The sequence below is a fragment of the Arthrobacter sp. BE255 genome (genome assembly GCF_031457335.1).
Lineage (GTDB): Bacteria > Actinomycetota > Actinomycetes > Actinomycetales > Micrococcaceae > Arthrobacter.
In genome coordinates this window covers 112,135-225,315 of record NZ_JAVDWK010000003.1, presented here as the reverse complement: position 1 = coordinate 225,315, position 113,181 = coordinate 112,135, and the positions used below count along the sequence as shown (strand labels likewise).

Here is a 113,181-nt window from a genome sequence, read left to right as displayed (position 1 = left end):
CGGCAAAACCGACAATGAGCTGGCTGCTGCGGACCTGGTTTTCGGCGGCATTGCGCAGTTCCACCAGTTCGTGCAGGATGTCCGGATTCCGGACCAGGGAGATGACGGGGTCGGCGGCGTCGTCGCGCTTCTTGATTTTTGTGCCGGAAATCTCAGCGGGACGGAAGTCGGCCACGGCCGCGGCCATGATGACGACGTCGGAATCGGCTGCCGCCGCCAGCGCGGCTTCCCGCAGCTGCAGGGCGGTCTCCACCGCCACAACCTCGACACCGGCAGGCGGGGGTACTTCCATGTGGGCGGCCAGGAGCCGGACGGTGGCTCCCGCGTTCCGGGCGGCAACGGCCAGGGCGACGCCCTGTTTGCCGGATGAGCGGTTGCCCAGGAACCGCACCGGGTCCAGGGGTTCCCGGGTGCCTCCTGCGCTGATGGTGACAGTCTTCCCCGCGAGCGGGAGCTGATAGTCGGAGCTGCCCTGGGTCAGGGCGATGGCGGCGTCGAAGATGGCTTCCGGCTCGGGCAGGCGGCCGGGTCCGGAGTCGGTGCCGGTGAGCCGTCCGCTGGCGGGTTCCAGGACGGCAACTCCCCGGCCCCGCAGGGTTTCCACGTTGGCGCGTGTGGCGGGGTGCTGCCACATCTCCGTGTGCATGGCGGGCGCAAAAAGCACCGGACCGCTGGCCATCAGCAGCGTGTTCGTCAGGAGGTCGTTGGCCTGCCCGGTCGCGGCACGGGACAGCAGGTCCGCGGTGGCCGGCGCCACCACGATCAGGTCTGCTTCATGGCCGAGCCGGACATGGTTGACCTGGTGGACGTCGTCGAAAACGCTGTTGCTGACGGGATGCCCGGACAGGGCCTCCCACGTTGCAACCCCAACAAAGCGGGTGGCCGCCTCGGTGGGGATGACCGTGACGTCATGGCCGGCTTCAGTAAAAAGCCGGAGGAGCGATGCCACCTTGTAGGCGGCAATCCCTCCCCCGACTCCGAGGACTATGCGCACGTGACCTCCGTCAACAGGCAGTCTGCAGAACTTACTCTGCCGCTTCGATCGGCGTGGAAACGAGCTTGCCTTCGTTGATCTCGCGCAGGGCGATGGACAGCGACTTCTCGTTCAGCTTGGTGTCGACCAGCGGGCCGACGTACTCGAACAGGCCCTCGTGCAGCTGGGCGTAGTAAGCGTTGATCTGACGTGCACGCTTGGCACCGAAGATCACCAGGCCGTACTTGGAATCAGCTGCCTCAAGCAGCGAATCGATCGGCGGGTTGATGATGCCTTCAAGGTTCGTGGACACGAATTCTCCAAATTCTAACGGGCCGACTGCTACTGGCAACTAGTGCGGGTGCGGTGTCAGCCCCATGAGTGAAACTAGCTCGTCCGCTGCCCGGCGAACGTCATCATTGATGACGGTGTGGTCAAACTCCGGTTCAGCGGCAAGTTCTAGTTTAGCGGTTTCCAGCCTCTGCTGCTGTTCCTGGGCAGTTTCGGTGCCGCGGCCTACAAGCCGGCGCACCATTTCGTCCCAGCTCGGCGGCGCAAGGAAGACAAACTGCGCGTCCGGGACGGCTGCCTTGACCTGCCGGGCACCCTGCAGGTCAATCTCCAGGAGGACTGACTTGCCGTCGGCGATGGCCTGGTTCACGGTGCTCTTCAGCGTGCCGTAGGTGTTCTGGCCGTGGACGACTGCCCACTCCAGGAACTCGCCGGCCGCCACGAGGGACTCGAAATCTTCCCTGGACTTGAAGAAGTAGTGGACCCCGTCCTGCTCACCGGGCCGCGGGGCGCGGGTGGTGGCCGAAACGGAAAGCCAGACCTCGGGGTAGTTATCCCGGATGTAGGTGGACACGGTGCCTTTGCCAACAGCCGTCGGACCTGCGAGGACTGTCAGTCCCGGTTTCTTGCTCACGTATTCCTTTACGGCTTCGGTTCGGATGGGCGAACCGTGGCACGCCCTACTTCTCGTCTATAAAATCTACCAGCGCCTGGCGCTGGTGAATGCCCAGCCCGCGGACCCGCCGGGAAGCAGCGATTCCCAGCTGCTCCATAATGGCAGCTGCCCGGACCTTGCCGATGCCGGGAAGCGCTTCAAGAAGCTCTGCCACGCGCATGCGGGCCAGGGCGTCATCCGCGGCCGCCGACCTGATGATGTCGGCGGCCGACGTCTGGCCGTTTTTGAGCCGCTCTTTTGCCGCCGCCCTGGCAGCCCTGGCAGCGGCTGCCTTCTGCAGCGCGTCTGCGCGTTCCGACGCGGATAACGGTCGCAGGCTCATGGTGGACACCCCCGGTTTCGACGGATGCATCCAAGGCGGCCGCCATTGGACTTGTCCTGAAACCTACCCTCTGGTGCCCCGCGAATCAATGGACCCGTGCTAGGCCAGGTCAGGCTTCGCGAAGCCCGTCCAGCGTCCGCAGGGCGGCGTCCTGCAGTCCCTGGATGCCGGGGCCGGCGGCAAGGATGTCGCGGCTTGACGTTCCCAGCACCTGCGGGTACGCCGGACCGAACGTCCGGCGCAGGTCAGCCGGTGTGGCGCCCTGCGCCCCCAGCCCCGGTGCCAGGATGGGGCCCCGGACCGCCTGCAGGTCCAGCTGCAGGTCAGTCAGCGCCGAACCCACGGTTGCTCCGACCACAAGTCCGACGGACCCCAGCGGCCCCTCGTAGCGGCGGTTCTCCGTTGCTGCCGCCTCGGTGATCCGCCGGGCCACGGAGTCGGCGCCGCCGACGTGCTGGACGGATGCCCCCTCCGGGTTGGACGTCAGCGCCAGGACAAACACACCGCGGCCGTTTTCCGCCGCGAGGTCCAGGGCCGGGCGGAGCGACTCGAATCCGAGGTACGGGCTGAGCGTCACCGAGTCGGCAGCCAGCGCCGACCCGTCCCGCAGCCAGGCGTCCGCGTATGCGGCCATGGTGGATCCGATATCGCCGCGCTTGGCATCGGCGATGGTCAGCACGGCCTTGTCCCGGGCGGCGGCCAGGAGTTCTTCGAGGACTGCGATGCCGGCCGAGCCGTGCCGCTCGTAGAGTGCCACCTGCGGCTTGACCGCGGCAGCGAGCGAACCTACCGCCTCCAGGACCGTCAGCGAGAAACGCCTCAGGCCGGCGGCGTCGTCGTCCAGTCCCCAGCTCTTCAGCAGCGCCGGGTGCGGGTCAATTCCCACGCACAAGGGGCCTCGTGCGGCCATGGCCGCCCCCAGCCGGGAGCCAAAGGACTCCCGGCCGCCGGCGGTCGGTGCGGAACCGGCGTCAGGCATTCCGGCGCGCAGCTTCCTGCGAGGCGGCCAGGGCTGCGGCGTGCTCCTGCAGGCTGGTGACGGACCACTCGTACGTGCGCATGGCCTCGATCGCCTGCACGGCGGCGTTGAATTCAGCCACCGTGGTGATGCAGGGAATGCCGATGGACGTGGCCGCCGCGCGCAGTTCGTAGCCGTCGCTGCGGGCCTCGCCGCCGGAGGGGGTGTTGAACACCATGTCGATGTCGCCGGCGATGACGAGGTCCGCGATGGTGCCTTCGCCTTCGGCGCTGCTGCCTTCGGCGACCTTTCGCACGGGAGTGGCCTGGATGCCGTTGCGCCGCAGGACATCAGCCGTGCCGCCGGTGGAGACGATCTCGAAGCCGAGGTCGGACAGCCGCTTGACGCCCATGATGACCGAGCGTTTGTCCCGGTTCGCCACGGAGACAAAGATCTTGCCTTCGGTGGGCAGCGCGTTGTTGGCGGCGGCCTGGCTCTTGGCGAACGCGGTGTCGAAGTGCTTGTCGATGCCCATCACTTCACCGGTTGAACGCATTTCCGGGCCGAGCAGGGAGTCGACGACCTTGCCTTCAGGGGTGCGGAACCGGCTGAACGGCAGCACGGCTTCCTTGACGGACACCGGGGCGTCCAGCGGCAGCGTGGAACCGTCGCCGGTTTCCGGCAGCATCTTGTAGGCGCTGCGGAGCTGGTTGATGGTGACGCCGGTGCCGATCAGGGCGGCGGCCTTGGCCATCTGGACGCCGGTGGCCTTGGACACGAACGGCACGGTGCGGGAGGCACGCGGGTTCGCTTCCAGGACGTAAAGGACGTCGGAGGCGAGGGCGAACTGGATGTTGATCAGGCCGCGCACCCCCACGCCTTCGGCGATGGCGCGGGTAGCGGTGCGGACACGTTCCAGGACGTTGTTGCCGAGGGTGATCGGCGGCAGGACGCAGGCGGAGTCGCCGGAGTGGATCCCGGCTTCCTCGATGTGCTCCATGATGCCGCCCAGGTACATGTCGGTGCCGTCGAACAGTGCGTCGACGTCGATTTCGACGGCGTCTTCGAGGAACCGGTCGATCAGGACCGGGTGGTCCGGGGTGATCTCGGTGGCGTTGGCGATGTAGCGGGAGAGGTTGGCCTCGTCGTAGACGATCTCCATGCCGCGGCCGCCCAGCACGTAGGACGGGCGGACCAGGACGGGGTAGCCGATCTCATCGGCGATCTTCTTGGCGTCCTCGAAGGACACTGCGGTGCCGTTCTTCGGGGAGATGAGTCCGGCGTTGTCCAGGACGCGGGAGAATTCGCCGCGGTGCTCGGCGAGGTCGATCGCTTCCGGGGAGGTGCCCAGGATGGGCACGCCGGCGTCGGCCAGCTGCTGCGCCAGCTTCAGCGGGGTCTGTCCGCCGAGCTGCACAAAGACACCCATGACGCCGCCGGTGCGCTCTTCGGCCGCGATGACCTCGAGGACGTCCTCAAGGGTCAGCGGCTCGAAGTACAGGCGGGTGGAGACGTCGTAGTCGGTGGAGACGGTCTCCGGGTTGCAGTTGACCATCACAGTCTCGTAGCCGGCCTTGCGCAGGGCCATGGAGGCGTGGACGCAGGAGTAGTCGAACTCGATGCCCTGGCCGATGCGGTTCGGGCCCGAGCCGAGGATCAGGATGGACGGCTTGGAGTGCAGCGCCACCTCGTCCTCCTCGTCGTAGGACGAGTAGTGGTACGGCGTGTAGGCGGCGAACTCAGCGGCGCAGGTGTCCACCGTCTTGTAGACGGGGCGGATGCCCAGGGCTTGGCGGACGCCGCGGACCACTGCCTCGGAGTTGTGCGTGAGGGCGCCGATCTGCTCGTCGGAGAAGCCGTGGCGCTTGGCGCGCTGGAGCATCTCCACGGTCAGGGCACCGGCCTGGCGGATCTCGCGGGAGATCTCGTTCAGCAGCTGGAGCTGGTCCAGGAACCACGGATCGATCTTGGTGGCCGCGTAGAGCTCTTCGACGGTGGCGCCGCCAAGCATGGCCCGCTGGACCTGGTGCAGGCGCTCCGTGGTGGGGCGCTTGGCCTTTTCGATGAGTTCCGGGACTTCCCATTCAGGGACGGAGCTGAAGTCCAGCTGCGAGCCCTTCTGCTCCAGGGAGCGCAGCGCCTTCTGCAGCGCCTCGGTGAAGTTGCGGCCCATGGCCATGGCTTCGCCGACGGACTTCATGGTGGTGGTCAGGGTGTCATCGGCGGCCGGGAATTTCTCGAACGCGAAGCGGGGAACCTTCACCACCACGTAGTCCAGGGTGGGTTCGAACGACGCCGGGGTCTTCTGCGTGATGTCGTTCGGGATTTCGTCCAGGGTGTAGCCGAGGGAGAGCTTGGTGGCGATCTTGGCGATGGCGAACCCGGTGGCCTTCGAGGCCAGGGCGGAGGAGCGGGACACGCGCGGGTTCATCTCGATGACCACCACGCGTCCGGTGTCCGGTTCGATGGCGAACTGGATGTTGCAGCCGCCGGTGTCGACGCCCACTTCGCGGATCACGGCGATGGAGATATCGCGCAGCCGCTGGTATTCGCGGTCGGTCAGGGTCAGCGCCGGGGCCACGGTGATGGAGTCGCCGGTGTGGACGCCTACGGGGTCGAAGTTTTCGATGGAGCAGACAACAACGACGTTGTCGTTCTTGTCGCGCATCATCTCAAGCTCGTATTCCTTCCAGCCGAGGATGCTCTCTTCGAGCAGCACCTCACTGGTGGGGCTGTACTGCAGGCCCTGGCCCACGATGCGGCGGAGGTCATCCTCGGTGTACGCCAGGCCGGAGCCGAGCCCGCCCATGGTGAAGGACGGACGGACCACCATCGGGTAGCCCAGGTCTTCGGCTGCCGTGAGGGCCTCGTCCATGGTGTGGATGATGTGGCTGCGGGCGGATTCGGCGCCGCAGCGTTCCACCACGCCCTTGAACTTTTCGCGGTCCTCGCCGAGCTCGATGGCCGCGATGTTCGCGCCGATGAGCTCCACGTTGTACTTCTCCAGCACACCGTTCTTGTCCAGCGCGATGGCGGTGTTCAGCGCGGTCTGGCCGCCCAGGGTGGGCAGGACGGCGTCCGGCCGTTCCTTGGCGATGATCTTCTCCACCACCTCGGGGGTGATGGGCTCGATGTAGGTGGCGTCGGCGAACTCGGGGTCCGTCATGATGGTGGCCGGGTTGGAGTTCACCAGGATGACGCGGAGGCCCTCCTCCTTGAGGACACGCAGTGCCTGGGTGCCGGAGTAGTCGAATTCGGCAGCCTGGCCGATGACGATCGGGCCGGAACCGATGACCAGGACGCTCTTAAGGTCAGTTCTCTTGGGCATTACTTCTTGTCCTCAGTCTTGGAGTCGGTGGTGTTCTTCGCGCCGTCTGCGGCTGATTTGGTGTCCGCCATCAGGTCGATGAAACGGTCGAACAGGTAGGCGGCGTCGTGCGGGCCTGCCGCCGCTTCGGGGTGGTACTGGACCGAGAACGCGGGGATGTCCAGGCACGCGAGGCCCTCCACGACGTCGTCGTTCAGGCTGATGTGGCTGACCTCAACGCGGCCGTAGCGTTCCTCAGGGGCCTGGGTGGCGCCGTCGAGCGGTGCGTCCACGGCGAAACCGTGGTTCTGCGAGGTGATCTCCACCTTGCCCGTGCGGCGGTCCATCACGGGCTGGTTGATCCCGCGGTGGCCGTAGCGGAGCTTGTAGGTCCCGAAGCCCAGGGCGCGGCCCAGGATCTGGTTGCCGAAGCAGATGCCGAAGTACGGCAGCTTCTCGTCCAGGACGGAGCGCAGCAGTTTGACCTGGGCGTCGGCGGTGGCGGGGTCACCGGGGCCGTTGGACATAAAGAAGCCGTCCGGGCTGACGGCCTTGACGTCCTCAAGGGTGGAGGTTGCCGGCAGGACATGGACCCGGACGCCGCGCTCGGCGAAGCGGACGGGGGTCATGGCCTTGATGCCGAGGTCGATGGCGGCAATGCTGAAGCGCGGCTCGCCGTCCCAGCCGTGGTCCTTCGGTTCCACGACGTAGGCCGTATCGACGCTGACTTCCTCAGCCAGCCGGGCGCCTTCCATCGGGGCGCTGGCCAGGACGGAGTCCAGGAGTTCCTTGTCCGTGGCCTTGGCGGCGTCGCCGGAGAAGATGCCGGCGCGCATGGTCTTGTGTTCGCGCAGGTGCCGGGTGATGGCGCGGGTGTCCACGCCCTGGATGCCCACGATGCCCTGCTCGACGAGTTCGTCGTCCAGGCTGCGTTCGGAGCGCCAGTTCGAGGGGCGGCGGGCGGCGTCGCGGACGATGTAGCCGGCCACCCAGATGCGGCGGGACTCAGCGTCTTCGCTGTTGACGCCGGTGTTGCCGATGTGGGGTGCCGTCTGCACCACCAGCTGGCGGGCGTAGGAGGGATCGGTGATGGTTTCCTGGTAGCCGGTCATGCCGGTGGCAAAGACTGCTTCGCCCAGGGCGGTGCCGGTGGCGCCGTAGCTGGTGCCGCGGAAGATCCGGCCGTCTTCTAGGACCAGGGCGGCGGGGGTGGAAATCGCTGCTGTCGTGGCATCCACTGCGTCTGCTGTCACTTCTGTTTCTGTCACTGTTTTACTTTCCACTCTGGGGATCAGCCTGGGGGGCCGCGGAGATCAATTGCTGAAGGGATTCGAGGAGGGTGGTTTTGTCCGCCGCGCGGCGGGTACGGAAGCCGGTGTCCAGCTCGTGGGTGCCAAGCTTCCAGCGGAGCACCAGGAGGCCGTCCTTTTCGACAAACTTGCCGGCCATTCCGCTGTCCTGCCTCACGGCGGTGAGGTCTGCCGCCGGAATGTAGACCGCCGGAGCCCCGGACCGGTCAAAAAGGACACCGTGCGGGTACACGGCGAGGGTCGCGTTGGTGCGGATGCCGAGCCCGTGCACGGCGATCCGGTCCAGCCAGTCCCCCGCGGTGGTTGACGCGACGTACTGGCCTTCGGCCGTGTTGAGCGCAGCCCCGGGTGCCTCGGGCACCTCCGGCAACTGTTCGACGTCGGCCTGCCGCTTGAGGCGGTTCCGCCAGCCTGCCCGGATCATCAGGAGGACGACGGCGATGATCACCACGGTGATCACGCCGGTGAGGAGCTTGGTGTCCATCAGGAGACGCCCGCCGATTCGCGGTACGGCGTGTTGAGCTTGCCGTCGAGCACTGTGGGGTGGCCCTTGTAGAAGGTGGCCACCACCTTGCCCGGCAGCTCCAGGCCGGCGAACGGGGAGTTGCGGCCCATGGTTGCCATCTTGGCCGGGTCAACGGTCCAGCGGGCAGCCGGGTCCACCAGGATGATGTTGGCAGGCTCGCCGGCTTCGAGGGGACGGCCCTGGTCGGACAGCCGGCCAATCTGTGCCGCCGCGGTGGAGGTTACGCGGGCGAAGTCGGCCCAGGTCATGAGGCCGGTTTCGATCATGGTGTGCTGGACCACTGACAGTGCAGTTTCCAGTCCGGTCATGCCCATCGCTGCCTGCGCCCACTCGCATTCCTTGTGCTCGCTGGGGTGCGGCGCGTGGTCGGTGCCTACGACGTCGATGGTGCCGTCGGCCAGGCCTGCGCGCAGTGCTTGCACGTCGGCGTCCGTCCGCAGCGGCGGGTTGACCTTGTAGACGGGGTTGTAGCTGCGGACCAGGTTGTCGGTGAGCAGGAGGTGGTGCGGGGTGACTTCGGCGGTGACGTTGATGCCGCGTTCCTTGGCCCAGCGGATGATCTCCACGGAGCCGGCGGTGGAGACGTGGCAGACGTGCAGGCGTGAGTTCACGTGCTGCGCCAGCAGGACGTCCCGGGCAATGATGCTTTCCTCGGCGACGGCGGGCCAGCCGGTGAGTCCCAGGACGGCGGAAACTTCGCCTTCGTTCATCTGGGCGCCGGCGGTGAGGCGGGGTTCCTGCGCGTGCTGGGCCACCACGCCGTCGAACGCCTTGACGTATTCCAGGGCCCGGCGCATCAGAACCGGATCGTGGACGCAGATGCCGTCGTCGGAGAACATCCGGACGCGGGCGCGGGAGTCGGCCATGGCACCAAGCTCGGCCAGCTGCTCCCCCGCCAGGCCAACGGTGACGGCCCCGACCGGGCGGACGTCCACCCAGCCTGCGGCGCGGCCCAGGCTGTAGACCTGTTCCACTACTCCGGCGGTGTCCGCGACGGGGGTGCTGTTGGCCATGGCGTGCACGGCGGTGTAGCCGCCCAGGGCCGCGGCGCGGGTGCCGGTTTCCACGGTTTCGGCGTCTTCCCGGCCGGGTTCGCGCAGGTGCGTGTGCACGTCCACCATGCCGGGAAGTGCCACGAGGCCGGCCGCTTCAATGACGGTGGCGCCATCTGCGTCAGCGTGGGTGGCTGCGCCGGTTCCGCGGGCGGCGATGACGCCGCCACGGATGAGCAGGTCCTCGGCACCGGCGCCCAGGACAGATGCGCCGCGGATCAGGTAGGTTCCGTTGTTGTCTGCCATCAGTTGCTCTCCTTAGTGGGGGTGGCGGCTGGTTCGCGGGTATCCCCGGAGAGCAGCAGGTACAGCGCGGCCATTCGGACGGAGACGCCGTTGCGCACCTGCGACAGCACGGTGGAGCGGGGCGAGTCCGCGGCGGCCGCGGAAATTTCCAGGCCCCGGTTCATGGGGCCGGGGTGCATGATGATGGTGTCCTTCAGCCCCAAGCGGTCCAGGGCACGGAGCCGGTTGTCATCGAAACCCCAGCGGCGGGAGTATTCGCGGGTGGAGGGGAAGAACGAGGCGTTCATCCGCTCACCCTGCACGCGCAGCATCATGACTGCGTCCACTCCCTTTTCCAGGGTTTCGTCCATGTTGTAGCTGACCTTGCACGGCCACTGTTCGACGCCGATGGGCAGCAGGGTGGGCGGCGCGACGAGGGTGACTTCCGCGCCGAGCGTGCGGAGCAGCCACACGTTGGACCGGGCCACCCGGGAGTGCAGGACGTCTCCGGCGATGGCGACGCGCATGCCTTTGAGGTCTGCACCGATCGATCCCGTCCCGGCCAGCTTCGCCCAGTGGCGTCGCATCGTGAACGCGTCAAGGAGTGCCTGGGTGGGGTGTTCATGCGTACCGTCGCCGGCGTTGATGACGGCGGCGTCGATCCAGTCGGTGGCAGCAAGGCGGTGGGGTGCCCCGGAAGCCCAGTGGCGGATCACGACGGCGTCCGCTCCCATGGCGGCCAGTGTCTGGGCGGTGTCCTTGAGGGACTCGCCCTTGGAGACGGAGGAGCCCTTCGCGGCGAAGTTGATGACGTCGGCGGACAGGCGTTTGGCGGCAGCTTCAAAGGAGATCCGGGTGCGGGTGGAGTCTTCGAAGAAGAGGTTCACCACGGTGCGTCCGCGCAGGGCCGGGAGCTTCTTGACCTCGCGGTCCCCCACTGCGGCCATTTCTTCGGCGGTGTCGAGGATGCGGATGGCGTTGGACAGGCTGAGGTCTTCGGTGGAGAGGAGGTGTTTCACGCGCCGCCCTCGATAACCACTTCGTTGACCCTGGATCCGTCGGGTGCGGTGTCCGTTTCCTCGAGGCGGACCCGGACCTTCTCGGCGGAGGAGGTGGGCAGGTTCTTTCCGACGTGGTCTGCCCTGATGGGGAGCTCGCGGTGGCCGCGGTCGATCAGCACGGCGAGCCGGACGATCCGCGGGCGGCCGAGGTCGATGATGGCGTCCAGCGCGGCACGGATGGTGCGGCCGGAGTACAGCACGTCATCGATGAGGACCACGACCTTGTTGTCGATCCCTGTTCGCGGGAGTTGGGTGGGGTACGGCGGCCTGGTGGGCTGGTGGGAGAGGTCGTCGCGGAACATGGTCACGTCCAGCTGTCCGACGATCGCGGCGGCGTCCACGGTGGGGTCCGCGGCTGCGATCTTGCGGGCCAGCCGGAGTGCCAGCGGGTACCCCCGGCGCGGAATGCCCAGCAGGACCAGGTCCTTGGAGCCCTTGTTGGCTTCGAGGATCTCATGGGCGATACGAGTGAGGGCGCGGTCAATGTCAGCCTGGTTGAGGACAACCCTGGCTGGAACCGGTGCGCTTGTGACAGAAGTCAACGCTCGTCTCCCCTTTCCCCGCCTCACAGGACGGAATTAAAAAAGGATTATTTTGCGTTTCAAAATTACCACACGGGATGGCCCCCTCCCCCTGCCGGGGCAGAGCGTTTATGGTCACACCGGCGGCACCCGCGGTGCGCACACCTTGGAGCCGGGATGGCGGCACCATAGGCTTTCCCTTATGTCGATGCATCCCCATCCCCCGCCCGGCCAGCCGGGTCCATCCGGGCCGCAAGGACCACTTCCCGGCCAGGCGAACCCCAGTTGGATGGGCCACGTGCAGCCGCAGTACTACCGTCCGGTGCCCGGCAATTCAGGCGGCCCCGTGCATTCCGTGGTGTTGCCGCACGCCGGCGGCGCCCAGGCCCCGGCCGCTCCCCGGACCCGTGCAGGCCTCCTTGGCCTGATGATCGGCGGCGGTGCGCTGGCATTCCTGAGCCTGTTCCTGGTGGTTCCGTTCCTCCTGGCCAACACGGGCACCGGCGGATTCATTGTGGGTTTCATCGCTTCGCTGGTCCCGTTGTCCGCGGTGCTCCTGGCGGTCCACGTGATCGACCGGTGGGAGCCCGAACCCAAGCGGCTGCTGTTCTTCGCCTTTACCTGGGGGGCCGCGGTCTCAATCGCCGTCACGCTGCTGGTCCAACCCTTTTTTGCACTCACTTTCCAGTTTTCTGCCGAGGCCGATTTCCAGACCTACATGGCAACAGTCCAGGCGCCGATCGTGGAGGAATTCGCCAAGTCGCTGGGCCTGCTGCTGCTTCTGCTGATGGCGCGCCGGCACTTCGACGGGCCCGTGGACGGGGTGGTGTTCGCCTTCACGATTGCCGGCGGTTTCGCGTTCACGGAGAACATCCTCTATTTCGGCCGTGCCATTGCGGAGTCTGCGAGCCCCGCCACCGACCTCGCCCAGATCTTCCTCCTGCGCGGCGTGATGTCACCGTTCGCCCACGCCATCTTCACCGGGACCACCGGGCTCGTCATGGGCTTCGCGGCACGGCGGTGGCACGCCGGCATTTCCGTCGGGGCGTTCGTGGTGGGCCTGCTTCCGGCGATGTTCCTTCACAACCGGTGGAACAGCATGGGCCAGGGCTTCCTGGCAGACTACATCCTCATCCAGGTTCCCATTTTTGTGCTGTTCATTGGAGTGGTCATCCTGTTGCGCGTCGCGGAAAACCGGCTCACCCGCCAGCGGCTGCTCGAGTATGCGGCGGCGGGCTGGTTCACGCCTGCCGAAGTGGATCTGTTGGCTACGCCGGGCGGCAGGCGGACTGCCCTGCGCTGGGCTGCCGGTTACAGCCGCCGGCCGCAGATGAAGGCTTTCCTGAAGGCAGCCACGAACCTCGCCTTCACCCGGCAGCGCATCCTCAGCGGCAGGGACGTGGCGCTGCACCAGGCTGAAGAACGCGAACAGCTGCACCGGATCCTGGCGCTGCGGGCCGCCGTCGCCAGCTGACGCCACCGGCTGCCGGCACCGGGGCACTGCCTGTCCCGCGTGCTGCGGGACCGCGGTGGTCCAACAGCAAAGGGGCCGGCCTCCGCCCAATGGCGGAGGCCGGCCCCTTGTGTGCTTGAAGCTTCGGACTAGGCGAGCAGCGAAGGCTTCAGCTGCTGCAGGCGTCCGAGGAGTCCGTTAATGAACGACGGCGACTCGTCAGTTGAGAGGACCTTGGCCAGCGCCACAGCCTCGCTGACAGCCACGCCGTCGGGCACGTCGTCGTTGTAGAGCAGTTCCCAGGTGCCGATGCGCAGGATGATCCGGTCCACCGAGGGCATGCGCTCCAGGGTCCAGCCCTGCGAGTAGGTTTCCAGGAACTCGTCAATGGTGGTCTGCTGCGAGACCACGCCCTCGACGATTTCCAGGGTGTACGGATTGACGATCTGGTCAGTCTTTTCCCGCCGCGCCCGCAGGACGTCAAAAGCGGAGACGGATCGCTGCTCAGCTTCGAAGAGAACGTCCAGCGCCCTGTTACGGGCCTTACCGCGTGCGCTCACTACTCGCTGACCCGGCCAAGGTAGCTGCCGTCGCGGGTGTCGACCTTGACCTTGGTGTTGTTCTCGACGAACAGCGGAACCTGAATCTCGTAGCCCGTTTCGAGGGTGGCGGGCTTAGTGCCTGCGGAGGAGCGGTCGCCCTGGAGGCCCGGCTCGGTGTAGGTGATTTCCAGGACAACGCTGGCGGGAAGTTCGATGTAAAGCGGAGTGCCCTCGTGGATGGCGATGTTGACCATCTGGTTTTCCAGCATGAAGTTGGTGGCGTCGCCTACGGTGGCACCGGAAACGGTGATCTGGTCGTAGTCCGTGGTGTCCATGAAGACGAAGTCAGCGCCGTCCTGGTACAGGTACTGGTAGTCGCGGCGGTCAACCGTGGCGGTCTCGATCTTGAGGCCGGCGTTGAAGGTCTTGTCCACAACCTTGCCGGACATCACGTTGCGCATCTTGGTCCGTACGAACGCACCGCCCTTGCCAGGCTTGACGTGCTGGAATTCGATGATGTTCCAGAGCTGGCCCTCAAGCTTAAGGACCGTTCCGTTCTTGATGTCGTTAGTGGTTGCCACTGATTTCCTCTGGTTTCTATCTGCCTGGGGGTCAGACGTTTCTATGCCGGGCAGGCATGCCGTTCGGCCCGCCAGCGCGTGTTTGTCAAAAATCCAAGAACCATTCTACCGGTAAAACCGGTGCGGCTTCCGTCGGTGTGGGTCCGGCCACTGTTGGGCTGGTGTCAGCAGGCCAGGTCAAGGACGTCACGGGCGCGCTGGAGGGCCACCGTGGAGGAGTAGATGAGGGCGGCGTCGGCGGACTCGGCAACGCGGAGGTCCAGGGCGCGGGCAAACGATTCAACGGCTGCGGAGGTCTGGCCGGCGGTGTACTGCGTCTTGCCGAGGAATTGCAGAACCAGTGCTTCGCGGGGGGTTCCCTGGACTTCGGCGAGAAGCTGCCTGAACAGCTCCACCGCGCGGTCCAGGCGGTTGGAGACGCGCAGCACTTCGGCTTCGAAGGCCCTGAGCCGGAACGATTCAGGGTCTTTGAAGCGGGCCTCGGCCAGCAGTTCGGCCGCTTCGGGGGCGTGCCCTTCGACCAGCAGCACGAAGATGTGGTCCGCCGGGTCGGTGGAGACTGCCAGGGCCTCGCGGCAGGCATCCCCGTTCACGATCTGCGGGAGCAGGGATTCGGGGTTGATGCGGATCCCGGGGAAACCGGCCTCGGGCCAGTCGCTGGTGCCTTCCAGGTCGCCCTGCATCAGGACGCAATTTCCTGGTAGGCGGCGAACAGCAGGGACGTGTCCGGCACGTCGAGGATGCCGGGCTTGGCCACACCGTCCAGGACAACGAACCGCAGGAGGTCCCCGCGTGACTTCTTGTCCCGGCGCATGCCGTCCAGGAGTCCCTGCCAGCGGTCCCGGCGGTACGTGACGGGCAGGCCGAGGGTTTCCAGGATGCTGCGGTGGCGGTCGGCGTCGGTGTCGCTGAGGCGTCCCACGCTGCGGGCCAGTTCGGCGGCGAACATCATGCCTACCGACACTGCGGCACCGTGCCGCCAGGAGTAGCGTTCCACGAGTTCGATGGCGTGGCCGAGGGTGTGGCCGTAATTGAGGATTTCGCGGAGACCGGATTCCTTGAGGTCCTCGGAGACCACCTTCGCCTTGACGGCGATGGCGCGTTCGATCAGCTCGCGCAGCACGGCGGACTGTGGATCCACTACGGCTTCGGGGTCCTTTTCCACGAGGTCCAGGATGGCCGGATCAGCGATGAAACCGCACTTGACCACCTCGGCCATGCCGGAGATGAGCTCGTTGCGGGGCAGTGTATTCAGGGTGTCCAGGTCCACCAGCACACCGGCGGGAGGGTGGAAGGAACCTACCAGGTTCTTGCCTTCTGCGGTGTTGATGCCGGTTTTGCCGCCCACTGAGGCGTCCACCATTCCCAGCAGGCTGGTGGGCATGTGGATGACTTTGACGCCCCTGAGCCAGGTCGCGGCCACAAAGCCGGCGAGGTCGGTTACGGCGCCTCCGCCGACGGCGACGATGGCATCGGAACGGGTGAAATCGTTTTGTCCCAGGACCTGCCAGCAGAACGCCGCCACCTGGATGTGCTTGCCTTCCTCGGCGTCCGGGATCTCGGCGGTCAGGGAGGTGAAGCCGGCGGCGGCGAGTTCGTCCCGCACGGTGTCGCCCGTGAGCCGCAGTGCCCGGGGGTGGATGACGAGCACACGCCGCACGCGCTCACCCAGGAGTCCGGGAAGGCTGCCGAGCAGGCCGCGGCCGACAACGACGTCGTAGTTCTGGGCCGCCGATTCTCCGGTGACCTTGATGACTGTTGATTCGTCGCTCACTTTTCAACTTCCTGTTTGGCAGCTGCGAATTCCCGCAGCGCAACTTCGAGCCGGCGTCCGATCTCGGACACGGAGCCCTCACGGACGTCCAGGACCACGTCGGCCAGCCGTTCGTAGACCGGTTTCCTGGCGGCGAACATCGAGATCCACCGTCCCATGGCATCGCCGGCCAGCAGCGGACGGCCGGAATTCCGGGCGATGCGGCTGGCCACCGTGTCGGCGTCGCATTCGAGGTACACCACGGTGCAGCTGCCCAGCAGCTGCTGCGTTCCGGAGTCCAGGACGGCGCCGCCGCCCAGCGATATCACCGTGGCCGTGCCTGCGGCCTGTTCCACGACGCTGGCCACGGTCCGGGCCTCGATCTCGCGGAAGGCGCGTTCGCCCCGCCCGGCGAAGATGTCGGCGATGGCGCCGTGGTTCCCGACGATCACCACATCGGTATCGACAAAGGGCGCGCCCAGCTGCTGTGACAGCTGGTACCCGATGGCGGACTTACCGACGGCCATGGGACCAATCAGGACAATGGGCCGGTCCTCCGGCGCCCCTGTTTTGCTGCGGTGGGGCACTACTGGCCGATCGAGTCCAGGGACGCCGGAATGTTGTCCAGGTAACCCTTGATGTTGCGCTTCGTTTCGGCCACGGAATCGCCGCCGAACTTTTCGGTGACGGCCTCGGCCAGGACCAGCGCCACCATGGCTTCGGCTACAACGCCGGCGGCGGGCACGGCACACACGTCCGACCGCTGGTGATGGGCCTTGGCGGCCTCGCCGGTGCTGACGTCGATGGTTTTCAGGGCACGGGGCACCGTGGCGATTGGCTTCATCGCGGCACGGACGCGCAGCACGTCGCCGATGCTCATGCCGCCTTCGATGCCGCCTGCACGGTTGGACGTGCGGATGATTTTGCCGTCTGCGTCCTTGACGATCTCGTCGTGCGCAGCGGAGCCCCGGCGCGCGGCGGTGAGGAAACCGTCGCCGACCTCCACACCCTTGATGGCCTGGATGCCCATGAGGGCGGCGGCCAGCCGGGAGTCGAGCCTGCGGTCCCAGTGCACGTAGCTGCCCAGTCCAGGCGGGAGCCCGTAGGCGAGCACTTCCACTACGCCGCCGAGGGTTTCGCCTTCTTTGTGGGCAGCGTCCACTTCGGCGACCATGGCGTCGGATGTCTCACGGTCGAAGCAGCGCAGCGGGTCCGCGTCCAGGGCTATGACGTTGGCCGGCACGGGGAGGGGGCGTCCTTCGGGCACGGTGACGCTGGCAATGGAGACGGTGTGGCTGACCAGCTCGATGCCGAGGTGCTTGAGGAACTGGGCGGCCACGGTTCCCATGGCAACACGGGTGGCGGTTTCCCGGGCGCTGGCGCGTTCAAGCACGGGCCTGGCTTCGTCAAAACCGTACTTCTGCATGCCGGTGAAGTCCGCGTGTCCGGGGCGGGGGCGGGTGAGCGGGGCGTTGCGCGCCTGGTCGGCGAGGATTTCCGGGTCGACGGGGTCAGCGGACATGATCTGCTCCCATTTGGGCCATTCGGTGTTGCCCACCTGGATGGCCACCGGCCCGCCCTGGGTGAGTCCGTGCCGGACGCCGCCGAGGATGGTCACCACGTCCTGTTCAAACTTCATGCGTGCGCCGCGGCCGTAACCCAGGCGGCGGCGGGCCAGCGAGTCGGCGATCTGCCCGCTGGTGAGTTCCACACCGGCGGGGACGCCTTCAATAATTCCCATCAGAGCCGGACCATGGGATTCACCGGCAGTCAACCAACGCAACATAATTTCCATCCTGCCACGTATGGCGGTCAGTACGCCCGTCGGGGAAGCCCGACTGCGTCACACATCACATCTATGACAGCTGCGTTAACTTCCTCACCAAGACGGGAGAAAAGCCGCACCTGTTCCACTGCCTGGTAGAGCAGCATCTCGAGCCCCGGGACCACTGCACCGCCGCCGGCCTGCCACGCGGAGGCCAGCTTGCTCGGCCATGGATCGTACGCCACATCCAGCAGGACACCGGCGGTCCGGGCGCCGCTGGCCGCCAGTTCGCCTGCAAGTCCGTCCGCCGCGCGCGGCGGCAACGTTGAAATCACGACGTCGGCGGCTGCCGTCGGCGCTGCGGCCTCGGACAGGTGCCGCACGGCCAGGTCCACGCCGACTCCGGCGGCGGCGGCACGCGCCTCGTGCACCCGTGACGTGTCGCGGACAAACAGCTGCACCGACCCCGTGCCGAGCAGTTCAAGGGCGGCCACGGCCGATGCCGCGGTGCCGCCGCCACCAAGGATGACGGCAGTGGGAGCAGGCACAACACCGGCGTTCCGGACAGCGTTGACGATGCCGGCTACGTCCGTGTTGTAGGCAACGCGCCGGACCGTGTCACCGGCGTCTTCGAAAGCCACCGTGTTGACCACGCCCAGGACCTTCGCAACACCGCGGACTTCGTCCACTTCCTGCAGCATCGCTGTCTTCAACGGCATGGTCACGGAGAGTCCGCGCCACCCCTGCTGCCGGCTGAGCTCGTGCATAAAGCCGGGCAGCGTCCGCTCCGTGAGGTCCACGGCCGTGTAGTCAATCCCGATGCCCAGCTTGGCGTACGCCGCGGTGTGCAGGGCGGGCGACTTCGAATGGCTGATCGGATGACCCAGGACGGCGGCCCGCAGGCTCATGCGCAACGGCCTGCGTGGGCTTCGCACCAGGTGTTGTACTGGTCGACGTACACGTTGTGCTCCGCCAGGGTCTTGGAGAACTTGGTCTCCTTGGTGTCCAGGTTGATGGTCACCCAGTAGAGGTAGTCGTTGGTCTTGGGCCGGGCGGCAGCATCGATGGCCGTCTTCCCGGGCGAACCGATGGGACCCGGAGGCAGCCCGGGGTTGGCATAGGTGTTGTAGGGGTTTGACTTGTCCTGGCGCTGTTCATCCGTGAAGTTGAAGCTCTTGGTGCCCAGTCCGTACGTCACCGCCGAGTCCACCTGCAGATAGCCGTTGGTCTGGTCATTGGGCTTGAGCCGGTTGTAGATGGCGCCGGCGACGTCCCCGTACTCGGCCTGGCCGCCTTCGGCCTGGACGATGCTGGCGACGATCACGGCTTCGTACTGCTTGGCGGGATCAGTAATGCCCTGCGCCACGAGTTCGTCCACCGTGGTCTTGACCAGGGACTGCAGGATGTCTTTGACGGGGGTGCCCAGCGGGAACCGGTACTCCCCCGGAGCCAGGAAGCCTTCAAGGTTCTTGGCGTTGGCAGGCAGGCCAAACTGAGCCGGCGCGTTACTGAGCTCTGTCAGCTGGCTCAGCGGGATTCCGGATCCCTCGGAGATTGCCTGCAACGACTCCCCGATCCTCAGGCCGGCGCTCAAGGCAAAGTAGATGACCTTGCTCTTGTCCTGGCCAAGGAGGACGTTGACGGCGTCGGAGTTTTTCATCTCCATCTTGAAGGTGTAATCGCCCGGCGACAATGTTCCGCCCGAGGCAGTGAATGCCTGCAGGAACGTATCTGCGTTGGCTACCACCTTTTCGCTTTCCAGCTTGGCGGCCATGGACCGGGTACCCTCGCCGGGCTCGACGGAAACCTGGACCTCGCCGGTGCCGGGGCCGGGGAAATCGCTCGGTTTGTCGTTACCGAGCAGCGGCTTAAGGAACTGTGCGCCGACTGCTACGGCGGTGACGAAGACAACCAGGGTCAGGAAAAGGGCGAGGAGGCGGCGCCGGCGGCGCACCTTCTTCGACGGTCCGGGCACTACGGTGACTGCCGCAGCGCCGCCGAGCAGGCCGGCGTCGTGGTGGTCATCCGGATGGTAATCCGCTCCATGGTGCGCGTCGGTGAGGTGGGCGTTGGCATAATGCGCGTCCTCATAGTGCACGGCGTCATAGTGCACGGCGTCGGGATGGCCGTCTTCGTAATGGTGCTGTTCATCCGTGTGGTGGGTCTCATCAGCGTAGGGGTAATGCCCGTCGTGAAGTGTGTCCCCGGGCAGGACCTCGTCGTGCTCCCCCGCCGGCGGCGCGGGCTCCACCTGCTGGACGCTGGGCGGGGTGTCCGGCGTTGCCGGGACGGCGGGTGCGCTCTCCGGTGCGGCGGGTATGACGGGCGCTGCCTCGGTCTCGGGCGCTGCCGCAGGTTCAGGGACGGAAGCCGGCGGAACATCCGGAACTGCGGGGACAACGGGAGGGGCGGCGGGCTCGGGCGGTGCCGTTGCGGCCGGCTTGTGCCCGTTCCCCTCATCCAGGTAGTCGAACCCGGTTTCGTAGGCCTGCTCCGGAACAACGTTGTTGCTTTCCGTGTGCAGTGACTTCTCCAGAGCGCGGATTTCCTTGCGGGTCAGCTGCCTGGCCCCGCCGTCGCCGGGGGTGCCGGAAGTGTCATCAATGTTGGCCGGGCTCACTGTAGCCTTCCGTTATCTGAAGATCGAGTCTTGTCCTCCGGGGCAGCAGGCGCAGGCGTATCCGCTGCACTGTCCCCGGAAAGCCACGGACGGGCCGGCGCGTTCACGCGGCCGCCAACGTCCGTTCCCCTGGCTTTTTGCATGTCGATGGCGTGCTGGAGGATTCCTGCCGCCGCAACCTGATCCACCACTTTACGGTGGTTGCGGCTGCTCATGCCAGCTTCGTGCAGGTTGCGGTGGGCTGTGACACTGCTCAGGCGTTCGTCGACGAGGCACACAGGGACGTCCAGGCCCCGGCTTTCCAGCTCGCCGGCCAGCAGCTCCGCATAGTCGGTGGCCATCCGGGCGGAGGCGTGCTCCTCCCCCTTCATGGTGCGCGGAAGCCCCACAATGACCTGGACCGCCCCGAGTTCCTGGACCAGCCCAGCTATGACGCGGACATCCGAGTTCTTCTTCGGGTTCCGGTCAAGGGTCTTGTAGGGCGTGGCGAGGATCCCGTCGCGGTCGCAGAGGGCGACGCCCACCCGGACGGTGCCGACGTCCACCCCCAGTTTGATTCCCTGGGGGTAGGCGCTGGCTGCTGCTGGAAAGGTCATGGAGTGCTTATCGCCGGGAAATGGCGTCCACAACGGCTGCCAGTGCCGGTGCGACCTTGCCGGCGTCCGTTCCGCCGCCCTGGGCCACGTCGTCCTTGCCGCCACCGCCGCCGCCGAGGATCCCGGCAGCAAGCCGGACCAGGGCTCCGGCCTTGACGCCTGCGTCGCGGGCGGCCTCGTTGGTGGCCACCAGGATCATGGGCCGGTCGTTGCTGACACCGGCAACAGCCACGGTGGACGCGGCGGAACCCAGCCGGTTCCGAAGGTCCAGGGCGAGGCCACGGAGGTCGTCGGCACCGCTGACCTGCCCGGCGTCGTGGGCGATGACGCTGACTCCGGCGGCATCCTTCGCCGTACCGGCAATCTGGCCCGCAGCGGCAGCGAGCTGCTCCTTGCGGAGGCGTTCCAGTTCCTTTTCGGCAGTCTTGAGTTTCGTGAGGGTGACGGCGATCCGGTCGGCCAGCTGGCCGGAGGGAACCTTGAGCATTTCGGTCAGTTCGGTCACCAGGGCACGCTCTGCGGCCAGGTGGCGGAACGCGTCCATGCCCACGAACGCTTCAACGCGGCGGTTTCCTGAACCCACGGACTGCTCGCCCAGCAGCGACAGGCTGCCGATGAGGGACGTGTTGGAAACGTGCGTGCCGCCGCAGAGTTCACGGGACCACGCGCCGTCAATCTCCACAACGCGGACTTCGCTGCCGTAGTTTTCGCCGAAGAGGGCCATGGCGCCCAATGCCTTGGCCTCCGCAAGACCCATGACCTTGGTGTCCACGCGGAAGTTGTTGCGGATGGCGAGGTTGGAGACTTCCTCGATTTCCGAGCGTGTGGCGGTGCTGAGGCCTTCGCCCCAGGCAAAGTCGAAGCGCAGGTAGCCGGCCTTGTTGTAGGAACCGCGCTGGGTGGCTTCCGGGCCGAGGATCTGGTGCAGGGCGGCGTGCACAATGTGCGTGCCGGTGTGCGCCTGTTCCGCGGCGTGGCGCCGTTCCCGGTCGACGGCGGCGCGCACCAGGGCGTCGGAGGGGATCTCGCCTTCGCGGACGATCGCCTTGTGGACGCTGAGTCCCTTCAGCGGGCGCTGGACGTCGAGGACCTCGACGACGAAGCCGTCGCCGGTGATCAGTCCGGTGTCAGCTGCCTGGCCGCCTGCCTCGGCGTAGAAAGGCGTCTCGGCCAGGACCAGCTCAATCTCGTCCCCCGTCGAAGCCTGGGCCACTGCCCGGCCGCCGCTGAGGATGCCGCGGACGCGGGACTCGCCGTCCAGGTCCGTGTAGCCGGTGAAGACGGTCTCGCCCTGGGCCAGGAGCTCCTGGAAGGCGCTGAGGTCGGCGTGGCCGCCCTTCTTGCCCTTGGCGTCGGCCTGGGCGCGCTGGCGCTGTTCGAGCATCAGCCTGCGGAATTCAGGCTCGTCCACCCGGAGCCCGGCCTCTTCGGCCATCTCAAGGGTGAGGTCGATGGGGAATCCGTAGGTGTCGTGGAGTGCGAACGCATCGGCGCCGGACAGCGGCTTGCCGGCGGACTTTGATTCGGTCACGGCATCTTCGAGCCGGGCGGTGCCGGACGCGATGGTGCGCAGGAATGCTTTTTCCTCGGCGTACGCGATCCGGCTGATGCGGGCGAAGTCGGTCTCCACCACCGGGTAGACGCCCTTCATGGCGTCGCGGGACTCGGGCAGGAGGTCAGGCAGGCAGGCCTTTTCGACGCCGAGCAGGCGCATGGAGCGGACGGCACGGCGGATGAGGCGGCGCAGCACGTAGCCGCGGCCTTCGTTGGACGGGGTCACGCCGTCGGCGATCAGCATCAGGGCTGACCGGATGTGGTCGCCCACAACGCGCATCCGGACGTCGTCGGTGTGGTGCGGGTCATCCGGCGTTTCGGCGGAGGTGTATTCCTTGCCGGAGAGCTGCGCTGCCTTGTCGATGACGGGACGGACCTGGTCGGTCTCGTACATGTTCTCGACACCCTGCAGGATCATGGCAAGGCGCTCCATGCCCAGGCCGGTGTCGATGTTCTTCTTGGGCAGTTCACCCACGATGTCGAAATCGTCCTTGGAGCGGACGTTGTCGATCTGGTATTGCATAAACACCAGGTTCCAGATCTCGACGTACCGGTTCTCGTCGGCGATCGGTCCGCCGTCCACGCCGTAGGCCGGGCCGCGGTCGTAGTAGATCTCGGAGCAGGGGCCGGCGGGGCCAGGCTGGCCGGTGTGCCAGTAGTTGTCGGCCTTGCCCATCCGCTGGATGCGGTCGGCCGGGACGCCGGTGTTCTTCAGCCACAGTTCCTTGGCTTCGTCGTCCTCTTCATAGACGGTCACCCAGAGCAGTTCCGGCGGCAGGCCGTACCCGCCGTCAGCGACGCTGGTGGTGAGCAGCTCCCAGGCGAACCTGATGGCGTCTTCCTTGAAGTAGTCACCGAAGGAGAAGTTGCCGCACATCTGGAAGAAAGTGCCGTGGCGTGCGGTCTTGCCCACTTCCTCGATGTCACCGGTGCGGATGCACTTCTGCACGCTGGTGGCACGGGAGTACGGTGCTTCCTCGCGGGCCGTCAGGTAAGGGATGAACGGGACCATGCCGGCCACGGTGAACAGCAGGGAGGGGTCGCTGGAGACCAGGGAGGCGGAAGGCACCGCTGTGTGGCCCTTGCTGACGAAAAAGTCGATCCAGCGCTTGGTGATCTCCTGCGACTTCATGAGCTGTTTACTTACCCTTCTTGGTTCACGCGTCTGAGCTGCGTGACAGTTTTGATTCAGTGGGCAGCCCCGGCATATGGGACTGCTGGTTTAATTCTCGCGCGGCTTGCGGGCCGTCAGCGCCGGACAAGTTCCTGGGACTCGACGCCGAGCGCTGCGCGGAGGTCGGTTTCCCGCTCACGCATTCCCGCCCGTACGGCGTCCGCGAAGTCGTAGACGCCGTCGGCGAGCCGGCCCACCGCACGGTTCAGGCCAACCGGTCCGAGGTTGGCCTGGGCTTCGGTGACCTTGCGGAATGCGATGACTCCGATGGCCACGCCGATCCCCATCCAGACAAGTCGTTTCATATCAGTTCTCCGTGGCTTAGCGGCTGCGACGGCCGGCGGCGGGCTTCTTGCGGTTGGCGAAGGCGGAGCGTACGCCGTAGCTGAAGGCTGCCACCTTGATCAGCGGTGAACCGACAGTGGCTGCCATCAGGGACGACAGCGCAGAGAGGTTGGCCGAGGCATCCGAAACGTTGGAGGCAATGCCGTCAACTTTCTTCAGCTGCTGGTTGGTGGTGGAGACTGTGGCCGTCACTTCGTCCATCAGGGGCGTGGCGCCGTCGCTGATGGCGCGGATGGAGGTGCGCACCTCGTCAAAAACCCGTCCCAGTTTCAGGATCGGCACTGCGAGCAGCAGCACCAGGAGCGCGAACACTCCGGCAGCGATCAGGCCGGCAATATCGCCACCAGACATAGACGTTCATCTCCTCGAAACTGTGTGGATCTGTTCCATCCGCGTATGCATTAGTCGGTGCGAAACGCAGAAGCCCCCCAAGTACCTTACATACAAAGAAGCCCGCGGCGCTTGCCACGGGCTTCTTTGGATACGCTGCTGGGATTTAGCGTGCGTAGAATTCGACGACGAGCTGCTCTTCGCAGGTCACGGGGACCTCGGAGCGCTTCGGGCGACGGACCAGGCGTGCCTGCAGGGCGTCAAGCTTGACGTCCAGGTAGGCGGGAACCTGGGGCAGGACGTCGCGGTGGGCGCCGGCTGCTGCAACCTGGAGCGGAACCATGGTTTCGCTGCGGCTGTGAACGTGAACCAGCTGGCCTTCGCCAACACGGAACGACGGGCGGTCAACGCGGATGCCGTCAACCAGGATGTGGCGGTGCACAACGAGCTGGCGGGCCTGGGCGATGGTGCGGGCGAAGCCGGCACGCAGCACGAGGGCGTCAAGACGCATTTCGAGCAGTTCGATCAGGTTTTCACCGGTCAGGCCCTTGGTGCGGCGTGCTTCTTCGAAGGCACGGGTCATCTGGGCTTCGCGGATGCCGTACTGGGCGCGCAGACGCTGCTTTTCGCGCAGACGTACGGCGTAGTCGGAGTCCTGCTTCTTGCGGGCACGGCCATGCTCACCGGGGCCGTACGGGCGGCGCTCCATGTACTTGGCGGCCTTGGGGGTCAGAGCGATGCCGAGTGCACGCGAGAGGCGTGCTGTACGGCGAGCACGAGTGTTGTTAGCCACTTGTGTCCTTCCAATATCTGCGGTGTGTCAGTGTTACTGGCCTCCACGATGGAGAGCATCGGCCAACCGCTGCCTTTTGCTACTGGGCACAGGGCATAACCGCATCAAAGTGAATTTGGTGGATTGTGCGTCCGCGCCTTGCCAGACAACGAACTATCCTACCACGCGGGAGCGGCGCAGCGGCCGCCGGGGCCGCCGCCCTGTTAGCCTGCTCCTACTATCACCGGACTCTTGGCCGGGCCAACTCTGGCGTGGGGGCAGGGACACGTTGGCTCCCTGACCCATAGGACAACAGCATATGGACGTGCAGAGTGGGGATCGCCGGTCCGTGCCCGGGGCCGCGTTCACGGCGCCGCCCCGGACGTGGAGCCTGCGGCGTGAATGGTCCCGGGCGTTCATCCTGATGCTCATCGCGCTCCTGGTGGGCGCGGCGGTGACCATCGTGGGTGTCCGGGGCGTGGTTGGCCACGTCCAGGCCGCCGACAGCCGGCTGCTCCTTGAGGCGGAACGGACCGGGTCGCTGCGCGCGGCGCTGGATGCCCACGAAGAGCTGGGGCACCGGCTGCTGTCGGACCCTGCCGCCGACAAAGCCGCGTTCATGGCCCAGCAGCAGGAAATTTCCGCCCTGTTCGACGCCGCCGCCACGGACCTCCCCACGGCGGAATCAGGGCCCGCCGTCGGCGACGTGCGGCAGGCATGGCAGGAATCCCTCGCGTCCCATGGCCTGTGGTCCGATCAGGTGGATGCCATGCCGGGAACCCGTATCGCCGAGTCCCCCGGGTTTGCGGCCGACAGCGCCCGGGTCCGCGCCCTGCTGGCCGGCGTCCAGCGGTCCTCCCTGGCGGCCATGGACAAGGCGCTGGCCTTTACCGCCGACCTGGAACTCATCCTCGTGGCTGCCCGGATCGGGCTGTTCGCCATCGCCGTTGCTGCAACGTTCTACTTCCGCCGCAGGATGGTCAAAGACCTGCTGCGGCCGGTGGCCAGCCTCCGGCACGGCGCCCTGAAACTGCAGGCCGGGCAGTACACGCACCGTATCTCCGTGCACAGGCGGGACGAACTTGGCGAGCTGGCCGAGGCCTTCAACGCGATGGCGGCCGCGGTGCAGGACAGCCACCTCGAACTGACCCACCGTGCCACCCACGATTCACTCACCGGACTGCCCAACCGCGCCGCACTCATGGAGCGCCTCACCGCATCGTTCGACCCGGAACCTGGCGGCAATATGGGCAACGGCGCCAGGCTTGAGGGCCTGCTGTTTATCGACGTCGACGATTTCAAGGGAGTCAACGACTCGCTGGGCCATGAGCGGGGCGATGCCCTGCTCATCCAGCTTGCTTCACGGCTCCAAAGCTGCGTCCGTGCCGATGACCTCGTGGCCCGCCTGGGCGGGGACGAGTTCGCGATCGTGGTGATGGAGGATGACGGAAACTCCGTCACCGGCGACGTCGCCGAACGGATCCACAACGCCCTGCGGGCACCGTTCTTCGTGGCCGGCGACCGCCTGACCGTGACGGCCAGCCTTGGTGCCGCCCAGCGCAGGCCGGACACCTCGGACGCCGCTGAACTGCTGCGCCAGGCGGATTTTGCGATGTACATGGCCAAGCACGGCGGGAAGGCGCGTTACCAGCTGTTCGACTCGCGCGGACACGACCACATGGCCTACCGCGCGGCCCTGAAGAGCGACCTGGCAACGGCTGTCGCCGCCCGGCAGCTGCGCCTTGAGTACCAGCCCGTAGCGGACCTGCTGACCGGGGAAATCGTTGGGCTTGAAGCCCTGGTCCGATGGCAGCATCCGTCACTGGGACTGCTCGGCCCGGCCGATTTCCTCCCCCTGGCCGAGGAAACCGGCGAGATCCAGGCCATCACCTGCTGGGTACTGGAAACGGCCACGCAGCAGGCCGCAGGCTGGCGGCACACGATCGGCGGCTGCGAAAACCTGTGGATCGCCGTCAACCTCTCCTACCGGCAGCTTCCCGATGACCGCACCCTGGCCGCCGTCGAACGCGTCCTCGCGGATCCGGCCGCGCAGGCCGACCGGCTGGTGCTGGAAATCACGGAGGCGGCCCTTGCGGCCAGCCGCGACGGCGGCATATCCGTCCTGACCAGGCTCAAGGCACTCGGTGCCCGGATCGCCGTCGACGGCTTTGGAACACGCGCCCCCGCCCCCGGCAGTCTGGCGGCGCTGCCTGCTGACCTGTGGAAGATCGACGGCGCCCACCTTGCACGGCGCGGACCGGCAGCCTCGCCCGAGGCCGCGCTGGAGGACCTGATGGGACTGGCCCGGAACCTGGGCGTGGAGGTGGTCGCCGAAGGTATCGAGTCGCCCGGACAGCTGGACCTCCTCCGGGCACTCGGCTGCCGGACCGGGCAGGGCTATCTGCTGGCGAGGCCGGGACCGGCCCAGATGGTGGAGGCGCTGCTGGCCTCAGGCGCCAGGCTGGAGCACGTTGCCCTGGCCTAACTGGGGGATGCGGTGGGGGCGTAAAGCTGTTGCCGGGAAGGCTCAGCTTCCCCTGATGATCTTGCGCAGCCGCTCCAGCCTGATGGCAATGTCGCGTTCCGCGCCGTTGGCCGTGGGCAGGTAGTAGTCTTTGCCCACGAGGTCGTCCGGCGGGTATTGCTGGGTCGCGACGGAGTGCGGGGCGTCGTGCGCGTACTTGTAGCCGAGCCCATGGCCCAGCTGCTTCGACCCCGGGTAGTGGGCGTCGCGCAGGTGCGCCGGGATCCCGTTGCCGAGGCCCGCGCGGACGTCCGCCACCGCCTTGTTCAGGCCCATGTACGCCGCGTTGGACTTCGGCGCGGTGGCCAGGTGGACCACGGCTTCGGCCAGCACGATCCTGCCTTCGGGCATGCCGATCAGCTGGACAGCCTGCGCAGCGGCCACGGCGGTCTGCAGCGCCGTAGGGTCGGCCATGCCAACGTCTTCGGCGGCCGAAATCACGATGCGCCGGGCAACAAACCGGGGGTCCTCCCCCGCCTCAAGCATCCGCGCCAGGTAGTGCAATGCTGCGTCCACGTCGGAACCCCGAACGGATTTAATGAAGGCGCTGGCGACATCGTAATGCTGGTCGCCGGCGCGGTCGTAGCGGACCGCTGCGACGTCGAGGGCCCGCTCCGTGTGCTTCAGCTCGACGGTGACCGGACCGTCGCCGGTATCGTCGGCGTCGCCGAACGCCACTCCTGCAGCGGCTTCGAGGGCAGTGAGTGCACGCCGGGCATCACCCCCGGAAAGCCTGACCAGGTGGGCCAGCGCCTCGTCGCTGAGTTCCACCTTCCCGTTCAGTCCCTGGACATCAGTGACGGCGCGCTGAACGAGTCCCTCGATGTCGTCGTCGGTGAGGGGCCTCAACGTCAGCAGGAGCGACCTTGAGAGCAGCGGCGAGACCACGGAAAAGGAAGGGTTCTCGGTGGTGGCAGCAACCAGGACAACCCAGCGGTTTTCCACCCCGGGCAGCAGCGCATCCTGCTGTGCCTTGTTGAACCGGTGGATCTCGTCCAGGAACAGCACGGTGGTGGTTTTGTACAGGTCCCGGGCGGTCAGGGCCTCGTCCATCACGCGGCGGACATCCTTGACCCCTGCCGTGATGGCGGACAGCTCCACGAACTTCCGGCCACGCCCCTTGGCGATCACGTGGGCCAGCGTGGTTTTTCCGGTCCCGGGAGGTCCCCAGAGGATGACCGACGCCGGCCCGGCGGGTCCGCCTGCGTCAGCGCCGGCGGCGAGCTGGCGCAGCGGCGAGCCCTGCCCCAGCAGGTGCTGCTGGCCCACCACGTCGTCCAGCGTTTTCGGCCGCATCCTGACCGCCAGCGGGCTGCGGGGCCGGCCGTTGCCGTCCGTTCCGGTTCCGGCGGCGGCCGGCGCGCCGCTGTCGCCTTCGCCGTCGTCGTCGTCGTTGCCTGGCCCTTGGGCGAAGAGATCATCCACACAGATAGGCTACTTCTAGTTCACCGCTTCGTTCCGCCAGCCCAAGGGGTCACCACATGAGCGCACACCCCGCCGACGGCTCGGGCCGTCCGGGTTCCGTCAGGACCGCTTTTGTGCCCGGCACACGCCTCGCGGGCTGGGTGGAGCGGTTCGGCGCCGCCCACGGCGGCTTCCGGCTCAGCGATGACGACGACGGCGTGCGGCTCCTGGCGGCCGACGGCACCACCGCGCTGCTGCAGCCGCCCTGGCCCGCGGACGGCCGGCCGGGACGCGGCGCCGACCCGTTGCAGCGGCTGGCGTCCATCGCCTCCCAGCCGCGCCGGCTCGGCCTTCTCCTGGTCCGGCGCGGAGGTTACGGCATCGCCGTGGCCAGCGAGGGAGTCATCGTCGTTTCCAAGGCGGGCACCAGGTACGTGCAGTCCAGGACCGCAGCGGGGGGCCAGTCCCAGCAGCGGTTTGCACGCCGCCGCGCCAACCAGGCCGATGAGCTGGTCCAGGCCGTCGCCGGGCAGGCCCGGCAGGTTTTCAGCGGCCAGTCGTTCGAATACGTCGTTCCGGGCGGCGACCGCACCCTGGCTGACCTGGTGCTGGAGGAGCCTGTCCTGAAGGACTATGCCAAACTGCCGCGGCTGGCCTACCTCGACGTGGCCGATCCCCGGGCCGCGGTCCTGAAGAAAGCGGCAGCGGACGCCTGCGCCGTTCGGATCCAGGTGGCCGACCCGCCGGCGTAGGCCAGTTTCCGGCAACCGTTTCGACGGTTCCCTGCCGGTTAGATGGTTCGGAGCATCCAGTAGGCAGGGAACCGTCGAATCGGTGAGCGCTAGCAGCCGGTCAGGTGCCGTTTGGGCCGTTCCTGCCGGTAGATGTAACGGCCGGTTTCCCTGAATCCGGCGTTTGCGTAGAGTTGCTGCGCCCCGGGGTTAGCAGCCGTGACCAGCAGCCAAAAGCCATCCAGCCGCCGTGATCCACCCGCCCGAAGCAAGCCGTGGAGAATACGCGTGGCGTAGCCGCGGCGGCGGGCGTCCGGACGGGTGGCCATACAGTACAGGCCGCCCCAGTCCCCCGGGCCGCCCTGCCCGGCCGGAGGAATGGCGAGGCGCCCGACGGCGGCGGGGACGCCGTCGTCGTCCCTCACCAGGGCGTACACAGACGGGCAGCCCTCAAGGATTCCGCGTGCGGTGGCGAGGGAAGCCTCGCCGCCGCGGCCGTCCACGCCCCACCAGAGCCGCAGCCATTCCGTGGAAGGCTCTGATGAAAGTTCGACGCCGGGGTCGGGCAACGCTTCCCCGGCACCGGCTTCGCCGTTGCGCGCCAGGATCAGGGTTTCGGACTGCCGGGTGAAGCCTTCCGTATCAAGGAAGGCATTCAAGGCCCCGTTGCCGGCATGGTCGACGACCTGGAAGATCACCGGCAGCCTGCGGCGTCGGTACCAGGCCCGGGCCTCCCGCAGCAGGGCAGGAGTTTCATCCGGGCTTCCGCCCGGCTCCTTGCGCGGCCAGATCGAGTTGGCCCGCTGGGTCACGCCGTCTGCGGCGCGCAGAACCCACCCGCCTGTTTCCGCCCGGTCGGGCGCCGGCCAGGCGGCGTCCATCACACGTTCAAGGTCCGGCAGGTCGGTCCGCGCCATGCATCTCCTTCATCAACGGCAGGAGGCTCCCCGGTTGTCCGGGGAGCCTCCTGTTAATGCTTGAGCCTATTTGGTGTCCGGCTCGGCCTTCTTGGCTTCTTCCGGCTTCGTTTGGGGCTTGAAATCGACGCCGGCCTCCTTGCGCTGCTGCGGCGTGATCGGCGCGGGAGCCTGGGTCAGCGGGTCGTAGCCGTTGCCGGTCTTCGGGAAGGCAATGACGTCGCGGATGGACTCCACGCCTGCCAGGAGTGCAACGACACGGTCCCAGCCGAAGGCGATGCCGCCGTGCGGAGGAGCGCCGAACTTGAAGCCCTCCAGCAGGAATCCGAACTTGGTCTGGGCGTCTGCGCGGTCCAGGCCCATCAGTTCGAAGACCCGTTCCTGGACGTCGCGCTCGTGGATACGGATGGAACCGCCGCCGATTTCGTTGCCGTTGCAGACGATGTCGTAGGCGTAGGAGAGCGCCGATTCCGGGTCCTGGTCGAACGTGTCCAGGAACTCCGGCTTGGGCGAGGTAAAGGCGTGGTGGACAGCAGTCCACTTGCCGGCGCCGACGGCCACATCGCCGGAAGCCACCGCAGCGGCAGCCGGTTCGAACATGGGGGCGTCAACCACCCAGCAGAAGGCCCAGGCGCTGGGATCGATCAGGCCGGTACGGTGGCCGATTTCCACGCGGGCAGCACCCAGGAGGGCCCGGGCCGCTGACTTCTCACCGGCGGCGAAGAAGATGCAGTCGCCCGGCTTGGCGCCAACGGCGCCGGCGAGGCCTGCACGCTCGGCTTCCGTCAGGTTCTTTGCTACCGGGCCGGCCAGTTCGCCATCTTCCTTGAAGAGGACGTACGCCAGGCCCTTGTGGCCGCGCTGCTTGGCGAACTCCTGCCAGCCGTCCAGGGTACGGCGCGGCTGGGAGGCACCGCCGGGCATCACTACGGCACCGACATAGGGGGCCTTGAAGACTCCGAAGTCGGTGTCCTTGAAGAACTCGGTGAGCTCCGTCAGTTCCACGCCGAAGCGGAGATCCGGCTTGTCCGAACCAAAGCGCGCCATCGCGTCGGAATAGGTGATGCGCTGGATGGGCGTGGGGATCTCGACGTCGATCAGCTTCCACAGTGCCTTGACGATGTTCTCGCCCAGGGCGATGATGTCGTCCTGGTCCACGAAGCTGGCTTCAATGTCCAGCTGGGTGAATTCCGGCTGGCGGTCGGCGCGGAAGTCCTCGTCGCGGTAGCAGCGCGCAATCTGGTAGTACTTCTCGAAGCCGCCCACCTGCAGGAGCTGCTTGAAAAGCTGCGGCGACTGCGGCAGTGCGTACCAGGAACCCGGGGCCAGGCGTGCGGGGACCACGAAGTCGCGGGCGCCTTCCGGCGTCGAGCGCGTCAGCGTGGGCGTCTCGATCTCCACGAAGCCGTCCTGGTGGAGCAGTTCGCGGGCGACGCGGTTGGCTTCGGACCGCAGCCGCAGGTTGCGGGCAGGGCCGGGACGGCGCAGGTCCAGGTAGCGGTGCTTCAGGCGTGCCTCCTCGCCCACCTCGACGTGCTCATCGATCTGGAAGGGCAACGGCTCGGAGGTGTTGAGGATGACGACTTTGTCCGCCATAACCTCAATCTCGCCGGTGGCCAGCGCGGGGTTCTCGTTGCCCTCGGGGCGCTGGGAGACGGTGCCGGTGATCTGAAGGACGTACTCGTTGCGCAGACCGTGGAAGACCTCTTCCTCACGGACCACAACCTGGGCCACACCGGAGGCATCGCGCAGGTCCACGAATGCGACACCACCGTGGTCACGACGGCGGCCCACCCAGCCAGCCAGGGTTACGGTTTGTCCAATGTGCTCGGAGCGAAGGGATCCGAGGTCATGTGTGCGCAGCACAGCACGCCTTTCTGAAAGAGACAGCAGGAACTTTAGGGAAGTTGCATAGGATCGTTCCGGGAACAATCCCGTTCGAGTTTACCCGTTGGAAAGGCTCCACCTCCCCCATGACCGGGCACCAGCAACTTCAGCGACGGCTGGGTGTGCTCGACGCCACGTCGATCGGACTCGGCTCCATGCTCGGCGCGGGCGTCTTTGTGGCCTTCGCCCCGGCCGCCGGACTCGCCGGACGTTTCCTGGTCCTTGCCGTAATGATCGCCGGTGCCGTGGCGTACTGCAACGCTGTGGCCTCGGCTGAACTCGCGGCCAGGTACCCGGCAAGCGGCGGTACCTACGTTTACGGCAGGAAGCGGCTCGGCGAGTGGCCGGGCTTTGTTGCGGGCTGGGGTTTCGTCACCGGAAAATCAGCGTCGTGCGCGGCCATGGCCCTCACCTTCGGGAACTACATTGCGCCGCAGTACGCCGTTCCTGTCGCGATTGCCGCGGTGGCGGCACTCACCGGCGTCAACCTGCTGGGCATCACCCGGACAGCATTCCTGACCAGGATCCTGCTGGCCGTGGTGCTGGCCACGCTGGTGTTTGTCGCCGCCGCCAGCATCGTTGGCCCCCACCCGGCGGCTGTTCCGATGGGAGGGGGCGCTTCCGACGCCGGTGCTGCCGCCGGCGATGTTTCTGCCGCCCTTGGCGGCGTGTTGCCGGCGGCCGGGCTGATGTTTTTCGCGTTTGCGGGGTACGCCCGGATCGCCACCCTGGGTGAGGAGGTCAAGGATCCGGCGAGGACCATCCCCCGGGCCATCCTTGCGGCCCTCGCTGCTGCCTTCGGGATTTACCTTGCCCTGGCGCTGCTGCTGCTGAACCACCTGTCCCCGGCCGGCCTGGCGGCAACGGCCACGCCGCTGCTGGACGCTGTCCGCAACTCTTCCCTGGCCGCAGGCGCGCCGGTTGTCCAGGCCGGGGCGGCAGCTGCCTGCCTCGGCGCCCTCCTGGCGCTGATCACCGGTGTGGGCCGGACCACCCTGGCGATGGCCCGCGAACGGGACCTGCCCGGCCCCCTTGCGCGAGTCGGCCGGCGGTCGGTGCCGTTCATCGCGGAACTGGCGGTGGCCGCCGTCGTGATTCTCCTGCTGCTGACCACGGACGTCATGACCGTGGTGGGCTTCTCCAGCTTTGGCGTCCTGATTTACTACGCGGTCACTAACGCTGCCGCCTACACGCTGCCCGAACACCCCGCCTATGGCCCCCGCTGGCTCAATATCGCCGGGTTCCTCGGCTGCCTGCTGCTGGCGTTCACCCTGCCGGCCGCGTCGGTGCTGGGCATGGCGGGCGTTCTTGCAGCCGGAGCAGCAGGGCGGTTCCTGGTGCTGAGGCTCCGCCGCTAGTGCCGCCACGGGCCTAAGTCACGCCGTCGTGGGGCACTTTGGGCCGGCCGGGGCGGGGAAATCGGCCAAGAAAGCGCTAAATCATCGTCAAAGTGCCCCACGAAGGCTGGCCCCGGCCGCCGCGACCAGTATCAGTCCGTCGGTGTCAGGCCGGTTGGGCGGATGCCTGAAGTGCCGTGGTGACCTGGACGGACAGGTCTTCCTCAGCCGGGGCCCAGCTGGCCGGATCGGCGTCCACCTGCACGCCCGAGCGGATGTCCTTGACCTGGTGCTTGCCGTCATCGTCGGTGAACCAGACAAAGGGAATGCCGCGGCGGTCGGCGAACTTGATCTGTTTACCGAACTTCTCCGCCTTCGCGGCGACCTCGGTGGCGATGCCCCTGCCCCGGAGCTGCGCCGCAACGTCCTGTGCAGCGCCCCAGCTGTCGTCGTCGGTCAGGGCAACCAGGACCGCCGTGGGCACGGAGCGGGACGCCTTCGCCAGGTCCTGGCTAAGGATGCGGGACACCAGCCGGGTCACGCCGATGGAAAGGCCGACGCCGGGGAATTTGCGGTTGCCCTTGCTTGCCAGGGCGTCGTAGCGGCCGCCGGAGCAGATGGAGCCGAGCTGTTCGTGGCCCACCAGGACCGTCTCCACCACGGTGCCTGTGTAATAGTCCAGGCCGCGGGCAATGCTGAGGTCCGCGACGACCTTGCCCGGAGCGCGCTGCACTGCGGCCGCAATGACCTGCTCCAGCTCGTCAAGGCCCTCTTCCAGGAGGTCATTGGTCACGCCGAGGGCGCGGACCTGGGCCACAAACGAGGTGTCCTCGGTGCGGATACCTGCCAGCTTCAGCGCTGCCTGCGCCTGCTCATCGGAGGCCCCCAGCTCGGTCTTGAGCAGCTCGGCGACCTTGGCGGCGCCAATCTTTTCCAGCTTGTCGATGCTCCGCAGCACGCCGGCGGTGTCATCCAGGCCGATGCCCCGGTAGAAACCTTCGGCCAGTTTGCGGTTGTTGATGCGCAGGCGGAAATCCGGGATGGGCAGGGCGCAGAGGGCTTCTGCAATCACCAGTGCAATCTCCACGTCGTAGCGGAACGGCAGGTCGCCGTCGCCCACGACGTCGATGTCCGCCTGGGTGAATTCGCGGGCACGGCCTTCCTGCGGACGCTCCCCACGCCAGACCTTCTGGATCTGGTACCGCCGGAACGGGAAGGCGAGGTAGCCGGCGTTCTCCACCACATAGCGGGCAAACGGGACCGTCAGGTCGAAGTGCAGCGCGAGGGCGTGCGGATCGTGCTTAGCGGCCTTGGATTCGTCACCTTCATCATCCTGAAGCCGGCTGAGCCCGTAGACCTCTTTATCGATCTCGCCCTTGCGCAGCAACTGGCCGACAGTTTCCACCGCACGGGTCTCGATGGACGAGAAGCCGTGCAGCTCGAAGGTCTTACGGAGGGTGTCCAGCACATGCAGCTCCACCAGCCGCTCCTCGGGAAGCCACTCGGGGAATCCGGACAGGGAGGCGGTGCGTGCCATGGTGGAATATCTCCTCTTGATAAAGGGTGCCTGGGACTTTGCCCGGTAATCCAGCCGAAACGGGCCGGGAACGGCGGCTGTCCGGCAACTCATGCATAAACTATGTGCGGCAGTCAGTTTATGCGTCATCCGCCTGCATCTCTAATGGGCGGTCTGGGTGGCGCGGTGCTGCCAAAGAACTGCAGGCGCACCGGGAATGATCGGACCCGCCTGCAGCCCGACTACCAGGAGGACCATTGGCGGCCAGTTCACGCAGTGCCCGCGAGGCGAAACGGCGCATCCAGCAGATGGAAGCCAAGCGCGAGCTGCGGCGGGAGCAGGAGAAACGGCGCAGGCGGGACAACATCATCGCCGCCGGTGCCGGTGCAGCCGCCGTGGTGCTCGCCGTCGTGCTCCAACTGACCGCATTTGCCGGCAACCCCACCGAAGAGGAATTCGCCGCGGCCGAAGCCGGTCTCAACCCGTCCGCCTCCGCCACGCCGACGGCCCCGGCCACCAACGGGCCCAACATTCCCGCGGCGGACACGGCTGCGGGCAAGGTGTTCACCGGTGAAATGACGCTGAACGGAAACGTGCTCGGCGTCGAGATCGACGGCACCAAGGCCCCCCAGGCTGCTGCCGTCTTCAAGACACTCACGGACGAAGGCTTCTACAACGGCAGCGCATGCCACCGCCTGACCACGGGCGAAGCATTCGGGCTGCTGCAGTGCGGCGGCGCCTCCGCAGCCGCCGATCCGGACTACACCTGGGGACCCCTCGAAAACACTCCGGCGGACAACACCTACCCTGCGGGCACGATTGCCGTGGCACGGTCCGGCGACAACGCCTACGGAAACGGGAAGCAGTTCTTCGTTGTCTATAAAGACACGGTGATTCCCGCCGACTCCGCCGGGGGCTATACGGTGGTGGGCAAGGTGACCTCCGGAATGGAAGCAGTAGATGCCATTGCGGCGGCTGGAATCACTCCCGGTTCCAACGCATCAGACGGCGCACCTGTGCAACCAGTCACGATAGACTCGGTTTCTCTGAAGTAGGAAGCCAGGCCTCCACGGCCGCGGTGCAGTACGTGAGTATTTCCCTCCAAGCGAAAGACTTTTAGCGGTGACAGACAGTCAGAAATCCGACGAAACAGCAGCAGACCTGACCGAGGAAACGGCCCCCGCGGTCGAACCGGCAGTGGCTGACGAAGCCACGGCCGGGGAATCCCCGGTCCTGGAGCCCACCACCGACTTGGCACCGGGCGACGATGCCCCGGCCGCCGTTGCGGAAGCCGCGGAGGAGGCCCCGGCCGTCGCCGAGGAATCTCCTGAGGCCGAAACCTCCGCCGCAGCAGTTCCTGAAGCGGCGCCGGAGGCTGAAACCCCGGCTGCTGCAGCTGACGCTGGAGTCCCCGCTGCTGCTGCGCCTGTCGCCGAAACCCCTGCCGTTTCTGCTCCTGAGGCTGCGCCCAAGCCGGCCGCTGCACCGCGTCCGGCACCGTCACCGGCCGCATTCGCGTCCCGGCCCAAACCGGCGGCCGCCGCTCCTGCTGTTGCACCGGTGCCCGTGGTGCCCGCGACGTCGCTGGCTGAGGCGTCGCGCTGGGGCCGCGTTGAAGGCGATGGCCATGTCTTCCTGAAAATCGACGGCGAGGAACATGCCGTCGGCCAGTACCCTGACGTCAGCAACGATGAAGCCCTGGCGTACTTCGCCCGCAAATTCGATGACATCCTGGCCCAGATTGTCCTGCTGGAGCAGCGGGTGAGTTCCAAGGCCCCGAGCACTGACATGCAGAAGACGGTCACCCACCTGCGCGAACAGCTTGCCGAGCGGAACATGGTGGGCGATCTCCGCGCCGCCGAAGGCCGCCTCGATGCGCTCTCCGAACAGGTCAAGGAGCTCGAAAAGACCGAGAAGGCCGAGCACGACGCCGTCCGTGCTGCCGAGCTGGCAGCCCGCGAGGAGATCGTTGCCGAAGCCGAAAGCATCTCCGGCCAGGACCCTTCCCAGATCCAGTGGAAGACGTCCAGCGCCCGGATGAACGAGCTCTTCGAAAGCTGGAAGACCGCCCAGAAGAGCGGCGTCCGCCTGGGCCGCAGCAACGAGGATGCCCTGTGGAAGCGCTTCCGCGCGGCACGTACAGTTTTCGACCGCCACCGCCGGGCCTACTTCTCCCAGCTCGACAGCAACAACTCCGCGGCCAAGTCTGCCAAGGAAAAACTCATCGCGGATGCCGAGGCCCTGTCCAGCTCCACCGACTGGGGCTACGCTGCCGGCGAGTACCGCCGCCTGATGGACGACTGGAAGGCATCACCGCGTGCCAGCCGCAAGGATGACGACGCCCTGTGGGCACGCTTCCGCGCGGCCCAGGATGTGTTCTTCACCAACCGGCAGGCCGCCAACGAAGAAATCGACCAGGAGTACGCCGCCAACCTCACCGTGAAGGAAGCGCTCCTGGTTGAGGCCAACGCGATCCTCCCGGTCAAGGACCTGGCCGCGGCCAAGAAGGCGCTCCAGTCCGTCCGCGACCGCTGGGAGGAAGCCGGGAAGGTCCCGCGTGCCGACATGGGACGCATCGAAGCCGGCCTCCGCAAGGTGGAGGACGCCGTCCGCCACGCCGAAGAGGAAAACTGGCAGCGGTCCAACCCCGAGACCAAGGCCCGCACCAACAGCGCACTGTCCCAGCTGGAGGCTGCCATTGCCGGTCTCCAGGAGGACCTTGCCAAGGCCGAGAAAGCCGGGGACCAGCGCAAGATCAAGGCCGCGCAGGAAGCCCTCGACGCACGGCAGGCGTGGCTGGACCAGATCCAGCGCTCGGCCAGCGAACTCTCCTAGACCGCAGCCCTCTTAGGGCTTCGCCAACGGACACGTCACAGGTCCGGCTTCGGTTATCCACATGGCCGAAGCCGGGCCTGTACGCGTTTGTGGGATACGCGGCAGGATGGCTGAATGGCCACTCCGTCCCCTTCGACCGCCGTCGCGGCGGCTGCCCCTGCGCCAGCGCTCCCCCGCTTCCCCGAGCTCTACTCGCCCGGAAAGCCCTTCACCTGGCCGGAGCTCCAGTCGATGGCCGGGGACGGCGTGCTCAGCCAGTTCCACCAGCATGGCTATGCGCTCCCGGACGTTGCCGCATCGCCGCAGATGAGGGCGCGTGCGGCAGCCAACGCCGTGCCGGCAGCCATCCGGCAGCGGGTGGTGGCCGGCAGGATGACCGCGGCCTGGATCTATGGGTGCGCAGGCGAACCCGACCGGCTGGCCCTGCTCGTGGATGCCAAACGCAGGATTTCAAGCCTGCGCAACACGCGCGGGTGCACACTCCACGAAGTACGACTGGGACCGTTCGACGTCGTCAGCCTGGGCGGGCTGATGGTCTCCAGCCCGTTGCGCACGGCCCTGGACATTGCCCTGCATGTTGACGCACAGCGGGCACTGCCGGCGCTGGAGGCCCTGCTGTCCAGGCCGGAGAAGGATGTCCGGCTGCGCCTGCTGGTTCTGGCCATCGAATCCACCCCACGCGTGCCCCACAAAAGGTCCGCCCTGGAGAAGCTCGCCCTGTTAGCTCCGCCGTTTGTTGCCGGTGGTCCTGTAGACGTCGAAGACGCCGTCGATCCGCCGGACGGCGCTGAGGACGTGGCTGAGGTACTTGGGGTCACCCATCTCGAAAGCGAACCGTGAGATGGCTACGCGGTCCGTGGAGGTGTGCACACTGGCGGCCAGGATGTTGACGTGGTTCTCGGACAGGACCCTCGTCACGTCGGAGAGCAGCGATTTGCGGTCCAGGGCTTCCACCTGGATCTCCACCAGGAACACGCTTGACTGGGTGGGTGCCCAGTCGACGTCCACAATCCTGTCCGGCTGGTCCTTCAGGTCCGAGATGTTGGTGCAGTCTGTCCTGTGCACCGACACACCTGAGCCGCGAGTTACAAATCCGAGGATCGGGTCCGGCGGCACGGGCGTGCAGCAGCGGGCCAGCTTCACCCAGACGTCCCCGACGCCCCTTACCACCACGCCGGAATCGGAGAAGCGGGTCTTGGCCACCTGCGTGGGGATGCTGACTTCGGTGATGTCGTCGTCGGTGCTTTCGCTCCCGCCGAGGCTTTCGACGAGCTTTTCCATCACCGACTGGGCCGACGTGTGACCGTCTCCGACGCCGGCGTAGAGGCCGGAGATGTCCACGTACTTGAAGTCCTCCGCCACGGCGGCCAGTGCCTCGTGCGTCATCAGCCTCTGCAGGGGCAGGTTCTGCTTGCGCATGGCCCGGGTCAGGAGTTCCTTGCCACGGTCGATCGCTTCTTCGCGGCGCTCCTTGCTGAACCACTGGCGGATCTTGTTCCGCGCCCGGGCGCTCTTAACGAAGTGCTGCCAGTCCTGGCTGGGGCCTGCGCCTTCGGCCTTCGAGGTGAAGATTTCCACCCAGTCGCCATGGTTCAGTTCGCTGTTCAGCGGGACCAGTTTGCCGTTGACGCGTGCGCCGATGGTGCGGTGGCCCACCTCGGTGTGGACGGCGTAGGCAAAGTCCACGGGCGTCGATCCGGCCGGAAGGGCCATCACTTCGCCCTTCGGCGTGAAAACAAACACCTCGCGGGCGTTGATTTCGAAACGCAGCGAATCCAGGAACTCCCCCGGATCCGAGGTTTCCTGCTGCCAGTCCACCAGCGACCGGAGCCAGCCCATGTCGCCGTCCCGGGGGCTGCCGGGGCCGGTGGCCGTCCGGTTGGGCTGGTCCTTGTACTTCCAGTGGGCCGCCACACCGTATTCCGCGCGGCGGTGCATCTCGTGGGTCCGGATCTGGATTTCCACGGGTTTGCCGCCCGGGCCAATCACCGTGGTGTGCAGGGACTGGTACATGTTGAACTTCGGCATCGCAATGTAATCCTTGAACCGCCCCGGCAGCGGGTTCCAGCGCGAGTGCATGGTGCCCAGTGCCGCGTAACAGTCCCGGACGGAGTCCACCAGCACGCGGACGCCCATCAGGTCGTTGATGTCGTCGAAGTCTTTGTCCCGGACCACCATCTTCTGGTAGATCGAGTAATAGTGCTTGGGCCGCCCCGTGATGGTGGCTTTGATCCTGGCGGCCCGGAGGTCCTCGGTGATCTGGTCGCGGATTACGCCCAGGCTCTTCTCACGTTCCGGAGTGCGGTCCCCCACCATCCGGACGATTTCCTCGTAGACCTTCGGGTAGAGCGCAGCGAAGGACAGGTCCTCCAGTTCCCACTTGATGGTGTTCATGCCCAGGCGGTGAGCCAGGGGCGCGAAGATTTCAAGGGTCTCGCGGGCCTTCCGGGCGGACGATTCCGCGGAGACGAAGCGCCACGTGCGGGCATTGTGGAGGCGGTCCGCCAGTTTGATCATGAGGACGCGGATGTCCTTGGCCATGGCCACAACCATTTTGCGCACGGTCTCGGACTGGGCGGCTTCTCCGAAGCTGACCTTGTCCAGCTTGGTGACGCCGTCCACCAGCATGGCGACCTCGGGTCCGAAGTCCCTCTTCAGGTCCGCCAGCGTGTAGGGAGTGTCCTCCACGGTGTCGTGAAGCAACGCAGCGGCCAGGGTGGTGCCGCTCAGTCCGAGTTCGGCAAGGATCGTGGCCACCGCAACCGGGTGGGTGATGTAGGGATCGCCGCTTTTGCGTTTCTGTCCGCGGTGGCTGCGTTCGGCGACGTCAAAGGCCCGCTGGATGAGGTCGAAGTCCTCTTTGGGGTTATTGGCCCGGACGGTCCGCAGCAATGGTTCGAGGATGGGCGAATAGCTTGCCGCGCCGCGGCCCGTGAGCCGGGCCAGGCGGGAACGCGTGCGTTCACGGCGTCCCGGGAAGGTGGGCCTGGCCCCGGAGTTGTCCACGGGGACGGCCTGCCCTGGACGTGCGGCAGGGACCAGCCCGGTCTGCGGTCCGCGGCCCGGACCGTTGTCTCCGTCTGCCGTTGGCGCCGACGCCGAACGTTCTTCCAATGAAGCACCCCTCACGACCCGTTTAATTACCCCAGTCTATTCCCCGATCAGCACACATATGTAACCGGCGTTTAAATGCGAACGGGCCGGCCGGCATCAGTCTCCTGATGCCGGCCGGCCCGCAAACGCCAGCTGTTCAGGCCTGCGCTGATTCGACGGCGACGGCGGCCTTGGACGCCGCCTCGTTCCGCCGGTGCTCCACGCGCTTGGCCTGCTTTACCAGGTCGGGTTCGTTCTGGCGCAGCCAGGCATACATGGGGGCTGCGACGAAGATCGTGGCGGCCGTGCCGATCAGGATGCCAACGAACAATGCCAGCGACAGGTCGCGGAGCGTTCCCGCGCCCAGGAGGCCGGCGCCGATGAACAGGATGGCACCCACGGGGAGGATGGCCACCATCATGGTGTTGATCGAACGAACCAGGGTCTGGTTGACCGCGAGGTTGACCTCCTCGCCAAAAGTACGGCGGGTGGAGGCATCCAGATCGGCGGTGTTTTCGCGGATCTTGTCGAAGACCACCACGGTGTCATAGAGCGAGTAGCTGAGCACCGTCAGGAACCCGATGATGGCCGACGGCGTCACCTCGAAGTCGCTAAGGGCATATACCCCGGCGGTGATGAACATCGTCACCAGCATGCCGGCGATCGCGGACAGGGACATTTTCCAGGTCCGGAAGTAGAGGGCCATGAGGAGGGCAGCCAGGACCACAAAGATCACCAGGCCGATCAGTGCCTGCTTGGTGACATCCGCACCCCAGGTGGGACCCACAAACGTGGACGTCACCTCGTTGTCCGTGACGCCGTAGGCGGCCGTCAGACCCTCCTTGATCTTGAGGGTTTCATCGTCCGTGAGCTTGTCCGTCTGGATCCTCATGGTGGTGCCGGCCACGTTGGCCACGCGCGGAATGCTCCCCGCGACGATGTCCTGAACGGCTTTTTCGCCCACGGAGGCGTCCGTGGTCTTGACGTTGGAGACCGTGAATTCGGAGCCGCCGCGGAACTCGATGCCGAGGTTGAAGCCGCCCTTCGCCACCGGGATCAGGATGGACAGGGCAACGGCAACGGCCGCAATGAGGAACCAGATCTTCTTGGCGCCGACAAAGTTGTACGAGCGCTTGCCGGAATAGAGCTCGTTACCGAAAGTGGCAAAGCTGGACATTTACTTGTTCTCCTTGGCTGCGCTCTTGGAGGAGCCGGTGAGCTGCTCCTGCTTCTCCGCGAGGCGGCGTTCCGCGATGGTCATCCTGCGCTCTGCCTCAGCGGCAGCACCGGTGTTCTTGGCCCGGACCACGGCGGGCTTCGAGTCGGGGGTTCGCAGCCGTCCGGCGCCGCGGTACAGCGGCACAGCCCCGAGTTGCTTCGGGTCGAGGCCGGAGAACCGGTGGCCTTCGCCGAAGAACTTGGTGCGTGCAATCATCTGCAGCGTCGGGTGCGTGAACATAAAGACGACGATGAGGTCGGCGATGGCGGTCAGGCCGAGGGTGAACGCGAAGCCGCGGACGTTGCCCACTGCCACGAAGTAGAGCACCAGGGCCGCGAGCAGGTTGACGGCTTTGGAGGCCAGGACGGTTCGCTTGGCGCGCTTCCAACCGTTTTCGACGGCGGACACCAGGCCGCGGCCTTCGCGCAGTTCGTCGCGGATTCGTTCGAAGTAGACGATGAATGAGTCCGCGGTCTGGCCGATTGCCACGATGAGGCCGGCGACACCGGCCAGGGAGAGCCGGTAGTTTTCGGTCCAGCCCAGGATGGCGATGGCGAGGTACGTCAGCGCACCGGCCACCACGAGGGAGGCGATGGTTACGAAGCCCAGCGCCCGGTACTGGAAGAGCGAGTACACCACCACCAGCAGCAGGCCAATCACACCGGCCAGCAGGCCCATGCGGAGCTGCTCGCCACCGAGCGTTGCGGAGATCTGCTGTTCACTCTGGATCTCGAAGCTGATGGGCAGCGCGCCGAAGCGCAGCTGGTCGGAGAGCGCCTTGGCCGTCTGCTCGGTGAAGCCGCCGGTGATCTGCGGGCGGCCGTCGGTGATGACTGCCAGGGAACGCGGCGCGGAGATGACCTGGTCATCGAGCACGATCGCGAACTGCGACTTGGGGTCGGTGCCGGTTTCGCCGCCGGCTGCCACGTAGAACTGGTTCAGGCGTTCGGTGACCTCTTTGAACTTGGCCGTTCCGTCGCCGTCGAACTGGATGTTGACGGCCCATTCATTGGTCACGGCACCCTGTGCGCCCTGCTGGAGCTGGAAGGAGGAGGTGACAATGTTGCTGCCCTTGACCTCCACCGGTCCCAGAATGTATTTGATGGCCGGGGTGGTGGCCGTCGCGGGCTCGCAGGTCACCAGCGGCTTCGCGGGGTCGGAACGTTCCTGCTTGTCCTGGGAGGGGTTGTCGCAGTCGAGTGTCTCGAACTGGCGGTACACCTCGGCGGTGATCCAGTTGATGTCGCTGCTGTTGGCGGGTTCCGCCGTCGGCTTCGGCAGCTGGTCCTCGGGTGTGAGCGATTCGGTGGGCACCGCAGCGCCGGCTCCGTTAAGGAGGACCGGGCGGAAGTTCATGTCTGCGGAGGCCTGGATCAGTGCCCGCGTCTGGGTGGAGGGCGTGCCGGGAAGGCTGACAACCACGTTGCGGCCTGACTGGGTGCTGATTTCCGCTTCGGCAACGCCGGAGCCGTCAACGCGCTGGCGGATGATGGCCACCGCCTGGTTGAGCTGGTCCTCGTTAATGTCCGAACCGCCCTCAACCTTCGGCGCCAGGATCATCTGGGTGCCACCTTCGAGGTCAAGCGCCAGCTTTGGTGCCCAGCTGGCCTGTCCGGCGATGGTGCCGCCGGCAAGGACGGCCGTCAGCACTGCGAGGACTACGCCTAGCCAGACGAGTACCCTGAGGCCTGATTTTTTGGGGCCAGTTCGTGCCATTGTCGATCTTTCTCTTATTCACGGAGGAACCGCCGATGCGAGCTTTCGCTCCCATCGGCGGCAGCCCGCTGCCGTAGAGCTGCTGGAATGCGGTGGGCGGGACTAGCTGTCCTTCTTGCCCTCGTCGTTGAGGCGCTTCAGGGTCTCGTCCGGGGTCTCGACGGCGGCGGGACTGGTGGGCGTTCCGGCGTCCTGGGTAGTCAGCGACGATGCGTCGTCGGGGACAACCGCAGTCTCTTCCTCAGCAACAGCAGCAGGCTCAACAATTTTGGTGACCGCCTGGCGGTGCACCGTGGCAAGGTTGCCCGGCGAGAGCTCCAGTACGACTTTGTTTTCTTCATCATCCATGGAGACAATCCGGCCAAAAAGGCCGAAGCTCGTCATGACCTCAACCCCAGGTGCGAACTGGGACTGCAGCGTTGCTTGCTGCTCCTTGGTCTTCTTGTTGCGGCGGAACATCATGAAGATAAAAATTCCGAGCATGGCGAACAAGACGATGTTCATGGGATCCACAGGGATGTTTCCGATCTGTACTGGCGTATTGGTTTAAGGCGCCGTCGGCTTTGCACCGGGTGGCCGGGCGGCGAACCGCCTGCCATCAACGGGCAGCTGCTGGAGCCGCCTGCGGGAACAAAGACGCAAACGTGCCGGGCGTCATACCCAGTCTAAAGGGAAAAGCTGAAAGGACGGCGCTATTGGCTGTTGGGCGCCCAGTCGACGGCGGTTTCGTCGTCTTCGCTGTCTGCTTCGAAGAGGTCCAGCGGTTCCTGGCTGAACACCCCGGACGGGATGGCATAGCCGAGGTGGGTCCATGCGGGGGCCATGGCGATGCGGCCCCTCGGCGTCCTGCCCAGGAGGCCTTCGCGGACCAGGAACGGTTCCGCCACCGTTTCGACGGTCTCAGTTTCTTCGCCCACGGCGATGGCCAGGGTGGAAAGGCCCACGGGCCCGCCGCCGAATTTGGTGATGAGCGCTTCGAGGACGGCACGGTCAAGCCGGTCCAGGCCCCGCTTGTCCACTTCGTACATGTCCAGCGCTGCGGAGGCGGCGCGGGCATCGATCTGCTCGAGGCCGTGGACCAGGGCCCAGTCACGGACGCGGCGGAGCAGGCGGTTGGCAATACGGGGGGTGCCCCGGGACCGCCCGGCGATTTCGCTGAAGCCGGCAGAGTTGACCTTCAGGTCCAGCAGCCCGGCGGACCTCCTGAGGACCAGTTCGAGTTCCGGCACGGAATAGAACTCAAGGTGCCCGGTGAAACCGAACCTGTCGCGCAGCGGGCCTGGCAGCAAACCGGCCCTGGTGGTGGCGCCCACCAGCGTGAACGGGGGCAGGTCCAGCGGAATCGCAGTGGCACCGGCGCCCTTGCCCACCACGATGTCCACACGGAAGTCCTCCATGGCCATGTACAGCATTTCCTCGGCAGGCCGGGACATCCGGTGGATCTCGTCCAGGAACAGGACTTCGCCTTCGGAGAGGGAGGACAGGATGGCGGCGAGGTCACCGGCGTGCTGGATTGCGGGCCCGCTGCTGATGCGCAGGGGCGCGTTCATTTCAGCCGCTACGATCATGGCCAGCGTGGTCTTGCCCAGGCCCGGGGGCCCCGAAAACAGGACGTGGTCCGCGCTGCGGCCGCGCATCCTCGAGGCCTGCAGAACGAGCGAGAGCTGCTTGCGGACGCGGTGCTGGCCCACGAAGTCATCCAGGTTCTTGGGCCGGAGGGCTGCCTCAATGGCCCGGTCTTCGGGCTCCTCCGCTGCCGCCACCACCGACGCTTCAGCCACGGCTGCCTACGCGGTTGCCGGCCCGCGCGCCGTCCTGGCCCAGCCAGCGCAGTGTGGTCCGCAGGATTTCCGCCACGTTGCCGCGGAACGAGACCTCGGGGTCGTCGGCGAGGGCCTTGTCGATGCTGGACGTGGCGTCCTTCTCCGACCAGCCAAGGCTGGTCATGGCCGCCACCACCTGCGGTTTCCAGGCTGCTTCGGCCGGGGTGGCCACGCTTGCTGTACCGGCCGTTCCGTGCGGCACCAGCTTGCCGGCGAGTTCCAGCACAATCCGGCCGCCCACCTTTGGGCCGATCCCGGGCACTTTGGTGAACGTCTTGCTGTCGCCCGTGTGGGCGGCAACCCGGATGGCTTCAGGTTCGTGGACGGCAAGGACTGCCAGCGCGAGCCGGGGACCGACGCCGCTGACGCTGAGCAGGACATCGAAGACTTCACGTTCGTCGTCGGAGGCGAATCCGTACAGGGTCAGCGAATCCTCGCGGACGATCAGGGAGGTGAAGAGCTTGCCTTCTTCGCCGGTCCGGAGGCGGCTGAGCGTCTGGGGCGTTGCGTTGACGCTCATTCCCGCCCCGTTGAGGTCGATCACAGCCGTGGAAAGGCCAATGTGCGCTACGGTTCCGCGAAGGAAACTGATCAAGGCCGGGCTCCTGGTGTACTGCCGGGCTCTTTGGGGTGGGACCGGCTATCCGAACATATCTACGAATACCCTAGCAAGAGGCCAGGACATTCACCGTGCGCGGCGCGCCTTCGCCTCGGCGTCCGCCCAGGCGCGCTGGGCCGGCGTCAGCGAGAGGCTGCCGGGACCGGTGGTGGCTACGGCGGCGCCGCTGCCTGCCCGCCAGGCGTGCGTGATGGCCAGCGCCAGGGCGTCCGCGGCGTCCGCGGGGCGCGGCGGCGCATCCAGCCGGAGGATCTTCGTGACCAGCTTGGTCACGGCCTCCTTGTTGGAGTTTCCGCTGCCGGTGACGGCGGCTTTGACTTCCGACGGCGTGTGCAGGGCCACCGGAATGCCGCGCCTGGCTGCGGCGGCGATCACCACGCCGGACGCCTGTGCCACGCCCATCACCGTGCTGACGTTCAGCTGCGAGAAGACGCGTTCGACGGCGAGAACGTGCGGTTCGTAGCGGTCCAGCCACTCGTCGATGGCCAGGGCAATGACCAGGAGCCGCTGGTCCAGGGTTTCCTCCGGAGAGGTGCCCACCACCCCGACGGCCACCATTGTGGCCCGCCGGTTCCGCTCGACGTCAACGACGCCGATTCCGCAGCGGGTAAGTCCAGGGTCGACGCCCAGTACGCGCAGCGTCACCCTGGAACAACCGCCCTATGCCGCAACGCGGTGGGTCACTCGGATTCCAGGGCGGCCTGGACTTCGTCGCTGAGGTCGGCGTTGCTGTAGACGTTCTGGACGTCGTCGAGGTCTTCCAGGGCGTCAACGAGCTTCATGAACTTCTTGGCGGCTTCGAGGTCGAGGGGAACTTCCATGGAAGGCACGAACTCGGCTTCATCGGTGTCGTATTCGATGCCGGCGTCCTTGAGGGCGTCGCGGACTGCCTGGAGGTCCTTCGGGTCCGAGTGGATCTCGAAGGTGTCGCCGTTGTCCTTGACTTCCTCGGCGCCGGCGTCGAGAACAGCCATCAGGACGTCGTCCTCGGTGAGCCCGTTCTTGGGCAGGGACACCACACCCTTGCGGCTAAAGAGGTAGCTGACCGAACCCGGATCGGCGATGGTGCCGCCGTTGCGGGAAATGGCGAGCCGGACTTCCGAGGCGGCGCGGTTTTTGTTGTCCGTGAGGCACTCGATGAGCAGGGCCGAGCCCTGCGGGCCGCGGCATTCGTACATGATCTCGGTGTAGTCGACCACTTCACCGGTCAGGCCGGCGCCGCGCTTGATGGCGCGGTCGATGTTGTCCGCGGGAACGGAGGTCTTCTTGGCCTTGGTGACTGCGAGTTCGAGGCTCGGGTTGCCGGCGAGGTCCGGGCCGCCCATGCGTGCGGCGACTTCGATGTTCTTGATCAGCTTGGCGAACGATTTTGCGCGGCGGCTATCGAGGATGGCCTTCTTGTGCTTGGTCGTTGCCCATTTGGAGTGGCCTGACATGCTTTACGCTTCTCCTCTGATCATGCGGATAAAAAGTTCGTGTACGCGTTTCTCCCCAGTCACTTCCGGGTGGAAGGAGGTGGCCAGCAGGTGGCCTGAACGCACTGCAACAATTCTAGCCGTCCCGGGCAGGCTTGCAGCGTGGGACGCGTGTTCGGGGTCCGCGGGCTCCACCTGGGCGAGGACCTCCACGCCGGCGCCGACGCGTTCCACCCAGGGGCCGCGGATAAATACGGCGTGCACCGGGGCAACCCCGGATTCCGTGGCGCTGAACTCCAGGCCCTTGAAGTCCAGGTCCGTTTCAAATGATTCACGCTGGCGCCCGAAAGCGTTGCGCCGCACGGTGATGTCCAGGCCGCCGAAAGTCTGCTGCGGGTTACCGGCCAGGTCGGTGGCCGGATCGGCGATCTCATCGGCCAGGAGGATCATGCCGGCGCAGGAGCCGTACACCGGCAGGCCTTCGCGGATCCGGTCCTTGATCGGCCCGGCGAGTTCGAAGGCGCGGGCCAGCTTGTCGATGGCCGTGGATTCACCGCCGGGAACGATGAGGCCGTCCAGGCCGTCCAGCTCTTTGGGCCGGCGGATTCCGATTCCGGCGGCACCGGCGGCTTCCACGGCCCGGAGGTGCTCGCGGAAGTCGCCCTGGAGCGCCAGGACGCCGATCCGCAGGCCCGAGCCCACGCGTGCAGAAGCTGCCGAAAGGGGGTTTGTCATCCATTCAGCATAATGCGCGATCCACCCGGGCCGTCGCCTGGAGCCCGTCCCGGGCGGGGTTCCATGCCGTTGCTGGGATATATTACAGAGCATGCTTTACATCAGTGTTCCGCTCGGCAAGCTGGTCCGCCGGGTGTCCCGGCTCAGGGGTGGCGGGTCCGCCCTGCCCGGGCTGGTGGTCGAGAAAATCGACCCCGGCTTTATGCAGCGGACGCTCGCCACCCTCCCCCACGGCGTTGCCGTCGTGAGCGGAACCAACGGCAAAACCACCACCACGAAGATGGTGGTGGAACTCCTGGAAAGCCAGGGCCTGAAGGTTTTCACCAACCGCACCGGCAGCAACTTCACCCGGGGTGTGGCCGCAGCGTTACTGGGCGAGGTGGACTGGCGTGGCCGGCTCACCGCCGACGTCGCCGTCCTGGAGCTCGACGAAGCCCACGCCACGCATTTTGTTAACCGCATTCCGCCCCGGTACAGCCTCCTACTCAACGTCCTGCGCGACCAATTGGACCGCTTCGGCGAGATCGACAAAACGGCCCAGCTGCTGCAGCACATCGCCGCGAAAACGACCGGCACGGTAGTCCTCAACCGGGAGGACCCGCGGGTTGCCCGCATCGCGGACACCCTCACCGGCCAGGACGTCCAGTACTTCGGCCTGGACGACTCCCTCCTCAGCACGTTCCCCAACGACGACGACATGCGGGCTGCGCCCGGCAGCCCCGCACCCGCAGCGCTCCCCCACAAGCCAGCGGCCGACGTCGTACTCCGCAAAGTGGGGCCGGACACCGCCGATTTTGAGTACGACGGCGCCACTGTCACCACCGCGATGAAGCTCCGCGGCGTCTACAACATCTTTAATGCGGCCGCGGCACTGACGCTGGCGCGCAGCATCTGTGGCAGCGGTGCCGCCACCGCCGACCACGCCACCCTGCTCACCGCACTGTCCCGGGTGGAGCCGGCGTTCGGCCGCGGCGAAAGCCTGACTGTTGATGGCCAGCCCCTGGATCTGGTGCTGGTCAAGAACCCGAGCGGTTTCCGGCTGGGGCTGAAGTCCTTCCCCGCGGGCGGCTACGCCACCATGATCGCCATTAATGACAACTACGCCGACGGCCGGGACATGTCCTGGCTGTGGGACGTGGAATTCGATTCGCTCCGCGACGGCGGCGTGGACCAGCTGACGGGGTCCCGCGCCTACGACATGGCCCTGCGCCTGCAGTACGACGACGTCCGCATTGGCGCAGTCCAGCCGGACATTACGCCGGCGCTGGCCGCGTTCATCCGCGACGCCAAGGGCAAGCCAAAGCGGATTTTCTGCACGTACACAGCCATGCTGGCCATCCGCCGCGAGCTGTCCAAAATCACCACAGTCGAGGTGGTCTCATGAGCCCGGACACCCAGGACCCGCAGGGAAGCAAGGGCACCATCCGCGTCCTGCAGCTCTACCCGCGGGACATGAACATCTACGGCGACTGGGGCAACGCCCTGGTCCTCAAGCAGCGGATCAGCTGGCACGGCTACACCCCGGAGCTGCTGGAGTACAACGTCGGCGACGAATTTCCCGCCGATGTGGACCTCATTGTGGGCGGCGGCGGGCAGGACAGCGGCCAGCTCGTCATCCAGGACGACCTGCACTCACGCGCCGACGTCCTGACCGGGCTGGCGGAGGACGGCGCGCCCATGCTGGTGATCTGCGGGCTGTATCAGCTGTTCGGACGCTTCTTCAAGACCCGCTTGGGTACGGTCATCCCGGGGATCGGCATCCTGGACGTGGAAACACACGGCACCGACGAACGCCTGATCGGCAACGTCAAGGTGGCCACCCCCGAGTTCGGCGAGGTCCTGGGCTACGAGAACCACAGCGGGCAGACCACCCTGGGTGCGGGCGTCCGGCCGTTGGGGACCACCGCGAAAGGTACCGGCAACAACAGCAGCGACGGCCAGGAAGGCGCACGCTACAAGAACATCGTGGCCAGCTACCTGCACGGATCCCTGCTGCCCAAGAACCCCGCCATCGCGGACTTCCTGATCCGCACCGCCGCCGAGCGCAAGTTCGGGGCTTTTGTTCCCGGCAGCCCTGATGACCGCTACGCCGTGCTGGCCAGGGAGCACGCTGCGCGGCGCCCGCGCTGACCTGCTCCCGGCAAAGTTTGCCGGCTGTGGCGGCTCAGGGTTGCTTCGTGATCAGGAGTTCGTGCGCCCCCGCCGCGGCGGCGCCCATGGATTCCACGACGGAAACAGTCCGCAGCCGGGTGGCGGCGTCCGCCTCGGGCGTGGCGCACACACCCTGGGGGGCGTCGGTTGCCACGGAGCACCAGCGGTAGGGGTCGCGGACGATGACCGATGGCGCCCAGGCGAGGTCTGAGGGGACCCATTTTCCGGACGCGTCCTGGCTGAACTGCGCCCGCACCAGCAGGCCCTCATTGTTCACGACATACCAGGGCGACAGTTCAGTGACGCCGTTGCCCAGCCCGTAAACGATCCAGGTGCCCTTGTAATTTTCGATGGGCAGCACGGAGTGCGTGTGGTGGCCGTAGATCATGGAGAACTGGCCGCTGTCCACGAGGGCGTGGGCCACCTCCTGCTGCTGCGCGTTGGCTTCGCTCGCGTATTCGTCTCCCGCATGCATGGCGCCCAGCACGATGTCTGCCCCGAGTGCCCGCGCCTTGACGGCTTTGGCGATCATGGACGGCGCGTCAAGCATGTCGACCTGCCAGGGGTATTCAGGGTATTGGCCGTTGAGGCCGTAGGTCCCCTGGATGATGGCGATCCTGGCGGCAGGTGTCTGCAGGATCAGGATGCCCTGGGACTCAGCTTCCGTGCGGTAGGAACCGGTGTGCTTAAGCCCTGCACCGTCCAGGGCGTCCAGCGTCCGCAGCAGGCCGTCCGTGCTCCGGTCGATGGTGTGGTTGCTGGCGGTGGTGCAGGCCTGGTAGCCGACCGCCTTGGATGCTGTGATGATCTGCGGCGGGACATTGAACGAGGGGTAGGCCGAGAACGGCCCCTCCGGCCCGGCCACGGGTGTCTCCTGATGGCAGATGGCGAGGTCGCTGGCCTGGATGTAACGGCGCTGGCCTTCAAGGAGCGGCGTGAAGTCCAGTCCGGGTTTCCCCGCCGCGGCGGCGTCCTGCTGGGCCTGCTGCCAGAGCTGGGTGTGGACCAGCATGTCGCCGGTGACCAGGACAGAGGTGCAGCGCACCGTAGGGCACGCCGGCCCGGCACCCGGGGTGGGCGTGGGGGTAGGGGTGGGCGTTGGCGTCTGCGTGGCACTCGGCTGGCCCGCCCCCGGACCCGGAGGGGTCCCGGCGCTGGCCGACCTGCCGGCCTGTTCGGCTATCAGGCCGCAGCCGGCGATGGCGCTTACAAGAATGGCTGCAGCCATGGCTGCGCCGGCGCGGACGGCAATGCCGCCACTTCTGTTCCCCATGGGCGTAATTCTAGGTTTCGAAGCGGCCGGAACCGAGCATTTGGCTCATTGAGAACAGCGCCGTGATGTGAAAGCTTTACTTCATGACCAATCCGCTCTTCAGCCCCAGTCCCTTGCCCTACGAGTTGCCGCCGTTTGCCCGGATCTCGGTCCCCGAGTACGCGGAGGCGGTCCATGCAGGCCTGGCCGGGCATCTGGCCGAAATCCAGGCCATCGTGGACAACACGGAGCCAGCGTCGTTTGCGAACACCGCTATCGCCATGGAGCAGGCGGGCCGGTTGCTGGAACGGGCAGCAGCGTCCTTTTTCACCCTGGTTTCGGCCGACGCCTCGGACGGGATCCGCGACCTCGAAACGGAGCTGACGCCCCTGCTCACCGCACATCAGGACGAGGTGTACCTGAACCGCGCCCTCTTTGACAGGTTTGCCGCCATCGATACCGCAGGCCTGGAGCCGGAAGCTGTCCGGCTCGTCGAGGAGTACCTGAAGGAGTTCCGGCAGTCGGGAATCCAGCTGGACGCTCCGGACCAGGAGCGGCTGAAGACTGTCAACGCCGAACTCTCCCGGCTCGGGACGGACTTCGGCCAGCGGGTCAAGGAAGCCATGAAGTCCGCCGCCCTGCTGCTGGACCACGAGGAGGAGCTGGCCGGCATGCCCGCCGACGACGTCGCCGGCGCGGCCGAAGCGGCCCGGACGGCGGGGCATGACGGCAAGTTCCTGCTGACCCTGATCCAGCCGAGTAACCAGCCGGCCATGGCCGTCCTCGAAAACCGGGACGTCCGCCGTCGGCTGTTTGAAGCCTCCCTTGGCCGGGGCAGTGACGGCGGCAGCCTGGACGTCCGGGAACTCGTGCGTTCGATGGCTACGCTGCGCGCCGAAAAGGCAGGGCTTCTTGGCTTCGCGAACTATGCCGAATTGGTGGTGGACCGGCAGACGGCGCCGGATTTCGAGACCGTCCAGGCCATGCTGAACCGGCTTGCGCCGGCTGCTGTGCGGAATGCGGATGCCGAGGCCGCGGCCCTGGCAGACATTGCCGGCCACTCCTTGGAGGCCTGGGACTGGGCGTTCTACTCGGCCAAGGTACGGCGCGAGAAGTATGCCGTTGACGAGCAGGCGCTCCGCCCCTACTTCGAGCTGGACAGGGTGCTCAAGGACGGGGTGTTCCACGCAGCCACGTCGCTGTTTGGGATCACCTTCCACGAACGGACGGACCTGGCCGGCTACCATCCGGACGTCCGCGTGTGGGAGGTCCGGAACGAAGACGGCAGCGGCCTGGGACTGTTCCTGGGCGACTACTACACCCGGGAGTCCAAACGCGGAGGGGCGTGGATGAACTCCCTGGTGGAGCAGTCCGACCTGTTGGGGACCAAGGCGGTGGTCATCAACAACCTGAACATCTCCAGGCCGCCGGCCGGGGAACCCACCCTGCTGACGCTGGATGAGCTGCGCACCACGTTCCACGAATTCGGCCACGCGCTGCACGGGCTGTTTTCCAACGTGACGTACCCGCGGTTCGCCGGCACGGCCGTGCCCCGCGACTTCGTGGAGTACCCGTCGCAGGTCAACGAGATGTGGATCCTGTGGCCTGAGGTGCTGGCCAACTACGCGCGGCACTACGCCACCGCCGAGCCGCTCCCCCAGGACGTGGTGGACAGGCTCAATGAGTCCCGGCTGTGGGGCGAGGGCTTCGCCACCACCGAGTACCTGGGTGCCGCGCTGCTTGACCTGGCATGGCATGTGCTGGACGACAGCGGGATCCCCGACGATGCCCTGGCATTCGAGGAGAAGTCCCTCGCGGCCGCCGGAGTGGCCCACGCCCTGATCCCGCCGCGCTACCGCACCGGCTATTTCCAGCACATCTTCGCCGGGGCAGGCTACGCCGCCGGCTACTACTCCTACATTTGGAGCGAGGTGCTGGACGCAGAGACGGTGGACTGGTTCACGGAGAACGGCGGCATGACCCGAGCCAACGGCGAACGCTTCCGCCAGGAGCTGCTCTCAAGAGGCAACAGCCGCGACCCGCTGGAATCCTTCAAAACCCTCCGAGGCCGCGAAGCAAAGCTGGAACCGCTGCTGAAGCGCCGCGGCCTGGACTAACGCACCACCCACCCCAAACAAAAGAACGACGGCGGCGGGTCACCCTGCATAGGTGACCCGCCGCCGTCGCGGTTTGTTGCTTAGAGGCAGGTACTGGTCCGGCAGCTTGCGTAAAAGGGGCCCCACGTCCCCGCTCGCCGCGGAGCGGCTTTAGCGGGACGTGGGGAATAGCAAGCAGAGGATCAGGACCTGCCGAAAGACAGGTGCTACCAGCCGCGCTCGGCGAGGCGGTGCGGCTGCGGGATTTCGTCGACGTTGATGCCCACCATGGCTTCGCCCAGGCCGCGGGAGGCCTTGGCGATGACGTCGGGGTCATCGAAGAACGTGGTGGCCTTCACGACGGCGGCGGCACGCTGGGCCGGGTTGCCGGACTTGAAGATACCGGAACCGACGAACACACCGTCGGCACCGAGCTGCATCATCATCGCGGCGTCAGCCGGGGTGGCGATGCCGCCTGCGGTGAACAGCACCACGGGAAGCTTGCCGGCGGCGGCGACTTCCTTGACCAGTTCGTACGGGGCCTGCAGTTCCTTGGCCGCGACGTACAGCTCGTCCTCGGGCAGGGCCGCGAGCTTGGCGATCTCGGAACGGATCTGGCGCATGTGGCCGGTGGCGTTGGAAACGTCGCCGGTGCCGGCCTCGCCCTTGGACCGGATCATGGCCGCGCCCTCGTTGATGCGGCGCAGCGCCTCACCGAGGTTGGTGGCACCGCAGACGAAGGGAACCTTGAAGTTCCACTTGTCGATGTGGTTGACGTAGTCGGCCGGGGTCAGGACCTCGGACTCGTCAATGTAGTCCACGCCCAGGGACTGCAGGACCTGGGCCTCGACGAAGTGGCCGATCCGGGCCTTGGCCATGACCGGCACGGACACGGCCTCGATGATCTTGTCGATCATGTCCGGGTCCGACATGCGGGACACGCCGCCCTGGGCACGGATGTCGGCCGGAACGCGTTCCAGCGCCATCACTGCCACGGCACCGGCGTCTTCGGCGATGCGGGCCTGTTCGACGTTGACGACGTCCATGATGACGCCGCCCTTGAGCATCTCAGCCATGCCGCGCTTGACGCGGTTGCTGCCCGTGACGCTGTTCGCGGACGAACCGGCTTCGCTGCTTACATCAGGTGTAGACACAAAAACCCCTATGGGTAGATAGATGATCTTCGCCGGGCGTGAGGGCGGCACAGAGCCGAAGGTACACACACCGGGTTGCCGGGTCCATTGACCGGGCAGTCACAATACTAGTCCCACGGCAGGCAGCGGGCTTAATCAGCCTTAATCAGAGGCTGCGGACTCCGCCAGGGACTGGCGGCGCACTGTGGCCACACGCTGGATAATCGTGACCAGGCTGGCCGTGGCCAGGAGCGCGAGCGTCACCTGCAGGACGATGTGGGGCAGGCCGAGGCCGGTGAATCCGGTAACCACCAGCACCGAGACCAGCCGTTCGGCGCGTTCGGCGATTCCCACGTTTGCGGTGAAGCCGAGGGATTCCGCTTTGGCCCGCGCATAGGAGACCACCATGCCCAGGACCAGGCAGACCATTGCGCCCACCGCTATCACCACGTCGTCGCCGCCGGCGAAGAACCAGATGGCGAGGCCCGCGAAGAGTGCGCCGTCGGCGACCCGGTCCAGCGTGGAGTCCAGGAAGTTTCCCCACCGGCCCCCGGTGTCCCGCATCCTGGCCATAATGCCGTCCAGCACATCGGAGAAGATGAAGGCAGTAATGAACAGAGTTCCCCACCACAGCTGGCCCAGAGGGTAGAAGACCAGTGCGCCGGCTACGACACCAAGGGTCCCCACTACCGTGACGGCGTCGGGGGAAATACCGATTTTCAGGAGCCAGCGGGCAAGCGGGGTAAACAGCGCGGTGAAGAAACCGCGCGCGTGCCTATTCAGCATCCGTCTCCCCGGGCCACGCCTCGGCCACCTGGCGGCGGACCTCGTCGAGGGTCTGGGTGATGGCTTTGGTCTGCGCGATGATCGGGAAGAAATTACCGTCGCCGCCCCACCGCGGAACAATATGCTGGTGCAAGTGCGCCGCGATTCCCGCGCCGCCCACCACGCCCTGGTTCATGCCCAGGTTGAAGCCACCGGGATTCGATACTTTCCGCAGCACCTTCATGGCGGTCTGCGTCAGCTCGGCGAACTCGGCTGTTTCCTCCAGGGTCAGATCCGTGTAGTCCGGAACGTGCCGGTAGGGGCAGACGAGCAGATGGCCCGGGTTGTACGGGAACAGGTTCAGCACCACGTAGCACGTTTTTCCCCGGTAAACGATGAGGGCCTCCTCATCGGTCCGGCCGGGACCAACGCAGAACGGGCAGTCGTTTTCATTCTTGAACTGATGCTGGCCGCCTTTGATGTAGGCCATCCGGTGCGGAGTCCACAGGCGCTGGAAGGCATCCGGGACACCGGCGAGGTCAAAGTCGTCGGTCACGCCGGCATCGCCTGGATATCCTGCGCCTGTGTTCTCCTGCACCGTTTCCCGTCCGTTTCGCTAGCTGGTCCGGTTACGGACGGCTTCGGTGATCCGCTTGACGGCCTCGGCCACCGGCACGCCGTTGTCCTGGCTGCCGTCGCGGAAGCGGAAGGAGACCGCACCGGCCTCAGCGTCGTCGCCGCCGGCAATGAGGACAAACGGGATCTTATCCTTGCTGGCGGTGCGGATCTTCTTGGGGAACCGGTCCGACGACGTATCCACCTCGGCGCGGATGCCCGCCGCCTTGAGCTGGTCAACGACGTCGAACATGTATTCGTTGAACGTTTCGGCGACCGGGATGCCCACCACCTGGACCGGGGACAGCCACGCAGGGAAGGCGCCGGCGTAGTGCTCGGTGAGGACGCCCATGAACCGCTCGATGGAACCGAAGAGGGCGCGGTGGATCATTACTGGCCGCTGGCGGGTGCCGTCGGCAGCCTGGAATTCCAGTTCGAAGCGTTCCGGCAGGTTGAAGTCCAGCTGGATGGTGGACATCTGCCAGGTGCGGCCGAGGGCGTCCTTGGCCTGGACGGAAATCTTCGGGCCATAGAAGGCCGCTCCCCCCGGGTCCGCAACCAGTTCCAGGCCGGATTCCTCAGCCACTTCGGCAAGGGTCCGGGTGGCTTCTTCCCAGGCGGCGTCCTCGCCGACGTACTTCTCCGGGTCCTTGGTGGAGAGCTCCAGGTAGAAGTCGTTCAGGCCGTAGTCCTTGAGCAGGTCCAGCACGAACGTCAGGGTCTTGGTGAGTTCGTCCTTCATCTGCTCGCGGGTGCAGTAGATGTGGGCGTCGTCCTGGGTCATGCCACGGACGCGGGTCAGCCCGTGCACCACGCCGGACTTCTCGTAGCGGTACACCGAACCGAATTCGAACAGCCGCAGCGGCAGTTCGCGGTAGGACCGTCCGCGGGAGCGGAAGATCAGGTTGTGCATGGGGCAGTTCATCGGCTTCAGGTAGTAGTCCTGGCCCGGCTTGCGCACGGTGCCGTCCTCGTTGAGTTCGGCGTCCACGTGCATGGCCGGGAACATGCCCTCCTTGTACCAGTCCAGGTGGCCCGAGACTTCGTACAGGTGCCCCTTGGTGATGTGCGGGGTGTAGACGAACTCGTAGCCGGCGTCGACGTGGCGCTGCCGCGAGTAGTCCTCCATCTCCTTGCGGATGATGCCGCCCTTGGGGTGGAACACGGGCAGGCCGGATCCCAGCTCGTCAGGGAACGAGAAGAGGTCAAGTTCGACGCCGAGCTTGCGGTGGTCGCGCCGTTCGGCTTCGGCGATGCGCTCCTGGTAGGCCTTCAGCGCGTCCTTGGTGGGCCAGGCTGTGCCGTAGATGCGCTGCAGCTGCTGGTTCTTCTGGTTGCCCAGCCAGTACGCGGAGGAGGACCGGGTCAGGGCGAAGGCGTTGGAGATGAGCTTGGTGTTGGGCAGGTGCGGGCCGCGGCAGAGGTCGCACCAGACGGTGGCCCCTTCCTTGCGCTCCACGTTGTCGTAGATGGTGATGTCGCCGGCGCCTACCTCGACGTTGACGCCTTCACCGGCTTCGGCGGCGTTGTTCTTTTTGCCCAGCAGTTCGAGCTTGTAGGGCTCGTCCTTCATGGCGTCGCGGGCCTCGTCCTCGGAGACGACGCGGCGGACGAACTTCTGGTTCTGGTTGATGATCTTGAGCATCATCTTTTCGAGGGTCTTGAGGTCCTCGGGGGTGAACGGTTCGGCGACGTCGAAGTCGAAGTAGAAGCCGTCGGTGATGTACGGTCCGATCCCCAGTTTGGCGTCCGGGCGGAGCTGCTGCACGGCCTGGGCCATGACGTGGGCAGTGGAGTGGCGGAGGACGTTCAGTCCGTCCGGGGACTCGATGGTGACGCCTTCGACGTCGGCGCCCTCCGGCAGTTCCTGGTCCAGGTCCTTCAGCTCGCCGTTGACGCGGGCTACAACAACATCGCGGCGCTCAAAGAAGAGTTCCGCACCGGTTGTCCCGGTAGTCACCTTGGTCTCTTCGCCATCGACGATGAGGGTGATCTGCTGGGCATCTGACACGGGTGTCTCCTATTCAAAGTTAAGGCTTCATAGCTTGTGGCGTACGGGGACCACAGCCAGCCATCGTCAATGCTATCGGTTTCCCAAGGGGCCGACCAACGGGACCCGCGGGCCCCGGAAGCCGGGTTTGGCTGGGATGACGCCGCTCAGCCACCCATCCCGGTGATGGCCAGGCTGCGGCTGATTCCGTCCAGGGGATGCGGAATGTCGGTGGTTTCGGGCCGCGACTCCGGGAACGGCAGGGTCTCCACCCGGCTCAGGTCCCACGCCATGCTGGCGCTCAGGCTGATGCCCCTGGGCCCCGTCCGCCGGGTGGTGCCGCGGATGAGCAACAGCCTGGTGCCGAACAGCAGCAGCCCGGCCTGCTCCTGCGCTTCGTGGAAGAACACAGAGTCGATGCATCCGGTGCCGTCGTCGATGCTGATGAACACCACGCGGCGCCCGCCACGCATGGGAGGGGTCTGGGTGGCAATTCGCACTCCGGCCACAAGCACTTCAGAGCCGTTGCGCAGGCCGAGCAGCTTATCGGCCGTGGTGACGCCGAGCCTGTCGAGCATGGGACGGTGGCTGTCCATCAGGTGCCCGCTGACATCAATGGCCATCAGGTCCAGTTCTGCCCGGACATTTTCCACCAGCGTGGGCGCCGGCAGTCCGGGTTTGACGTTCCGAAGTTCCACGTCGCCCAATGGCAGGGAAAGCTGCCCTTCCATGACCTCGATGCCCTTCCGCGCGCTTCCGGAAGACTGCATTCTTTGCAGGTGCTGGACGAGGTCTGCCCGGTTGGCGGCTCCGCCCGACTCCCGGTGGAGGGAATCAAAGGCACCCAGCTGGGCCAGCCTCTTGATGTTGGGTTTGCTCAGCCGGGACCGCGCCCGAAGATCAGCCAGCGAGTCATAGGGCTGCCCGCCCACGATGCGCTTAAGTTCTGCGCCGGACAGCCCGTAAATGCCTTTCAGGCTCAGCCTGATCCCCAGTTTGCCGCGGTCCGGCCCGTGCTCCACCGGCTCAACCCGGTATTCGGCATGGCTGCGGTTGATGTCCAGGGGAAGGATGGGGATGCCCATCCTTCGGGCTTCAGCCACCAGGAGCCGCTTGGGGTACATGCCGGGATCGTGCTCCCATAGCCCGGCCAGGAACGCCTCGGGGTGGTGCGCCTTCAGCCACGCCGACTGGTAGGTGGGCACGGCAAAGGCGGCGCCGTGGGCCTTGCAGAAACCAAAGCTGCCAAAGGCCTTCAGGGTTCCCCACACCTTGTCCACTACGTCAGGTGAATAGCCTTTGGCCCTGGCTTCCTTCCGGAAGAATTCCTCAACCTTCGGTTCGAGCAGCTCGTTTCCCAGGGCCCGCCGGAATTCGTCCGCGCGGGCAAGCCCGCAGCCCGTCATGACGTTGAAGGTTTTCAGAATCTGTTCGTGGAAGACGGTGACCCCGTGGGTTTCCTGCAGCACGGGTTTCAGGTCCGGGTGGGGATACACCTCCGGCGCGAAGCCGTGCCGGTGCTCCAGGAACGGCCGCACCATGTCTGACTTCATCGGCCCCGGCCGGAACAGCGAGATGTCGATGATGAGGTCATTGAATTCCCGCGGTGCCATTTTGCCGATCAGCTCCCGCTGGCCCGGCGACTCAATCTGAAAGCAGCCCAAAGTGTGCGTGCTTCGGATCAGCTCATAGGTTGGTTCGTCGTCCAGCGGAACGGCGTTGAGGTTGATGTGGCCGTTGTCGGCGATGTAGTCCGGGCCGGCGCCGTTCTCACCCTGGGGGTGCGCCCCTGCAGCCACAACTTCGGCTTTGGAAGGGTGGAGCCGGATGACTTCGCGGACAGCGAAGGCCATGGCGCTCTGCATCCTGACACCCAGGACATCGAGCTTAAGCATCCCCATGGGATCCATGTCGTGTTTGTCGAACTGGCTCATGGGCAATCCCAGGCCGCTGGGCTGGACGGGGGTGCGGTCCAGCAGTGTGGCATCGCCCAGGATCACCCCGCAGGGATGCATGGAAATATGCCGGGGAAGCCGGTCCAGCCGTTCCGTGAGGTCCACCAGAAGGTCAAGCTGCTGGTTTTCGGCAAAGTCGCGCTGTTCCACCCGGCCGGCGAACTCGCGCAGTTCGGGTTTCTCCACCAGCGCCTCCCGGAATTTGCGGGCCGAAAAGCGCCAGAGCTGCTTGGCGATCTCGCCGACGTCGCCGTCGTCCATGCCCAGGGCCATGCCTGCGTCCCTGACGGCGCCACGCGCCCGGTACCCGTTCTGCATGCTCATCAGCGTGACGCGTTCGGAACCGAAGCGGTCAAAGATCCGCCGGTAGACGTTGTGCCGTTCTGCGCTTTCAACATCGATGTCAATGTCCGGCAGGGTGGCCCGGTCCCGGGACAGGAACCGTTCGAAGATCAGGTCATGCTGCAGGGGGTTTACCTGACTGACGTCGATGAGGTAGTTGACCAGGCTGGACGCCCCTGACCCGCGGGCGGCAGCGCGGACCCCCATGTCCAGGATCATCCGGGACACTTCGGCGACGGTCAGGAAGTAGGAGGAGAACCCAAGGTTCATGATGATCCCCAGCTCGTGCTCCAGCCGCGAGCGCATTTCCTTTTCGGCGGCGCCGGTGATGCCAGGAAACCTCCTGCCGATCCCGGCCTCGCACCGCTGGACCAGCTCCACATGCGGGTCCTGGCTGATACCAATGACGGAAGCCTCGGGGACCACGGGCTGCTTCCATCCCATATCGGTGACGGGGTCGATCCGGCAGAGGTCCGCGAGCGCCTCGGTCTGGGCCATGAGCTGCTTGAGGTCAGCCGCCCCGTATCCTGCAGTACCGATGATTTCCCTGCCCAGCTGGAGCATCTGTGCCGACGATTTCAGCCAGGCCTGGCCGTTGGGCTGGAGCAGGGGTTCGGCGGCGAGTTCGGGCAATGACTTCAGCGTGCGGGCCGAATCCAGGACGTCCGCCGTGGCTGCTCCGTCCTCGGCGCAGTACCGGACAGCGTTGGTGAGCACGGCAGGGACCTGGTGTTCCTCCGCCAGCTTGAGCATCCGCACAGCGTGGGCGGTGCTCAGCGGGGAACCTGGTGAGCTGAGCTGGGAAACCACTTCGGCCACCATGGTCCCCTGCGGCATGGCATCCAGCCAGCGTTTGAAGAGGGTGCGGGGGCGCAGGTACCGCCGCCCGCCCATTGCCCGTCCGACGTCGGAATCCGGTCCGATCAGGACCATCAGGACCGGCTTCAGGGTTTGCGGATCAAGTGTCCGGGAGGCGAGTTCGGCGCGGGTGACTGCCACCGGCACAGCTCCCCCGGCTTTGCCGGAGGTCCTGGCATGGGCATCGGACACCAGCCTGCAGAGGGCCCGGTAGCCTGCGCCGTTGTTCTGGCCGCGGGCGAGGACCACTACGCGTCCAGCGAGCTGCGTGCGGTGGTCGCCGTCGTCGTCGAACACTGCAAGGTCAACCCCCACGATGGGGTCAATACCTGCGGCCATGCAGGCTTTGAGGTGCTTGACCGTGCCGTACAGGCCGTCCCGGTCAGTACAGGCGAGCGCGGTGGCACCGTCAGCGGCGGCAACCTGGGCTAGTTCGTCCGGCCAGGACACCCCATAGTGGGCACTGAAGGCAGTGGAAGCGTGGAGATGCGTAAAAGTCATGCTGTTCTGGGTTGGAGTGCGTCATGGATCCGGAGCAGCCGCCAGCGGCCGCTTCCGAGGTGCCGGCTCAGATCAAGGGTGAGGGGTTCATCCGGAAGGGGGCCGACCTCCGGGCTGCCAGGGCCGCCTGAACCAAGACGCTGCGGGTCTGCCTGCACCTGGACCCGCCAGATTTCGTGGTCAACCAGCCCGGGCCCGCTGCCCAGCGGTGCGCGGCTTTCCTCGGCCCACCACTGCCTGCGTTCAAACCACCGCACTGGTTCAGCGCACACGGTGTACTGCCGCCCGGCCCATTGGAGGGCCACCGGCTGGCCGGCAGCGCTGCAGGCCACGTCAACGGATTCGCTGAACATGCCCATGGGCGCCTCCCGGAACTGAACTGGAACTGTGGCCCAGGAAGGTCCATCCCGGGGTTTCAAACACGCTCATTCGAATACATGTTCGAATAAATCCAGTCTACGCCGGAGCCAACACAAAACCTAGACAGGGGTGGACGGAAGGGACGGCAGGTAGCAGGATTGTGGCATGAGCACCAATGACGCACTCCTTAAGCACGTAAGCATCAAGGCCCAGGACACAACGCTCGTGGCAACCTTTGATATCGACGGCAACATCCCGGGAGCGGGTGCGTACGTAGTGGGGCTCGTGGCGGCCAGCCCTGACTACTCATCACAAAGACGGTTGGGCATTGAATTCATGAACGGGGAGGCGATCGCCTTCTACTCGTTCAGCCACGAACAGGGCACCGAGGAAAACTTCGACCTCAGCGGAGTGACGCACTCCGGCAACTCCATTACCGGAAACTTCCCTTTGGCCGCCATTCACGGGCTCGGCAAGGGTCACATCATGTCGGCGTTCAGCGAGGCTGACGGCCGGGAATTCCAGTCCGGCATCACCGTCGACGAAGCACTGTAACCAGGCACACCAAAACAGGCGCCCTGCAGCCGGATAAATGTCCGGCTGCAGGGCGCCTTGGTATGGATGTCGAACAGCCTCAGCTGTTTTCTTTGTGGACCTTCAGCTCGAGTTCGATAAAGCCCGAGATCATGGCCCGGTACGTGGATTCCACGATGTCCGGATCGATGTCCTTCTTCTCCGCAGCGGAGCGGACGTGCTCAATGACCCGCTCCACCCGGCCTGGGGCCCGGACTTCGGCGTCGTCACCCTTCAGGGTTCCGGCGATCCGGATCAGCCGCTCACGCCGGGCAATGAGGGTGACGATCTGGTCGTCCACCTCGTCGACTGCAATCCGCACGGCGGCGAGCTGTTCCTTGTCGGCCAGCGCGTCCCTGTCGTTTCCTTGAATTGTCGCCATCATCTGACAGTATCGAAGCATGCAGCCCAGAGTCGACTTCATCTCACTAGGTGTACGCAGCGTAGCGGCCTCCCGCCGCTTCTACGCAGAGGGCCTCGGCTGGCCCGTCCACAAGGAATTCCCCGACGACGTGGTGTTCATCCAGGTCAACCACGGGCTGATCCTCTCCCTGTGGAACGCGGGCCAGATGCAGGCCGAAGCCGGGGTTGATGCGCCGGGACAGGTCCCCTGCATCACTCTCAGCCACAACGTGCCCAGCCCCGCGGACGTGGACCGGGTCATGGCCGAAGCCGCCGCCGCCGGGGCAAAAATAGTTGCCGAGCCGGTCACCCAGCCGTGGGGCGGATATACCGGCTATTTCGCGGACCCGGACGGCTTCCGCTGGGAGATCGCCTACAACCCCACGTGGGCAGTGGACGACGCCGGCAAGGTCACCGTTTAGGGGTCAGGCACCTCCGCCGCCGCCCGGGTCAGCGGATGGAACGCCTCAGAACAGCGCCTCCACCGGGCGGATGAGCTCGGGGGAATTGTTGCGCACGTTTCCCACCTCCCGGCCCACGGAATCCACGTGCCAGTCAGCAGCAACATCCTTCACGTGGGCGCGGACCAGGTCCACCAGGAAGGCGGCATCGTCGATCTGCGGGTCAATCCAGGACTCCATGGTCGCCCGGTCCATGGGCAGCGGGACCCGGTTGTGCAGGGCGGTGAGCTTGCCGAAGACAGTTGACTCCGATCCAGGCGGCGGCGTGTCGGCCGTCAGGATGGACGTGGAGAGCAGCCACCGCCCGGGCTCGCCCTCTGCCTTGGACGGGTCCTTCCACCATTCGTACAGGCCGGCGAAAACCAGGCCGCTGCCCTCGCCGGGGTGGACGTAGTAGGGCTGCTTCGCCTTCCCTGTCCCCTGTTTCCACTCGTAGTAGCCGTCCGCCGGCACGGCACAGCGGCGTGACTGGATGGCCTTGCGGAAGGCGGGCTTCTCCAGGACCGTTTCGCTCCGGGCGTTGATCATTTTGGATCCGATGCCGGGATCCTTGGCCCAGGACGGCACAAGGCCCCAGCGGGCAACGTGCAGCTGCCGGACGGCGGAGTCGTCAATCAGCCGTTCCAGGACGATGGGCACATCATCGGTGGGTGCAACATTCCACGACGGCGGCAGCTCCACGTCCTCCTCAAGCTGGGCATCGAATTCTGCCAGCAGGTCCCCCACGGCACGTGCCATCACATAGCGTCCACACATGGCACCAGCATGCCATTGCTGTTACGCACTGTCATCCGGGGCCACCGGCTCCGGGGAATAGCGGGCCGCGGGTTACCGTTGATGGGAACGAACCCCCTCACTGATTTAGGAGAGCTCCGTGGACTTTACCCCCGAGAACGGCACCATCACCATGTTTTCCACCACCTGGTGCGGCTACTGCAACCGGCTGAAGAAGCAGTTGGACGCGCAGGGCATCGGCTACACGGAAATCAACATCGAGGAAGTCGATGGCACGGCCGAACTCGTGGAGCAGCTCAACGGCGGCAACCGCACAGTACCCACCGTGCTTTTCCCGGATGGCACTGCAGCCACCAACCCCTCCGCAGCCGAGGTCAAGAGCCGACTGGCCGCCTAACACCCGGACCGGGCGACCGAACACCATGTGATAACGACCGAACACCATGTGATAAACAGAACGGGACCAACATTCGCTGTTGGTCCCGTTTTGTCTATCTGCAGTGAGGGAGCCTTCCGTGGTCCATAAAGTCAAAGGTGTTGTAGCCCGTTCCAAGGGCGCCCCCGTCACGCTGGAGACCATCCTGGTCCCGGATCCGGGGCCGGGCGAGGCCCTGGTGGACATCCTGACCAGCGGCGTCTGCCACACCGACCTGCACTACAAGCTCGGCGGCATCAGCGACGACTTCCCGTTCCTCCTGGGCCACGAGGCCACCGGAGTGGTCAGCGCCGTCGGCCCGGACGTTACGGATGTGGCACCCGGAGACCGGGTGGTGCTGAACTGGCGTGCGGTCTGCGGCAACTGCCGTGCATGCAACCGCGGCGAGGCGCAGTACTGCTTCAACACGCACAACGCCACCCAGAAAATGACCCTGGAAGACGGCACCGAGCTCTCCGCCGCCCTGGGCATCGGCGCCTTCACCGAAAAGACCCTCGTTGCCGCCGGCCAATGCACCAAGGTGGATCCCGACGCCGATGCTGCCGCCATCGGCCTGCTCGGCTGCGGCGTGATGGCCGGACTGGGCGCGGCCATCAACACCGGCGGCGTCAAGCGCGGTGACTCGGTGGCCGTGATTGGCTGCGGCGGCGTGGGCGTGGCGGCCATCGCCGGAGCGGCGCTCGCCGGCGCCACTACGGTCATCGCCGTCGACATCGACGCAAAAAAGCTGGAGCGCGCCAAAGAGCTCGGCGCCACCCACACCGTCGACTCCTCGGAAACTGATCCCGTGGAGAGAATCCGCGAGCTCACCGGCGGCTTCGGCGCTGACGTGGTGATTGACGCCGTCGGCCGCCCGGAAACGTACAAGCAGGCGTTCTACGCCCGCGACCTCGCCGGCACCGTCGTCCTGGTGGGCGTGCCCACCCCGGACATGACGCTGGAACTGCCCCTGCTGGACGTCTTCGGCCGCGGCGGCTCCCTGAAGTCCTCCTGGTACGGCGACTGCCTGCCCTCCCGCGACTTCCCCATGCTCATCAGCCTCTACAAGCAGGGCAAACTGGACCTGGACGCCTTCGTCACCGAGCGGATCAGCATCGACCAGGTGGAGGAAGCGTTCGACAAAATGCACGCCGGTTCGGTCCTGCGTTCGGTGGTGGAGCTGTGAGCCTGAGGATCGACCGCCTGGTGACGTCGGGGACGTTTTCCCTCGACGGCGGAACCTGGGATGTGGACAACAACGTCTGGATTGTGGGCAATGACGAGGAATGCATCGTCATCGATCCCGCCCACGACGCGAAAGCAGTTGCCGCAGCAGTGGGCGGACGGACGCTGAAGGCCATCCTGCTCACCCACGGCCATGACGACCACATCGGGTCCGTCGGTGACTTCTGGGACCTGGTGCAGGCACCCATCCACCTCCACCAGGGTGACTGGATGCTCTGGCGGAGCGTCTACCCGGAAGTGGATCCCGACGTCGACATCAGCCACGGCGACGTGTTCGAGGTGGGTGGGGCGAAACTGAAGGCCCTCCATACGCCGGGGCACTCGCCGGGATCAGTGTCGTTCTACCTGGCGGACGGGCCCGACGGCGAAGGCACCGTCTTCACCGGCGACACACTGTTCCAGGGCGGTCCCGGCGCCACGGGCAGGTCATACAGCGATTTCCCCACGATCATCGATTCCATCCGGTCGTGGCTGCTGCCGCTGCCCCCGGAAACGGTGGTGCGGACCGGCCATGGCGACTCCACCACCATCGGTGCCGAGGCTCCGCACCTTGACGAGTGGATCGTCCGGGGCCACTGACCGCCGTCCAAGCCTCGCGGGCTACGCCTTCCCGCTGTCCAGCCCGGTATAGCTGCTGAACTCGGCAAACCGGAGGGAAGCGTAGCCCGCATAGGTGGACAGCAGGGCGTCCTCGACCGCCTGGACGTCGAGCCCGGGAACCAGGTCGTTGGCAGCGCCGGCGGTCCCAGGGTCCCACTCAAGCCCCAGCGCGGCGTAGCTGTCCGTCAGCACGCCGCGGATCGGGGCGGAATCCTCCACCACAATCACGGAGCTGAAGAGCCAGCCGCCGGACACCACACGCTGCGCCGTGCCCACGAGCTTGACCTGGCGGGCCGGATCGGCCGGGTCGGTGCCGTGCACACTGAACTCGCCGGGGCAGTACTCCCCCGGAATTTCTCCTACGGCCGCCTCCACGCCTGCGGCCCGCAGGGCCTGCGCCAGCAGTTCGCCGAAAAAACCGAACCGGGTCTTGGATCCTGCGATGGCGTCGGCATGCGGCTCGATGTGGTCCACCACGAGCGTGCCCTGGTGGTACGCGGCCGCACGCCCTCCCGCCTTCCGCACGAGGGGTTCGAAGCCCCGGTCACGGCATGCCTGCGCGGCTGCGTCGAATCCGGGCAGGCGGGTGTCCCGCTGGCCGAAGGCGACCGTAGGTGCGGGACGGTACAGCCGCAGGGTGGGGCCGATCCGGCCGGTCTTGGCCCTGGCCAGCAGTTCCAGCGCAAGATCCAGGTCTTCTGCGGCTCCCAGCGACCGTTCCTGGCGCACCACGGTGAGCTCCCGCCCTCCGGTTCCGGCATCCTGCATGTTGCTAAGCTCCCTTATGGTCATATTGCAATTCCTCGTTGTCGCCGCCGCGTTCGCAGTCATTGACGCCGTGTGGCTTAAGCTGATGAACCCGTTCTACCGGAGCCACATCGGCGAGTTGCTGGCGGACAAACCACACCTAGGTTACGCCGTGGCCTTCTATGTCATTTACATCGCGGGAATTGTCTTCTTCGCGCTGCGTCCGGCGCTCGACGGCGGCACCTGGCTGACCGCCGTCGGCTACGGCGCCGCGCTGGGCGCCTTCGCCTATGCCACCTATGACCTGACCAACGCCGCAACCCTCAAGACGTGGCCGCTGCAGCTGATCGTGGTGGATATGCTCTGGGGAGCCGTGCTGACCGGGCTCGCCACCCTGGCCGGCTGGCTGGTGTTCCGGACCAGCTGACACGGGGGTGTCCGCCGGATGCTCCGATTTTCCCAACCTGACCGTTGCCACCGGGAGGCAAATTGCGCCACGACTGGATCCTGAAGGCCGTGCCCGGTATCGGAGTCGCGCGGAGCTACCGGCGATCGTGGCTGAAGGCGGACCTGATTGCCGGAGCGGCGTTGAGTGCCGCACTGGTGCCGGCAGGGATGGCGTACGCCGAGGCCAGCGGTCTTCCTGCTGTGACCGGCCTGTACGCCTCCGTGGTGCCGATGATCGTTTACGCCATTTTCGGGCCTTCCCGGGTGGTTATCGTGGGGCCGGATTCGGCGCTGGCTCCGATGATCGCGGCCGCCATTCTTCCGCTGGCCGGGCGGGACCCGGAGCAGGCGGTGCCCATGGCCGGAGTGCTGGCCATCCTCATCGGTATCTTCCTGGTTGCCGGGCGGCTCTTAAAGCTGGGCTTTGTCACGGGACTGTTGTCCCGGCCCATTCGTGTTGGCTATCTGAACGGCATCGCGCTGGCCGTCACCGTCAGCCAGCTTCCGCGGCTGCTCGGCATCTCTGTCCCCGGCGACAGCCTCATGGAGCGCCTCACCGCCCTGGCCGACGCCGTCGTCAATGGAGGTATCAATCCCGTCGCCCTGGCTGTAGGCGCAGGCAGCCTGGCCGTCATTGTGGCCGGCCGCCTGCTTCCCTGGAAGGTTCCCAGCGTCCTGTTTGCCGTGGCCGGCTCCATTGCCGTTGTGGCGGCACTGGACCTGGCCGGGCAGTTGCCGGTGGTCGGCTCCCTGCCGCAGGGACTCCCGGCCCCTGCCCTGGGCGGCGTTGGGGTGGACGACGTTCTGGCGCTGGCAGGGCCGGCGGCCGGCATCGCGCTGATTGCCTTCGCGGACACTTCCACCTTGTCCAAAAGCCTCGCAGCCCGCCGCGGGGACCGGGTCAACGGCAATGACGAAATGGGCGCACTGGGTATCGCCAACGTGGCGACCGGCCTGCTGGGCGGATTTCCCGTGAGCGGGAGTTCCTCGCGCACCCCGATTGCGCTCGACGCGGGTGCGCGGACCCAGCTCAGCGGGGTGGTGGCAGCCATGCTGGTGGTGCTTTTTATGGTCGCCATTCCGGGGCTGACGGCTTTCCTTCCCACGGCTACCCTCGCCGCCGTGGTGATCGTGGCGGCGGCATCGCTGGTTGACGTCAAAACTCTGGTCCGGCTCATCAGGACGAGCCGGACGGAGGCCCTCCTCCTCATCGTCGCGTTCCTCGGGGTCGCCTTTATTGGCGTCCTGGAAGGAATCGTGGTCGCAATCGGCCTCTCTCTGATGGCCTTCGTAAGGCGCGCCTGGGATCCCTACCGCACGGAGCTCGCCAGCGTGGAGGGCGTTCCGGGCTACCACGACCTGGATCGGCATCCCGGCGGCCGGCGAGTGGAGGGGCTTGTGATTGCACGCTTCGACGCGCCGCTGTTTTTTGCGAACGGCGAGGTATTCGCAGACCATATTCGCAGCCTCGTGGACGCTGCCCCCTGGCCTGTGAAGTGGGTCATCGTCGCAGCCGAGCCCATTACCGATCTCGACACAACGGCGCTGGATGAGGTGGTCCAGCTCGACGACGAACTGGCCCGGGACGGCACCAGCCTGGTCTTTGCCGAGCTGAAGGGGCCCATCAAGGACCGGCTGGTCCGGTTCGGCGCCAGTGCACGGTTCACGCCGGACCATTTCTTCCCCACCATCGACTCTGCCGTGCGCGCGTACAAAGAGGCCGCGTAGCAGCCGCGAAGTCTTACAGCAACGTCAGGACTTCCGCAGTGTCAGGATCTGCTCGGCGCGGCCGAAGGGGCCGGCAAGGTCGTGCAGCACCGTGGACGTGAGGCCAATTCCGTCCGCCCCGAACGACACCGCATTGTCCAGTCCCAGCCATTCACCTTCAGGCCGCCGGTACATATGGATCTGCAGGTCGAGGTTCGGGAAGGCGTAGCTGTCCTTCCCCGGCGGGACGCGAGCCGCGATCCCGTTGGCCGTATCCACCAGCCCCATCAGGCGGGCCAGGTCGCCGCTGTCGGCCGCGTCGGTCAACGGATGCCCGGTCCGCAGCCAGACGGTGCCGGCGCCCGGGCGGTGGCCCTCGGCCACCCGCATCTCCAGGGACCGGATATACCCGCCCGGCCAGACGCTGGCGCCGTCGTACGGCTTGCATTCGTCCGGCGCAGGAATGGCGGTGTCCTCGACAGCTGCGACCGCGCTGGTGTCGCTGGTGATCATGCGCCAGGCGGTGGCGCGGATGGCTACCCGGCCATTGGCGATGAGCTCTGCCTGGAGCAGCTCGATGGTCCTGCCTGGCCGGAGCGTGGTGGTCTCGATATGGAATTCGCCGCCGGGAATCAGTCCCAGGATCTCGTAGCTGAGCCGGGCCATCCGCATGTCCGCCCGGGGCGCGTGCCGTTCAAGGCTGTCCGCCATGAGCCCGGAGGCCGGGGCCATGTGCTGCTCATGCTCGTTCCATGCCCCCTGGGCGTGGATAGTGGAGCGGAAACGGCCGCCGCCCAACGCCTGGTAGTAAAAGTTGCCGGCGGCAAGTTCGGGCAGATCTCTGGTCAACGTTGGCCCTTCCCGTGGTTCTGGGTGAATCGCCACTAACTCTATCGGTTCGCTCAGGACGCTTTGCCCTGACGCGGCGAAATGTTGGCGCCTGCGGCGTGCGATCAAAGTAGACTCAGGAACTGGTCCTGTCAGCAACCCTCGAAAAGAGGTGTCCGATGCGCGTCATTAGCTACAACCTCCGGAAGCACAAGGCGAGCGGAGAACTCCTGGCCCTCGCCCGGAATTTTGAGATCGATGCGCTGTGCCTCCAGGAGGTGGATTCGGCCGATCTGCCGGAAACCCTCGGGCCGCTGCACCTGGCAGACTCCACCAAAGGCAACAGGCTGGGTCTGGCCATCTACTACCGGAGCAGCCGCTTCACGGCTGTGAACACCCAATCGTTCGCGCTCAAGAAGTCCATGCATGACCGGGTGCTGGCGCCTGCCCACGAACGCCTGATCGGCACCCGGGTGGTGGACAACGAAACCCAGCACGAACTGGTCATCGGCTCCTTCCATGCCTCACCGCTCACCGCGTCCAACTCCCTGCGCCGGACGCAGATCCACGCCGCCCACGCCGAGCTGCTGAGCATGGGCAGCGGCCTGATGACGCTGATGGTGGGTGACTTCAACTACCCGTTCTTCACCAAGAACCTGCACGCACACATGAAGGACTCGGGCTACGCCCTGACCCTCAGCGACCGGCGCACCTACACCCGCTACAAGGTCTTCAAGGGCCACTTCGATTTCGCAACGTCCCTGGGCCTGGACATTGAAAGTGTGGAAACCCTGCCGCGCGGCAAGTCAGACCACCTCCCCATCCTGATTACCGCGGAATACGGCCAGGATACCTGAGGGCCGTTTCCCCGGCAGGCGCAGCTAACGGCGCGCGTCGGCCAGCGACAGCATGCGGGTCCGCAGTCCGGGCCAGGCGGCGGCAAACCCGGGGTGAAGTTCCCTGGCGTCGACGTCGGCCAGGGGCACCCACAGCAGTTCGATGCTTTCGGGGTCGCTGATCACCGGCTCAAAGGGATCAGTGACCAGCAGGACCACCGTGGTGTAGGACCAGTAGCCGAAGTCCAGGACCGAGGTGAACAGGACACTGACGCTCCCGCCCGGCACCGCGGCCTCTTCATGGGCCTCCCGAAGCGCGCCGGTGACCGCGTCCTCCCCCTGGTGCAGGGCTCCGCCGGGGAGCCCCCAGGTTCCGCCGTTGTGGCTCCACTCCGCGCGGTGCTGCAGGAGCACACCCCTGTCCGGATCATAGGCGAGCACTCCGGCTGCGCCGAACCTGCCCCAGAAACGCCCGCGGTCCCCGTCCACCCAGGCATCGCCCGGATCCCGCGGGCCCGTCCTGGCAGGAGGGTGCTGAAGGTAGGGGTTTTGCGCGGGCCGGCTTGAACTCCCGGCGTCGGCCTGCGTGGCAGTCACGGAATGATCCATGGCTCCAGTCTGACAGGTGCCCCGCCGGCGGCGCGCACTATATGACGGCCTCAGCCGTGCGTCTTGTCGACGGCGAAATCACCGCCGGGATACATGACGGTCTCGTGGCCGTCGTCAAAGCGGACAAGGTACGGCGGGTGGCCTTCCTGTCCTTTCACTTCCAGGATCACCCCGTGCCGGTCGGTTGAACCGACGGTCCTTCCCCTGACGATGATCCTGTCACCCTGCGCTGCCTCCATGGCAACCACCTCCCAGCCCCAGAGTACGACTCAACGGCAGGCGGCAACAGGGTGCCGTTGAGCAGAGCCGTCCGGCGCGTATGTCGGGCGATGTTTGGCCTGCCGGCCTACACTTCGGTGAGCCGGTACACGGACACGTGGCTGCGGGAATCTGCGGTGAATCCGCTCCGGTCCCAGTCCGCCCACCTTGATTCCAGCTCAAACCCGGCCAGCCGGGCCATCAGGTCGAGTTCGCTGGGCCAGATGTACCGGTGGGGTGTCCGCCCGATCCGCGCCTCCCGCCCATCCGCCAGGTCCGGGCCGAATTGCACGTGGTGGGAGATGACATGCTGGTGCAGCACGTCATAGGTATCCACCAGGAGGTACCCGGGCCGGCTCACCTCCACGGTTCCGCCGTGTCCGGGTGGCAGGGACCGCAGTTGCGGCACCCACAGTTCCACCACAAAGCGCCCGCCAGGTGCGAGGTGACGGGCAGCGTTCTGGAAACACCGGACCTGTCCGTCCTGCGTCAGGAGGTTGGCGATGGTGTTGAACACCAGGAACGCCAGCGAAAAGTTCTCCCCCGCCACGGCCTCGGACATGTCACCCTGAACGACGGGAATGCGGTCCTCTCCCACCTTCTCCCGCAGCCGGGAGATCATCGCGTGGGACAGTTCAATGCCGCTGACCTGGATCCCGGCCTCGGAGAGGGGGATGGCGACACGGCCGGTGCCAATCGCGAACTCGACCGCCGGACCGCCGCCCGCGAGCTCCGAGAGTACCTCTACGGTGGGCGCCAGTACCTCGGGAGAGAACATTCCTTCGCCGGGCGTGTCGTACTGCTGCGCGGCTTCGTGGTCCCAGAGCTGTTGCTGGTTGATCATCCCGCTACTATTGCACCCTATGCCGCTGCGCCTGCTTTTCGTCTCCGATACCCACGTCCCGAACCGCGCCCGTGACCTGCCCGCACAGGTTTGGGCCGCCGTCGAAAGCGCCGACGTGGTGCTTCATGCCGGCGACTGGGTGACGGCGGAACTGCTGGACGAATTCGAACGGAGAAGCCGGCGGCTCGTGGGTGTCTACGGCAACAATGACGGTCCGGAACTGCGCCAGCGGCTCCCGGAGACCGTGCATGTCACGCTGGAGGGCGTACGGTTCGCCATCGTGCATGAAACCGGACCGGCCAAAGGACGCGGCGAACGGGCGGAGGCGCTCTATCCCGACGCCGACGTGCTGGTTTTCGGGCACAGCCACATTCCGTGGGACACCACCACGCCGGGCGGACTGCGCCTGCTCAATCCCGGCTCACCAACGGACCGCCGGCGCCAGCCTGTCTGCACGTATATGGAAGCCGTTGTTGACGCCGGCCTGCTGCAGCGGGTGGAGCTGGTGGAGGTCCGGAAGGACTGATTCCGCACGCGCCCGCCGCCGTCGTCGAACGTTTCAGTCCCTGGCCGCCGCGAGCAGCGAGTCAGTGGCCGGATCCGGCTGGCCGTCAAAGAAGTCTGCCAGCACTGTTTTGAAGATCGTCTCCCCCGGCGCGGCACGGAGGAACAAGGTCATGGAGGACTGGAGCTTCCTGGCATCGATGCCGCCCAGGATGTCGACGGCGGGCTGGCCGGCGTGGGTTTCGATGGCTGCTGCGGACTCGAGCAGCCGAGGCCCCAGGACGTCATGCTTGAGGTAGGCCTGGGCTTCTGCCAGCGTGCTGATGGCGTACCTGACGGACGTCGGGCTGCTGCCAAGCCCGGCTATCTGCGGGAAGATGAACCACATCCAGTGGCCGGTCTTCCGGCCGAGCTGCAGTTCAGCAAGGGCCTGGCCGTACGTGCCGCCGCTGTCCTGGGCGTCAACAAACCGTTCCAGGTGGTAGGGGTCGCTCATGTCCGTCTCCTTCGTTCAGGTGTTGCCTGCTATTTCCGCGGTCAGGGATGCCGCCCGGCGGATCGAATCGTCCGGGTCAAGGCGCCAACGGGTAATCACGACGTCGGCGCGCTGCCGGTCCTGTCCCTCGAGCACCCTCAGCAGCGGAACCACAACGTCGCTGACCAGCGGGTCCACCAGCTCACGGGTGTGCGCGGACCTGATGAAGCCCTCGAGCCTGGTCAGGTCGGTGTGCCGCAGGAGGCCAACACGGGATTGCAGCAGCACAACGGCGGCGAGGCGGCGTTCATACACCGGCCTCCTGCCGGGATGCGGCTGGCCCCAGAGCAAGGATGCCAGGGCCGTCACGTCGTCGTGGGTGAGGTCCTTGAACTTCCTGCCGGCGTCGCGGACGGTCCCGCGCACGGCTCCTACGGATGACCCGTAGGAACCCATGGCGCCGCCCACCCGTGACTCCACATCGTCTGCCCGGTACCAGGCGCCTTCGTTCTGCAGGGTGGTGTCGATGAAGGCCGCCGCGTCCAGCACTGTCTGGTTCACGGCTTACCGCCCGCCGCGGCCGGCGGAGGCGTGCTCAATGCAATACGGCGTCCAGGGCCGGGCCTCCAGGCGGCCTTCGGCAATGGGCCGGCCGCATACGCTGCAGGCGCCGTAGCTGCCGTCCGAGATCCGCTGCAGTGCCGCTTCAACCTGGGCCAGCCCGGAGCTGCTCTGGTTGAGCAGGGCCGATGCCTGGGACAGCTCAAAGGCTATGGTGGCGCCCTCGGGGTCGTGCTCGTCGTCGACGTTGGAGTCCAGGCGCGCCGCGCTGGCTGACGAGATGTCCGCCCGGAGCGCCGGAAGCAGGGCAAGTTTGCGGGCCCGCTCTTCCTCCAGGAGGATCCGGAACCGCTCAAAGTCAGCCATGGGAAAAGCCTAACGCCGCCGATGCTGCGGGGGACTCGACAAGCCGGACGCAACGGAGGATGCTGGCACTCGTAAGCGCCTCAGATGCCGTCTGGCGGCCAGGGACAGACAGCTGACGGACACCACATTCCGCAGAGAAAGCCCGCGTGCCATGCCGACAAATGTTGTTACCCAGCTGGCAGTCAAGTCGCACAATTCACCGGACGAAAAACGCCGTCCGGACAAGACCGAAGTGGACGTCGTCAACCTGGGCGATTACACCGTTGGTCGGTTCACTTTCGAGCCCGGCTGGCGCTGGTCCGACTGCATCAAGCCCGTGGTCCACACCGAGTCATGCCAGGTGAACCACATCGGCTACTGCGTTTCCGGTGCGCTCTCGGTGGAAACCACCGACGGAAACAGCATCAGCATCTCCGCCGGCGACTCCTACACCATTCCGCCCGGCCATGACGCTTGGGTGGACGGCGACCAGGCCTTCGTCGGAATTGAGTTTGTCAGCGCCGCGGAATTCGCCAAACCGACGCAAGACTCCGCCTAGCCCGGGGTCTGGCCCCTGCGGGCAACGGTCAGTACCAGTTGTACTGGACCGAATGGCTCCAGGCTCCGCACGGTGACCCGTAGCGGTCCTTGATGTAGCCAAGGCCCCACTCGATCTGTGTCCTGTAGCTGGTGAGCCAGTCGCTGCCTGCGCTGGCGTACTTCCCTGCGGGCAGGGCCTGGGCAATGCCGTACGCACCGGAGTAGGGGTTGGTGGCTGTGGTCAGCCAGTTGGATTCCTTTGTCCACAGCTGCGCCAGGCACGGGAACTGGTCCTGGCCCCAGCCGTAGGCGGACAACCGGCCGGAGGCGTAGCTCTTGGCGCCGGCTGGATCATTGACCGCACCGCCCGGAACTATGGGCACGACGACAGGTGGCGGCGTCGGCGTCGGACTCGGCGTAGGAGCCGGGGCGGGCGCCGCCGGTGCAGCTGGCGCGGCCGGTGCCGGGTTCACGGGTTTTTGCGCGGCGGCGAGGGCCGCAGCTTTGGCTGCTGCCTCAGCCTGTTGGCGTGCCTGCTCCTGCGCAGCGGCGCGCTTGGCAGCCTGCGCCGCTTCGTAGGCGGCCAGGGCGGCCTGGCCCTGCCGGAACTCGCCCTCGACCGCGGCGGTGGTGTCTTTGAGCGACGCCAGCTGGGCCGTCAGTTCCTGGCCGTGTTCCTGCTGCTCCGCAATCTGCCGTGACATGGCCTGCTGGGCGGCCTGGGCGGCGTCGAGCTTGTCCTTCGCTTCCCCTGACAGGCGCCCGCGTTCTGCCCTCGCTGCCTGCTCCTGCTCCGACAGGGCGCTGGAGACCCGTTCGGCGGCTGCGGATTTGTTGACCAGGGCTGCTGTCTTGTCGCTGACTATCTGGACGATGTTGAGGCCCTGGATGCTGTTGGTCTGGACGGCGTCGAGGGCAACGAAGAATCCCATGTTGGTGCCGCCGGTCTTGTACGACTGCGCTGCCAGCGCACCGATTTCCCTTTTGTACTGTCCAAGTTCGGCCGTTGCGCGTGCTGTCTGGGCGGTGAGGACATCCACCTTGGCACTGGCCGCCTGAAGTGCTGCTTCAGCGACGGCGTACTCGGCGGCGGAGGTGACGGCCGCGCTGCCGAGCGCTTCGGCCTGTGCCTGCAGCCCGCCCAGCAGATCGTTGATCCTGGTGACCTCTGCGGCCTTGCCGGCCTCGCTTTGCTTGGCGTTCTGCACGTCCTGCCAGGAGGGGTAACCGCCGGGCGGGGCGTCGTCGTCGGCGTAGGAAGGAAGCAGGGCAGCCGACCCCATCAGGGCAACGGCCAGCACGCCCGCGATGGCGGGCAGCCTCATTCTGTGAGCAAACCGGGACATAGTTGGTGAGCTTACCGGGCAAAACGCCCGGTCAGCCGTTCCTGGCCCAACATTGTTACCCAGCGGAGATCCCGGGTCGCCGTCCGCCAGTCCGGTGTATCAGGGCATCATCAAAAGAGGTCCTGCAGGCCAGCACGAGATCGCCTTTATCACACCTTCATCGAATTGTTGCGTCACAAACCCGCGGATACCCGATTTTCTTGTGAATCAGGACGCGCTTGGTGAACTCTTTTCGGCATATAGGGAATGCCACCCTGACCTGCGGCGCTAGTCTCCCGAGGCGCAGGAACGGGTGCACGAACCGGACGGACTTCCGCCCTACATTCCGTTACCGGAATGTGACATTCCAATCCGTCGCTGGTTATGGTCGTGCAGTGCCCCGGCTCAAGCCGGGACATTCCCGCCAGTATGCCGAGCCCTGCCACTGACCCGGGACCCCAGCGCATTCCACTGGCAGGGACGGGGGAACCACGTTTCCACGGCTTCTTTCGAAGCCTTGGGGTTAAGTCGGTATCGCTCCGTCCCGTGCGGAGCCGTAACCGGCCGGGTGTCTCCGACCCGAACCCGACAGCTCACCCCGCAGGCATGGGAGAGGCGATCACCCGTGTCAAAGAACCTTAATGCCGTACGCCATCGTGCGAACCTTGTCCGCCCCACCGCCCTCGTCGGCCCGTCCGCAACGGGCACAGCCCGCGCACTGGCGTTCGGCCGGCCTGCACTTGCTGCCGTTGCCGCATCCGCCCTGCTTTTCAGCGTGGGAACCCCCGCACAGGCCGGCGTCCACGGACCCGACAGTTCCGGGACCGTCAATGTTCAGGGCCAGACCAGCGCTCCGGCCGCAGCTCCCGTAGCTGCTCCCGCGGCGGCCCCTGCCCCGGCAGCCGCGGCCACCGTCTACACCGTGGTGTCCGGCGACACCCTGGGCGCTATTTCCGCCGCCTACGGCGTGGCCCTCAGCGACGTCCTGTCGGTCAACGGCCTGACGATGACCACCATCATCTACCCCGGCGACCAGATCCAGATCCCGGGTGCCGGCTACACCGCACCGGCTCCCGTGGCCAAGGCAGCAGCGGCCCCCACCGCTCCGGCCAACACCGGCGTCAAGCTGGCCTCCACCTCCGCCCCCGTGGCGCAGGCTCCGTCCGGCTCGCTCGGCGCGGCCATCCTGGCCTCCGCTTACTCCCAGCTCGGCATCCAGCAGGACTGCACCGCCATGGTGGAGAAGGCCCTGCGCTCGGTAGGCAAGAGTGTGGGAGACCTGGCGCCAACCCAGTTCTTCGCGTACGGCTCCGTGGTGGGTACTCCTGCCGCTGGTGACCTGGTCATCACGGCCGGCCATGTGGGCGTCTACGCCGGAAACGGCCAGGTTGTCAGCGGCGGCGTGGACGGCTACAAGACCGAAGTCCACTCACTCAGCTGGCTGGCCGGAGCGTCCTTCGTCCGCGTAGCGTGATCCGGCCGTGCACGACGGCGGCGGGCGGCACCCAGCCGCGCGCCGCCGTCGTCCATCCCTTGTGTTCGCTCAGGTCCCGCAGAAGGTCCGGTAATTCCCGAAGTCAACCGGCGCGGGACCGGCGTAGCGTTCCAGGCCGGGACGCTCGGTGTATGGGTTCGCCAGGACGTCCACCAGGCGGCGGAACGGGTCCAGGTCGCCTGCAGTAGCGGCGGCCAGAGCCTCCTCCACCAGGTGGTTCCTGGGAATGTAGGCGGGGTTCACCCGATCCATCAAGCCTGTGTCCGGTGCCAGGGCAAGCCATCGTTTGGCCCATGCATCGAATGCTGCCGGGTCCGCGAACATGGCCCGGACAGTGTCAGGCGTGCCCCGGGCTGCCGAGCCGAGGCTCCGGAAGAACGAGGTGTAATCAATCTGTCCTTCCTCAAGCAGTGCCAGCAAGTCGTTCACCAGTAGGGATACTGCGTCGTCGTCCGGTTCCGCGGCCAGCCCAAGCTTGGATGTCATCCCGGCGGACCAGGCCGCGCTGTACAGCTTCCGGAACCCGCCCAGGGACTCCACTGCGAGCGCAACCGCCTGTTCCTGGTCCTCATGGAGCAGGGGCAGAAGGGCCTCGGCCAGCCGGGTGAGGTTCCATTCTGCAATGTGCGGCTGGTTCGCGTAGGCGTAGCGTCCGCCCGCGTCGATGGAGCTGTAGACCGCACCGGGGTTGAAGGCATCCATGAACGCGCAGGGTCCGTAGTCGATGGTTTCGCCTGAAATGGTCATGTTGTCCGTATTCATCACCCCGTGGACGAAGCCCACGAGCATCCACTGGGCCACCAGCGACGCCTGGGCGGCGATAACGGCATCGAACAACGCCAGATAGGGCTGCCCGGCCTGCGCGGCGTCCGGATGGTGGCGGCTGATCGCGTGGTCGGCCAGGCGCCGGAGGAGTTCGGTGTCACCATTGACGCGGGCGAACTGGAAGCTGCCCACGCGCAGGTGGCTGCTCGCAACGCGGGTGAGCACAGCCCCGGGAAGCATGGTTTCGCGGCGGACGGGGCGTCCTGTGGCCACAACGGCGAGTGACCGCGTCGTGGGGATGCCCATGGCGTGCATGGCTTCACTGACAATGTATTCGCGCAGCATCGGACCGACGACGGCCAGGCCGTCACCGGCGCGGGCGAAAGGCGTACGGCCGGAGCCTTTGAGATGGACATCGCGCAGTCGCCCGTGGACGTCGGTGACCTCGCCGAGCAGCAGTGCGCGACCGTCGCCCAGCAGCGGCGAGTACCCGCCAAACTGATGACCGGCGTAGGCCTGGGCTACCGGGGTGGCGCCTTCCGGGATCCTGTTGCCGATCAGCATCAGCGTCCCCTCGGGCGTCCGCAGGGACGACGGATCCAGGCCCAGTTCACTGGCCAAGGCTTCATTCAGGACGAGGAGCTCCGGTGCCGGCGCTTCCTCCGCCTGCCACGGAACAGCAAGCTCCTCGAATTCCCGGGCGAAGCGGCCGTCAAAGGTGAGCGTTGCTGGGGTTGTGGTGCTCATGTTTCAAGACTACCCGTGCCGGCGGCGGCACCGGCGGCGTAAAATTTCGGTACCGGTTCATCACTGCCCCGGGCAGTGACGGTCATGGAAAGGTCGCGGTCGCCATGGTCAGGAATCCCTTCGGGCATCATCAGCAGGAAGACAAACGGTCGGCTGATTCAGCTCACCGAAGCCATCGGTCCTGGCTGAAACGGGAGGACGCAGGGTTTGAGCACGGGCGGAGCAGCCTGTTCTTCCTGGCCCATGACCTTCCCCAGCCTCCCACCGTGACGTGCATCCAGGGACACGAAATTCCGGACGGGCAAACCACGTGCGATCACGGGCATCCCATCGGATAACGCCCGTTTGCCCGGTACAGCAGCGTCCTTGCGTGTGACCCCTCAGACGTGCTGCTTGAACCACGCCAGGGTGTCGTTCCAGGCCGCCGTGGCCTGAGCCTCGTTGTAGCGCCCGCCGGTGTCGTTGTGGAATGCGTGGTCCACGCCCGGGTACACCGTCAGCTGGTGCGTCACGCTGCTGGCCGCCAGGGCGTCCTTCAGTGCCGGCATGGCCCCGGTGATCCGCTGGTCCAGCTCCGCGTAGACACCGAAGACGGCCGCCTTGATGGCCGGGACCTTGTTGAGGTCCGGCGCCGGGCCGTAGAACGCGGCAGTTGCCTTTAGCCCCCTCAGCTCCGTCGCCGCCTGCCAGGTGATCCCGCCGCCGAAGCAGTACCCGTTCATGGCGATCCGGGCCGGGTCCACAAAGTCCTGCGCCGCCAGGTAGTCGAAGGCGGCAGCGAAATCGGCCACATGCCGTGGGGCGCCCGCACGGGTCAGGGCCCCCGGAACGGCATCGGCATCCAAGGCCGCCGTCCCGCCTTCCCTGCTCAGGAGGTCCAGAGCCAGCGCGCTGTATCCGGCTGTGGCGAAACGCCGTGCCACATCCTGGATATGAGGGGTGACCCCCCGGTTCTCATGGCAGACCAGCACCGCCGGACCAGCCGCTCCCCCGCCCGGCCGGGCAAGGTAGCCGCTGATCCCGGTGCCGCTGGAGGGGAACGTGACCATCGACGTCGTCAGTCCCGCCGCGCCCTCGGGAACGGACAGGGGACTCTTGGCACCAGGGACTGCACCGGCGGCCGCGGTGCCGTTGCCCGCCGTCGACAACGACGGGGCAGGCGTGGGCATGGGGTCGCCGCTGCGCGGGACTTCTTCGGGGGTGCACCCGACAAGAAGCATCGCGGCCGAGGTGGCGGCCATGCTTCCGGTGATGAATGCGACGCGCCGGGTAAAAGTGCGGTGGGTCATGTCCCCGGCGCGGTAATCGTCGAAGAATTCCTCGATCAGGTACTTCTCAAACTTGCCAAGCTGGATCATGGGAGCCTCCTGAAGATGCCAACATCCTCCTCCGGTGGCCCGGACCGGGCAAGGCCTCCCTGGCCTCGCTTAACGCAGCGGCCGGCGCCTGGGCACGGTGATCCGGTCCAGGTCATTGGCCGCCACAACCGTCGCCGTACCGGCACGTTCCCGCGCCTGCTCCGCGAGCGGTGTGACGTCGTCGCCATACCGGGAGGAGAAGTGCGTGAGGACAAGGGTGCCGACGGCGGCGCTGGCCGCCAGCTCCCCTGCCTGCCCCGCGGTAAGGTGCCGGTACTCCGCGGCGAGCCCGGCGTCGTCGTTGCTGAACGTTGACTCCGCCACGAGCAGATCCGCACCGTCGGCCAGTTCCTCCGCGCCGGCGCAGGGTGCCGTGTCCATCACAAAGGCGAAGCGCTGGCCGGGCCGGGCAACACTCACATCCTCAACGCGGACGCGTCCCAGGCGGCCGTCACGCTGCAGCCGGCCGACGTCGGCTCCCGTGATCCCCTCCGCGGCGAGCCGGTCCGGAAGGAAGGTGCGGCTGTCGGGTTCGGTGAGCCTGTAGCCGTAGGTTTCGATGCGGTGCTTCAGCGGGTGCACCTCCAGGCCGGGCGCGACCGTTCCGGCGGCGCCATGCGGATGAAGCCGCAGGTCGATACCGGGAGAACTGACGGCCACCAGGGCGCGGACCACCTCCTCCCCGGACACCGGATAATGCAGGTGGACCGGATGGGGCACGCCGTCCAAAGCCATCCGCGACAGCACTCCGGGCAGGCCAAAGCAGTGGTCACCGTGCACGTGCGTGAGGCAGATGCGGGTGATCCGGGTGGCCGATACTCCGGCGTGCAGCATTTGGCGCTGCGTTCCTTCGCCAGGGTCGAAGAGGAGTCCGTCGCCGTCCCACCGCAGCAGGTAGCCGTTGTGGTTCCGGGAGCGGGTCGGCACCTGGGAGGCAGTGCCGAGGATGACGAGTTCACGCATGGAAACGAGTCTCCCACTTTGCGGGCCGGCACGCGGCGGTCCTGTCGCCCGGCACCTGGACGCCAAAACGCCGCGGACCAGTCATCGTTCCGCGGCGTTTTGTTGATTCTGTCCGGAGTTTAGCCGGCCGGCCTGTCCCTCAGGCCGGCACGGTCACTGCGCTCCGGATTCTTCTTTGACGGCGCCGTTTCCGGTGGCCCTGGGGCCTGCGACGGGGGTTGATTTGCCGAAGCCCTTGAGCATTTCGATCACGTCGAACCCGGTCGTGTCCTTGAGCATCTGCGCAGTCTGCTGCACGCCCGAGGAAACATTCTTGCTGACCTGCCCTGCGCCGTCGTTGGAAATGACGGTCATATTGCTGATGGCGCTCATCGGCGCGGCGATTTCCCGGGCGATGGAAGGCAGAACCTCCAGAAGCTTGTTGAGGATTGCTGCCTCGTTGAACTCGCTGTACGCCTTGGCCTGGGCCTCGATGGCTCCTGCTTCAGCCGTGCCGCGAAGGCCAATGACATCAGCTTCGGCGATGCCTTTGGTCTTGGTCACTTCGGCCTCGGCAAGGCCGCGGGTCTTGTTGATCTCGGTCTCGGCGTTGCCCTTGGCGGTGTTGGCTGCTGCCAGAGCCTTTGCTTCGACCTCGTTGCCGGCAGCCTTGAGCTTGCGGGTTTCGAGTTCCGCGGCGGCTTCAACCTTCGTAGCTTCCGAGATCCGGGTACGGCGTGCGAGGTCGGCAGCTGCTTCGGTTTCAACCTTGTACTTGGCAGCGTCGGCGGGTTTGCGGACCTCGATGTCGAGTTCCTTTTCGCGAAGTTCTGCCTGGCGTGCCACAACCTGCTGGTTCTTGAGGATAATCGCTTGCTGCTGGTCGGCGTGGGCAAGGGGGCCCGCGGCGTCAGCCTCTGCCTGGCGGGCATCCGTTTCCTGCTTCAGTTCAGCGCGCCGGAGGGCCAGCTTCTGCTCGGCTTCAGCCGTTTTCTGGTCCGCGAGCGCCTTCGCTTCCGCGGCTTCCCGCTGGGAGTTCGCTTCAGCGATGCTGGCGTTCCGTGCCACCAGGGCGGCCTCGGGGCGGCCAAGGTTCTTCAGGTAGCCGCCTGCGTCGTCCACAGACTTGATCTGGAAGGTGTCGATGACCAGACCCTGGTTCGTCATCGAATGCTCGGCTTCTTCCTTGACGGAGGCCGCGAACTGCGCGCGGTCCTTGATGATCGCGTCAACGCTCAGGGTGCCCACAATCGAACGCAGTGAACCCGACAGGGTTTCCTGCGTGTAGTGATCGATGGCGTCCTGCTGGTCAAGGAAACGCTGGGCTGCCTTGCGGACAGAGATCTTGTCACCGCCGACCTTTACCTGGGCAACGCCGGCCAGCTTGAGCTGGATGCCGTTGTTGGAGATCGCTTCGATGGTGACTTCAACCTGACGCGACGACAGCGAGATGTGGCTTACGCGCTCGGTGATCGGGTTAACGAACGCCCGGTTGTTGATGATGACACGGGACTGGTCATCGGACGTTTCATCGGTTGTGTTCGGATCGCTCTTACCGGTGATGAGCATGGCCTCGTTCGGCTTAGCGAACCGGATGCTCGAAGTGTAGAAGATGAATCCCGCGATGAGCAGGAGGGCAAGTGCGCCCCCGCCGATCAGCATTACTGTCATTGTTCCCCCTGTTGATGTGTCAGATCGCGATGGTTGCCGCCGATCCTTGGACCCGGCGCCTTGGGGGACGCAGCACCGCTGAAGCAACCCGGTGACGTCCCCCATCGCACCGTGTTCCATCAAACCTTACGTCCAGTGGACGATCCAAAGCTCGGCCGGCCTACCGCTGCGCCTTGGCCTGTCAGCCGATACCCCTGGGCAATCGAGGGCGGACACAAGGTAACTCGCGGCACGGATCATTCCTGTTACCTAAACGTGACTTAACGGACGGGTTCGTGTACGGTCTTGGGGTGGCCCATCTGGATCGGGCTGCGTCCGGGCTGACGCCGAGCTCTGCCACATCCCGGACTCCCAACACATTAAGGCAGAGACGGGGGACCCACAGTCTTCGGGCCGCTGCCCAGCGGTCCTTGGGGTGAAGCCGTCACGTTTAACGTGCCGGCCGGTTGACCTCCGCCGAACCCGACAGCTAACTCCGCAGGCGTTGAGAGGCAACCATCATGTCCCGTTCGCTTGATCAGTCGCGCCCTTTTCGGACCGGGCGGCACCGCGCAGGTGCTGCGCCGGTCATCACCACTCCACTCACCCCCGCAAGTTCCGACGCCGAAGTGCCACATACCGGGCATGGTTCCACCGAACCGGCGTCCGCCCCGCTGCGACGACGCAGGGACAGGCGCCCGGCCATCGACGTACCGCCTGCCCCGGAATCAGGACGTCCCGCGGAAACTGCGTCTCCTGCAACCGAAGCCATACCGGCAATAGCCCCCATGGGTACCGCTCCGCAACGCCCACGGAGAGCCGCAGGCCGGGGCGGCGCACCAACAACAGCAGTTAGCCCCCAGGTAGCCGCTGCTTTCAGCTCCGATGCCCGGGCCATCCTGAAGAGAGCCGCTTCGGTTCGCGTTATCGGTCATCGAATGGCGATAGTCGCCGGCTCCCTTGCCGTGCTGCTTGCTGTCGGCACAGCCAGCCAGGCTACCGAGCTGCCCTTCTTCGGCAAGGAGTCGTCCGCCCAGGATGCTCCCGGCGCAACGGACGCGACTCGTGCAACGTCGGGAGCGCAGCCCACCTACGCTAATGGACGCGTGACTCCTTCGGGCGCACCGGGCACCCCGGCAGAGGCTGCCCCGGGCACCGGTAACGTGCCCGCCGCGTCGGATCCCAATGCCTCGTCTGTGCCAGCCGTCGCCGACCTCCCCATGCCAGTGGACGCTCCCACCCTGGCCGGAATTCTGGCTGACTCCCCCGCCGCAGTTCCGCCTTCACCGGGGCCCACTGTGATCCTTCAGCCGCCGGTTATTTCAGCGGCAACAACTGCTCCGCCAGCGTCTCCGGCAGGGGCCGCACCAGCACCCACGACGACGCCACCGGCCACCCCAACCACACCCACACCCACACCCACACCCACGCCAGTGGCCGCGTCGCCCGCCCCCTCGCCCACCGGTACCGCTGCCCCCTCCGATGAAGGGGATGACAACACCGACGAAGCAGTCGATACCCGCTCATATGCCAGCGCCCGCCTGGCGTCCTATGGATGGGGTGCAGATCAGATGACTGCCCTGAACGCGCTCTGGGACACGTCGGCAAAGTGGCGGCCGAGCCAGGTTGACCGAGGATTGGGCTACATCAAGGAACGCTATGGTTCGCCGGAAAAAGCCCTGGAATTCCGCGCCGAGAACAACTGGTACTGACCCTGGCAACTCCCCTTCACACCGGGGGAATCAGTCCCGCGGTCGCATCAGCGGCGGGTTGAGTACGGCACGCGCCGGCTGTCCGGCAGCCGGCCTGGCAGCTTCAGCCAGCCGGTAGAGGGCGGCAGGACGGCCGGCGTCGCCGGCCGTCATCCGCCCGGTATCTTCCAGGAAATCAGGCGTTCCTGTGGCCTTGCGGTGGAAGTTGCGGGGGTCAAGGCGGGTGCCCCAGACAGCCTCGTAGACGGCGCGGAGCTGGGCTATGGTGAACTCCTTCCCACAGAAAGCCGCCCCCAACGGCGAGTATTCGAGTTTTGCTTTCGCCCGCTCCAAGGCGTCACGGAGGATCCGCTCGTGATCAAAGGCGAGCTTCACTTCGCCGTTCATGACCTTCCTGACGGGGTACCAGGCAGCATGTGCGGCGTCGCTGCCAGCCGCCAGAACCGGAAAGTCCGGAGCGAGCAGCAGGTGGGCCACGGTGAGCACGTCCCCGCGCGGGTCGCGTCCCTTGGGGCCATAGCTGCCCAGTTGCTCCAAATGCCCTGGAAGATGCCCGACGCCGGTCTCCTCAGCCAGCTCCCGGCCCGCAGCATCCAGCAACTCCTCACCGGCCAGGACGAAACCGCCCGGCAGGGCGGGCTGGCCGCGGAAGGGATCTATCAGGCGGGTAATCAGCAGGACATTCAGGGTGCCGTCGCGAACGGTGAGGGCGACGACGTCGACGGTCACCGGGAAGCGCGCAGGAGCCGTGCGGGGTTCAGCCATGAAGCCATCCTAGATATTTATCGTCACCTTGACAATAAAGCCTCGACGATCCTACTGTCTAGTTATCGTCATAATGACGAAAACATAGAAGGAGAAGCTCATGGCAAGCATCAAGCGCTACCCCTGGATCAGCCACTTCCTGGGCAGCCCTACGGGATACGTCGTCCACCTGCAGCAAGGCCAGGTAAGGCACCAGGGTGTGGGCCAGGCGTTCTGGTTCCGGCCTGCGAACTCCGTGCTCAGCGAGGTCCCCGTGGATGACCAGGAACTGCCCACCCTGTTCCACGCCATCACCCGTGACCACCAGGACGTGAGCGTCCAGGCAAACGTGACCTACCGCTTCGTTGACCCCGTGTCAGTGTCCAGCCGCCTCGACTTCGGCCTCCAGCCGGCCGGTTCAGCTCCGGCCACGGGACGCGAACAGGTGGCCACGATCATCGGCCAGCTGTGCCAGAGCCATGCGATCGACCAGATCGCCACCACCACCCTCTCCGAAGCCCTCGAGCGCGGCGTCAGCCAGCTCCGGGCTGTCCTCACCGAAGCGCTCCGAACTGACGCGCGGCTCCTGTCCACCGGCATCGAGATCCTCGGGGTCCAGGTCCTGGCGGTCCGGCCCGAGTCCGACGTCGAACGTGCGCTCCAGACACCCGTCCGCGAACAGCTCCAGTCCGAGGCAGACCGGGCCGTGTACGAACGCCGGGCGGTCGCCGTCGAGCGTGAACGGACCATCTCCGAAAACGAAATGGCGAGCCAAATTGAACTGGCCACCCGGCGCGAACACCTGGTCGCCCAGGAGGGCGCCAACGCCCGGCGCCAGGCCGGGGAAAAGGCCGCCGCCGGCCTGATCGAGGCACAGGCTGCGGCCGAACGCCAAGTCATCACCACCTCCGCCGAAGCAAACCAGATCCGGCTGGTGGGCGAAGCGGCCGCGGCACGCGAAGCAGCCACCATGGAGGTCTACCGGGGCATGGAGCAGGCCACGCTGCTGGCTCTGGCGCTGCGCGAGGCTGCAGGATCGCTGCCCAACATCGGCAACCTCACCATCACCCCGGACCTCCTGAGCGGGGCACTGGCCGGGCTGTTCAGGGAGGCTCCCGTGGCCGGGACGCCGACGGCCATCACCAAGTAGGGACGCATCATGGCAACCCCGCGCATCGTCATCGTCCACCGCCGGACCGAGCTCCAGGAACTGCTGGACCGGCACGCCACACGCGGCCAGGCCGAATTCTTCCTCCGCACCAGGGGCCGCAGCATCCAGGACGTCCAGGAGCGGCACGACAGGCTCACCGCTGCGGTGGCCTCCCTGCGGACCGCAGTTCCCGCCGAATGGCGCCGTGCCGAAGTGGAACGTGCGGACCTCAGCCGCTTCCTGCTCGCACCGGAGGACATCATCGCCGTGGTGGGCCAGGACGGGCTGGTGGCCAACGCGGCGAAATATCTCAATGGCCAGCCCGTCATCGGCGTCGACCCGGAGCCCGGAATGAACCCGGGCGTCCTGGTCCGGCACTCGCCCCAGGCTGCGGCAAGGCTCCTGCAGGACGCAGCGCTGGCTGGACCGGCGGAGCGGCTGCGGTGCCATGAACTCACCACAGTGACGGCGCGGCTCGACGACGGCCAGGAACTCTCCGGACTCAACGAGATCTTCATCGGACACGCCTCACACCAGTCGGCCCGGTACCGGCTGACAGCACCGGACGGGCGGGCCGAGCGCCAGTCCTCCTCCGGCCTGATCGTCTCCACCGGCACCGGCGCCACGGGCTGGTGCGCATCGATCGCCCTCGAACGCGGAGGACGCCCCCTGCCGGGGCCGACGGATTCCCGGCTGGCTTGGTTCGTCCGCGAAGCATGGCCCTCCCCCATCACCGGAGCCTCATTGACCGAGGGCTTGTTGGCCGCTGGCGAAACGCTTCGCGTAACTGTTGGCTCAGACCAGCTCGTGGTGTTCGGCGACGGCATGGAAGACGACCGTCTCACAGCGTCCTGGGGCCAGGAAATCACGGTCCAACTCGGTGGGCGTCCGCTGCGGCTGGTGGCGTAGGCCCTGCAGCCCACCCCGGAGGGGACGTATCCTCCGGGGCCAGGCTCAGTAAAGGAAGATCGGTAGCCAGTCGCGGTTATGGGCGTGCACCAGCGCGAGGAACAGGACGAAGTCGAAAAGCAGATGCACTGACACAACGTAAGTAAACGACTTTGTCAGTTTGAAGGTGTAGCCCTGCAGCAGCGCGAACGGGAACGTCAGGAGCGGACCCCAGGCCGTGTAGCCGATCTCCCAGAGGAACGACGAGAAGATCACGGCTTGCAGGATGTTGGCGAGCCAGTCCGGGAAATGCCGCCGCAGCAGGGTGAAGGTGGTGCAGATAAAGAACAGCTCGTCCCAGATTCCAACTGCGTTCACCCCGAGGAAAAGCCGCCAGAAGATGGTGGGGTCGGAGGCGTCCGGCCAGTTTTGGTAGACCCCCGTGCGGATCAGGTACACGGGAAGAATGAAGTAACCAAGAGCCACGACAGCGATCAGGTACAGCTTCGCGCTCAACGGCCATTGACGGCCGGTGTTCACCGGAAATTTGATGATCTCCTCACGGTAGGCGAACCGCGACACCAGCCAGGGCACGAGCACGGCCAAGGCAAGGGCTCCACCCATGAGCGTCATGTGCGTGATACTCAAATCAGCGTTGAGGGGAACCAGGCTGATGATGACCATTCCGGCCGCCACCAGCATCAGGTGCCGCAGGAACGCTCGGTCGATCAGTGCCGCCGTGACCACGCTCGTGGCGAGCATGCCGTAGCCAAGGGGGTCATTCTCGACGCCGAAAAGCAGCACCCCGGACGCGGAAAGCAGGACCGCTGGCACCACCTTCCACGTGAGCGCGGTACGGCGTGGTTGCGTCGAAAGCGTTGTCACTCCACAAGCATGTCATGGCCCTGTTTCCCCTGCCCACACGCGGTTTTCGGGAGTAAAATGTCACTGTCGGCAGGATTCCTGCGACTCCTTGCCGCGAGGCCGGTTCTCCACCTGAAGAGCCGGCAATTTGCGTGAAAGGGAGAGCAATGACCACCGCCTCACATCCCGCCCAGCACCACATGATGGGGTTGACGCTTCACAACACCGCCTTGATTATTGGTGCGGTTTTCCTGCTGGTTGGAGTTCTCGGGTTCGTCCCGGGAATCACCACCAATTACGGCGCTATGACCTTCTCCGGCCATGAGTCCGGGGCCATGCTGCTTGGGGTCTTCCAAGTGTCCGTGCTGCACAACATCGTGCATCTGCTGTTTGGCGCGGCCGGTATCGCAATGGCCCGGACAAACCCGATGGCCCGCTGGTTCCTCCTGGGCGGCGGCGTTGTGTACCTGCTGCTGTGGATCTACGGCCTGGTCATCGACATGAACGCGGCCGCCAACTTCGTCCCGTTCAACACCGCCGACAACTGGCTGCACCTGGTACTGGGCGTCGGCATGGTGGGCCTGGGCCTCTGGCTCGGCCGGGATGCCATGGAGAAAAAGGGAAGCGCTATGTAGCCCTCCACGGTTCGTGGAAACCTACGACGGCGGCCGTACCCGGGCGGGAAGTGTGCCCGGGGACGGCCGCCGTCACCTCCCCTGCGTCGGGGGCTCCTGGCGCAGCCTTTAACACGGCCCCTGTAGAACCGGATCCTGAGGTGATGCGGTGAATGCCGCAGCGAACAGTGGACGGCCAGAAGGTGAACCCGTCTCCCTTTGGGTTGCCACCGCCGGAACCACCGATTATCCCGACCTGCGCGGGGATCTTGAGGTCGACGTCGCGGTCGTCGGGGCGGGCGTCGCCGGGCTGACCGCCGCGCTCGCCCTCAAACAAGCTGGCCGTACCGTCGCGGTCATTGAGACCGCCCGTGTGGGTACCGGCGTCACGGGCCACACCACCGGCAAGGTCACCTCCCTCCACCGTCTTGCGTACACCGGGCTTGCCCGCGGCCACGGCACGGGCACTGCCCGCGCTTACGCGCAGGCCAACCAGGCCGCGATAGAACACGTCGCGCAACTGGTGGCCGAGGAAGCCATCGACTGCGATTTCCGCCGCGTCGCCAACTACACGTATGCCGAAAGCGATGATGCGCTGGAACTCGTGCGCGCCGAAGCCAGCCTTGCTGCCCGGCTGGGCCTTCCCGCCACGTTCACCACCGAGGTGCCGCTGCCCTTCCCGGTCAGGGGTGCCGTCCGGCTCGACGGGCAGGCACAAATCCACGCCGTGAAATACCTCCAGGGTCTCGCCCGCGCCGTACACGGTGAAGGCAGCTTCGTCTTCGAGCAGACCCGCGCCCAGCACGTCCACGATGGTCACCCGGCCGTGATCGACACCGAGGACGGCACCGTCCGGGCCCGCGACATCATCGTGGCCACGAATGTGCCGTGGGGCGGCCAGGGCCTCTTCTACCTGCGGGCGCATCCACACCGCTCGTACATCGTGGCCGGGCGCGTTGACACGCCACCGCTGGACGCCACGTTCATCAGTGCCGACCAACCGATGCGATCCATTCTGACAGCCAGCGTGAACGGCACAAGCTACGTGCTTGCCGGCGGTGAGGGCCACCGCGTGTCCCAGTCCGGCGACACAGCCGCGCGGTACCGCAGGCTCGCGGCCTTCGCCCATGACCGCCTCGGCGTGGACAAGGTCGCCTACCGCTGGTCAACACAGGACGGCATCCCGCTCGACGGGCTGCCGTACGCCGGGCTCATGTCACCCACCGCCAAACACGTGTACGTGATCACCGGCCTGCGCAAATGGGGCCTGTCCAATGGAACTGCAGCCGCCCTAATACTCGCTGACACCCTCACCGGCCGGGAGAACCCCTGGGCCCGGGTGTTCAACAGCAACCGGATCACCCCGGCTGCGAGCGCGGGACGGTTCGTGACGGAGAACGCTAGGACCTTCGCGGCTGTCGTGGCCGGCAAGGTCCGCGGCCGGCCTGGCCAGGCGGACCTGCTGCCCGGAGAGGGGACAGTCATCAAAGCCAACGGCGGGAGCACCGCCGTCTACAAAGACGAAGACGGTCTCGTTCACTCCGTATCCGCCACTTGCACCCACCTGGGCTGCACCGTCGGTTTCAACACCGCCGAGGCCACGTGGGACTGCCCCTGCCACGGCTCCCGGTTCGCCATCGACGGCGCCGTCATCCAAGGGCCGGCCGCCAAGAACCTCCCACCTGCACCGCTGCCCTGATGGCATCCGCCTGAGTGGCCGTATCGTTGACGTCCTTGCCGCCGCCTATGCTGGTCGGGTGACTCCTGCCCCATCACCCAGCCCCCTCGACGTCGTCGTCCATTCGGGACCGGCCGACTGGTGGGTGATCCTTGCAGGGCTGGGACCCTTGGCCGTGCTGACCGCGGCCCTCCTGGCCTTCTACATCAACTGGCGCACGCTTAAGCAGCGCACAGCGGCCGACAAGACGGCGCTGGAGCAGAAACGCGAGGCGGACGCCCAGGCCCTCAGGCAGAAGACTGAAGCGGACAGCCGGGCGGAATGGTGGCGCCGGACCCAGTGGGCGCTGGACCGGGCATTGGACGAGGATGAGGGAACAAAGGCCTTGGGGCTGGCAACTTTGGATGTTCTGGCGCGCAGTGAGCTGGCCCGCGAAGAGGAGCTTGAGTTGTTCGATATCGCATGGAAAAACGTCTCAGGTGATGAAAACGGGTCAGAGGACGGCTCCGGCCAGGAGATCGCGCCCGTGGACTCCGATGACCACTTAGGCGACAATGGAACGACCGATAAGGACAAAACCAAGGAGGTTGGACCATGAGCGCAGCGTCATCTGAACACCGTTTCGTCCATACTCCCCGGAGCACGCCCGCAACGCCGGCCACGAAGAAGCCCACCCCGGCCGAGCATCGTGTCCAGGTGGCAGCGGCCAGGCTGCGCGTCACTCTCGATGAGCGTCTTGGCCGTGAAACCCCGGCCAAGACCAAGGCGCTGGCCAAGGAACCCATCTAGTTCTGGCCCCCTAAAGCCAACTACCAAGCTCAGCCGCCGTGTTTCACCGCAGGGCTTCGCATGCCGCTGTAGGCCACCCCTGCCCCTGCCACGAAGATCAGGACAGCGAGATAGACCGGGCCGAGATGCCCAAGGGTGGCCAGACCCCATGGGTAATGTGCGGGCAGGGCCACTGCGAGTCCGACGGTCGGGACGATAACGGCTGCGGTGAACGCCCACCGTTCTCCCCGGCGCACCCCGTACCAGGACAGGCATGCGATGGCCAGACCGGTCGCGGCGATGAAGCCGCTGAGCGCGATGTGCAGATGGCTGATGTAGTGATGCAGCTGCGGGCTGAACGCTTCGACCTCCGCCATTCCCTTGTCCACCTGACCGGGGCCGATACCCAGCTCGAGGAAGGCTCCGGTGAAGTTGAGTCCCAGGAAGACCACGGCGTACGCAACGAAGGCCAACCCGGCAAGCGCCATGAGAGCGGCTCCCGTCCGGAGGCGGGCCTGGTTTCCCGGGGTAGCTTGGATGGCAGGCATAGCCGCCACCCCCTCTCCTATTCACGTAGATACTCGATAAGAGCCCCGTGATCGAATGCCTGTCAAGAACGTGAGAGTGCCAGTGCCCATCCGCCGGCCACTCCAATAGCCAGCAGGACGGTGACGAAGCCGATCGCCGGTGCGCCCGGCCAGGTCAGGGCGCTGCCATACCGCAGCAGGGCAAGCGCCTGCAGAATGACGAAGGCAACGGAAGTTAGGGCCACGGGGCGGACCGTGCGGAGGTCACGACTCAACTGGCCCTGCGCGGCCGCCCACCCAAGACCGACCAGCCAGGCTCCGATCGCCCTCGCGGTGAGCTCGGACAGCTGCCACGGCCACCACGTCGCGGCAGGAATGGGTACTGCCAGGAGCGCCACGCCATATAACAGCAGTATCCCGGCGATTCCCACCAGGAGCAGCCGGAGCGCAGGGGGCAGCACCGGCCCTCCAGCCGTGACGTGCTTTAGGGCAGGACGCCGGGACCGGATCTGCATCCGGCTGATGACGAGCATCGCCACGGGCACGATGGCATAGATTGCCAGCCACGCCCACGTGGCTATCTGGGCAGTGAGGGCGGTGCCTGGCGACAGGTGGAAGCGGCCGAGATGCAGGAGGGTGACTCCGAGGGTCAATGTCGTGAAAATGAACACGGGCCAGACTGCCAGCCTCGCTGAATCCCAACTCGCTGAGCGTGCGCCCGTCACCTCCAGGCCGGCGGCCGACCCATATGCCGCCCCGAGGAAGACCGCGGTCATGGGCGGATTGACCGTCCACGCGAAGAATTCATCAGTCCGGAGCGGAAACACGAACAGCACGAGCCCGGCAAGAAACACGAGGAATGCAGCGATGTAGAGCAGCCACCGCATCGGCGGAATCAACGGTGTGACCTCAGTCGAAGCGGACATCACCGGTCAGCTCCTCGGGTGCGGCTTCGTCAGCGCGGGCAGGGGGCGAGGCGGGCAGTGGGTTCTCGGCCAGGTAGGTGTGAAGCATCGAGACCACGGTGGCGCCGTCCCCGACCGCGGTAGCCACTCTTTTGATCGAACCGGCCCGCACGTCGCCGATCGCGAAAATACCGGGCATGCTGGTTTCCAGCGCTAATGGTGACCTGTCCGGCCTGACGGACCCGGGGTCACTGACATCCCGGCTGGCGCCTGTGCGCAGAAAACCGGCTGCGTCACGCTCTACGGTGTCGGGCAGCCAGGAAGTCCGCGGCACCGAACCGATCAGCACGAACAAGCCGCCAGCATCGATTTCCTCGCTCGGGGTTGCGTCGAGGGCTCCGGATGCAGCGACTTCGACGGCGGCAAGGAACCCGTCCCGATCGCGGGCCCCCACGAGAACGGTGCTGTATCGGATCGCAACGTTCCGGGTCGCCCCGAGTTGGGAGATCAGGTACTCCGACATAGTGACCGCCAGAGTGGGCCCGCGCACCAGCAGCGTCACGTTCTTCGCGTACTTCGCAAGGTGCAGGACCGCTTGTCCGGCCGAGTTGCCGCCGCCCACGACACAGACGTGCTTTCCGGCCATCGCCGGCGCCTCGGAGACAGTGGCCCCGTAGAAGACGCCTCTGCCGACCAGATCCTCCAGCGGACGTATGCCGAGGCGACGGTAGTCAACGCCGGTGGCCACCACGACTGCCCGGCAGCGCACGACACTGCCATCGGAAATCGACACAGCGTAGAGGGCCCCGTCGGTGCGGAGCCCCTCCACCTTTCGGAGGAACAGGAAGTCCGTGCCCAAGGTCCAGGCCTGGTGAAATGAGCGGTAGGCCAGGTGGGCGCCGCTCACACCGCGGGAGAAGCCAGGGTAGTTGCGGATCAACGAGCTGGTGCCGGCCTGGCCCCCCACTGCTTCTCCCTCCACCACCATGGTGGAGAGGCCCTCGGAGGAGGCGTACACGGCGGTCGCCAGACCGGAGGGGCCTGCTCCCACGACCACTACATCGAAGATCTTGTCCGCCGGTGGCGGCCGCGTGACCCCCATCGCTTCGGCGATCTCCAGGTCACTGGGGTTCTCGAGAACAACTGGTGGAGCGGTGAACTCCAGCACCATGACCGGCAGCACGGGGTTGCGAAGGCCCAAGCTCTCCAGCGTCCGTTCTGCCGTCTCGGACCCGACAGGGTGGAAGCCCACCGGGATGTGGTTTCGGCTCAAGGAGTCGCGCAACGCATGAGTCCGTTCGTCGCCTACCTCCCCGATCAGCCGGACCGCCTCGAACCCGACTCCCTGGGCCAGGTGCCAGTCATCGAGGGCGTCGGTAATCGCCCCATGGAATTCTTCGTCGCGCGGCCTTTCGGGACGGATGATCAACAGTTCGGCGTACCCCCGTGCGATCGCCCGGAACACAGTGGGGGCGCTGGCGAAGTCACCCCATGTCACCACAACACCACGCTTGGCTGCCGGGTGAAAGCCATAGGCACGCCTCAGGAAATCGAGTCCGCCGCGGTCATCTTGTCCGTAGCACCCGAGTATGAGGGCGACCTGGCGATTCCATCGCCGGAGCCCCTCAAGCACTGCCCGCCCGTGGGCGTGGTCGGCGCAGGCCACCACCTCGTAGTCGGCACCGTAGCGTCGACGCAACTCATCTCCAAGAATGCGCCGAGAGGTCGGGTCTGTGGTAGCAATCAGCAGGATCGGAACCGAGTGATCCATGGCCGCCGTCTTTCCGGTTCAATGGTTCGGTGGCGCTCACGATACTCGCGCCAGGACATCGGGGACAAGGGCGCGGATATTCTGCCAGAATAGCTCCCGACGGCGGGCACGCGGGATCACCTGAGCGGAACCGGAGCGATGGAAAGGGAGGACCCCATGGAGGATCGCCCTATTCCGGGAATCAGCCTAGCCGCCACACCGAGCGGAACAGGGTGTGTGGAGTGCCTCAGCGGTGACGGTCCGGGATGGTGGCTGCATCTTCGCCGCTGCGCCCAATGCGGCCACATCGGATGCTGCGATTCATCACCGTCACAGCATGCCAGTGCCCACGCGCGCACCGTCGGTCACCCGGTCGTGACGTCCTTTGAACCTGGGGAGGACTGGTTCTACGAGCACGCGACGAAGAAGTTCTTCCGCGGCCCGCGGCTTCCGGATCCTCAGTCCAGACCACCCGAGCAGCCGTCACCTGCACCGGCAGACAAGGTGCCTGCAGACTGGCGGGAGCGCATACACCGGTAGCCGCGGACCTGGCAGTAACCGTGCTGTCGCCGGGTTTCGGCGAAGGATGCTGGTTAGGCTGGGTGGATGGCAACAGTTATCCTCGTGCGGCACGGCCGCACCACAGCCAATGCCACTGGCCTGCTGGCGGGTCGGGCGGCCGGAGTCAGTTTGGACCAGCTCGGGCGCGACCAGGCAGCTTTGACCGGAAACCGGCTCGCGGCTGTGCACCTGGCTGGGGTGGTATCGAGCCCCCTCGAGCGGTGTCAGCAAACCGCCCAGCTCATCCTCGATCGCCAGGCTGGCACTCCGTACGCGCCCGTGGAACCCGACCTCACCGAGTGCGATTACGGCCAATGGCAGGGCCGCACGCTCAGTGATCTCGCAACCGAAGAGCTTTGGTCGGCTGTACAGTCGCAGCCGTCCGCCGTCACCTTTCCCGGCGGTGAATCCATGGCCGCGATGCAGGCTCGGGCGGTGGCAGCAATTCGACGCCACGATGCAGCATTCGAAGCCGAATACGGGCCAGGAGCCGTATGGGTGGCAGTGAGTCACGGTGACGTCATCAAATCAATCATCGCCGACGCGCTCGGTATGCACCTCGATATGTTCCAGCGCATTAACGTGGGCCCTGCCTCCGTATCGATCGTCCACTATGGTGCAGTCCGGCCGAGCGTCTATGCGACGAACACCGACGCAGGGGATCTGTCATGGCTCTCGAACGGCATCAACTCCGGCGATGCGCCGGTTGGCGGCGGTGCAGGGCAAGCGGCGCAGTAAGCCTCATGTGCCTAAAATACTGACATGCCCACACTTGTTCACGAGTTTGCCTGGCCTGACCGGGTCGTCATCGGCACCATCGGCGTTCCGGGGGCGCGCACGTTCTACCTGCAGGTACGGACGGCTAAGCAAATTGTGAGCGTCGCACTGGAGAAACAGCAGTCGGCCCAGCTCGCCGAGAAAATCGACGAAATCCTCGATCAGCTCCTCACCCTCGAAGGCAACCCCTTCAGCGTTCCCACGGGCACTCCCATCGAACTCGTCGACAATGACCAGCTCGAGGCCGTTGAGGAGCAGTTTCGGACGGGGGCCATGACCTTGGGTTGGGACCCGACGACCGCGCAGGTGGTCATTGAGGCATACCCAATCACCGAAGTCGATGCCGATGCCGATGACAACATCGAACCGCTTGCCGAGAACAGCGCGGAAGTGCCCGAAATGCTGCTTGTGCGGATGCCGGTTGGCACCGCCCGCGCATTCGCCAAGCGGACCCGGGAGGTAGTGGGCGCCGGGCGTCCGGCGTGCCCGCTCTGCGGTTATCCCGTAGACGCCGACGGGCACGTCTGCACCGTGCCCGAGGTCTGATGCCGGCACCCGACCTGCTGACTGACGAGCTGATCCTCACTGGACGCATCACGACCGCGTCGAACGCCACCTTTGTGGGCAGCATCGGCGACACTGCGGTCGTTTATAAGCCGATAGCCGGGGAGAAACCGCTGTGGGATTTTCCCGACGGCTTCCTTGCCCACCGGGAGGTTGCCGCCTACCTGGTTTCGGAGATTCTCGGCTGGAACGTGGTGCCACGCACCTGGCTGCGCGAGGGGCCGTTCGGCGAAGGGATGGTGCAGCTGTGGCAGGAGACAGACCCCGACCAGAACGCAGTGGACCTCGTTGCGTCGGGCGACGTACCGGAGACCGGCTGGAAACACGTCCTCGAGGGTGAGGATGGGAACGGACGGATGGTCGCCCTCGTTCACGAGGACTCTCTTGCGCTGAGGCGCATGGCGGTGTTCGACGTCGTCGTGAACAACGCTGACCGTAAAGGCGATCACATCCTTGCCATGACCGACGGACACCGGCACGGCGTGGACCATGGGCTTACCTTTCACCGGGACCACAAGCTGCGTACCGTGCTGTGGGGGTGGCTGGGAGACGCTCTGACCGTCGAGGAACTTGAGGGCGTAGATCGTGTCAGCGAAGGACTGAACAGCGAGTTGGGCCGGAACCTGGCGGGCCTCCTCAGCGCCGAAGAAATTGCGTCGCTCGCCGCGCGCTGCGCCCGTCTGCGCTTGGCGGGCCGGTTCCCGGCTCCGAGTGGTGAGATGCCAGCGGTTCCCTGGCCGCTGTTCTAAAGGAACCGGCTCGGCAGAACGGAGTTTGCCGAACGACCTGAACACGAATGCCCCGCACGCTTAGCGTGCGTGGCATTCCAAGGCCTGGGAGGCATCCTGGCTGTGAGATGTCGACCTAGTTGGAAGAACTTCCAATTGCGGATGGGCGGAATCCCGTCGGCACTGATCCGGCGTCGGCGTTGCCCCGCCGGGAAACTGCCTCCACTTACTTCGCCGTCCGGGCACTCTACCGCGACCTCGCAGAGTGGTCACATGAACAGCCCGAACGGTGGGCCCACTGGGTCGCGCCCATCCCACTGCCACGGGCTGAGTCAAAAGCCCAGTCCAAGCAGCGCCGACAAGTCCAAGCGCGGATGCAGCAGCGCATCAGGTCACTGACTCCGCTGCTTCCGGCTTTCATGCGCACTGCAGACGAACTGCGCACCCACGGAGCAGCATTGCTCGAACGCGCCGCCTCCACCGCCCACGGGGAGGACTTCACCATCGCGGGGGTGACATATCGGCGCCACGACCCGCCGGTAAGGACGGCGATCCTTGCCCGCGTCCGGGTATGGGCGGAAGTAATTGCCGTAGAGGCTGACGCCAAACCGCCAGTTCCTGTGGGCAAACGTGCCGACATCACGGCCCTGGAAGCAGACGGATTTTGGGGCTGGGCGGTTGCGGCAACACTCAAAGAGACCGGCGTCAGACTCGAGGAACTGTTGGAACTGACTCAGCTGTCCCTGCGCCACTACGTTGCCCCCACTACCAACACCATCGTGCCCCTGCTGCACATCGTTCCGTCAAAAAACGACCAGGAACGCCTCATCCCCATGTCCCCCGAACTGGTGAAGATCCTCCTCGAGGTCCAACGGCGAGCCCGCGGCACCAGCGACACAGTGCCCCTGTCCACGCGGTACGACCCCAACGACAAGACGTTCAGCGACGCATTGCCACACCTGTTCGCAAGACTCCTGGGCCCAACCCAAAACGTCCTCTCGTACCAAGTCGTCCGGAAACTGCTTATCGGCATTGCCGCCCACGCGGGCCTGAACGACGGCGGCTCTCCCGTGACGTTCACACCCCACGACTTCCGCCGGCTATTAGCCACGGAACTCGTCGGTTCGGGACTGCCCCTGCATATCGTCTCGACCTTGCTCGGCCACCTGAACCTGGAAACCACCCGCGGTTACACCGCAGTGTTCCCCGAACAGGCCATCCAGGCTCACCACGCCTTCATCGAACGTCGCAGGCGAACCCGACCCGGCCACGAAGCCAGGGCCGCATCAGGTACTGAATGGGCGGAATTTGAACAACACTTCCTCCTGCGTAGGGTCGCCCTTGGTACCTGCCACCGGCCCTATGCAACCCCCTGTGTGCACGAACACGCCTGCATCAAATGCCGCTTCCTGCAGATGGACCCCGCACAAATCGGGCGCCTGGAGGATATGGCCAACAACGCCCAGGAGCGACTGGCCGAAGCACGCCAACACAAATGGCTCGGCGAAGTCAGCGCGCTGGAGGAAACTCTCGTCCATCTTCGACGGCGAGAGGAAGAAGCAGCACGAGTCCGCGAAGCAGTCGAGGACCAAAGTCGGTACTGAGGCGGGGCGACGGCGGGGCACGTACGCGGGTTATTGGACCGATCGATAGGTCCGACGACGGCCGCATACACATTGTCCAGCTCAGAGCGGCTCTTTAGCTTCCGGTGAGGTACCGGCTGTGGGATCGCCGGCCTGTCCTAGTAGGTGTCTCATTGTGTGCTCAGTCCACCTCCAGACTTGGGGGCCAGGTTCAAGGCATCCGTGGAGGCTCCCAATTGAGGTGCATACGGGCGAAGAGTTGGCTTCAGTACTTATCTCCCAAGTCTGGTACGCGGCGGCGTAGAGGACGGAGTGGCCGGAGAATCGGACGCTGAGGCCGTGTGTAGTGAGAAGTACGTTTCGGCTCCACGGGGCGAACCAGTCGATGACGTTACGGGCGCCCAATACCTCGGAGGCATGTTTGGCCTCTTCGACGGAGATCCGGGTGGTGCGGATGATGGTTGCAAGGGAGTCCTCGTCCCGGGTCGCCACGGCGTGCGAGAAGGCCGCGAGAAGGTTCTCCATATGGTGCCGGGCCACGACGAGGTTCGATTTGAACTCCAGATCCTGTCGTGCCGCTGAGTAGATCCGGTCCGAAAGCTTAGATGGAATGTCGAGCGCGGTGAGAGGTCCGAGTGGGGGTAAAATTCGCGTGGGTTTGGGGCACAGATCCTGAGGAGTCCCTGTGGGCGCTGTCTCCGTTTGAACGGTTATGTCTGTTTCTCGAAGTGGATGCACATCTTCTCCTTGCAGGTGCCTGCAGCGAGGACGTTCTGTCCTTTTGATAGACCAGTTCCTGGTCCGGGGATCGACCTTTATCCGCTTGGGTGCCGGTCACGATGGTTCAGGTTCCTGCGGGATCCACGGGTCTCATCTCCAGATGGCCATTCCTTGTGACTCTCGCGGCTAACAAGTGTCCAGCGCGCGGCCCTCGACAGGACTGCGATCGGCCATGGGTGGCGGCCCCTGGTCTGTCCCAACAAAGGGGCAAAGGGGCGCCGCCACCCGTGCATGATGGTGTGCGGCGTCATTGGGTGAGGGTGAAAGGGGCGCGAAGCAGGTCAGTGTCGCGTGAACTGTGGCCGACGAGCAGGTCGAACGCTCCTGGTTCTACGACTCGCTGGCCGGTGGCGTTGACCAGTGAGCATTCGGTGGCCGGGATCGAGATGTCGACGTCGGTGGATTCCCCTGGTGCAATGGTCGCCTGGGCGAATGCTTTGAGTTCCTGTTCTGCCCAGGTGACACTGGTGACGTCGTCTCTGATGTAGGCCTGAACTGTTTCAGTTGCGGTGCGATTCCCTGTATTGGTGAGCGTGACTTGGGCTTTGATCGTGCCGTCGGACGTGATTCGATCGGATTCGAGCCGCAAGTCCGAATATTCGATGGTGGTGTAGCTGAGGCCTTCACCGAAGGCGAAGAGGGGATCCTGAGTTAAGTCGGCGTAGCGGTTGCCGTGCTGCCCGCGCAGCTGGTTGTAGTAGACCGGCAGCTGTCCGGCGTGGCGGGCAAACGTGACAGGCAGCCGACCGCTGGGTTCGATAAGCCCGAGGACGAGTTCGGCGATCGCCCGGCCGCCCTGCATTCCTGGGTTGAAGGCTTCGATGATGGCGGCAGCCCCGTTCAGGACGGCGTCGGGCAGGGTTGATGGCTTGGACTGGATCAGGACCACAACAACGGGTTTTCCGGTGGCGATCAGTGCCTCAAGCAGGGCGTTTTGGCCTCCTTGCAGGTCCAGGGTTGCTGTTGACTTCATTTCACCGGCAAGGGCCACGGTGTCACCGACCACGGCAACTATGAAGTCAGCCTCGTTGGCGGCCTCAATCGCGTCGAGCTGCATCGCTCCGTTGACGGACGCGCTTTGGAACAGCGGCGGCCGCGGCTGGCCGTCCGGGTAAGTGGTTCCGGCGGGGTCCGGGAGGAGTTCGCCGATGTCGGCGCCCCGGGAATGTGTGATCGTCCAGTTGTGGGGTGCGAATTCCCGGAAACCGTCCAGCACGGTGGTGATGAGTTCCCGGGGGTGGCCTTCCGGCATCCAGTCGACCTGCCCGGACGCTCCGGCCCAGTCGCCGAGTTGGGCGTGCGGGTCATCGGCGTTCGGACCGATGACCGCGATAGTTTTTGCGCCGTGGTGCTGGGCGCGGCCATCGGAGCCGGCGTTGAGTCCGCCGGCCAACGGCAGGGTGCCATCGTTGCGGAGCAGGACCAGGGCCTTGCGGGTCATATTCAGGTTGATGGCCGTGTGCGCCTGGCATCCGATGAGTGCTTGCTGGGCGTCCTGGTCGGGGAGTCGGGGGTCTTCGAAGAGGCCGAGGTCGAACTTCAGGGTCAGGATGCGGCGCACTGCGTCGTCGATGAGTGTTTCGCTGAGCCGCCCGTCCTGAACTGCCTGTTGAGCGGCAGTCAAGAACTGCGGAGTGTTCATGATCAGATCGTTGCCGGCCTCGACAGCGATGCGTGCTGCTTCCGTGTCCGTGGCGCACACCCTTTGTTCCCACACCATGCGGCCCACGTTGTCCCAGTCGGTGACCAGGGTTCCAGTGAAGCCCCACTCATCTTTGAGCACTTCGTTGAGTAGCCAGCCGTTGGCTGTGATGGGAATCCCGTCGATGGCCTGGTAGCCGAGCATGAACGTCCGGCAGCCGGCCTGAACGGCCTTCTCGAACGGGGGCAGGAACCAGGACCTGAGCTTGCGCCGGCTGAGATCGGCCTCGCTGGCGTCCCGGCCGCCCTGGGTTTCGGAGTATCCGACGAAATGCTTGGCGGTGGCAAGCACGGCTGTGCGGTCCGTGAGTCCTTCACCCTGGTATCCGCGGATCATCGCGGCGCCAAGTTCCCCGATGAGGTGCGGGTCTTCGCCGAACGTTTCGTTCACGCGGCCCCAGCGCAGGTCCCGGCTGATGCACAGAACCGGGGAGAAGGTCCAGTGCAGGCCCGTGGCTGCGATCTCCACGGCCGCTGCGTGTGCGCCCCGCTCGATAAGGTCCGGGTTCCACGTGCAGGCCATGCCAAGCTGCGTGGGGAAGATGGTGGCGCCGGGCCAGAAAGAATGTCCGTGAATGCAGTCGTCGGCCATCAGCAACGGGATCTGCAGGCGTGTTTTGGCGATGAGGTCGGCTGTCTTCAGCATGGTCTCGGGCGAGGCATGCAGGAGGGACCCGCCGAGTTTGACGCAAACGAGGTCCTCGATGTCCCCGCGCGCGTCCAGCTGGAGCATCTGGCCGACTTTTTCGGCCAACGTCATCCGGGACAGAAGGTCCTCGACCCTATCGGCGGTGGGGATCGAGGGGTCCTTGTAGTCGGCCAAGAGTCCTGCGGTGGTTCTTGCTGTGTCCATGGCGACAGGATTGCCTTTCAGAGAAGCGGTCTAAGCGGGAGGCTAAGGTGCAGCGACTTCGGGCGCGACGGTCTATTCGGCCGCTAATGAGTGCCGTGCACGGCACGCTGGCAGGCGGGCCTGTCAGCATGCAGTGCGTCCGATGTAGAGGGTGGACGGCCCGGAGGCGGTGTCGACGGAGTCATCGCTGGCGAGATCAGTTAGAGGCCCTGAACACCGGCTGCCGTGCAGGGTCGTCCAAGCGTGGTTGGCATGTACGTGCCCGGCACGGCTGCCGGTAGCGGTTCAGTCCGTCTCTGGTTATCGGGCCGCAGACGAGGCCACTGCGTAGGGTTCTGTGGGGGCAGCCGGTTCTGTGATCAGCTCGATGTGGGACGGCAGCCCGTTCACGGCGACGGGGGTGCCTCGCCGAGCGCTGATCGTCAGGTGCGATCTGCCTAGCGGCATGTTGGTTAGTTCCAGGTCCGGGCAGGCATCTGGAAGCACCGGGCTTATGGTCAGCGTTTGGTCGCGCATGTTGGGTTCAAGGCGCAGCAGGGTGCGTACGATCAGCAGCGGAGCGGCTGCGGCCCATGCCTGCGGTGAGCAGCCTGCGGGGAATTCCACTGGGGTAGCAAATTCGGAGCGGTCGAAGCCGCAAAAGAGCTCTGGCAGCCGTCCGGAGAAGAAATCTGCAGCATCGATGAGCCCCTCCGCGATGCGCTGGGCGTGGGAGACAAATCCGTACCGCATCAGGCCAGCGGCGATGAGGGCGTTGTCATGGGGCCAGACTCCGCCGTGCTGGTAGCTGGCCGGATTGTAGGAGCGCGTCGACTTCGCCATCGTCCGAACGCCGAACCCGGTGAACATGTCTGATGAGAGCAGGTGGTCGGCCACGGCCTGTGCGTTGTCCGTGTCAATGATTCCAGTCCACAGGCAATGACCCATATTCGATGCCAGGCTGTCTACAGGTTGCTTCCGGCCGTCCAGTGCGACTGCGTAGTATCCGCGGTCAGCGAGCCAGAAGCGCTCGTTGAAGCGTTCCTTCAAGGATTTTGCCTTCTCGGCGCATCGCGTGGCGGTGTTGCTGTCTCCTCGCGTGCGCGCTAGCTCTGCCCGTGCCAGATATGCGGCGTAAACGTATCCCTGCACCTCGGCCAGGGCGAGCGGACCCTCTGCAGGAGTGCCATCGGCGAAATGGATTGCATCGGCACTGCCGTCCTTCCAAGCCAGGTGCGCCAGCCGGCCAGGCTCTAGACGGACTTCGTATTCGACCAGCCCGTCGCCGTCAAGGTCGCCATAGCGCTCTATCCATTCCAGAGCCGCGTCGGCGTTGGGCAGGAGGTCGTCGATCTCGTCCTTGTCCGCGCCCCAGCGTTCAAGTTCGCCGAGCAGCATCACAAACAGTGGGGTCGCATCGACAGTTCCGTAGTAGATGCGGCCGTCTCCAAGCGGAAAGCCGGATCCGGCGGAGCGCATCTCGTGCAGGATCCGTCCGGGTTGCTCTTCGGTGACCGGGTCGGATTTGCGGCCCTGGAAGCCGGCGAGAGCCCGGAGCGTTCCGAGGGGAAGGGACTGGTTGAACGGCAGCATCATCAAGCTCGTCAGAAGCGAATCCCGGCCGAACAGAGTCATGAACCACGGCGCCCCGGCTGCGACTGCCTCTATCTCCGGGCGTCCCGGAACGGTAATCCGTAAGGCGCCCAAGTCCCGCTCGGAGCACGAGAGCGCCCGCTGGAGCGGGGCCCAAGACGTTGCGTAGCCTGGATATGCGCTCCGCCAGGCTGCAAGTCCTGTGCCGTGGGGCTTGGGGTCCGCGTGCCGGTCGGCTGGCGCGCCCGGTTCCATGCCGGATCCTGGAGTGGACGCGGTAACATGCACGGACGCCGTCCAGGTGCCGCCAGCCGGAATGCTCACTTGGAACAGCAGCTTCCCGGAGACGGCGTTCGCTCCTTCGGCGACTATTTGTACCTCATGAGCCGTTCCGTTGACGACCCTCGAAATCCGCAGCTCGTCCCCGTTCGCGGACGTGATTGGAGGACCGTCGCCTCCCATGTGCCCGTTGCCGAGGTCGAACCGGCCACTGAAGTCGGCGTCGGCCTCCATCTCGAGGCGGAATTCAGCTGGCTGTGGGCTATAGTTGCGCACCTTCAAATCCTCCCGCAAGCCGGTGCCTACAGTCCGGTACCGCTCGAGGACAAGCGTGGGCTCAGCGCCGGCCTTCGGGGCGGCCTTGGCGATAAAGTTCGCCTCGAACGGCTCGCCGGCAATGGTTGACAAGCGTTCCGGCGTTTTCCCGTCGATAGTGAGCCGCCAGCGCGAGAGGACCCGGACGTCCTGCACGAACATGCCCCGTACAGCGGAGCTGTCGGTGATGTCTCCCCCTGCGCCGCTTATGGCGAATGTGGACCCATCGATCAAAGTGATGTCGGCACTCATGCGCTGCCTTCTTCCTGGCGATCAGTGCCGCCATGTCTAAGTACGTGATGAACAAGAAATACGTAGCGGTGCGAGTGTGGAATCGCGTCAATGCGTGTATCTCGGGCTTGCTGCTGCTGTGGCTCAGGATTTGGAGCCGGACAGGGCGACGCCTTCGACGATCTGGCGTTGCGCGAACGCGAACAGGATCAGCATCGGTGCCGCCAACAGGGTCGTGGCGGCCATCAGAGCGGGCCAATCGGACGTGAACTGGCCCTTGAACTGGTTGACCAGCAATGGCAGCGTGAAATTGTCGGTGCTGTTCAGGAAGATCAACGGGTTGAAGAAGTTGTTCCACTGGCCAAGGAAGGTGAAAATCCCCAGCGCCGTCAGCGGGGTGCGCAGCAGCGGCAGGGTAATGGTCAGGAACGTGCGGATCCTGCCGGCGCCGTCGATCTCGGCGGCTTCCTCCAGCTCTACCGGGATGCCTTTGATGTACTGGCGCAGCAGGAAGACCCCGAAGGCGTTGAAGAGTGCGGGCGGCACGATGAGCGCGAGGTGCGTGTCCACCCAGCCCAGCCCGCCCATGATGATGTACTGCGGGATGATCGTGAGCTGGCCGGGGATCATCATGGTCGCGAGGAAGAGCATGAACAGCCAACGGCGGCCCCAGAAATCGATCCGCGCGAACGCGTACGCGGCCATCGCGGAGGTGAGCAGGGAGATCACGGTGACGGTCACGGCGATGTAGGTGCTGTTCCAGAACCCGCGGACGAAGTCGGCCCCGCCCAGTGCGGTGCGGAAGCCGTCCAGGTTCCATTCCTCGGGGAGGAGCTTGGGCGGCGGCGTGAAGATCTCCGTCAGGGGTTTGAACGCGGAAAACAGCATCCAGGCGAACGGCAGCGCCATGGCTAGCCCGCCGATGACCAGGACCGCGTGCAGCAGCAGTTTGGGATGGACGGGCCGACGGGAGCGGGGACCGCCCTTGGCGGTCGTGACAGGGCGGGTGGTGGTGGCTGGGGAGGTGCTCATTCGGAGTAGTGGACCCATCTCTTTTGTGCTGTGAGCTGGAGACCGGTGACCGCCAGCAAGGCCAGGAACAGGAGGAAAGCGAGAGCCGAGGCCTGTCCGAAGTTGAACTCCTGGAAGGCGATCTGGACGACTTCATACACGATGGTGCGGGCTGCGTCCGGAGCTGTGGTGCCGAAGAAGACATAGATGTAGTCGAACACCTGGAACGAGCCGAGGACCGAGGTAATCGACAGGAACAGGATGGTAGGGGACAACAGCGGGATGGTGATCCGCTGCAGCTTCTGCCACTCCGAGCAGCCGTCGATCTCGGCCGCCTCCAGGCACGAGCGGTCGATGCTCTGCAGGCCGGCCATGAACATCACCAGCTGGTAGCCCAGGCCTTGCCAGATCCCGACGATCGCGAAAGAGGGGATCACGAACGCGGGGTCCTGCAGCCAGTTCGGCGCGGGCAGCCCGATGTCGCGCAGGGCGCTGTTGACCGGGCTGATGTCGGGGTTGAACAGCCACAGCCAGATCGCCGCCACCGCGACCGAGGAGGTGATCACCGGGGCAAAGAAGGCCACCCGGTACACAGGGGTTAGCTTGGGGGCGCGCTGCATCAGCACGGCGAAGAACAGGCCGGTAATCATCAGTCCCGGCACCTGCAGCACCGTGTACCAGACGGTGTTCACCGCGGAGTGCTGGATGCGAGGGTCGGAGAGGACATCGACGAAGTTGGACAGGCCGACGAAGGAGCGAGTGCCGAACCCGTCCCAGTGGTAGAAGGCCAGCACGAGGGCGAAGAGCAGCGGGCCGACCATAAACACCACCATCCCCAGCAGCTGCGGCGTCAGGAACAGATATCCAGCCACGGTGTCCTTTCGGCGCCGGCGCCGGCGGTTGCCTGCGTTCCCGGACCCCAGCCGTGGCCGGGTCCGGGAACTGGCTGTGAGAACAGCCATCAAGAATCCCCGTTGATCAGCTTGACCAGCTTGCCGCTGAACGACTTTGGTGTTTCGTTGCCAGCCTTGAACATCTGGTCCACCATCTTTGGGAGCTCGGTGGCCACCGTCGGGTTGCTGATGATCGCCCTGGGAACGGCGTAGCCTTTTGCCGCGATGTCATTGAACAGTTTGCCGTGCGAGGGCAGATTGTCCTCAGTGACGATCTCGTCAAGGCCCCGGATTGACGGGACCGCGTTGCCGCCACCGGAAAGGCGGAACTTCTGGCCTTCAGCACTCACGAAGTTGCCCAGAAACTCAAGTGCCTTGGCCTGATTCTTGGAATTGATATTGACCGACATTGCCGCCGTGTTGATAGGCACCGGCATGATGTCCTTGCCGGACAAGGACGGGAAAGGGGCCATGTCATAGCCAAATTTGAGCTTTTTGAGGTTCGGCAGGACGTAGCGGGCGGAGCTGTAGGTCGCAACCTGGCCAGCGTAGAACAGTGTGTCACCACTCTGACCCTGCGGGAGGGAGCCCGAGTAGCTGATGTTCCCGGACTTTAGCTGCTCGAAAAGCCACGCCAACGCCTCCTGAGACTTGGCATCGTCGTCGAATACCGCCTTCCCGGACTCGTCGAAGAGCGTCCCGCCGAAGGTGCTCATCCACCCGAACCAGTCGAACCAACCGGAACCAACCAACAGACCTTTCTTGTTGGTGGCGCGGATCTTGTCCAACATGTCCGTCAGTGTGTCTTGGGTCCACGTGCCCGCATCGAAGTGGGCAGCCGGGTCGGTGGTGACACCTGCCTCGGCCAGGAGATCCTTGTTGAACCAGAAAACGGCCGGGTTGCAGTCTGTCGGCAGCCCGAACAGCCCGGGGCTGCCATCGGCAGGCCTGCACCACGGGTATAGACCTTCGTAGAAGTCGTCGAGCTTCACCGCCTCGCTGCCGCTGTCCAGGTACGGGGTGAGGTCGAGCAACTGCTTGGTCTCGATCAGCTTGGACATATAGATGTCGCCGACGTAGAAGGCGTCAGGAGCGGCGCCGGCAGAGAGCTGCGACAGCAGCTTTGAGAGATAGTCACCCACAACCTGCTGGTAGGTGACCTGCACCCCCAGTTTCGTCGTCAGATTCTCGGAGAGCTGAACGAACCGCTCCGACGAGGGCGGCCCGTCCCAACCCGCCCACTTGATGGGGCCGCCGGCGGACCCTCCGCCGGAAGCGCCGGCGGAACCGCCGGAGCAGGCTGCCAGTGAGGGAGCAGCGGCCAGGCCCAAACCGGCGAACAAGCCGGCCTTGAGGACATTGCGGCGGCCAATATCTGAGGGAAAGAGGGAATTGGACATCGTAGTCGTTCCTTTCGAAGCCTAGAACAATGAGGTGCCAAGCTGGCGGAGTCGAATGCGGAGCCAGACTTGGTGCGGCCGGCGCAGGGTGGTCGCCGGTAGCGGGCAGGCCAGCTGCGTTGTCCGCTGCGACAATACAGCCAGGCCAAATCGCTTGTTTAACGTTAAACATGTTTATCGTTAAACAGACACGATAGTGCCGCAGGCCACACTGGTCAAGGCTCGATTGGGGCGGTCTTCCAAGATGACTTGTCTTTGTGGTCAAGAAATTCACGCCCGTAGGTTCAAGATCGGCGCCTGGACACTTTCCTTTGACGTCACGAAGAGTCCGGAGGAAGATGGCAACATGGATTTTAACGCTAAAACATCTTTGGGGGCCGGCTCCGGCCGGGATGAGGGCACTCGGAGCAAGCCCCGGTCATCGCGGCCCACGATGGCCATGGTTGCCGAGCGGGTCGGGGTCTCGACGCAGACAGTCTCCTTCGCGCTGAGCTCCCCCGGCAGGCTCAGCCCCACTACCTTGCGCAAGGTCCTCAAGGCGGTCGATGAGCTGGGCTATCGACCGAACCAGGCTGCCCGATCACTCAGGTCCCGTTCCCCGCAAGCTCTCGGCTTCCGGCTATACCCTGCGGATCGGGACGTAGGCGGTGTGATGGCGAGCTACCTCTATGAGCTCTCGGCGGCCGCGCGTAAGGAAGGTTACGGCGTCTTCTCTTACGCGGCCGAGACCTACGAGGAAGAGACCCAGATCATCGAGGAGACGTTCCGTCGGAATACTGTCGACTGCTTCGTGATCACCTGCCCGTCCTCCGACGACCTGCCACTCCCGCTTTTCCTGCTCGAGCGCCAGATTCCATTCGTCGTGTTCGGACGGCCCTGGGGCTTGCCCATGTCGGACTGCTGGTGGGTGGATGTCGATGGGGCTGCCGGTCTCGAGCAGGCGGTGAACCACATGGTCGAGCTCGGCCACCGACGCATCGCCTACCTCGGCTGGGAGAAATCGGCCGGCCTGGCCGAGGATCGCGAGTCCGGCTGGCAGCGCGCCATGGGCTCGCACGGTCTGCCCACGCGCGGGATGATTGTGCGCGGCCCGGACGACGTTGAGACCGCGCGCCGGGCAGCCGGGGAACTACTCGACCGGAAGACACCGCCGACAGGGATCGTCTGTCCAAGCGACACCGTTGCAATCGGCGCACTGCGCGCGTGCCAGGAACGAGGACTCGAACCAGGCCGCGACGTCGGCATCACCGGCTACGACGACAGCCTCGGTGCCCGCGTCGTCACGCCCGGGCTGACAAGCATCGCGCAGCCATTGGAAACCGCCGCGAAGCACACCGTCCGCCTGCTGCTGGACCTGCTCAACAGCCCGGACAGCAAACCCGAACAGGTGCTGCTGCGGCCTTCACTCGTCGTACGCGAGAGCACGATGCCACGCTGACACCCAGGGGCACGGGGCCCGTTTCTTCGGCCGCCTTGGCCGACCTTCCTCGGCAGCGGCTTGCCGTGGCCGCCAGACGGCGGTCGAGACGCGGAGCTTCGCGTTCGACGATCCGGACACTGGGGAGACCAGACAGTGGCGAGTTTCTCCAAGAGCGCCCTGCGTTGCCGGAACGGCAGACCGCGGGCGTCATGTCCGGCAACGCACAGCACGTGTAAGGCTGCGAAGTTCAGGCGGCCGCCGAATTTCTGGTGCGGCGGCCTGCAGCCCCGGAAGCGAAGCTCCGACGGTATCCCTTATTCGGGACTAGACATGGATTCAGCGTAAGACTCAGAAAATGTCGATGAACCTGTATTCAGCTACCTACCCAGTTGACAGAGTGCAGTGAAGATAACCGTCCCATTTGGGTTCAAAACACATTTCACCGGACATGGCATTCGCCGACGGGAGTACTTTGACGGCTTTAGCCAGCGCGACGTTGATCGGTGGGCGAAGCGCTGAGGGTATCCCTTATGCGGGACTAGACATGGATTCAGCATAGGACCGAGAAAATTTCGATGAACCTGTTCGGCTAGATGCCCGTTGACAGAATCCAGTGAATGAAACCGTCCCACTGGGGTTCGTACAGTCCTCCGCCGGAAACACGCCGGGCTTGAGGATGGCTTTTACTGCCTTGGCCATAGTCAGAGAGAGGGGTAGTCGAAGACCCGGCGGCAGGGCGGACAATCCGATCAAACGGCTGCTTGTCCTCAACGGATATCCGCCCGACAAACAGCCGGAGGCCATCAAGCTGGCCATGGAACAAATGGAGTCCATGGCGCCGCGGTTCGCTGAGGCGCGGGCGTAGCAAAGTGCAGACGCGTGTCTCAAAACCTCTGGGACAGTGAAATACCGTAATGTTGCGACAACCGCGGCCATGGGGGCCAGCAAAACGTGAAAGGCCGGGAACTCAATGACCACTCCACCAGCTGGTTGGTATGACGATCAAACGACTCTTGGGCGCCAACGCTGGTTTGACGGAACACAGTGGACCGACCATTTCCAGAGTGCTCCCGCAGTGACCGCCCCGCCGCTCTATCCTGCTCAGCAGTGGCAGCAGCCTCATCACAGCATGGGGCCGATGACCTCCTCGAATCTGAATGTGGTCCGCGAGGTTGTCTACAACCGTCAGCAAACCCCGCATAGTGTGACGGCGTGGGCCTTAATCTCACTTTTCACCGGCGGCATCGGGCTCATTTGGGTCGCCTACTACTCGCTGAGTCCCAACCACTACTGGAAGGCCTGACGAACGTGAGGTAGCCTGCCCGCGGCCGGCTGAACGTGCCATGGCCGCTGATGGCGACTGTTGGGAGAACCTCCTCGACGATCCGTTCCTCCTGAGAGAGAACTGTTTTTCCAACTACGCGTCCTGTCAAAAGGAATCATCATGACTGAAAAGCCGCTATTGGTGGACCGAGCACGCGATTGGATCGCAAAGGCCCGTTCGCTTCACCACCGACAGCTCACCAAGCAACGCAGGGTGCGGCGCCTTGGAAATTCCCGTCTGACATTCACCACAGGCCAGGCCATAACCACTTCGAGTTCATTTTTTGTTGCCGGTTCAACGCAGTCAGCAGGCCTACCAGACTGGGCATTCTGGGGTGTCTTGATCGGGGGCGTCTTGGGAGGCAAGTACCTGTTCCCCGTCCCGAACAGTAGTATCGCCAGCCGAAGAGGCCCTGCCGATGTTGTCCCCAAGAACGTTTCGGAACTCGACAACATGGTTCCAGAGGAAATCCGGGCCTACGAAAACAACATGGTACTAAAGTACCGTCTCACAGAACCAAAAGGGCTGGGCACAGCGCTGGCACTGCAGCGCCAGCAGGAGGCGGTACGGACAGCTGAGGAGGCCGCTGGCCTAGCCACTGGAAGCATGAACGGACTGTCATTTGTTGACGCCCACAACTTCAGCGCCACTGCTGCAAAGCATGAGCTTCTCCGGCGCCGCTGGCTGGCCTACGAGGTCGACCCGAAACTACAGTTCGATTTTCCGGAGATGTCCGATGTTGCTTTCCCTGCTACCGCGGCCATGTTTGAGGCCATGCGGAAAGCCGAGCAGACAAAGGCGGAATGCAACACGGCAAACTACTGGTCCGCCGTGGCGGCGTTCGGCTGGGCCCTGACGGTGGCCGAGGCCGCCGCCGGAGTGCCATAGAAGTAGGCCACGGGCCAAGTGCACTCATGTTCAGGACGACGCAGCTTCTTGCCCTCGATGAGCATGTTTCAGTGCCCTAATAGCCGCAGGGCGTCACTCAATTCGGTACTTGGTCATGCCCAGCCGAGATCGGCCAAAACGTGCGCCCAAGGAATATTGTCGCCGTCTTCATCCATGGCGATATCGAATGCGGCAATGTCGTCGCGCTCCTCCAGGGCATCACGCATCTGATCAGAGCATCGCCGGTAACGTCGGAGCCGAGACGGCGAGCGGTGTTAGACCGAGCCAACCAGTCGCCGCCCCGCATTGGACGGATAAGTTGGCGTCGTGCCGACCTAAGTACGCTCGCCGATGGCGCGGCCAGCGTTACAGGATCTGAGAACCAGCAATGCCCAGCGTCTTCAAAGCGCCGGGCATTACGTGGATGGGCGTTGGTTTCGCAGAGCTGAACCAACGCAAAACAGAGAGACTAGAAGTCCCAGTCCTCATCTTCGGTGTTGACGGCCTTGCCGATCACGTAACTAGAACCTGACCCGGAGAAGAAGTCGTGGTTCTCGTCGGCGTTCGGGGACAGTGCCGAGAGGATGGCCGGGTTCACGTCCGTGACGGACGCCGGGAACATGGCCTCGTAGCCCAGGTTCATCAGGGCCTTGTTGGCGTTGTAGTGCAGGAACTTCTTGACGTCCTCGGCCAGTCCGACGGAGTCGTAGAGGTCGTGCGTGTACTGCACTTCGTTTTCGTACAGCTCGAAGAGCAGCTCGAACGTGTAGTCCTTGATCTCCTGCTTCCGC

The 113,181-nt window shown here is 65.7% G+C and carries 106 protein-coding genes, 2 pseudogenes and 2 riboswitches (2 of these 110 cut by a window edge); of the genes and pseudogenes, 38 read left to right on the top strand and 70 right to left on the bottom strand.

All coding sequences use genetic code 11. The features are described from left to right. The 11 genes from coaBC to pyrR all read right to left on the bottom strand — a co-directional run. Positions 1-994 carry the 5' portion of a bifunctional phosphopantothenoylcysteine decarboxylase/phosphopantothenate--cysteine ligase CoaBC gene (coaBC, locus tag J2X42_RS07390; RefSeq protein WP_310163733.1) on the bottom strand. 251 nt of this gene lie to the left of the window's left edge, so only the first 994 of its 1,245 coding nucleotides appear in the window; its start codon is at positions 992-994; the stop codon falls past the left edge of the window. 31 nt (positions 995-1,025) lie between these two features. Next, entirely contained in the window at positions 1,026-1,286 is a 261-nt protein-coding gene (gene rpoZ / locus J2X42_RS07385; protein ID WP_003800778.1) for a DNA-directed RNA polymerase subunit omega, read from the bottom strand. Positions 1,287-1,325: 39 nt separating this feature from the next. Further along, entirely contained in the window at positions 1,326-1,898 is a 573-nt protein-coding gene (gene gmk, locus J2X42_RS07380; RefSeq protein ID WP_310163730.1) for a guanylate kinase, read from the bottom strand. A 46-nt stretch (positions 1,899-1,944) separates the two neighbouring features. Next, positions 1,945-2,262, bottom strand: a complete 318-nt coding sequence (gene mihF, locus J2X42_RS07375; protein ID WP_207307737.1) for an integration host factor, actinobacterial type — start codon at positions 2,260-2,262, stop codon at positions 1,945-1,947. A 109-nt stretch (positions 2,263-2,371) separates the two neighbouring features. Continuing rightward, complete coding sequence (gene pyrF / locus J2X42_RS07370; protein WP_310163726.1) at positions 2,372-3,241, bottom strand: orotidine-5'-phosphate decarboxylase; 870 nt, start codon at positions 3,239-3,241, stop codon at positions 2,372-2,374. Further along, positions 3,234-6,548, bottom strand: coding sequence for a carbamoyl-phosphate synthase large subunit (carB, locus tag J2X42_RS07365; RefSeq protein WP_310163725.1), 3,315 nt, complete (start codon positions 6,546-6,548; stop codon positions 3,234-3,236). Before carB ends, pyrF begins: the two co-directional genes overlap by 8 nt. Then, positions 6,548-7,819 (bottom strand): glutamine-hydrolyzing carbamoyl-phosphate synthase small subunit, encoded by a 1,272-nt coding sequence (gene carA, locus J2X42_RS07360; RefSeq protein ID WP_396134049.1) that lies wholly within the window; start codon positions 7,817-7,819, stop codon positions 6,548-6,550. Before carA ends, carB begins: the two co-directional genes overlap by 1 nt. Further along, positions 7,800-8,321 carry a hypothetical protein gene (locus J2X42_RS07355; protein WP_310163723.1) on the bottom strand — a complete coding sequence of 174 codons (522 nt, stop codon included), beginning with the start codon at positions 8,319-8,321 and terminating at the stop codon, positions 7,800-7,802. The genes carA and J2X42_RS07355 overlap by 20 nt, the downstream gene beginning before the upstream one ends. Next, positions 8,321-9,661, bottom strand: a complete 1,341-nt coding sequence (locus J2X42_RS07350; RefSeq protein WP_310163722.1) for a dihydroorotase — start codon at positions 9,659-9,661, stop codon at positions 8,321-8,323. The genes J2X42_RS07355 and J2X42_RS07350 overlap by 1 nt, the downstream gene beginning before the upstream one ends. Further along, entirely contained in the window at positions 9,661-10,659 is a 999-nt protein-coding gene (locus tag J2X42_RS07345; protein ID WP_310163721.1) for an aspartate carbamoyltransferase catalytic subunit, read from the bottom strand. The genes J2X42_RS07350 and J2X42_RS07345 overlap by 1 nt, the downstream gene beginning before the upstream one ends. After that, positions 10,656-11,243 (bottom strand): bifunctional pyr operon transcriptional regulator/uracil phosphoribosyltransferase PyrR, encoded by a 588-nt coding sequence (pyrR, locus tag J2X42_RS07340; protein WP_310163720.1) that lies wholly within the window; start codon positions 11,241-11,243, stop codon positions 10,656-10,658. The genes J2X42_RS07345 and pyrR overlap by 4 nt, the downstream gene beginning before the upstream one ends. Positions 11,244-11,424: 181 nt before the next feature. On the opposite strand from pyrR, the gene J2X42_RS07335 reads away from it, so the two are divergent. Beyond that, a complete protein-coding gene (locus J2X42_RS07335) occupies positions 11,425-12,696 on the top strand; it encodes a PrsW family intramembrane metalloprotease (RefSeq protein ID WP_310163718.1) in 1,272 nt (423 codons plus the stop codon). Positions 12,697-12,824: 128 nt separating this feature from the next. On the opposite strand, the gene nusB is transcribed toward J2X42_RS07335, so the two are convergent. The 13 genes from nusB to rpsD all read right to left on the bottom strand — a co-directional run bounded on the left by nusB (position 12,825) and on the right by rpsD (position 24,728). Then, the gene (gene nusB / locus J2X42_RS07330) at positions 12,825-13,235 is read right to left on the bottom strand and encodes a transcription antitermination factor NusB (protein WP_131133085.1); all 411 of its coding nucleotides are present in this window, start codon (positions 13,233-13,235) and stop codon (positions 12,825-12,827) included. After that, positions 13,235-13,798: an elongation factor P gene (efp, locus tag J2X42_RS07325; RefSeq protein ID WP_310163716.1), complete on the bottom strand. Its 564-nt coding sequence runs from the start codon at positions 13,796-13,798 to the stop codon at positions 13,235-13,237. Before efp ends, nusB begins: the two co-directional genes overlap by 1 nt. Before the next feature lie 164 nt (positions 13,799-13,962). Continuing rightward, a complete protein-coding gene (locus tag J2X42_RS07320; protein ID WP_310163714.1) occupies positions 13,963-14,481 on the bottom strand; it encodes a tetratricopeptide repeat protein in 519 nt (172 codons plus the stop codon). Then, positions 14,481-15,572: a 3-dehydroquinate synthase gene (gene aroB / locus J2X42_RS07315; RefSeq protein WP_131133088.1), complete on the bottom strand. Its 1,092-nt coding sequence runs from the start codon at positions 15,570-15,572 to the stop codon at positions 14,481-14,483. The genes J2X42_RS07320 and aroB overlap by 1 nt, the downstream gene beginning before the upstream one ends. Next, positions 15,569-16,138, bottom strand: coding sequence for a shikimate kinase (locus J2X42_RS07310; RefSeq protein ID WP_310163710.1), 570 nt, complete (start codon positions 16,136-16,138; stop codon positions 15,569-15,571). Before J2X42_RS07310 ends, aroB begins: the two co-directional genes overlap by 4 nt. After that, positions 16,138-17,337 (bottom strand): chorismate synthase, encoded by a 1,200-nt coding sequence (gene aroC / locus J2X42_RS07305; protein WP_310163708.1) that lies wholly within the window; start codon positions 17,335-17,337, stop codon positions 16,138-16,140. The genes J2X42_RS07310 and aroC overlap by 1 nt, the downstream gene beginning before the upstream one ends. A gap of 26 nt (positions 17,338-17,363) precedes the next feature. Beyond that, positions 17,364-18,224 (bottom strand): shikimate dehydrogenase, encoded by an 861-nt coding sequence (locus J2X42_RS07300; protein WP_310163706.1) that lies wholly within the window; start codon positions 18,222-18,224, stop codon positions 17,364-17,366. Next, entirely contained in the window at positions 18,221-19,936 is a 1,716-nt protein-coding gene (gene mltG, locus J2X42_RS07295) for an endolytic transglycosylase MltG (RefSeq protein ID WP_310163704.1), read from the bottom strand. Before mltG ends, J2X42_RS07300 begins: the two co-directional genes overlap by 4 nt. Further along, complete coding sequence (ruvX, locus tag J2X42_RS07290) at positions 19,933-20,532, bottom strand: Holliday junction resolvase RuvX (RefSeq protein WP_310163702.1); 600 nt, start codon at positions 20,530-20,532, stop codon at positions 19,933-19,935. The genes mltG and ruvX overlap by 4 nt, the downstream gene beginning before the upstream one ends. A 7-nt stretch (positions 20,533-20,539) precedes the next feature. Further along, entirely contained in the window at positions 20,540-23,218 is a 2,679-nt protein-coding gene (gene alaS, locus J2X42_RS07285) for an alanine--tRNA ligase (RefSeq protein WP_310163700.1), read from the bottom strand. A 116-nt stretch (positions 23,219-23,334) separates the two neighbouring features. Beyond that, a complete protein-coding gene (locus tag J2X42_RS07280) occupies positions 23,335-23,565 on the bottom strand; it encodes a hypothetical protein (protein ID WP_207307738.1) in 231 nt (76 codons plus the stop codon). Positions 23,566-23,581: 16 nt separating this feature from the next. After that, positions 23,582-23,956, bottom strand: coding sequence for a DUF948 domain-containing protein (locus J2X42_RS07275; RefSeq protein ID WP_066291665.1), 375 nt, complete (start codon positions 23,954-23,956; stop codon positions 23,582-23,584). A 145-nt stretch (positions 23,957-24,101) separates the two neighbouring features. After that, positions 24,102-24,728: a 30S ribosomal protein S4 gene (rpsD, locus tag J2X42_RS07270; protein WP_111905420.1), complete on the bottom strand. Its 627-nt coding sequence runs from the start codon at positions 24,726-24,728 to the stop codon at positions 24,102-24,104. A gap of 298 nt (positions 24,729-25,026) precedes the next feature. On the opposite strand from rpsD, the gene J2X42_RS07265 reads away from it, so the two are divergent. Beyond that, on the top strand, positions 25,027-27,192 hold the full coding sequence (locus tag J2X42_RS07265; protein ID WP_310163699.1) for an EAL domain-containing protein: 2,166 nt from the start codon (positions 25,027-25,029) through the stop codon (positions 27,190-27,192). Positions 27,193-27,234: 42 nt separating this feature from the next. Here the strand turns inward: J2X42_RS07265 and J2X42_RS07260 are convergent, their stop codons facing one another. Further along, positions 27,235-28,656: a replication-associated recombination protein A gene (locus tag J2X42_RS07260; protein WP_310163696.1), complete on the bottom strand. Its 1,422-nt coding sequence runs from the start codon at positions 28,654-28,656 to the stop codon at positions 27,235-27,237. 56 nt (positions 28,657-28,712) lie between these two features. Between J2X42_RS07260 and J2X42_RS07255 the strand changes: the two genes are divergently transcribed. After that, positions 28,713-29,387, top strand: a complete 675-nt coding sequence (locus J2X42_RS07255; protein WP_310163695.1) for an acVLRF1 family peptidyl-tRNA hydrolase — start codon at positions 28,713-28,715, stop codon at positions 29,385-29,387. Positions 29,388-29,476: 89 nt separating this feature from the next. Here J2X42_RS07255 and J2X42_RS07250 read toward each other — a convergent pair whose 3' ends face one another. Continuing rightward, positions 29,477-30,283, bottom strand: a complete 807-nt coding sequence (locus J2X42_RS07250; protein ID WP_310163692.1) for a GNAT family N-acetyltransferase — start codon at positions 30,281-30,283, stop codon at positions 29,477-29,479. Positions 30,284-30,349: 66 nt separating this feature from the next. After that, the gene (aspS, locus tag J2X42_RS07245; RefSeq protein ID WP_310163691.1) at positions 30,350-32,149 is read right to left on the bottom strand and encodes an aspartate--tRNA ligase; all 1,800 of its coding nucleotides are present in this window, start codon (positions 32,147-32,149) and stop codon (positions 30,350-30,352) included. Between the two features lie 107 nt (positions 32,150-32,256). On the opposite strand from aspS, the gene J2X42_RS07240 reads away from it, so the two are divergent. After that, a complete protein-coding gene (locus J2X42_RS07240) occupies positions 32,257-33,528 on the top strand; it encodes an APC family permease (protein WP_310163689.1) in 1,272 nt (423 codons plus the stop codon). 145 nt (positions 33,529-33,673) lie between these two features. On the opposite strand, the gene hisS is transcribed toward J2X42_RS07240, so the two are convergent. Beyond that, complete coding sequence (gene hisS, locus J2X42_RS07235; protein ID WP_310163687.1) at positions 33,674-35,044, bottom strand: histidine--tRNA ligase; 1,371 nt, start codon at positions 35,042-35,044, stop codon at positions 33,674-33,676. 236 nt (positions 35,045-35,280) lie between these two features. Between hisS and J2X42_RS07230 the strand changes: the two genes are divergently transcribed. The 3 genes from J2X42_RS07230 to J2X42_RS07220 all read left to right on the top strand — a co-directional run bounded on the left by J2X42_RS07230 (position 35,281) and on the right by J2X42_RS07220 (position 38,698). Further along, entirely contained in the window at positions 35,281-36,078 is a 798-nt protein-coding gene (locus tag J2X42_RS07230; protein ID WP_310163685.1) for a peptidylprolyl isomerase, read from the top strand. Positions 36,079-36,145: 67 nt separating this feature from the next. After that, on the top strand, positions 36,146-37,858 hold the full coding sequence (locus J2X42_RS07225) for a DUF349 domain-containing protein (RefSeq protein ID WP_396134038.1): 1,713 nt from the start codon (positions 36,146-36,148) through the stop codon (positions 37,856-37,858). Positions 37,859-37,972: 114 nt separating this feature from the next. Beyond that, complete coding sequence (locus tag J2X42_RS07220; protein WP_310163682.1) at positions 37,973-38,698, top strand: type IV toxin-antitoxin system AbiEi family antitoxin; 726 nt, start codon at positions 37,973-37,975, stop codon at positions 38,696-38,698. On the opposite strand, the gene J2X42_RS07215 is transcribed toward J2X42_RS07220, so the two are convergent. From J2X42_RS07215 to pdxT, 9 genes are all read right to left on the bottom strand, one after another. Beyond that, complete coding sequence (locus J2X42_RS07215) at positions 38,579-40,972, bottom strand: bifunctional (p)ppGpp synthetase/guanosine-3',5'-bis(diphosphate) 3'-pyrophosphohydrolase (RefSeq protein ID WP_310163679.1); 2,394 nt, start codon at positions 40,970-40,972, stop codon at positions 38,579-38,581. The genes J2X42_RS07220 and J2X42_RS07215 overlap by 120 nt on opposite strands. A gap of 136 nt (positions 40,973-41,108) precedes the next feature. Further along, positions 41,109-42,128 carry a protein translocase subunit SecF gene (gene secF / locus J2X42_RS07210; protein ID WP_310163676.1) on the bottom strand — a complete coding sequence of 340 codons (1,020 nt, stop codon included), beginning with the start codon at positions 42,126-42,128 and terminating at the stop codon, positions 41,109-41,111. Further along, complete coding sequence (secD, locus tag J2X42_RS07205) at positions 42,129-43,886, bottom strand: protein translocase subunit SecD (protein ID WP_310163673.1); 1,758 nt, start codon at positions 43,884-43,886, stop codon at positions 42,129-42,131. Positions 43,887-43,988: 102 nt separating this feature from the next. Then, positions 43,989-44,390 carry a preprotein translocase subunit YajC gene (gene yajC, locus J2X42_RS07200; RefSeq protein WP_310163671.1) on the bottom strand — a complete coding sequence of 134 codons (402 nt, stop codon included), beginning with the start codon at positions 44,388-44,390 and terminating at the stop codon, positions 43,989-43,991. A 188-nt stretch (positions 44,391-44,578) separates the two neighbouring features. Further along, positions 44,579-45,667, bottom strand: a complete 1,089-nt coding sequence (gene ruvB / locus J2X42_RS07195) for a Holliday junction branch migration DNA helicase RuvB (RefSeq protein WP_310163670.1) — start codon at positions 45,665-45,667, stop codon at positions 44,579-44,581. Further along, a complete protein-coding gene (gene ruvA, locus J2X42_RS07190) occupies positions 45,660-46,304 on the bottom strand; it encodes a Holliday junction branch migration protein RuvA (protein WP_310163668.1) in 645 nt (214 codons plus the stop codon). Before ruvA ends, ruvB begins: the two co-directional genes overlap by 8 nt. 90 nt (positions 46,305-46,394) lie before the next feature. Next, a complete protein-coding gene (gene ruvC / locus J2X42_RS07185; RefSeq protein ID WP_131133111.1) occupies positions 46,395-46,973 on the bottom strand; it encodes a crossover junction endodeoxyribonuclease RuvC in 579 nt (192 codons plus the stop codon). Positions 46,974-47,008: 35 nt separating this feature from the next. After that, positions 47,009-47,764 (bottom strand): YebC/PmpR family DNA-binding transcriptional regulator, encoded by a 756-nt coding sequence (locus tag J2X42_RS07180; protein ID WP_310163665.1) that lies wholly within the window; start codon positions 47,762-47,764, stop codon positions 47,009-47,011. A gap of 3 nt (positions 47,765-47,767) precedes the next feature. Beyond that, the gene (gene pdxT / locus J2X42_RS07175; protein ID WP_310163664.1) at positions 47,768-48,478 is read right to left on the bottom strand and encodes a pyridoxal 5'-phosphate synthase glutaminase subunit PdxT; all 711 of its coding nucleotides are present in this window, start codon (positions 48,476-48,478) and stop codon (positions 47,768-47,770) included. Positions 48,479-48,569: 91 nt separating this feature from the next. On the opposite strand from pdxT, the gene J2X42_RS07170 reads away from it, so the two are divergent. Both J2X42_RS07170 and J2X42_RS07165 read left to right on the top strand, forming a co-directional pair. Continuing rightward, the gene (locus J2X42_RS07170) at positions 48,570-49,862 is read left to right on the top strand and encodes a MurT ligase domain-containing protein (protein WP_310163662.1); all 1,293 of its coding nucleotides are present in this window, start codon (positions 48,570-48,572) and stop codon (positions 49,860-49,862) included. After that, positions 49,859-50,608 (top strand): glutamine amidotransferase, encoded by a 750-nt coding sequence (locus J2X42_RS07165; protein ID WP_310163661.1) that lies wholly within the window; start codon positions 49,859-49,861, stop codon positions 50,606-50,608. The genes J2X42_RS07170 and J2X42_RS07165 overlap by 4 nt, the downstream gene beginning before the upstream one ends. A 34-nt stretch (positions 50,609-50,642) precedes the next feature. Here J2X42_RS07165 and J2X42_RS07160 read toward each other — a convergent pair whose 3' ends face one another. Next, a complete protein-coding gene (locus J2X42_RS07160) occupies positions 50,643-51,902 on the bottom strand; it encodes a CapA family protein (protein ID WP_310163659.1) in 1,260 nt (419 codons plus the stop codon). Positions 51,903-51,985: 83 nt separating this feature from the next. Here J2X42_RS07160 and J2X42_RS07155 point away from each other — a divergent pair, with 83 nt between their 5' ends. Next, a complete protein-coding gene (locus J2X42_RS07155; protein ID WP_310163657.1) occupies positions 51,986-53,998 on the top strand; it encodes a M3 family metallopeptidase in 2,013 nt (670 codons plus the stop codon). Positions 53,999-54,204: 206 nt separating this feature from the next. Here J2X42_RS07155 and pdxS read toward each other — a convergent pair whose 3' ends face one another. The 6 genes from pdxS to J2X42_RS07125 form a co-directional block, all read right to left on the bottom strand. Next, positions 54,205-55,131, bottom strand: a complete 927-nt coding sequence (gene pdxS, locus J2X42_RS07150) for a pyridoxal 5'-phosphate synthase lyase subunit PdxS (RefSeq protein ID WP_011692158.1) — start codon at positions 55,129-55,131, stop codon at positions 54,205-54,207. A gap of 141 nt (positions 55,132-55,272) precedes the next feature. Further along, entirely contained in the window at positions 55,273-55,896 is a 624-nt protein-coding gene (gene pgsA, locus J2X42_RS07145; protein ID WP_310163654.1) for a phosphatidylinositol phosphate synthase, read from the bottom strand. After that, positions 55,886-56,473 (bottom strand): HIT domain-containing protein, encoded by a 588-nt coding sequence (locus J2X42_RS07140; RefSeq protein ID WP_310163653.1) that lies wholly within the window; start codon positions 56,471-56,473, stop codon positions 55,886-55,888. Before J2X42_RS07140 ends, pgsA begins: the two co-directional genes overlap by 11 nt. An 18-nt stretch (positions 56,474-56,491) precedes the next feature. Continuing rightward, positions 56,492-58,501 carry a threonine--tRNA ligase gene (gene thrS, locus J2X42_RS07135; protein ID WP_310163652.1) on the bottom strand — a complete coding sequence of 670 codons (2,010 nt, stop codon included), beginning with the start codon at positions 58,499-58,501 and terminating at the stop codon, positions 56,492-56,494. 146 nt (positions 58,502-58,647) lie between these two features. Further along, positions 58,648-62,136 (bottom strand): DNA polymerase III subunit alpha, encoded by a 3,489-nt coding sequence (locus J2X42_RS07130; RefSeq protein ID WP_310163651.1) that lies wholly within the window; start codon positions 62,134-62,136, stop codon positions 58,648-58,650. After that, positions 62,133-62,495: a DUF6504 family protein gene (locus J2X42_RS07125; RefSeq protein ID WP_310163649.1), complete on the bottom strand. Its 363-nt coding sequence runs from the start codon at positions 62,493-62,495 to the stop codon at positions 62,133-62,135. Before J2X42_RS07125 ends, J2X42_RS07130 begins: the two co-directional genes overlap by 4 nt. Before the next feature lie 166 nt (positions 62,496-62,661). Here J2X42_RS07125 and J2X42_RS07120 point away from each other — a divergent pair, with 166 nt between their 5' ends. Beyond that, positions 62,662-63,051 carry a hypothetical protein gene (locus J2X42_RS07120; protein WP_131133124.1) on the top strand — a complete coding sequence of 130 codons (390 nt, stop codon included), beginning with the start codon at positions 62,662-62,664 and terminating at the stop codon, positions 63,049-63,051. A gap of 79 nt (positions 63,052-63,130) precedes the next feature. Here the strand turns inward: J2X42_RS07120 and J2X42_RS07115 are convergent, their stop codons facing one another. Continuing rightward, positions 63,131-63,454 carry a chorismate mutase gene (locus tag J2X42_RS07115; RefSeq protein WP_310163645.1) on the bottom strand — a complete coding sequence of 108 codons (324 nt, stop codon included), beginning with the start codon at positions 63,452-63,454 and terminating at the stop codon, positions 63,131-63,133. A 16-nt stretch (positions 63,455-63,470) separates the two neighbouring features. Between J2X42_RS07115 and J2X42_RS07110 the strand changes: the two genes are divergently transcribed. Then, complete coding sequence (locus J2X42_RS07110; protein WP_310163642.1) at positions 63,471-63,893, top strand: VOC family protein; 423 nt, start codon at positions 63,471-63,473, stop codon at positions 63,891-63,893. Positions 63,894-63,938: 45 nt separating this feature from the next. On the opposite strand, the gene J2X42_RS07105 is transcribed toward J2X42_RS07110, so the two are convergent. After that, a complete protein-coding gene (locus J2X42_RS07105) occupies positions 63,939-64,688 on the bottom strand; it encodes an SOS response-associated peptidase (protein WP_310163640.1) in 750 nt (249 codons plus the stop codon). Between the two features lie 118 nt (positions 64,689-64,806). Here J2X42_RS07105 and J2X42_RS07100 point away from each other — a divergent pair, with 118 nt between their 5' ends. From J2X42_RS07100 to J2X42_RS07090, 3 genes are all read left to right on the top strand, one after another. Further along, on the top strand, positions 64,807-65,064 hold the full coding sequence (locus J2X42_RS07100; protein ID WP_310163639.1) for a mycoredoxin: 258 nt from the start codon (positions 64,807-64,809) through the stop codon (positions 65,062-65,064). A gap of 118 nt (positions 65,065-65,182) precedes the next feature. Continuing rightward, positions 65,183-66,268 carry an S-(hydroxymethyl)mycothiol dehydrogenase gene (locus J2X42_RS07095; RefSeq protein ID WP_310163638.1) on the top strand — a complete coding sequence of 362 codons (1,086 nt, stop codon included), beginning with the start codon at positions 65,183-65,185 and terminating at the stop codon, positions 66,266-66,268. Further along, positions 66,265-66,906 carry an MBL fold metallo-hydrolase gene (locus tag J2X42_RS07090; RefSeq protein WP_310163636.1) on the top strand — a complete coding sequence of 214 codons (642 nt, stop codon included), beginning with the start codon at positions 66,265-66,267 and terminating at the stop codon, positions 66,904-66,906. The genes J2X42_RS07095 and J2X42_RS07090 overlap by 4 nt, the downstream gene beginning before the upstream one ends. Positions 66,907-66,927: 21 nt before the next feature. On the opposite strand, the gene J2X42_RS07085 is transcribed toward J2X42_RS07090, so the two are convergent. Then, complete coding sequence (locus tag J2X42_RS07085) at positions 66,928-67,695, bottom strand: lipoyl protein ligase domain-containing protein (protein ID WP_310164290.1); 768 nt, start codon at positions 67,693-67,695, stop codon at positions 66,928-66,930. A 16-nt stretch (positions 67,696-67,711) separates the two neighbouring features. Between J2X42_RS07085 and J2X42_RS07080 the strand changes: the two genes are divergently transcribed. Beyond that, positions 67,712-68,101, top strand: a complete 390-nt coding sequence (locus J2X42_RS07080; RefSeq protein WP_310163635.1) for a DUF2177 family protein — start codon at positions 67,712-67,714, stop codon at positions 68,099-68,101. Positions 68,102-68,163: 62 nt separating this feature from the next. After that, entirely contained in the window at positions 68,164-69,849 is a 1,686-nt protein-coding gene (locus tag J2X42_RS07075; RefSeq protein WP_310163633.1) for a SulP family inorganic anion transporter, read from the top strand. Between the two features lie 24 nt (positions 69,850-69,873). Here J2X42_RS07075 and J2X42_RS07070 read toward each other — a convergent pair whose 3' ends face one another. Then, the gene (locus tag J2X42_RS07070; RefSeq protein ID WP_310163631.1) at positions 69,874-70,677 is read right to left on the bottom strand and encodes a thioesterase family protein; all 804 of its coding nucleotides are present in this window, start codon (positions 70,675-70,677) and stop codon (positions 69,874-69,876) included. A gap of 158 nt (positions 70,678-70,835) precedes the next feature. Between J2X42_RS07070 and J2X42_RS07065 the strand changes: the two genes are divergently transcribed. Then, entirely contained in the window at positions 70,836-71,513 is a 678-nt protein-coding gene (locus tag J2X42_RS07065) for an endonuclease/exonuclease/phosphatase family protein (RefSeq protein ID WP_310163628.1), read from the top strand. Between the two features lie 24 nt (positions 71,514-71,537). Here the strand turns inward: J2X42_RS07065 and J2X42_RS07060 are convergent, their stop codons facing one another. The 3 genes from J2X42_RS07060 to J2X42_RS07050 all read right to left on the bottom strand — a co-directional run bounded on the left by J2X42_RS07060 (position 71,538) and on the right by J2X42_RS07050 (position 73,203). Further along, on the bottom strand, positions 71,538-72,101 hold the full coding sequence (locus J2X42_RS07060; RefSeq protein ID WP_396134037.1) for an NUDIX domain-containing protein: 564 nt from the start codon (positions 72,099-72,101) through the stop codon (positions 71,538-71,540). Between the two features lie 50 nt (positions 72,102-72,151). Then, complete coding sequence (locus J2X42_RS07055; protein ID WP_310163627.1) at positions 72,152-72,340, bottom strand: DUF1918 domain-containing protein; 189 nt, start codon at positions 72,338-72,340, stop codon at positions 72,152-72,154. Between the two features lie 107 nt (positions 72,341-72,447). Further along, positions 72,448-73,203, bottom strand: a complete 756-nt coding sequence (locus J2X42_RS07050; RefSeq protein ID WP_310163624.1) for a class I SAM-dependent methyltransferase — start codon at positions 73,201-73,203, stop codon at positions 72,448-72,450. 19 nt (positions 73,204-73,222) lie between these two features. Here J2X42_RS07050 and J2X42_RS07045 point away from each other — a divergent pair, with 19 nt between their 5' ends. Continuing rightward, positions 73,223-73,729, top strand: a complete 507-nt coding sequence (locus J2X42_RS07045) for a metallophosphoesterase (protein ID WP_310163622.1) — start codon at positions 73,223-73,225, stop codon at positions 73,727-73,729. A 33-nt stretch (positions 73,730-73,762) separates the two neighbouring features. On the opposite strand, the gene J2X42_RS07040 is transcribed toward J2X42_RS07045, so the two are convergent. Genes J2X42_RS07040 through J2X42_RS07030 form a run of 3 tightly spaced genes read right to left on the bottom strand, consistent with a single transcriptional unit; the run spans position 73,763 to position 75,109 of the window. Further along, positions 73,763-74,203, bottom strand: a complete 441-nt coding sequence (locus J2X42_RS07040; protein WP_310163620.1) for a DUF1810 domain-containing protein — start codon at positions 74,201-74,203, stop codon at positions 73,763-73,765. A 15-nt stretch (positions 74,204-74,218) separates the two neighbouring features. Continuing rightward, positions 74,219-74,743: a DNA alkylation repair protein gene (locus J2X42_RS07035; RefSeq protein ID WP_310163619.1), complete on the bottom strand. Its 525-nt coding sequence runs from the start codon at positions 74,741-74,743 to the stop codon at positions 74,219-74,221. A gap of 3 nt (positions 74,744-74,746) precedes the next feature. Continuing rightward, a complete protein-coding gene (locus J2X42_RS07030) occupies positions 74,747-75,109 on the bottom strand; it encodes a TraR/DksA C4-type zinc finger protein (RefSeq protein ID WP_310163616.1) in 363 nt (120 codons plus the stop codon). 151 nt (positions 75,110-75,260) lie between these two features. Between J2X42_RS07030 and J2X42_RS07025 the strand changes: the two genes are divergently transcribed. Beyond that, a complete protein-coding gene (locus tag J2X42_RS07025; protein WP_310163613.1) occupies positions 75,261-75,647 on the top strand; it encodes a cupin domain-containing protein in 387 nt (128 codons plus the stop codon). Positions 75,648-75,675: 28 nt separating this feature from the next. On the opposite strand, the gene J2X42_RS07020 is transcribed toward J2X42_RS07025, so the two are convergent. Then, positions 75,676-76,953 (bottom strand): lytic transglycosylase domain-containing protein, encoded by a 1,278-nt coding sequence (locus tag J2X42_RS07020; protein ID WP_310163611.1) that lies wholly within the window; start codon positions 76,951-76,953, stop codon positions 75,676-75,678. A 420-nt stretch (positions 76,954-77,373) separates the two neighbouring features. Beyond that, positions 77,374-77,575, top strand: a riboswitch (cyclic di-AMP (ydaO/yuaA leader). Between the two features lie 3 nt (positions 77,576-77,578). On the opposite strand from J2X42_RS07020, the gene J2X42_RS07015 reads away from it, so the two are divergent. Then, the gene (locus J2X42_RS07015) at positions 77,579-78,427 is read left to right on the top strand and encodes a LysM domain-containing protein (protein ID WP_310163609.1); all 849 of its coding nucleotides are present in this window, start codon (positions 77,579-77,581) and stop codon (positions 78,425-78,427) included. A gap of 69 nt (positions 78,428-78,496) precedes the next feature. Here J2X42_RS07015 and J2X42_RS07010 read toward each other — a convergent pair whose 3' ends face one another. The 4 genes from J2X42_RS07010 to J2X42_RS06995 all read right to left on the bottom strand — a co-directional run bounded on the left by J2X42_RS07010 (position 78,497) and on the right by J2X42_RS06995 (position 83,931). After that, positions 78,497-79,960, bottom strand: coding sequence for a protein adenylyltransferase SelO family protein (locus J2X42_RS07010; protein ID WP_310163608.1), 1,464 nt, complete (start codon positions 79,958-79,960; stop codon positions 78,497-78,499). Positions 79,961-80,340: 380 nt separating this feature from the next. Beyond that, the gene (locus J2X42_RS07005) at positions 80,341-81,318 is read right to left on the bottom strand and encodes a dienelactone hydrolase family protein (RefSeq protein ID WP_310163607.1); all 978 of its coding nucleotides are present in this window, start codon (positions 81,316-81,318) and stop codon (positions 80,341-80,343) included. A gap of 69 nt (positions 81,319-81,387) precedes the next feature. Further along, positions 81,388-82,281: a ribonuclease Z gene (locus tag J2X42_RS07000; protein WP_310163605.1), complete on the bottom strand. Its 894-nt coding sequence runs from the start codon at positions 82,279-82,281 to the stop codon at positions 81,388-81,390. A 153-nt stretch (positions 82,282-82,434) separates the two neighbouring features. Then, on the bottom strand, positions 82,435-83,931 hold the full coding sequence (locus J2X42_RS06995; RefSeq protein ID WP_310163604.1) for an SPFH domain-containing protein: 1,497 nt from the start codon (positions 83,929-83,931) through the stop codon (positions 82,435-82,437). A 314-nt stretch (positions 83,932-84,245) separates the two neighbouring features. Next, a riboswitch (cyclic di-AMP (ydaO/yuaA leader) is annotated at positions 84,246-84,429 on the top strand. Positions 84,430-84,848: 419 nt separating this feature from the next. Here J2X42_RS06995 and J2X42_RS06990 point away from each other — a divergent pair. After that, positions 84,849-85,622 (top strand): hypothetical protein, encoded by a 774-nt coding sequence (locus J2X42_RS06990; RefSeq protein ID WP_310163602.1) that lies wholly within the window; start codon positions 84,849-84,851, stop codon positions 85,620-85,622. Positions 85,623-85,652: 30 nt separating this feature from the next. On the opposite strand, the gene J2X42_RS06985 is transcribed toward J2X42_RS06990, so the two are convergent. After that, a complete protein-coding gene (locus tag J2X42_RS06985) occupies positions 85,653-86,387 on the bottom strand; it encodes an NrtR DNA-binding winged helix domain-containing protein (RefSeq protein ID WP_310163600.1) in 735 nt (244 codons plus the stop codon). A gap of 100 nt (positions 86,388-86,487) precedes the next feature. Here J2X42_RS06985 and J2X42_RS06980 point away from each other — a divergent pair, with 100 nt between their 5' ends. After that, on the top strand, positions 86,488-87,516 hold the full coding sequence (locus J2X42_RS06980) for an SPFH domain-containing protein (protein ID WP_310163599.1): 1,029 nt from the start codon (positions 86,488-86,490) through the stop codon (positions 87,514-87,516). A 9-nt stretch (positions 87,517-87,525) separates the two neighbouring features. Then, positions 87,526-88,425 carry a hypothetical protein gene (locus J2X42_RS06975; protein WP_310163597.1) on the top strand — a complete coding sequence of 300 codons (900 nt, stop codon included), beginning with the start codon at positions 87,526-87,528 and terminating at the stop codon, positions 88,423-88,425. Positions 88,426-88,470: 45 nt separating this feature from the next. Here the strand turns inward: J2X42_RS06975 and J2X42_RS06970 are convergent, their stop codons facing one another. Next, positions 88,471-89,166: a CPBP family intramembrane glutamic endopeptidase gene (locus J2X42_RS06970; protein ID WP_396134048.1), complete on the bottom strand. Its 696-nt coding sequence runs from the start codon at positions 89,164-89,166 to the stop codon at positions 88,471-88,473. A 269-nt stretch (positions 89,167-89,435) separates the two neighbouring features. Between J2X42_RS06970 and J2X42_RS06965 the strand changes: the two genes are divergently transcribed. The 4 genes from J2X42_RS06965 (at position 89,436) to J2X42_RS06950 (ending at position 92,349) form a co-directional block, all read left to right on the top strand. Next, positions 89,436-89,903, top strand: coding sequence for a DUF4383 domain-containing protein (locus J2X42_RS06965; RefSeq protein WP_310163593.1), 468 nt, complete (start codon positions 89,436-89,438; stop codon positions 89,901-89,903). A 148-nt stretch (positions 89,904-90,051) separates the two neighbouring features. After that, entirely contained in the window at positions 90,052-91,581 is a 1,530-nt protein-coding gene (locus J2X42_RS06960; protein ID WP_310163591.1) for an FAD-dependent oxidoreductase, read from the top strand. A 58-nt stretch (positions 91,582-91,639) separates the two neighbouring features. Continuing rightward, positions 91,640-92,158: a hypothetical protein gene (locus J2X42_RS06955; protein ID WP_310163588.1), complete on the top strand. Its 519-nt coding sequence runs from the start codon at positions 91,640-91,642 to the stop codon at positions 92,156-92,158. Continuing rightward, complete coding sequence (locus tag J2X42_RS06950; RefSeq protein ID WP_310163586.1) at positions 92,155-92,349, top strand: hypothetical protein; 195 nt, start codon at positions 92,155-92,157, stop codon at positions 92,347-92,349. The genes J2X42_RS06955 and J2X42_RS06950 overlap by 4 nt, the downstream gene beginning before the upstream one ends. Positions 92,350-92,378: 29 nt before the next feature. Here the strand turns inward: J2X42_RS06950 and J2X42_RS06945 are convergent, their stop codons facing one another. The 3 genes from J2X42_RS06945 to J2X42_RS06935 form a co-directional block, all read right to left on the bottom strand. Beyond that, a complete protein-coding gene (locus tag J2X42_RS06945) occupies positions 92,379-92,876 on the bottom strand; it encodes a hypothetical protein (protein ID WP_310164285.1) in 498 nt (165 codons plus the stop codon). 62 nt (positions 92,877-92,938) lie between these two features. After that, positions 92,939-93,781 carry a hypothetical protein gene (locus J2X42_RS06940; RefSeq protein ID WP_310163584.1) on the bottom strand — a complete coding sequence of 281 codons (843 nt, stop codon included), beginning with the start codon at positions 93,779-93,781 and terminating at the stop codon, positions 92,939-92,941. Next, positions 93,765-95,459 carry an FAD-dependent oxidoreductase gene (locus J2X42_RS06935; RefSeq protein ID WP_310163582.1) on the bottom strand — a complete coding sequence of 565 codons (1,695 nt, stop codon included), beginning with the start codon at positions 95,457-95,459 and terminating at the stop codon, positions 93,765-93,767. The genes J2X42_RS06940 and J2X42_RS06935 overlap by 17 nt, the downstream gene beginning before the upstream one ends. Before the next feature lie 228 nt (positions 95,460-95,687). Between J2X42_RS06935 and J2X42_RS06930 the strand changes: the two genes are divergently transcribed. From J2X42_RS06930 to J2X42_RS06910, 5 genes are all read left to right on the top strand, one after another. Beyond that, positions 95,688-96,050 (top strand): UBP-type zinc finger domain-containing protein, encoded by a 363-nt coding sequence (locus J2X42_RS06930; protein ID WP_310163578.1) that lies wholly within the window; start codon positions 95,688-95,690, stop codon positions 96,048-96,050. A gap of 66 nt (positions 96,051-96,116) precedes the next feature. Further along, positions 96,117-96,809, top strand: coding sequence for an MSMEG_4193 family putative phosphomutase (locus J2X42_RS06925; RefSeq protein ID WP_310163576.1), 693 nt, complete (start codon positions 96,117-96,119; stop codon positions 96,807-96,809). A 24-nt stretch (positions 96,810-96,833) separates the two neighbouring features. After that, positions 96,834-97,394: a DUF3090 domain-containing protein gene (locus J2X42_RS06920; protein ID WP_310163573.1), complete on the top strand. Its 561-nt coding sequence runs from the start codon at positions 96,834-96,836 to the stop codon at positions 97,392-97,394. Then, on the top strand, positions 97,394-98,161 hold the full coding sequence (locus tag J2X42_RS06915) for an SCO1664 family protein (RefSeq protein ID WP_310163571.1): 768 nt from the start codon (positions 97,394-97,396) through the stop codon (positions 98,159-98,161). The genes J2X42_RS06920 and J2X42_RS06915 overlap by 1 nt, the downstream gene beginning before the upstream one ends. A gap of 398 nt (positions 98,162-98,559) precedes the next feature. Beyond that, positions 98,560-99,744: a tyrosine-type recombinase/integrase gene (locus J2X42_RS06910; RefSeq protein ID WP_310163569.1), complete on the top strand. Its 1,185-nt coding sequence runs from the start codon at positions 98,560-98,562 to the stop codon at positions 99,742-99,744. A 1,006-nt stretch (positions 99,745-100,750) separates the two neighbouring features. Here J2X42_RS06910 and J2X42_RS06905 read toward each other — a convergent pair. The 5 genes from J2X42_RS06905 to J2X42_RS06885 all read right to left on the bottom strand — a co-directional run bounded on the left by J2X42_RS06905 (position 100,751) and on the right by J2X42_RS06885 (position 108,524). Beyond that, entirely contained in the window at positions 100,751-103,057 is a 2,307-nt protein-coding gene (locus J2X42_RS06905) for a glycoside hydrolase family 3 N-terminal domain-containing protein (protein WP_310163566.1), read from the bottom strand. Between the two features lie 300 nt (positions 103,058-103,357). Next, entirely contained in the window at positions 103,358-105,475 is a 2,118-nt protein-coding gene (locus J2X42_RS06900; protein ID WP_310163563.1) for a glycogen debranching N-terminal domain-containing protein, read from the bottom strand. 123 nt (positions 105,476-105,598) lie between these two features. After that, positions 105,599-106,486 carry a carbohydrate ABC transporter permease gene (locus tag J2X42_RS06895; protein ID WP_310163561.1) on the bottom strand — a complete coding sequence of 296 codons (888 nt, stop codon included), beginning with the start codon at positions 106,484-106,486 and terminating at the stop codon, positions 105,599-105,601. After that, entirely contained in the window at positions 106,483-107,427 is a 945-nt protein-coding gene (locus J2X42_RS06890) for a sugar ABC transporter permease (protein ID WP_310163558.1), read from the bottom strand. Before J2X42_RS06890 ends, J2X42_RS06895 begins: the two co-directional genes overlap by 4 nt. Then, a complete protein-coding gene (locus J2X42_RS06885; RefSeq protein WP_396134036.1) occupies positions 107,427-108,524 on the bottom strand; it encodes an ABC transporter substrate-binding protein in 1,098 nt (365 codons plus the stop codon). The genes J2X42_RS06890 and J2X42_RS06885 overlap by 1 nt, the downstream gene beginning before the upstream one ends. Positions 108,525-109,002: 478 nt before the next feature. On the opposite strand from J2X42_RS06885, the pseudogene J2X42_RS23360 reads away from it, so the two are divergent. The 5 genes and pseudogenes from J2X42_RS23360 to J2X42_RS06865 all read left to right on the top strand — a co-directional run. Continuing rightward, positions 109,003-109,314: pseudogene (locus tag J2X42_RS23360) on the top strand (LacI family DNA-binding transcriptional regulator); the annotation flags it as partial. A 96-nt stretch (positions 109,315-109,410) separates the two neighbouring features. Next, positions 109,411-110,196 (top strand): substrate-binding domain-containing protein, encoded by a 786-nt coding sequence (locus J2X42_RS06880; RefSeq protein ID WP_310163552.1) that lies wholly within the window; start codon positions 109,411-109,413, stop codon positions 110,194-110,196. A 730-nt stretch (positions 110,197-110,926) separates the two neighbouring features. Further along, a pseudogene (locus tag J2X42_RS23355) lies at positions 110,927-111,043 on the top strand (type I restriction enzyme endonuclease domain-containing protein); the annotation flags it as partial. Between the two features lie 105 nt (positions 111,044-111,148). Further along, positions 111,149-111,481: a DUF2510 domain-containing protein gene (locus J2X42_RS06870; RefSeq protein WP_310163547.1), complete on the top strand. Its 333-nt coding sequence runs from the start codon at positions 111,149-111,151 to the stop codon at positions 111,479-111,481. A gap of 141 nt (positions 111,482-111,622) precedes the next feature. Continuing rightward, complete coding sequence (locus J2X42_RS06865; protein WP_310163544.1) at positions 111,623-112,390, top strand: hypothetical protein; 768 nt, start codon at positions 111,623-111,625, stop codon at positions 112,388-112,390. A gap of 469 nt (positions 112,391-112,859) precedes the next feature. Here J2X42_RS06865 and nrdF read toward each other — a convergent pair whose 3' ends face one another. Beyond that, positions 112,860-113,181: the end of a class 1b ribonucleoside-diphosphate reductase subunit beta gene (nrdF, locus tag J2X42_RS06860; RefSeq protein WP_310163541.1), read on the bottom strand. It continues 653 nt past the right edge of the window; the window shows 322 of its 975 coding nt (coding positions 654-975); its start codon lies beyond the right edge, outside the window — the gene reads right to left on this strand; the stop codon is at positions 112,860-112,862.

Excerpts from the sequence above, each read along its gene's own strand:
- mihF (WP_207307737.1), bottom strand. The coding sequence starts at position 2,262 with ATGAGCCTGCGACCGTTATCCGCGTCGGAACGCGCAGACGCGCTGCAG.
- pyrF (WP_310163726.1), bottom strand. The coding sequence starts at position 3,241 with ATGCCTGACGCCGGTTCCGCACCGACCGCCGGCGGCCGGGAGTCCTTT.
- carB (WP_310163725.1), bottom strand. The coding sequence starts at position 6,548 with ATGCCCAAGAGAACTGACCTTAAGAGCGTCCTGGTCATCGGTTCCGGC.
- J2X42_RS07355 (WP_310163723.1), bottom strand. The coding sequence starts at position 8,321 with ATGGACACCAAGCTCCTCACCGGCGTGATCACCGTGGTGATCATCGCC.
- J2X42_RS07350 (WP_310163722.1), bottom strand. The coding sequence starts at position 9,661 with ATGGCAGACAACAACGGAACCTACCTGATCCGCGGCGCATCTGTCCTG.
- J2X42_RS07335 (WP_310163718.1), top strand. The coding sequence starts at position 11,425 with ATGTCGATGCATCCCCATCCCCCGCCCGGCCAGCCGGGTCCATCCGGG.
- J2X42_RS07320 (WP_310163714.1), bottom strand. The coding sequence starts at position 14,481 with ATGCAGGGCGACCTGGAAGGCACCAGCGACTGGCCCGAGGCCGGTTTC.
- aroC (WP_310163708.1), bottom strand. The coding sequence starts at position 17,337 with ATGTTGCGTTGGTTGACTGCCGGTGAATCCCATGGTCCGGCTCTGATG.
- J2X42_RS07300 (WP_310163706.1), bottom strand. The coding sequence starts at position 18,224 with ATGAGCCTGCGGGCCGCCGTCCTGGGTCATCCGATCAGCCATTCGAAG.
- ruvX (WP_310163702.1), bottom strand. The coding sequence starts at position 20,532 with ATGACCTTTCCAGCAGCAGCCAGCGCCTACCCCCAGGGAATCAAACTG.
- alaS (WP_310163700.1), bottom strand. The coding sequence starts at position 23,218 with ATGAAGTCGCAGGAGATCACCAAGCGCTGGATCGACTTTTTCGTCAGC.
- J2X42_RS07280 (WP_207307738.1), bottom strand. The coding sequence starts at position 23,565 with ATGAAACGACTTGTCTGGATGGGGATCGGCGTGGCCATCGGAGTCATC.
- J2X42_RS07275 (WP_066291665.1), bottom strand. The coding sequence starts at position 23,956 with ATGTCTGGTGGCGATATTGCCGGCCTGATCGCTGCCGGAGTGTTCGCG.
- J2X42_RS07265 (WP_310163699.1), top strand. The coding sequence starts at position 25,027 with ATGGACGTGCAGAGTGGGGATCGCCGGTCCGTGCCCGGGGCCGCGTTC.
- J2X42_RS07255 (WP_310163695.1), top strand. The coding sequence starts at position 28,713 with ATGAGCGCACACCCCGCCGACGGCTCGGGCCGTCCGGGTTCCGTCAGG.
- J2X42_RS07250 (WP_310163692.1), bottom strand. The coding sequence starts at position 30,283 with ATGGCGCGGACCGACCTGCCGGACCTTGAACGTGTGATGGACGCCGCC.
- J2X42_RS07240 (WP_310163689.1), top strand. The coding sequence starts at position 32,257 with ATGACCGGGCACCAGCAACTTCAGCGACGGCTGGGTGTGCTCGACGCC.
- hisS (WP_310163687.1), bottom strand. The coding sequence starts at position 35,044 with ATGGCACGCACCGCCTCCCTGTCCGGATTCCCCGAGTGGCTTCCCGAG.
- J2X42_RS07220 (WP_310163682.1), top strand. The coding sequence starts at position 37,973 with ATGGCCACTCCGTCCCCTTCGACCGCCGTCGCGGCGGCTGCCCCTGCG.
- secF (WP_310163676.1), bottom strand. The coding sequence starts at position 42,128 with ATGTCCAGCTTTGCCACTTTCGGTAACGAGCTCTATTCCGGCAAGCGC.
- secD (WP_310163673.1), bottom strand. The coding sequence starts at position 43,886 with ATGGCACGAACTGGCCCCAAAAAATCAGGCCTCAGGGTACTCGTCTGG.
- yajC (WP_310163671.1), bottom strand. The coding sequence starts at position 44,390 with ATGAACATCGTCTTGTTCGCCATGCTCGGAATTTTTATCTTCATGATG.
- J2X42_RS07180 (WP_310163665.1), bottom strand. The coding sequence starts at position 47,764 with ATGTCAGGCCACTCCAAATGGGCAACGACCAAGCACAAGAAGGCCATC.
- pdxT (WP_310163664.1), bottom strand. The coding sequence starts at position 48,478 with ATGACAAACCCCCTTTCGGCAGCTTCTGCACGCGTGGGCTCGGGCCTG.
- J2X42_RS07170 (WP_310163662.1), top strand. The coding sequence starts at position 48,570 with ATGCTTTACATCAGTGTTCCGCTCGGCAAGCTGGTCCGCCGGGTGTCC.
- J2X42_RS07165 (WP_310163661.1), top strand. The coding sequence starts at position 49,859 with ATGAGCCCGGACACCCAGGACCCGCAGGGAAGCAAGGGCACCATCCGC.
- J2X42_RS07160 (WP_310163659.1), bottom strand. The coding sequence starts at position 51,902 with ATGGGGAACAGAAGTGGCGGCATTGCCGTCCGCGCCGGCGCAGCCATG.
- J2X42_RS07155 (WP_310163657.1), top strand. The coding sequence starts at position 51,986 with ATGACCAATCCGCTCTTCAGCCCCAGTCCCTTGCCCTACGAGTTGCCG.
- pgsA (WP_310163654.1), bottom strand. The coding sequence starts at position 55,896 with ATGCTGAATAGGCACGCGCGCGGTTTCTTCACCGCGCTGTTTACCCCG.
- J2X42_RS07130 (WP_310163651.1), bottom strand. The coding sequence starts at position 62,136 with ATGACTTTTACGCATCTCCACGCTTCCACTGCCTTCAGTGCCCACTAT.
- J2X42_RS07125 (WP_310163649.1), bottom strand. The coding sequence starts at position 62,495 with ATGGGCATGTTCAGCGAATCCGTTGACGTGGCCTGCAGCGCTGCCGGC.
- J2X42_RS07120 (WP_131133124.1), top strand. The coding sequence starts at position 62,662 with ATGAGCACCAATGACGCACTCCTTAAGCACGTAAGCATCAAGGCCCAG.
- J2X42_RS07115 (WP_310163645.1), bottom strand. The coding sequence starts at position 63,454 with ATGATGGCGACAATTCAAGGAAACGACAGGGACGCGCTGGCCGACAAG.
- J2X42_RS07110 (WP_310163642.1), top strand. The coding sequence starts at position 63,471 with ATGCAGCCCAGAGTCGACTTCATCTCACTAGGTGTACGCAGCGTAGCG.
- J2X42_RS07105 (WP_310163640.1), bottom strand. The coding sequence starts at position 64,688 with ATGTGTGGACGCTATGTGATGGCACGTGCCGTGGGGGACCTGCTGGCA.
- J2X42_RS07085 (WP_310164290.1), bottom strand. The coding sequence starts at position 67,695 with ATGCAGGATGCCGGAACCGGAGGGCGGGAGCTCACCGTGGTGCGCCAG.
- J2X42_RS07080 (WP_310163635.1), top strand. The coding sequence starts at position 67,712 with ATGGTCATATTGCAATTCCTCGTTGTCGCCGCCGCGTTCGCAGTCATT.
- J2X42_RS07065 (WP_310163628.1), top strand. The coding sequence starts at position 70,836 with ATGCGCGTCATTAGCTACAACCTCCGGAAGCACAAGGCGAGCGGAGAA.
- J2X42_RS07060 (WP_396134037.1), bottom strand. The coding sequence starts at position 72,101 with ATGGATCATTCCGTGACTGCCACGCAGGCCGACGCCGGGAGTTCAAGC.
- J2X42_RS07055 (WP_310163627.1), bottom strand. The coding sequence starts at position 72,340 with ATGGAGGCAGCGCAGGGTGACAGGATCATCGTCAGGGGAAGGACCGTC.
- J2X42_RS07050 (WP_310163624.1), bottom strand. The coding sequence starts at position 73,203 with ATGATCAACCAGCAACAGCTCTGGGACCACGAAGCCGCGCAGCAGTAC.
- J2X42_RS07045 (WP_310163622.1), top strand. The coding sequence starts at position 73,223 with ATGCCGCTGCGCCTGCTTTTCGTCTCCGATACCCACGTCCCGAACCGC.
- J2X42_RS07040 (WP_310163620.1), bottom strand. The coding sequence starts at position 74,203 with ATGAGCGACCCCTACCACCTGGAACGGTTTGTTGACGCCCAGGACAGC.
- J2X42_RS07030 (WP_310163616.1), bottom strand. The coding sequence starts at position 75,109 with ATGGCTGACTTTGAGCGGTTCCGGATCCTCCTGGAGGAAGAGCGGGCC.
- J2X42_RS07025 (WP_310163613.1), top strand. The coding sequence starts at position 75,261 with ATGCCGACAAATGTTGTTACCCAGCTGGCAGTCAAGTCGCACAATTCA.
- J2X42_RS07020 (WP_310163611.1), bottom strand. The coding sequence starts at position 76,953 with ATGAGGCTGCCCGCCATCGCGGGCGTGCTGGCCGTTGCCCTGATGGGG.
- J2X42_RS07010 (WP_310163608.1), bottom strand. The coding sequence starts at position 79,960 with ATGAGCACCACAACCCCAGCAACGCTCACCTTTGACGGCCGCTTCGCC.
- J2X42_RS07005 (WP_310163607.1), bottom strand. The coding sequence starts at position 81,318 with ATGATCCAGCTTGGCAAGTTTGAGAAGTACCTGATCGAGGAATTCTTC.
- J2X42_RS07000 (WP_310163605.1), bottom strand. The coding sequence starts at position 82,281 with ATGCGTGAACTCGTCATCCTCGGCACTGCCTCCCAGGTGCCGACCCGC.
- J2X42_RS06995 (WP_310163604.1), bottom strand. The coding sequence starts at position 83,931 with ATGACAGTAATGCTGATCGGCGGGGGCGCACTTGCCCTCCTGCTCATC.
- J2X42_RS06990 (WP_310163602.1), top strand. The coding sequence starts at position 84,849 with ATGGCGATAGTCGCCGGCTCCCTTGCCGTGCTGCTTGCTGTCGGCACA.
- J2X42_RS06985 (WP_310163600.1), bottom strand. The coding sequence starts at position 86,387 with ATGGCTGAACCCCGCACGGCTCCTGCGCGCTTCCCGGTGACCGTCGAC.
- J2X42_RS06980 (WP_310163599.1), top strand. The coding sequence starts at position 86,488 with ATGGCAAGCATCAAGCGCTACCCCTGGATCAGCCACTTCCTGGGCAGC.
- J2X42_RS06975 (WP_310163597.1), top strand. The coding sequence starts at position 87,526 with ATGGCAACCCCGCGCATCGTCATCGTCCACCGCCGGACCGAGCTCCAG.
- J2X42_RS06970 (WP_396134048.1), bottom strand. The coding sequence starts at position 89,166 with ATGCTCGCCACGAGCGTGGTCACGGCGGCACTGATCGACCGAGCGTTC.
- J2X42_RS06965 (WP_310163593.1), top strand. The coding sequence starts at position 89,436 with ATGACCACCGCCTCACATCCCGCCCAGCACCACATGATGGGGTTGACG.
- J2X42_RS06950 (WP_310163586.1), top strand. The coding sequence starts at position 92,155 with ATGAGCGCAGCGTCATCTGAACACCGTTTCGTCCATACTCCCCGGAGC.
- J2X42_RS06945 (WP_310164285.1), bottom strand. The coding sequence starts at position 92,876 with ATGCCTGCCATCCAAGCTACCCCGGGAAACCAGGCCCGCCTCCGGACG.
- J2X42_RS06940 (WP_310163584.1), bottom strand. The coding sequence starts at position 93,781 with ATGTCCGCTTCGACTGAGGTCACACCGTTGATTCCGCCGATGCGGTGG.
- J2X42_RS06930 (WP_310163578.1), top strand. The coding sequence starts at position 95,688 with ATGGAGGATCGCCCTATTCCGGGAATCAGCCTAGCCGCCACACCGAGC.
- J2X42_RS06925 (WP_310163576.1), top strand. The coding sequence starts at position 96,117 with ATGGCAACAGTTATCCTCGTGCGGCACGGCCGCACCACAGCCAATGCC.
- J2X42_RS06920 (WP_310163573.1), top strand. The coding sequence starts at position 96,834 with ATGCCCACACTTGTTCACGAGTTTGCCTGGCCTGACCGGGTCGTCATC.
- J2X42_RS06915 (WP_310163571.1), top strand. The coding sequence starts at position 97,394 with ATGCCGGCACCCGACCTGCTGACTGACGAGCTGATCCTCACTGGACGC.
- J2X42_RS06910 (WP_310163569.1), top strand. The coding sequence starts at position 98,560 with ATGCGCACTGCAGACGAACTGCGCACCCACGGAGCAGCATTGCTCGAA.
- J2X42_RS06905 (WP_310163566.1), bottom strand. The coding sequence starts at position 103,057 with ATGGACACAGCAAGAACCACCGCAGGACTCTTGGCCGACTACAAGGAC.
- J2X42_RS06900 (WP_310163563.1), bottom strand. The coding sequence starts at position 105,475 with ATGAGTGCCGACATCACTTTGATCGATGGGTCCACATTCGCCATAAGC.
- J2X42_RS06895 (WP_310163561.1), bottom strand. The coding sequence starts at position 106,486 with ATGAGCACCTCCCCAGCCACCACCACCCGCCCTGTCACGACCGCCAAG.
- J2X42_RS06890 (WP_310163558.1), bottom strand. The coding sequence starts at position 107,427 with ATGGCTGTTCTCACAGCCAGTTCCCGGACCCGGCCACGGCTGGGGTCC.
- J2X42_RS06880 (WP_310163552.1), top strand. The coding sequence starts at position 109,411 with ATGGCGAGCTACCTCTATGAGCTCTCGGCGGCCGCGCGTAAGGAAGGT.
- J2X42_RS06870 (WP_310163547.1), top strand. The coding sequence starts at position 111,149 with ATGACCACTCCACCAGCTGGTTGGTATGACGATCAAACGACTCTTGGG.
- J2X42_RS06865 (WP_310163544.1), top strand. The coding sequence starts at position 111,623 with ATGACTGAAAAGCCGCTATTGGTGGACCGAGCACGCGATTGGATCGCA.